This window comes from Pseudomonas sp. MF08831 (assembly GCF_059862645.1).
In genome coordinates this window covers 57,672-168,505 of record NZ_JCBCUX010000004.1, presented here as the reverse complement: position 1 = coordinate 168,505, position 110,834 = coordinate 57,672, and the positions used below count along the sequence as shown (strand labels likewise).

The 110,834-nt window shown below is 61.1% G+C and carries 117 protein-coding genes and 2 pseudogenes (2 of these 119 cut by a window edge); 68 read left to right on the top strand and 51 right to left on the bottom strand.

The annotated features are described in order from the left end of the window. The 4 genes from kdpB to AC19YS_RS09810 all read left to right on the top strand — a co-directional run. On the top strand, positions 1-173 hold the 3' portion of the coding sequence (kdpB, locus tag AC19YS_RS09825; protein WP_372239291.1) for a potassium-transporting ATPase subunit KdpB. It extends 1,885 nt beyond the left edge of the window; the window shows 173 of its 2,058 coding nt (coding positions 1,886-2,058); its start codon lies off the left edge, out of view; the stop codon is at positions 171-173. A gap of 64 nt (positions 174-237) precedes the next feature. Beyond that, entirely contained in the window at positions 238-783 is a 546-nt protein-coding gene (kdpC, locus tag AC19YS_RS09820) for a potassium-transporting ATPase subunit KdpC (RefSeq protein ID WP_106576850.1), read from the top strand. Positions 784-909: 126 nt separating this feature from the next. Beyond that, positions 910-3,561, top strand: coding sequence for a DUF4118 domain-containing protein (locus AC19YS_RS09815; protein ID WP_500601575.1), 2,652 nt, complete (start codon positions 910-912; stop codon positions 3,559-3,561). 37 nt (positions 3,562-3,598) lie between these two features. Beyond that, a complete protein-coding gene (locus AC19YS_RS09810; RefSeq protein ID WP_106576848.1) occupies positions 3,599-4,288 on the top strand; it encodes a response regulator in 690 nt (229 codons plus the stop codon). 122 nt (positions 4,289-4,410) lie between these two features. Here the strand turns inward: AC19YS_RS09810 and AC19YS_RS09805 are convergent, their stop codons facing one another. Continuing rightward, on the bottom strand, positions 4,411-5,448 hold the full coding sequence (locus tag AC19YS_RS09805) for a patatin-like phospholipase family protein (protein WP_106576847.1): 1,038 nt from the start codon (positions 5,446-5,448) through the stop codon (positions 4,411-4,413). 216 nt (positions 5,449-5,664) lie between these two features. Between AC19YS_RS09805 and AC19YS_RS09800 the strand changes: the two genes are divergently transcribed. From AC19YS_RS09800 to AC19YS_RS09790, 3 genes are all read left to right on the top strand, one after another. Then, entirely contained in the window at positions 5,665-5,943 is a 279-nt protein-coding gene (locus tag AC19YS_RS09800; RefSeq protein ID WP_010176194.1) for a hypothetical protein, read from the top strand. 43 nt (positions 5,944-5,986) lie between these two features. After that, on the top strand, positions 5,987-6,748 hold the full coding sequence (locus tag AC19YS_RS09795; protein ID WP_500601573.1) for a CHAD domain-containing protein: 762 nt from the start codon (positions 5,987-5,989) through the stop codon (positions 6,746-6,748). A 90-nt stretch (positions 6,749-6,838) separates the two neighbouring features. Then, positions 6,839-7,636, top strand: coding sequence for an acyl-CoA thioesterase (locus AC19YS_RS09790; RefSeq protein ID WP_500601572.1), 798 nt, complete (start codon positions 6,839-6,841; stop codon positions 7,634-7,636). A 6-nt stretch (positions 7,637-7,642) separates the two neighbouring features. Here the strand turns inward: AC19YS_RS09790 and AC19YS_RS09785 are convergent. The 4 genes and pseudogenes from AC19YS_RS09785 to AC19YS_RS09770 form a co-directional block, all read right to left on the bottom strand. Beyond that, positions 7,643-7,891: pseudogene (locus AC19YS_RS09785) on the bottom strand (terminase); the annotation flags it as partial. Positions 7,892-8,526: 635 nt separating this feature from the next. Further along, positions 8,527-8,934: an Imm50 family immunity protein gene (locus AC19YS_RS09780; protein ID WP_200623116.1), complete on the bottom strand. Its 408-nt coding sequence runs from the start codon at positions 8,932-8,934 to the stop codon at positions 8,527-8,529. 310 nt (positions 8,935-9,244) lie between these two features. Further along, positions 9,245-10,726: a methyl-accepting chemotaxis protein gene (locus AC19YS_RS09775; RefSeq protein ID WP_200623114.1), complete on the bottom strand. Its 1,482-nt coding sequence runs from the start codon at positions 10,724-10,726 to the stop codon at positions 9,245-9,247. A 96-nt stretch (positions 10,727-10,822) separates the two neighbouring features. Then, complete coding sequence (locus tag AC19YS_RS09770; RefSeq protein WP_169368542.1) at positions 10,823-11,629, bottom strand: TatD family hydrolase; 807 nt, start codon at positions 11,627-11,629, stop codon at positions 10,823-10,825. Between the two features lie 236 nt (positions 11,630-11,865). Here AC19YS_RS09770 and AC19YS_RS09765 point away from each other — a divergent pair, with 236 nt between their 5' ends. From AC19YS_RS09765 to AC19YS_RS09755, 3 genes are all read left to right on the top strand, one after another. Further along, positions 11,866-13,287 carry an MltF family protein gene (locus tag AC19YS_RS09765; RefSeq protein ID WP_200623112.1) on the top strand — a complete coding sequence of 474 codons (1,422 nt, stop codon included), beginning with the start codon at positions 11,866-11,868 and terminating at the stop codon, positions 13,285-13,287. A 103-nt stretch (positions 13,288-13,390) separates the two neighbouring features. After that, complete coding sequence (locus AC19YS_RS09760) at positions 13,391-13,825, top strand: DoxX family protein (protein ID WP_106576839.1); 435 nt, start codon at positions 13,391-13,393, stop codon at positions 13,823-13,825. Between the two features lie 258 nt (positions 13,826-14,083). Further along, positions 14,084-14,392 (top strand): class I SAM-dependent methyltransferase, encoded by a 309-nt coding sequence (locus AC19YS_RS09755; RefSeq protein ID WP_200623109.1) that lies wholly within the window; start codon positions 14,084-14,086, stop codon positions 14,390-14,392. Positions 14,393-14,396: 4 nt separating this feature from the next. On the opposite strand, the gene AC19YS_RS09750 is transcribed toward AC19YS_RS09755, so the two are convergent. From AC19YS_RS09750 to AC19YS_RS09740, 3 genes are read right to left on the bottom strand one after another with little or no spacing between them, the layout of a single operon-like run. After that, on the bottom strand, positions 14,397-16,142 hold the full coding sequence (locus AC19YS_RS09750; RefSeq protein ID WP_200623104.1) for a Gldg family protein: 1,746 nt from the start codon (positions 16,140-16,142) through the stop codon (positions 14,397-14,399). Between the two features lie 15 nt (positions 16,143-16,157). Next, complete coding sequence (locus tag AC19YS_RS09745; protein ID WP_106576836.1) at positions 16,158-16,883, bottom strand: ABC-2 transporter permease; 726 nt, start codon at positions 16,881-16,883, stop codon at positions 16,158-16,160. Further along, positions 16,880-17,806, bottom strand: coding sequence for an ABC transporter ATP-binding protein (locus AC19YS_RS09740; RefSeq protein WP_124416807.1), 927 nt, complete (start codon positions 17,804-17,806; stop codon positions 16,880-16,882). The genes AC19YS_RS09745 and AC19YS_RS09740 overlap by 4 nt, the downstream gene beginning before the upstream one ends. 240 nt (positions 17,807-18,046) lie before the next feature. On the opposite strand from AC19YS_RS09740, the gene AC19YS_RS09735 reads away from it, so the two are divergent. Next, on the top strand, positions 18,047-19,045 hold the full coding sequence (locus AC19YS_RS09735; protein ID WP_200623102.1) for a hypothetical protein: 999 nt from the start codon (positions 18,047-18,049) through the stop codon (positions 19,043-19,045). 130 nt (positions 19,046-19,175) lie between these two features. After that, positions 19,176-19,649, top strand: a complete 474-nt coding sequence (gene greB, locus AC19YS_RS09730; protein WP_083360479.1) for a transcription elongation factor GreB — start codon at positions 19,176-19,178, stop codon at positions 19,647-19,649. Positions 19,650-19,694: 45 nt separating this feature from the next. Here greB and AC19YS_RS09725 read toward each other — a convergent pair whose 3' ends face one another. Both AC19YS_RS09725 and AC19YS_RS09720 read right to left on the bottom strand, forming a co-directional pair. Then, on the bottom strand, positions 19,695-22,205 hold the full coding sequence (locus AC19YS_RS09725) for an ABC transporter permease (RefSeq protein ID WP_124416809.1): 2,511 nt from the start codon (positions 22,203-22,205) through the stop codon (positions 19,695-19,697). Then, a complete protein-coding gene (locus tag AC19YS_RS09720) occupies positions 22,205-22,888 on the bottom strand; it encodes an ABC transporter ATP-binding protein (RefSeq protein ID WP_005786391.1) in 684 nt (227 codons plus the stop codon). The genes AC19YS_RS09725 and AC19YS_RS09720 overlap by 1 nt, the downstream gene beginning before the upstream one ends. 10 nt (positions 22,889-22,898) lie before the next feature. Here AC19YS_RS09720 and AC19YS_RS09715 point away from each other — a divergent pair, with 10 nt between their 5' ends. The 3 genes from AC19YS_RS09715 to AC19YS_RS09705 all read left to right on the top strand — a co-directional run bounded on the left by AC19YS_RS09715 (position 22,899) and on the right by AC19YS_RS09705 (position 24,923). Continuing rightward, positions 22,899-23,504 carry an arylesterase gene (locus tag AC19YS_RS09715; protein WP_164487917.1) on the top strand — a complete coding sequence of 202 codons (606 nt, stop codon included), beginning with the start codon at positions 22,899-22,901 and terminating at the stop codon, positions 23,502-23,504. Between the two features lie 58 nt (positions 23,505-23,562). After that, entirely contained in the window at positions 23,563-23,856 is a 294-nt protein-coding gene (locus AC19YS_RS09710; protein ID WP_016972348.1) for a hypothetical protein, read from the top strand. 95 nt (positions 23,857-23,951) lie between these two features. Beyond that, a complete protein-coding gene (locus AC19YS_RS09705) occupies positions 23,952-24,923 on the top strand; it encodes a L,D-transpeptidase family protein (RefSeq protein ID WP_106576831.1) in 972 nt (323 codons plus the stop codon). Between the two features lie 134 nt (positions 24,924-25,057). Here the strand turns inward: AC19YS_RS09705 and oprI are convergent, their stop codons facing one another. Further along, a complete protein-coding gene (gene oprI, locus AC19YS_RS09700; protein ID WP_003172710.1) occupies positions 25,058-25,309 on the bottom strand; it encodes an outer membrane lipoprotei OprI in 252 nt (83 codons plus the stop codon). A gap of 613 nt (positions 25,310-25,922) precedes the next feature. Between oprI and AC19YS_RS09695 the strand changes: the two genes are divergently transcribed. After that, positions 25,923-26,204, top strand: coding sequence for a GNAT family N-acetyltransferase (locus AC19YS_RS09695; RefSeq protein ID WP_003189869.1), 282 nt, complete (start codon positions 25,923-25,925; stop codon positions 26,202-26,204). Between the two features lie 66 nt (positions 26,205-26,270). Here AC19YS_RS09695 and AC19YS_RS09690 read toward each other — a convergent pair whose 3' ends face one another. Then, positions 26,271-27,347 carry a 3-deoxy-7-phosphoheptulonate synthase gene (locus AC19YS_RS09690; protein WP_060753323.1) on the bottom strand — a complete coding sequence of 359 codons (1,077 nt, stop codon included), beginning with the start codon at positions 27,345-27,347 and terminating at the stop codon, positions 26,271-26,273. A gap of 131 nt (positions 27,348-27,478) precedes the next feature. Beyond that, positions 27,479-27,913, bottom strand: coding sequence for a PilZ domain-containing protein (locus AC19YS_RS09685; RefSeq protein WP_106576830.1), 435 nt, complete (start codon positions 27,911-27,913; stop codon positions 27,479-27,481). Here AC19YS_RS09685 and AC19YS_RS09680 point away from each other — a divergent pair. The 5 genes from AC19YS_RS09680 (at position 27,912) to cysB (ending at position 31,835) form a co-directional block, all read left to right on the top strand. Then, positions 27,912-28,298 (top strand): YbbN family protein, encoded by a 387-nt coding sequence (locus AC19YS_RS09680; protein WP_119739477.1) that lies wholly within the window; start codon positions 27,912-27,914, stop codon positions 28,296-28,298. The genes AC19YS_RS09685 and AC19YS_RS09680 overlap by 2 nt on opposite strands. Further along, entirely contained in the window at positions 28,295-29,257 is a 963-nt protein-coding gene (locus AC19YS_RS09675) for a putative 2-dehydropantoate 2-reductase (protein WP_106576828.1), read from the top strand. The genes AC19YS_RS09680 and AC19YS_RS09675 overlap by 4 nt, the downstream gene beginning before the upstream one ends. Positions 29,258-29,272: 15 nt before the next feature. Beyond that, a complete protein-coding gene (locus tag AC19YS_RS09670; protein ID WP_106576827.1) occupies positions 29,273-30,190 on the top strand; it encodes a 5'-nucleotidase in 918 nt (305 codons plus the stop codon). Positions 30,191-30,256: 66 nt separating this feature from the next. Then, positions 30,257-30,757, top strand: coding sequence for a universal stress protein (locus AC19YS_RS09665; RefSeq protein WP_106576826.1), 501 nt, complete (start codon positions 30,257-30,259; stop codon positions 30,755-30,757). Positions 30,758-30,860: 103 nt separating this feature from the next. Next, complete coding sequence (cysB, locus tag AC19YS_RS09660; RefSeq protein ID WP_003189876.1) at positions 30,861-31,835, top strand: HTH-type transcriptional regulator CysB; 975 nt, start codon at positions 30,861-30,863, stop codon at positions 31,833-31,835. Positions 31,836-31,840: 5 nt separating this feature from the next. On the opposite strand, the gene AC19YS_RS09655 is transcribed toward cysB, so the two are convergent. Next, on the bottom strand, positions 31,841-32,323 hold the full coding sequence (locus AC19YS_RS09655; protein ID WP_500601565.1) for a GreA/GreB family elongation factor: 483 nt from the start codon (positions 32,321-32,323) through the stop codon (positions 31,841-31,843). 5 nt (positions 32,324-32,328) lie between these two features. Beyond that, positions 32,329-32,700, bottom strand: coding sequence for a hypothetical protein (locus tag AC19YS_RS09650; protein ID WP_119739479.1), 372 nt, complete (start codon positions 32,698-32,700; stop codon positions 32,329-32,331). A 132-nt stretch (positions 32,701-32,832) separates the two neighbouring features. On the opposite strand from AC19YS_RS09650, the gene earP reads away from it, so the two are divergent. Together earP and AC19YS_RS09640 are read left to right on the top strand one after the other, a co-directional pair. Next, positions 32,833-33,966, top strand: coding sequence for an elongation factor P maturation arginine rhamnosyltransferase EarP (earP, locus tag AC19YS_RS09645; protein WP_119739481.1), 1,134 nt, complete (start codon positions 32,833-32,835; stop codon positions 33,964-33,966). A gap of 49 nt (positions 33,967-34,015) precedes the next feature. Beyond that, positions 34,016-34,588, top strand: a complete 573-nt coding sequence (locus tag AC19YS_RS09640; RefSeq protein WP_003218698.1) for an elongation factor P — start codon at positions 34,016-34,018, stop codon at positions 34,586-34,588. A 62-nt stretch (positions 34,589-34,650) separates the two neighbouring features. On the opposite strand, the gene AC19YS_RS09635 is transcribed toward AC19YS_RS09640, so the two are convergent. The 4 genes from AC19YS_RS09635 to AC19YS_RS09620 form a co-directional block, all read right to left on the bottom strand. Continuing rightward, positions 34,651-35,667 carry an alpha/beta hydrolase gene (locus AC19YS_RS09635; RefSeq protein WP_500601563.1) on the bottom strand — a complete coding sequence of 339 codons (1,017 nt, stop codon included), beginning with the start codon at positions 35,665-35,667 and terminating at the stop codon, positions 34,651-34,653. A 27-nt stretch (positions 35,668-35,694) separates the two neighbouring features. Next, a complete protein-coding gene (locus AC19YS_RS09630; protein WP_034126737.1) occupies positions 35,695-36,114 on the bottom strand; it encodes an organic hydroperoxide resistance protein in 420 nt (139 codons plus the stop codon). Positions 36,115-36,368: 254 nt separating this feature from the next. Beyond that, a complete protein-coding gene (locus AC19YS_RS09625) occupies positions 36,369-36,821 on the bottom strand; it encodes a MarR family winged helix-turn-helix transcriptional regulator (protein WP_119739485.1) in 453 nt (150 codons plus the stop codon). A gap of 80 nt (positions 36,822-36,901) precedes the next feature. After that, the gene (locus tag AC19YS_RS09620) at positions 36,902-37,852 is read right to left on the bottom strand and encodes a LysR family transcriptional regulator (RefSeq protein ID WP_200623092.1); all 951 of its coding nucleotides are present in this window, start codon (positions 37,850-37,852) and stop codon (positions 36,902-36,904) included. Positions 37,853-37,961: 109 nt separating this feature from the next. On the opposite strand from AC19YS_RS09620, the gene AC19YS_RS09615 reads away from it, so the two are divergent. Next, the gene (locus AC19YS_RS09615) at positions 37,962-38,711 is read left to right on the top strand and encodes a sulfite exporter TauE/SafE family protein (RefSeq protein WP_106576820.1); all 750 of its coding nucleotides are present in this window, start codon (positions 37,962-37,964) and stop codon (positions 38,709-38,711) included. Here AC19YS_RS09615 and AC19YS_RS09610 read toward each other — a convergent pair. Continuing rightward, complete coding sequence (locus tag AC19YS_RS09610) at positions 38,701-39,555, bottom strand: LysR family transcriptional regulator (RefSeq protein ID WP_200623088.1); 855 nt, start codon at positions 39,553-39,555, stop codon at positions 38,701-38,703. The two genes, AC19YS_RS09615 and AC19YS_RS09610, sit on opposite strands and share 11 nt — an antisense overlap. A 97-nt stretch (positions 39,556-39,652) precedes the next feature. On the opposite strand from AC19YS_RS09610, the gene AC19YS_RS09605 reads away from it, so the two are divergent. Then, positions 39,653-39,859, top strand: coding sequence for a DUF1127 domain-containing protein (locus AC19YS_RS09605; protein ID WP_500601559.1), 207 nt, complete (start codon positions 39,653-39,655; stop codon positions 39,857-39,859). 45 nt (positions 39,860-39,904) lie between these two features. Next, positions 39,905-41,122, top strand: coding sequence for a winged helix-turn-helix domain-containing protein (locus AC19YS_RS09600; protein WP_472526589.1), 1,218 nt, complete (start codon positions 39,905-39,907; stop codon positions 41,120-41,122). Between the two features lie 189 nt (positions 41,123-41,311). Here the strand turns inward: AC19YS_RS09600 and AC19YS_RS09595 are convergent, their stop codons facing one another. Continuing rightward, entirely contained in the window at positions 41,312-42,658 is a 1,347-nt protein-coding gene (locus tag AC19YS_RS09595; protein ID WP_500601557.1) for a class II 3-deoxy-7-phosphoheptulonate synthase, read from the bottom strand. Between the two features lie 124 nt (positions 42,659-42,782). On the opposite strand from AC19YS_RS09595, the gene AC19YS_RS09590 reads away from it, so the two are divergent. After that, positions 42,783-43,538 carry a spermidine synthase gene (locus AC19YS_RS09590; protein ID WP_106576816.1) on the top strand — a complete coding sequence of 252 codons (756 nt, stop codon included), beginning with the start codon at positions 42,783-42,785 and terminating at the stop codon, positions 43,536-43,538. A gap of 117 nt (positions 43,539-43,655) precedes the next feature. On the opposite strand, the gene AC19YS_RS09585 is transcribed toward AC19YS_RS09590, so the two are convergent. Next, positions 43,656-44,447, bottom strand: a complete 792-nt coding sequence (locus tag AC19YS_RS09585) for a crotonase/enoyl-CoA hydratase family protein (RefSeq protein WP_106576814.1) — start codon at positions 44,445-44,447, stop codon at positions 43,656-43,658. A gap of 421 nt (positions 44,448-44,868) precedes the next feature. On the opposite strand from AC19YS_RS09585, the gene AC19YS_RS09580 reads away from it, so the two are divergent. Further along, positions 44,869-46,542, top strand: coding sequence for a DEAD/DEAH box helicase (locus tag AC19YS_RS09580; protein WP_017136163.1), 1,674 nt, complete (start codon positions 44,869-44,871; stop codon positions 46,540-46,542). Between the two features lie 197 nt (positions 46,543-46,739). On the opposite strand, the gene AC19YS_RS09575 is transcribed toward AC19YS_RS09580, so the two are convergent. After that, positions 46,740-47,507: a DODA-type extradiol aromatic ring-opening family dioxygenase gene (locus tag AC19YS_RS09575; protein ID WP_500601554.1), complete on the bottom strand. Its 768-nt coding sequence runs from the start codon at positions 47,505-47,507 to the stop codon at positions 46,740-46,742. Positions 47,508-47,611: 104 nt separating this feature from the next. Here AC19YS_RS09575 and AC19YS_RS09570 point away from each other — a divergent pair, with 104 nt between their 5' ends. Further along, positions 47,612-48,268 (top strand): thiopurine S-methyltransferase, encoded by a 657-nt coding sequence (locus AC19YS_RS09570; RefSeq protein WP_106576812.1) that lies wholly within the window; start codon positions 47,612-47,614, stop codon positions 48,266-48,268. 628 nt (positions 48,269-48,896) lie between these two features. Here the strand turns inward: AC19YS_RS09570 and htpX are convergent. Together htpX and AC19YS_RS09560 are read right to left on the bottom strand one after the other, a co-directional pair. Further along, complete coding sequence (gene htpX / locus AC19YS_RS09565) at positions 48,897-49,784, bottom strand: protease HtpX (protein ID WP_106576811.1); 888 nt, start codon at positions 49,782-49,784, stop codon at positions 48,897-48,899. A gap of 304 nt (positions 49,785-50,088) precedes the next feature. Continuing rightward, the gene (locus AC19YS_RS09560; RefSeq protein ID WP_017136168.1) at positions 50,089-51,300 is read right to left on the bottom strand and encodes a pyridoxal phosphate-dependent aminotransferase; all 1,212 of its coding nucleotides are present in this window, start codon (positions 51,298-51,300) and stop codon (positions 50,089-50,091) included. A gap of 202 nt (positions 51,301-51,502) precedes the next feature. Between AC19YS_RS09560 and msrB the strand changes: the two genes are divergently transcribed. The 3 genes from msrB (at position 51,503) to AC19YS_RS09545 (ending at position 53,105) form a co-directional block, all read left to right on the top strand. After that, positions 51,503-51,895: a peptide-methionine (R)-S-oxide reductase MsrB gene (msrB, locus tag AC19YS_RS09555; protein WP_106576810.1), complete on the top strand. Its 393-nt coding sequence runs from the start codon at positions 51,503-51,505 to the stop codon at positions 51,893-51,895. A 236-nt stretch (positions 51,896-52,131) separates the two neighbouring features. Continuing rightward, entirely contained in the window at positions 52,132-52,617 is a 486-nt protein-coding gene (locus AC19YS_RS09550; RefSeq protein ID WP_106576809.1) for a glutathione peroxidase, read from the top strand. Continuing rightward, positions 52,614-53,105 (top strand): MarR family winged helix-turn-helix transcriptional regulator, encoded by a 492-nt coding sequence (locus AC19YS_RS09545; protein WP_119739491.1) that lies wholly within the window; start codon positions 52,614-52,616, stop codon positions 53,103-53,105. Before AC19YS_RS09550 ends, AC19YS_RS09545 begins: the two co-directional genes overlap by 4 nt. Here AC19YS_RS09545 and AC19YS_RS09540 read toward each other — a convergent pair. After that, a complete protein-coding gene (locus tag AC19YS_RS09540) occupies positions 53,059-55,368 on the bottom strand; it encodes a hybrid sensor histidine kinase/response regulator (protein WP_106577286.1) in 2,310 nt (769 codons plus the stop codon). The two genes, AC19YS_RS09545 and AC19YS_RS09540, sit on opposite strands and share 47 nt — an antisense overlap. Positions 55,369-55,540: 172 nt before the next feature. Between AC19YS_RS09540 and AC19YS_RS09535 the strand changes: the two genes are divergently transcribed. Further along, on the top strand, positions 55,541-56,431 hold the full coding sequence (locus AC19YS_RS09535; protein ID WP_106576807.1) for an ATP-binding protein: 891 nt from the start codon (positions 55,541-55,543) through the stop codon (positions 56,429-56,431). Next, positions 56,428-56,910 (top strand): free L-methionine (R)-S-oxide reductase MsrC, encoded by a 483-nt coding sequence (locus tag AC19YS_RS09530; RefSeq protein ID WP_169368557.1) that lies wholly within the window; start codon positions 56,428-56,430, stop codon positions 56,908-56,910. The genes AC19YS_RS09535 and AC19YS_RS09530 overlap by 4 nt, the downstream gene beginning before the upstream one ends. A 37-nt stretch (positions 56,911-56,947) precedes the next feature. On the opposite strand, the gene AC19YS_RS09525 is transcribed toward AC19YS_RS09530, so the two are convergent. From AC19YS_RS09525 to AC19YS_RS09490, 8 genes are all read right to left on the bottom strand, one after another. After that, positions 56,948-60,586 (bottom strand): transporter substrate-binding domain-containing protein, encoded by a 3,639-nt coding sequence (locus AC19YS_RS09525; protein ID WP_500601551.1) that lies wholly within the window; start codon positions 60,584-60,586, stop codon positions 56,948-56,950. An 8-nt stretch (positions 60,587-60,594) separates the two neighbouring features. Then, on the bottom strand, positions 60,595-61,218 hold the full coding sequence (locus tag AC19YS_RS09520; RefSeq protein WP_200623070.1) for a response regulator transcription factor: 624 nt from the start codon (positions 61,216-61,218) through the stop codon (positions 60,595-60,597). Positions 61,219-61,473: 255 nt separating this feature from the next. Further along, the gene (locus AC19YS_RS09515) at positions 61,474-61,869 is read right to left on the bottom strand and encodes a response regulator (RefSeq protein WP_500601756.1); all 396 of its coding nucleotides are present in this window, start codon (positions 61,867-61,869) and stop codon (positions 61,474-61,476) included. Between the two features lie 171 nt (positions 61,870-62,040). Further along, on the bottom strand, positions 62,041-63,372 hold the full coding sequence (locus tag AC19YS_RS09510) for a deoxyguanosinetriphosphate triphosphohydrolase (RefSeq protein WP_106576802.1): 1,332 nt from the start codon (positions 63,370-63,372) through the stop codon (positions 62,041-62,043). A gap of 71 nt (positions 63,373-63,443) precedes the next feature. After that, complete coding sequence (locus AC19YS_RS09505) at positions 63,444-64,607, bottom strand: EAL domain-containing protein (protein ID WP_200623066.1); 1,164 nt, start codon at positions 64,605-64,607, stop codon at positions 63,444-63,446. 93 nt (positions 64,608-64,700) lie between these two features. Then, positions 64,701-65,036 carry a hypothetical protein gene (locus AC19YS_RS09500; protein WP_106576800.1) on the bottom strand — a complete coding sequence of 112 codons (336 nt, stop codon included), beginning with the start codon at positions 65,034-65,036 and terminating at the stop codon, positions 64,701-64,703. Further along, complete coding sequence (locus tag AC19YS_RS09495) at positions 65,033-65,419, bottom strand: phage holin family protein (RefSeq protein WP_064451560.1); 387 nt, start codon at positions 65,417-65,419, stop codon at positions 65,033-65,035. The genes AC19YS_RS09500 and AC19YS_RS09495 overlap by 4 nt, the downstream gene beginning before the upstream one ends. A gap of 4 nt (positions 65,420-65,423) precedes the next feature. After that, positions 65,424-65,738 (bottom strand): ElaB/YgaM/YqjD family protein, encoded by a 315-nt coding sequence (locus tag AC19YS_RS09490; protein ID WP_106576799.1) that lies wholly within the window; start codon positions 65,736-65,738, stop codon positions 65,424-65,426. A 361-nt stretch (positions 65,739-66,099) separates the two neighbouring features. Here AC19YS_RS09490 and AC19YS_RS09485 point away from each other — a divergent pair, with 361 nt between their 5' ends. Beyond that, positions 66,100-67,308 carry an ammonium transporter gene (locus tag AC19YS_RS09485; RefSeq protein ID WP_124416826.1) on the top strand — a complete coding sequence of 403 codons (1,209 nt, stop codon included), beginning with the start codon at positions 66,100-66,102 and terminating at the stop codon, positions 67,306-67,308. On the opposite strand, the gene AC19YS_RS09480 is transcribed toward AC19YS_RS09485, so the two are convergent. Next, positions 67,295-69,013 carry a cation:proton antiporter gene (locus AC19YS_RS09480; protein WP_500601548.1) on the bottom strand — a complete coding sequence of 573 codons (1,719 nt, stop codon included), beginning with the start codon at positions 69,011-69,013 and terminating at the stop codon, positions 67,295-67,297. The genes AC19YS_RS09485 and AC19YS_RS09480 overlap by 14 nt on opposite strands. A gap of 326 nt (positions 69,014-69,339) precedes the next feature. Between AC19YS_RS09480 and AC19YS_RS09475 the strand changes: the two genes are divergently transcribed. The 3 genes from AC19YS_RS09475 to AC19YS_RS09465 all read left to right on the top strand — a co-directional run bounded on the left by AC19YS_RS09475 (position 69,340) and on the right by AC19YS_RS09465 (position 70,949). Next, on the top strand, positions 69,340-69,576 hold the full coding sequence (locus tag AC19YS_RS09475; protein WP_106576797.1) for a glutaredoxin family protein: 237 nt from the start codon (positions 69,340-69,342) through the stop codon (positions 69,574-69,576). A gap of 74 nt (positions 69,577-69,650) precedes the next feature. Then, a complete protein-coding gene (locus tag AC19YS_RS09470) occupies positions 69,651-69,986 on the top strand; it encodes a hypothetical protein (protein ID WP_017529348.1) in 336 nt (111 codons plus the stop codon). Positions 69,987-70,058: 72 nt separating this feature from the next. After that, the gene (locus AC19YS_RS09465) at positions 70,059-70,949 is read left to right on the top strand and encodes a pseudouridine synthase (RefSeq protein WP_124416828.1); all 891 of its coding nucleotides are present in this window, start codon (positions 70,059-70,061) and stop codon (positions 70,947-70,949) included. Positions 70,950-71,004: 55 nt separating this feature from the next. On the opposite strand, the gene AC19YS_RS09460 is transcribed toward AC19YS_RS09465, so the two are convergent. Further along, a complete protein-coding gene (locus AC19YS_RS09460; protein WP_065901933.1) occupies positions 71,005-71,226 on the bottom strand; it encodes a YgdI/YgdR family lipoprotein in 222 nt (73 codons plus the stop codon). Positions 71,227-71,305: 79 nt separating this feature from the next. Then, positions 71,306-71,908 (bottom strand): molybdenum cofactor guanylyltransferase MobA, encoded by a 603-nt coding sequence (mobA, locus tag AC19YS_RS09455; protein ID WP_124416829.1) that lies wholly within the window; start codon positions 71,906-71,908, stop codon positions 71,306-71,308. Between the two features lie 75 nt (positions 71,909-71,983). Here mobA and moaB point away from each other — a divergent pair, with 75 nt between their 5' ends. Beyond that, positions 71,984-72,523, top strand: a complete 540-nt coding sequence (gene moaB, locus AC19YS_RS09450; RefSeq protein ID WP_169368563.1) for a molybdenum cofactor biosynthesis protein B — start codon at positions 71,984-71,986, stop codon at positions 72,521-72,523. Between the two features lie 22 nt (positions 72,524-72,545). Continuing rightward, complete coding sequence (locus AC19YS_RS09445; protein WP_500601755.1) at positions 72,546-73,733, top strand: molybdopterin molybdotransferase MoeA; 1,188 nt, start codon at positions 72,546-72,548, stop codon at positions 73,731-73,733. 127 nt (positions 73,734-73,860) lie between these two features. On the opposite strand, the gene AC19YS_RS09440 is transcribed toward AC19YS_RS09445, so the two are convergent. Together AC19YS_RS09440 and fliK are read right to left on the bottom strand one after the other, a co-directional pair. After that, positions 73,861-74,190 carry an EscU/YscU/HrcU family type III secretion system export apparatus switch protein gene (locus AC19YS_RS09440; RefSeq protein ID WP_214246437.1) on the bottom strand — a complete coding sequence of 110 codons (330 nt, stop codon included), beginning with the start codon at positions 74,188-74,190 and terminating at the stop codon, positions 73,861-73,863. Further along, positions 74,187-75,764 (bottom strand): flagellar hook-length control protein FliK, encoded by a 1,578-nt coding sequence (gene fliK / locus AC19YS_RS09435; RefSeq protein ID WP_106577282.1) that lies wholly within the window; start codon positions 75,762-75,764, stop codon positions 74,187-74,189. The genes AC19YS_RS09440 and fliK overlap by 4 nt, the downstream gene beginning before the upstream one ends. Before the next feature lie 200 nt (positions 75,765-75,964). Here fliK and ccmA point away from each other — a divergent pair, with 200 nt between their 5' ends. The 10 genes from ccmA (at position 75,965) to AC19YS_RS09385 (ending at position 83,318) form a co-directional block, all read left to right on the top strand. After that, positions 75,965-76,600, top strand: a complete 636-nt coding sequence (ccmA, locus tag AC19YS_RS09430) for a cytochrome c biogenesis heme-transporting ATPase CcmA (RefSeq protein ID WP_500601546.1) — start codon at positions 75,965-75,967, stop codon at positions 76,598-76,600. Continuing rightward, the gene (ccmB, locus tag AC19YS_RS09425; protein WP_003189951.1) at positions 76,597-77,265 is read left to right on the top strand and encodes a heme exporter protein CcmB; all 669 of its coding nucleotides are present in this window, start codon (positions 76,597-76,599) and stop codon (positions 77,263-77,265) included. Before ccmA ends, ccmB begins: the two co-directional genes overlap by 4 nt. Positions 77,266-77,346: 81 nt before the next feature. Further along, entirely contained in the window at positions 77,347-78,102 is a 756-nt protein-coding gene (locus tag AC19YS_RS09420) for a heme ABC transporter permease (RefSeq protein ID WP_106576793.1), read from the top strand. After that, positions 78,099-78,275 carry a heme exporter protein CcmD gene (gene ccmD, locus AC19YS_RS09415; protein WP_106576792.1) on the top strand — a complete coding sequence of 59 codons (177 nt, stop codon included), beginning with the start codon at positions 78,099-78,101 and terminating at the stop codon, positions 78,273-78,275. Before AC19YS_RS09420 ends, ccmD begins: the two co-directional genes overlap by 4 nt. Then, entirely contained in the window at positions 78,272-78,727 is a 456-nt protein-coding gene (gene ccmE / locus AC19YS_RS09410) for a cytochrome c maturation protein CcmE (RefSeq protein WP_106576791.1), read from the top strand. Before ccmD ends, ccmE begins: the two co-directional genes overlap by 4 nt. A 4-nt stretch (positions 78,728-78,731) precedes the next feature. After that, positions 78,732-80,720, top strand: coding sequence for a heme lyase CcmF/NrfE family subunit (locus AC19YS_RS09405; protein WP_500601543.1), 1,989 nt, complete (start codon positions 78,732-78,734; stop codon positions 80,718-80,720). Then, the gene (locus AC19YS_RS09400) at positions 80,717-81,253 is read left to right on the top strand and encodes a DsbE family thiol:disulfide interchange protein (RefSeq protein WP_119739509.1); all 537 of its coding nucleotides are present in this window, start codon (positions 80,717-80,719) and stop codon (positions 81,251-81,253) included. Before AC19YS_RS09405 ends, AC19YS_RS09400 begins: the two co-directional genes overlap by 4 nt. After that, complete coding sequence (locus AC19YS_RS09395; RefSeq protein WP_124416835.1) at positions 81,250-81,723, top strand: cytochrome c-type biogenesis protein; 474 nt, start codon at positions 81,250-81,252, stop codon at positions 81,721-81,723. Before AC19YS_RS09400 ends, AC19YS_RS09395 begins: the two co-directional genes overlap by 4 nt. Next, positions 81,716-82,906 (top strand): c-type cytochrome biogenesis protein CcmI, encoded by a 1,191-nt coding sequence (gene ccmI, locus AC19YS_RS09390; RefSeq protein ID WP_500601540.1) that lies wholly within the window; start codon positions 81,716-81,718, stop codon positions 82,904-82,906. The genes AC19YS_RS09395 and ccmI overlap by 8 nt, the downstream gene beginning before the upstream one ends. A gap of 16 nt (positions 82,907-82,922) precedes the next feature. Then, positions 82,923-83,318 carry a hypothetical protein gene (locus tag AC19YS_RS09385; RefSeq protein WP_179606983.1) on the top strand — a complete coding sequence of 132 codons (396 nt, stop codon included), beginning with the start codon at positions 82,923-82,925 and terminating at the stop codon, positions 83,316-83,318. A 341-nt stretch (positions 83,319-83,659) separates the two neighbouring features. On the opposite strand, the gene AC19YS_RS09380 is transcribed toward AC19YS_RS09385, so the two are convergent. Together AC19YS_RS09380 and AC19YS_RS09375 are read right to left on the bottom strand one after the other, a co-directional pair. Further along, a complete protein-coding gene (locus tag AC19YS_RS09380; protein WP_500601753.1) occupies positions 83,660-83,917 on the bottom strand; it encodes a DUF6124 family protein in 258 nt (85 codons plus the stop codon). A 258-nt stretch (positions 83,918-84,175) separates the two neighbouring features. Next, positions 84,176-84,874: a DUF695 domain-containing protein gene (locus AC19YS_RS09375; RefSeq protein ID WP_500601539.1), complete on the bottom strand. Its 699-nt coding sequence runs from the start codon at positions 84,872-84,874 to the stop codon at positions 84,176-84,178. Positions 84,875-85,115: 241 nt separating this feature from the next. Here AC19YS_RS09375 and phnC point away from each other — a divergent pair, with 241 nt between their 5' ends. From phnC to phnP, 13 genes are all read left to right on the top strand, one after another. Next, positions 85,116-85,949: a phosphonate ABC transporter ATP-binding protein gene (gene phnC / locus AC19YS_RS09370; protein ID WP_500601537.1), complete on the top strand. Its 834-nt coding sequence runs from the start codon at positions 85,116-85,118 to the stop codon at positions 85,947-85,949. 32 nt (positions 85,950-85,981) lie between these two features. Beyond that, entirely contained in the window at positions 85,982-86,983 is a 1,002-nt protein-coding gene (gene phnD / locus AC19YS_RS09365) for a phosphonate ABC transporter substrate-binding protein (protein ID WP_106576784.1), read from the top strand. A gap of 147 nt (positions 86,984-87,130) precedes the next feature. Then, the gene (gene phnE / locus AC19YS_RS09360) at positions 87,131-87,913 is read left to right on the top strand and encodes a phosphonate ABC transporter, permease protein PhnE (protein WP_017136208.1); all 783 of its coding nucleotides are present in this window, start codon (positions 87,131-87,133) and stop codon (positions 87,911-87,913) included. A 36-nt stretch (positions 87,914-87,949) separates the two neighbouring features. Further along, entirely contained in the window at positions 87,950-88,654 is a 705-nt protein-coding gene (gene phnF, locus AC19YS_RS09355) for a phosphonate metabolism transcriptional regulator PhnF (protein WP_164487918.1), read from the top strand. A gap of 11 nt (positions 88,655-88,665) precedes the next feature. Then, on the top strand, positions 88,666-89,103 hold the full coding sequence (phnG, locus tag AC19YS_RS09350; protein ID WP_106576782.1) for a phosphonate C-P lyase system protein PhnG: 438 nt from the start codon (positions 88,666-88,668) through the stop codon (positions 89,101-89,103). Beyond that, on the top strand, positions 89,103-89,693 hold the full coding sequence (gene phnH, locus AC19YS_RS09345) for a phosphonate C-P lyase system protein PhnH (RefSeq protein ID WP_106576781.1): 591 nt from the start codon (positions 89,103-89,105) through the stop codon (positions 89,691-89,693). The genes phnG and phnH overlap by 1 nt, the downstream gene beginning before the upstream one ends. Further along, the gene (locus AC19YS_RS09340; protein WP_106576780.1) at positions 89,693-90,769 is read left to right on the top strand and encodes a carbon-phosphorus lyase complex subunit; all 1,077 of its coding nucleotides are present in this window, start codon (positions 89,693-89,695) and stop codon (positions 90,767-90,769) included. The genes phnH and AC19YS_RS09340 overlap by 1 nt, the downstream gene beginning before the upstream one ends. Next, positions 90,762-91,628 carry an alpha-D-ribose 1-methylphosphonate 5-phosphate C-P-lyase PhnJ gene (locus tag AC19YS_RS09335; protein ID WP_500601534.1) on the top strand — a complete coding sequence of 289 codons (867 nt, stop codon included), beginning with the start codon at positions 90,762-90,764 and terminating at the stop codon, positions 91,626-91,628. The genes AC19YS_RS09340 and AC19YS_RS09335 overlap by 8 nt, the downstream gene beginning before the upstream one ends. Beyond that, positions 91,589-92,398, top strand: a complete 810-nt coding sequence (gene phnK, locus AC19YS_RS09330; protein WP_164487974.1) for a phosphonate C-P lyase system protein PhnK — start codon at positions 91,589-91,591, stop codon at positions 92,396-92,398. Before AC19YS_RS09335 ends, phnK begins: the two co-directional genes overlap by 40 nt. Further along, a complete protein-coding gene (gene phnL, locus AC19YS_RS09325) occupies positions 92,398-93,117 on the top strand; it encodes a phosphonate C-P lyase system protein PhnL (RefSeq protein WP_169368731.1) in 720 nt (239 codons plus the stop codon). Before phnK ends, phnL begins: the two co-directional genes overlap by 1 nt. Next, positions 93,107-94,252: an alpha-D-ribose 1-methylphosphonate 5-triphosphate diphosphatase gene (locus AC19YS_RS09320; RefSeq protein ID WP_200623047.1), complete on the top strand. Its 1,146-nt coding sequence runs from the start codon at positions 93,107-93,109 to the stop codon at positions 94,250-94,252. The genes phnL and AC19YS_RS09320 overlap by 11 nt, the downstream gene beginning before the upstream one ends. Next, entirely contained in the window at positions 94,252-94,824 is a 573-nt protein-coding gene (gene phnN / locus AC19YS_RS09315; RefSeq protein ID WP_200623045.1) for a phosphonate metabolism protein/1,5-bisphosphokinase (PRPP-forming) PhnN, read from the top strand. The genes AC19YS_RS09320 and phnN overlap by 1 nt, the downstream gene beginning before the upstream one ends. Then, positions 94,815-95,564 carry a phosphonate metabolism protein PhnP gene (phnP, locus tag AC19YS_RS09310; protein ID WP_124416842.1) on the top strand — a complete coding sequence of 250 codons (750 nt, stop codon included), beginning with the start codon at positions 94,815-94,817 and terminating at the stop codon, positions 95,562-95,564. The genes phnN and phnP overlap by 10 nt, the downstream gene beginning before the upstream one ends. 113 nt (positions 95,565-95,677) lie before the next feature. Here phnP and AC19YS_RS09305 read toward each other — a convergent pair whose 3' ends face one another. Beyond that, on the bottom strand, positions 95,678-96,373 hold the full coding sequence (locus AC19YS_RS09305; RefSeq protein WP_500601531.1) for an ArsR/SmtB family transcription factor: 696 nt from the start codon (positions 96,371-96,373) through the stop codon (positions 95,678-95,680). A 75-nt stretch (positions 96,374-96,448) separates the two neighbouring features. Here AC19YS_RS09305 and AC19YS_RS09300 point away from each other — a divergent pair, with 75 nt between their 5' ends. After that, complete coding sequence (locus tag AC19YS_RS09300) at positions 96,449-97,567, top strand: cytochrome P450 (protein WP_500601529.1); 1,119 nt, start codon at positions 96,449-96,451, stop codon at positions 97,565-97,567. Between the two features lie 324 nt (positions 97,568-97,891). Continuing rightward, entirely contained in the window at positions 97,892-99,931 is a 2,040-nt protein-coding gene (locus AC19YS_RS09295) for a M10 family metallopeptidase C-terminal domain-containing protein (protein WP_500601528.1), read from the top strand. Here AC19YS_RS09295 and AC19YS_RS09290 read toward each other — a convergent pair. Both AC19YS_RS09290 and AC19YS_RS09285 read right to left on the bottom strand, forming a co-directional pair. Next, a complete protein-coding gene (locus AC19YS_RS09290) occupies positions 99,888-100,802 on the bottom strand; it encodes a LysR family transcriptional regulator (RefSeq protein ID WP_179677969.1) in 915 nt (304 codons plus the stop codon). The genes AC19YS_RS09295 and AC19YS_RS09290 overlap by 44 nt on opposite strands. A 14-nt stretch (positions 100,803-100,816) precedes the next feature. Further along, positions 100,817-101,473: a peroxiredoxin-like family protein gene (locus AC19YS_RS09285; protein WP_106576769.1), complete on the bottom strand. Its 657-nt coding sequence runs from the start codon at positions 101,471-101,473 to the stop codon at positions 100,817-100,819. Between the two features lie 238 nt (positions 101,474-101,711). Here AC19YS_RS09285 and AC19YS_RS09280 point away from each other — a divergent pair, with 238 nt between their 5' ends. Both AC19YS_RS09280 and AC19YS_RS09275 read left to right on the top strand, forming a co-directional pair. Further along, positions 101,712-101,885, top strand: coding sequence for a type II toxin-antitoxin system HicA family toxin (locus AC19YS_RS09280; protein WP_124416848.1), 174 nt, complete (start codon positions 101,712-101,714; stop codon positions 101,883-101,885). Between the two features lie 18 nt (positions 101,886-101,903). Then, positions 101,904-101,990, top strand: a pseudogene (locus tag AC19YS_RS09275) (type II toxin-antitoxin system HicB family antitoxin); the annotation flags it as partial. Between the two features lie 12 nt (positions 101,991-102,002). Here the strand turns inward: AC19YS_RS09275 and AC19YS_RS09270 are convergent. Beyond that, positions 102,003-103,199, bottom strand: a complete 1,197-nt coding sequence (locus AC19YS_RS09270; RefSeq protein ID WP_500601525.1) for an MFS transporter — start codon at positions 103,197-103,199, stop codon at positions 102,003-102,005. A 178-nt stretch (positions 103,200-103,377) separates the two neighbouring features. On the opposite strand from AC19YS_RS09270, the gene AC19YS_RS09265 reads away from it, so the two are divergent. After that, positions 103,378-103,992: a DUF5666 domain-containing protein gene (locus tag AC19YS_RS09265; protein ID WP_106576767.1), complete on the top strand. Its 615-nt coding sequence runs from the start codon at positions 103,378-103,380 to the stop codon at positions 103,990-103,992. A 132-nt stretch (positions 103,993-104,124) separates the two neighbouring features. Here AC19YS_RS09265 and AC19YS_RS09260 read toward each other — a convergent pair whose 3' ends face one another. The 6 genes from AC19YS_RS09260 to AC19YS_RS09235 form a co-directional block, all read right to left on the bottom strand. Continuing rightward, positions 104,125-105,129, bottom strand: a complete 1,005-nt coding sequence (locus AC19YS_RS09260; RefSeq protein ID WP_106576766.1) for a sulfate ABC transporter substrate-binding protein — start codon at positions 105,127-105,129, stop codon at positions 104,125-104,127. Between the two features lie 105 nt (positions 105,130-105,234). Continuing rightward, positions 105,235-106,059 (bottom strand): ion transporter, encoded by an 825-nt coding sequence (locus AC19YS_RS09255; protein ID WP_124416849.1) that lies wholly within the window; start codon positions 106,057-106,059, stop codon positions 105,235-105,237. Between the two features lie 31 nt (positions 106,060-106,090). Continuing rightward, the gene (locus tag AC19YS_RS09250) at positions 106,091-106,963 is read right to left on the bottom strand and encodes an urea transporter (RefSeq protein WP_200623035.1); all 873 of its coding nucleotides are present in this window, start codon (positions 106,961-106,963) and stop codon (positions 106,091-106,093) included. Between the two features lie 119 nt (positions 106,964-107,082). After that, positions 107,083-108,498, bottom strand: a complete 1,416-nt coding sequence (pyk, locus tag AC19YS_RS09245; protein WP_106576763.1) for a pyruvate kinase — start codon at positions 108,496-108,498, stop codon at positions 107,083-107,085. Further along, complete coding sequence (locus tag AC19YS_RS09240) at positions 108,488-109,768, bottom strand: glycerate kinase type-2 family protein (protein ID WP_200623033.1); 1,281 nt, start codon at positions 109,766-109,768, stop codon at positions 108,488-108,490. The genes pyk and AC19YS_RS09240 overlap by 11 nt, the downstream gene beginning before the upstream one ends. Before the next feature lie 189 nt (positions 109,769-109,957). After that, on the bottom strand, positions 109,958-110,834 hold the 3' portion of the coding sequence (locus tag AC19YS_RS09235; protein ID WP_145165023.1) for a 2-hydroxy-3-oxopropionate reductase. 14 nt of this gene lie beyond the right edge of the window; the window shows 877 of its 891 coding nt (coding positions 15-891); its start codon lies beyond the right edge, outside the window; it ends in the stop codon at positions 109,958-109,960.

Here is a 110,834-nt window from a genome sequence, read left to right as displayed (position 1 = left end):
TGATCATTGTGGTGCTGATCCCGCTGGCGCTGCGCGGTGTGCGCGTGCAGGCGGCGAGTGCGGCGGCGTTGCTGCGTCGCAACCTGCTGATCTATGGGCTGGGCGGGATTGTGGTGCCGTTCGTGGGCATCAAGGCGATCGACATGCTGCTGACCGCGCTGCACCTGGTTTGACCCGATTCCTGGGGGCGCCACGTCGGCGCCCACAGGCTGCAATGACTCACGTGAGGAATCTGAAATGTCCACCATGATCCGCCCGGCCTTGAGCCTGCTGGTACTCATGACCCTGATCACCGGCGTCGCCTACCCATTGGTGGTGACCGGTGTCGCGCAAGTTGCTTTTCCTGACCAGGCCAACGGCAGCCTGGTGCGCGATGCCGACGGCAAAGTGCGCGGTTCCAGCCTGATCGCCCAGGATTTTACCGGTGATCAGTGGTTCCATCCGCGCCCGTCGGCCGGCGCATTTGCGACGGTTTCCAGCAGCGCGAGTAACCTGGGCCCAAGCAACCCGGCGTTGGCAACGCGGGTTTTCGATGATGCCAATAAACAACTAGTGCCAGGCCAGGGGCCGGTGCCGTTGGCATCGCTGACTACCTCTGGCAGCGGTCTTGATCCACACTTGCCTCCACCGGCGATTGCCTATCAACTGGCGCGGGTGGCAGCCGCACGAAATGTGCCGGTGGCAACCCTGCAGCGCTTGCTGGATGAGCACATCGAAAGCCCGTTGGTGGGGCCGCCGGTGGTGAATGTGTTGGCGCTGAACATGGCGCTGGAAAAGTTGTAAGTAGTGGTGCCGTCATCGCGGGCAAGCCCGGCTCCCACAGGGGAATACATTCCTACTGTGGCAGCGGGCTTGCCCGCGATGGCGGCCTGAAGGACTCCAGATAAACACCTGAAGGAACCGCAAAGCATGAGCGACTCCGGCCGCGCCGACGCCCTCTTAGCCGATCTGCCCCGGGACGGCCGTGGCCGGCTCAAAGTCTTTCTCGGCGCTGCGCCGGGCGTGGGCAAGACCTACGCCATGCTCCAGGCCGCCCATACCCAGCTGCGCCAGGGCGTGCGGCTGATCGCCGGGGTGGTCGAAACCCACGGCCGCGCCGAGACCGAGGCCTTGCTCAGCGGCTTGCCGCAGCAACCGTTGGTGCGTACCGAATACCGCGGCGTGATGCTCGAAGAAATGGACCTGGATGGCCTGCTCGCCGCCAAGCCCAAGCTGGTGCTGGTCGACGAACTGGCCCACAGCAACGCCCCCGGCAGCCGGCATGAAAAACGCTGGCAGGACATTCAGGAACTGCTCGCCGCCGGCATCAACGTGTTCACCACGGTCAACGTCCAGCACCTGGAAAGCCTCAACGACCAAGTGCGCGGGATCACCGGCGTGCAAGTGCGCGAAACCCTGCCGGACTGGGTGCTGCAAGAGGCAGACGAGTTGCTGCTGATCGACCTGCCATCGCGCGAGCTGTTGGAGCGTCTGCGCGACGGCAAGGTGTACGTGCCGGAGCAGGCCCGTGCGGCCATCGACGCGTTTTTTACCCAGACCAACCTGATGGCCCTGCGCGAGCTGGCGATGCAGACCGCCGCCGCCCACGTCGATGACGACTTGGCCCAAGGCTATCGGCAACTGGGCCAGGCTGCGCCGGCGGTGCGCGGCCGCTTGCTGGTGGGCGTGGATGGCGATGCGCAGGCCGAACGCCTGGTGCGTCACGCCAGCCGCGTCGCTCAACGCCGACATTTGCCCTGGAGCCTGGTGCATATCGACAACGGCCGCGCGCGCGATGAGCAAGCGCGCCTGCGCCTGCAAAACGCCCAGCAACTGGCCGAGCGCCTCGGCGGCGAAGTGGTGTTGTTGCGCGCGGGCGAGGTGGCGAAGACGCTGATCCAGCATGCCGCCGAACGCCGCGCGAGCCTGCTGCTGGTCGGGCAGTCGCGCATGCGTTGGCGGCGTCGGTTGTTCGGCGGTGGGTTGGCGGCGCGCTTGCTGCGCAACGCGCGCGGTCTGGAAATCAACGTGCTCGACAGCGACGACATGCCCGCACCGCCGCGACTGCCGGATGTGCGCGGGTTGGTGTGGTTCGATTATGGCCTGGCAGTCGTTGCGACGATCGTGGCGGCGGCGTTGGCCTGGGCGGTGGCCAGCGTGTTGCCGCTGCCGAACATCTCGCTGGTGTTTCTCGCGGCGGTATTGCTGGTGGGCGTGCGCAGCAGCCTGGGGCCGTCGCTGGTGTGTGCGGCGCTGTCGTTTCTGACCTACGATTTTCTGTTTATCCCGCCGAACTTCTCCTTCGCCATCCAGCGCGAGGAGGACGTGTTGACCCTGCTGTTCTTTCTGCTGATGGCGGCGTTGACCGGCAACCTGGCCGCACGTCAGCGTCGGCAGCTGCAGGCCTTGCGCGATACTCAGGAAGAGACCAGCGAACTGCTCGACCTGTCGCGCAAACTCACCGCCGCCACCGATCGCCAGGCGGTGATCAGTGCGGCGGCCCATCATCTGGAAGGCTGGAGCGATATGGAGCTTTGCCTGGTCAACCGGGACGCGCATGGCGACTGGCAGGTCGAGACCGGTTCCGCGCTGAACCTCACCGAATCCGAACGCGCCGCCGCCGATTGGGCCTGGCAGCACGATCAACCGGCCGGCATGGGCACCGGCACGTTGCCGTTCGGGCGCTGGTGGTGGTGGCCGCTGTCGGGCGAGGAGGGGCCGCTGGGCTTGCTTGGCGTGAGCCCCAAACCGGGCCTGGAGCTGAGCGGGCAGCGTCGTCGCCTGCTCACCGCATTGAGCCAGCCGCTGGCCCAGGCGTTGGCGCGGGCGCAACTGGCGCAGGAGCTGGAATCGGCACGTCTGCACGGCGAAACCGAGCAACTGCGCAGCGCCTTGCTGGCCTCTGTATCCCACGACCTGCGTACGCCGTTGACGTCGATGCGCGGCAGCATCGACAGCCTGTTGGCGCTCGGCGAGGCGATTCCTTTGGAGGATCGCCGTGAATTGCTTGAGGGCACCCGCGATGAAGCCGAGCGCCTGGACCGCTATATCCAGAATTTGCTGGACATGACACGCCTGGGCCACGGTGCGCTGAAACTGGCGCGTGATTGGGTTTCGCCCGGCGATATCGTCGGCAGCGCCCTTGGCCGTTTGCGCGCGGTGCTGGCGCCGCTGCAGGTCAAGACTGACGTGCCGGCCGAGCTGCCGTTGCTGTATGTGCACGCCGCCTTGATCGAACAAGCGCTGGTCAACGTGCTGGAAAACGCCGCGCGTTTCTCACCCGCCCAAGGCCGTTTGGAGGTGAGCGCGGGCGTGGCGGATGACCAATTGTTTTTTGCGGTAGCCGATGAAGGGCCGGGGATTCCCGAAGACGAGCGCGCGAAGATTTTCGATATGTTCTACACCGCCGCCCGCGGTGATCGCGGCGGGCAGGGCACGGGCCTGGGCCTGGCGATTTGCCAGGGCATGGTCGGCGCACACGGTGGGCGTATCAGCGTCGCCGAGGGCATTGAAGGGCGGGGCACGTGCATCACCTTGTTCCTGCCGTTGCCGACTCAGCCTGGCCTGGAACGCGAGGCTTGAGCTACCCTCTTTTTTTCACGGATTTTGATTGGACACCATGAGCCAGACCGCGACGATTTTAGTCATTGATGACGAACCGCAGATTCGCAAATTCCTGCGCATCAGCCTGGCCTCCCAGGGCTACAAGGTGATCGAGGCCGGCACCGGCAACGAGGGCCTGGCCCAAGCGGCGTTGAGCAAACCGGATTTGCTGGTGCTCGACCTCGGCCTGCCTGACATGGACGGCCAACAAGTGCTGCGCGAGTTTCGCGAGTGGTCGACGGTGCCGGTGCTGGTGCTGTCGGTGCGCGCCAGTGAAGTGCAGAAGGTTGAAGCGCTGGATGGCGGCGCGAATGATTACGTGACCAAGCCTTTTGGTATCCAGGAGTTTCTCGCCCGCGTTCGCGCGCTGCTGCGCCAGGCACCGGCGGGGGAGGCTCAGGAAGCGGCCTTGAGTTTTGGCCCGCTGACGGTGGACCTGGCCTATCGCCGCGTGCTACTGGACGGTGCCGAAGTGGCGCTGACCCGCAAGGAGTACGCGGTGCTGGCGCAACTGGCGCGGCATCCGGGGCGGGTAATCACCCAGCAACAATTGCTCAAGGATATCTGGGGGCCGACCCACACTGAAGACAGTCACTACCTGCGCATTGTGGTAGGGCATTTGCGCCAGAAGTTGGCGGATGACCCGACTCAGCCACGGTTTATCGTGACTGAGGCGGGGGTGGGGTATCGGTTGTTGAATGCCTGAGTTTCGCGGCGTCCGCGCAGGCCTTATCGCAGGCAAGCCAGCTCCCACCATTGAATGTGTTCACAGATCACAATGTGGGAGCGGGCTTGCCCGCGATAGGGCCATCAGCCACAGCACACATTTCAACTCTGCTCACTCTCATATTTGTCCAGCGTATCCCTGGCAATCTCCCGCCCCAAAGCGATCAACTCCGGCGCCTTGTAGAACTCGAAAAACCGACACACACGCTTCGGCACGTTGATCAGCACGTCCGGCGGGTAACCGGCGATCTTGTACTGCGCCAGCGATGTCTGCATCACCTCGAAACTCTGGTTGATCAGGTCCAGCAGCGACGCCGGCCCGACGTTGTCGATGATGAACGAACCGGTTGCTGACTTTGGCGCCCCGGCCTTCTCCGGTGCAGCCGCAGGTTGCTGGGATTCGGGTTCGGCCGATTCCAGCCATGGGTTGATCTCCGCTGTCTGGGCGTGCAAAGCCTCCTGCTCAAGCTTCATCAACTGTTCGGCTTGTTTGCGGCGAAACGGCAGGTGTGAACCCAATGACTTGGCCAAGCTGTTGAAACGACTTTTGAACGCCGGTGGACGCTGGATCACGGGCAGTTGGTAATGTTTTTGGTTGGTGGCGTTGAGGTTGACCGCGATGATCAAGTCGCAGTGGCTCGACACCACCGGCACGATCGGCAGCGGGTTGAGCAGACCGCCGTCCACCAGCATTCGGTTGCCCTGCATCACGGGCGTGAACAGGCTTGGAATCGCCGCGGAGGCGCGCATGGCCTGGTGCAGGCAACCTTCCTGAAACCAGATTTCCTGTTGGTTGGTCAGGTCTGTCGCTACGGCGGTGTAGGGAATGCGCAGTTCTTCGATATTGATCTCGCCGACAATCTTGCGGATCTGGCCGAAGACTTTTTCGCCACGAATCGCACCCAGGCGAAAGCTTACGTCGACCAGGCGCAGTACATCGAGGTAGTCGAGGCTTTCGATCCAGTTGCGGTACTCGTCAAGCTTGCCGGCCGCATAGATTCCACCCACCACGGCGCCCATGGAGCAGCCGGCGATACAGGCAATGTCGTAGCCGCGCCGTTCGATCTCCTCGATCACGCCGATATGGGCATAACCGCGGGCTCCACCGGAGCCCAGCACCAAGGCAACACGCTTCTTCATGGTCCATGTCCTTCCCAAGGCAGGTGCCCACAATGCACCCATTGAGGGGCAAGCTTCAATCTTCGCCGGGGGGCTGTAATATTTTTCCAGGATAAGCGCAGTGCTCGGGTATGCTCTGACGATAGGCGCTCTGATTTCAGGCTGCGGACAAGGCACTTTTCCTTGTAGGCAACGTCTACACCCTACGACTGTTTTTCTTTATTTGAGGTGTCATCGATGAAAGCCTGGATGTGTGTGCCTGTGATTGTGTTGGCCCTGGCCGGCTGTGCCGGGAAAACCGCATACCGCGACAGCTGTGGCACGCAACTGGATGCCGCGTGGCATGAACTGGACCTGGCCAAGGCTGAAGGTTTTGCCGGCACCGTGAGCTACTCCAAGGCATTGTCCTTGTTGACTGGCGCCAAGACCCAGCAGCAATTCGAAGCGTTTGAAGGCTGCTCCAACAAGGCCGAAAAGGCGCGGTTCTATATTCGTGAGTCGCGCGCCGGACGTTAAGTCCTAGCGGCAACCAGGATGTTCATCGTCAAGGGAGGAAGGCATGTCAGCTTTGGTCGATCAGTTAGTCGCTCAGGTCATTGGCCTGGAAGTAGGGTTACTGAGCTGCCAGGCTCGCCTCGCCGCCGTCACCGACGATGAAGCCCTGCATGACCTGCGCACCACCGTGCGGCGCCTGCGCAGTTTGTTGCGCCCGCTGCGCGGGTTGCCGGGAGTCGAACAACTCGAATTGGCCGCCAGCACAGTCGGCCAGATGACTACGCCGCTACGCGACCGCGAGGTCCTGGCGGCGTACCTGCATCAGCACGGCTATCACCAGGCCGCTGAACGGCGCCTGCGCCTGCAACCCGACGCCTATCGCCATGTGGCGCAGAGCCCGGAAGTGGCGCACTTGCTGCAGATTCTCGATGCGTTCCCACGCTTTATCCGGGCTTCGCAGCACCAGAAACTGCTCAAGGGCCTGCGCCCGCGCATCGAGAAGCGCTTGGGCAAGCAATGGCACAAACTCGGTGATGCCCTCAAAGACCCGACCCATGATCGCCACCGCCTGCGGTTGCTGATCAAGCGGGTGCGTTACGCCGCCGAGACCTACCCCGAACTGGACAAACTGCCTGCCAAAGCCATGTCGCGCCTCAAGCTAGCCCAAGGCGCTCTGGGCGATTGGCACGACTGCTGGCAGTGGCTGGCGCAGGCCGGGCACCAAGCGGATTTGCAACCCTGCGTGCCAATGTGGCATCGCACCATGAGCAAGGCAGAAGGCGAGGCGGATCGGGTGCTGGACAAACTCAGTGCGGATTGTTTCTAGGTCGGTCCGGTTTTTGGCCGGAATGAGCGCTGTACCTTGTCAGCCCGATGGCTAACATCGCCCCATCGGTTTTCTTGATGTGAGGTCGCCATGCGCTTTAGTGATTTGCTCGACGCAGCCCGTAACAACCCGTTGGACGTGACCATCCCCGCCGAATGGGCTCAGGGCCGCGCGACCTTTGGTGGCCTGGTGGCTGCGTTGCAATATGAAGCCTTGCGCGCCCAAGTCCCGGCAGACCGGCCCCTGCGCTCTTTGGCCATCACCTTTGTCGGCCCCGTTGCGCCGGATGTGCCGGCCAGTTATCAAGTCGAAGTGTTGCGCGAAGGCAAGGCGGTCAGCCAGTTGCTTGGCCGCGTGGTGCAGAACGGTGAAGTGGCGACGCTGGTGCAGGCCAGCTTTGGTGCGCCGCGTGAGTCAGTGATAGATGTCGCGAGCGAGGCGCCGCCTAGTTTCAAACACTGGGATGAATGCCAGGAGCTGCCCTATATCAAGGGCGTGACCCCTGAGTTCATGCGCCACTTGGCCATGCGCTGGAGCGTCGGTGGGTTGCCGTTCACCGGTAACAAATCGCGCGACATGGGCGGTTGGGTGCGCCTGCGCGGTGATGTAAAGGAAGAGCCGCTGACCGAGTCGCACATCCTCGCCCTGGTCGACGCATGGCCCCCGGCCTTGCTTCCGCACCTGACCCAGCCGGCGCCGGGCAGCACGCTGACCTGGACCATTGAATTTATCCAGCCGCTGCAAGACCTGAGCACCCTCGACTGGTGCCAGTACCACGTCAACATCGAATATGCCCGCGACGGCTACGGGCATGCCGCGGCCGCACTCTGGAGCCCGACAGGCGAGTTGATCGCCATCAGCCGCCAGACCGTGGTGGTCTTCGCCTGAACCTCAGAATCGCTGGCTGCCTTGCGCTTCCAGTCTGCGACCGTGGCGCTGAAGCGCCACGCCTGCCAACACGCCGATCACGCCGACGGCAAAACTGGCCAGGCTCAGGCTGAACACGCCGGATGCCATCAACAGAAAACCGATGATCAGCAGGGGTACGGCAATTAATTGCAGCCCCAGGTTGGTCGGGTGCTGATGGGTTTCTGGGTGAATGCGCCATTGCCAGGCGGGGAAGTTAGGATGACGTTTGCCCATGATGGTGAATCCTCTGTCCGTTGAAGTAGCTTGGACAGAGTTTATGTAGGGGAGGGCGGGGTGGCGAATTGGGGCTGGCTATCGGCCTCATAGCTTTGATGTTGGTGTCACCCTTTAATAACAGGCGGAATCAGGGGCATTTATGTAGACGGAGGCCCCGCAGAGAGACGGATATCACGTTTTGAATTCAATCAACGACTCCTCATACTTTCACATTGTTATTTTCAACGTGTCGAATGTGGGGGGTATTCTTTATGGTGATGTCACCAAGTCCCCCATAGCTAAGATCAATGCGACACGTGTTGAAACCTTCGAGGTTCCATTGTCGGTTGGTCTGTCTGGATTTCAGCTATATCAATGCTAGAGTTATATGAGGTCTATCGTTATCTCTATCTATAGAGAATAAGACTATCTCTCCTGTTGCAATCGGTATGGAGAATACCTTGTTAAAAATACTTCTATCGAAATGATTCCAAACTTTATTTTTCAATCTCAGAATTATGGTGGTCATTCGCACCCGGTAGTTTTCCTGTGCGCGTCTTTCCAATGGTACTTAAATGGAGATGAGTACCCTGGTTTCCCAGCCTTAAATGGGTAAATATATAAGTTTTAGTTTTGGTTCCATGGTTTTTTAGTTATTTAAAATAGTAGTCATCTGGGCCGTTTATGTATACATTAGGGTCGCTAAGTGAAATGAATCTGGCTTTGAATTCTATTGAGGCATTTTCGCTGGTTGCGCGAAACTCGAAATGGTCATTGTGTTTTTTTATTTCCACCTTGAATACCTCGTGGGCGGGTATGTTTTGTACTTTTAATTCTTTAATGTTATGACAAGTTAATCCTGTCCTGCAGGTGTTATATCCTTTGTTCTTCCACTTTTCCGGCAACTGGTCCGGAAATTCTGGTATGTCAAACCCTAGGCCGACACAGGGTTGGTCGTTATCAATCCTCATGGAGAAAAGAGCAACCCTGTCAATTGCTATCGGTTGGCTAAAAATCTTTCCGAAAAATATACTTCCGTCTAATTCATTCCAATACTTCATTTTTGCTTCCTAAATGGATAGTGTTCCTTCGCCCCGGGTATGCTGCCTTTTCGGGGTTTATCAATTTAACGTCCATGGGCCTCAAGGCCAGCCGGCCAATAGCCGGGTTCAAAAGGCAGCCCTTTCAGCCCAGGTAGTCATTGAGAAATACATCGGCGGTCCCTCGCACTGAATAGTCAGGCGAGAGACTTTGAAGAGGTTCGTCAGGTAAATATGTCGGCGCTATTCGCCGGGGAGGCTAGGAGGTTTCGGCAAAATTTCGGGTAAACGCAAGGGCGATCGTAGGAGTCGGATTACAGGTTAAAAAGTCCTATAGCTTCAACTGCCCAATCGCTTTGCTCAACTCCCCGGCCAGCGTCGCCAGCTCATTGCTGGTGGTCGCTGAATCCACGGTCTGCTGCACCGTGTTTTCGGTCACATCGCGAATGCTCACCACGGCGCGGTTCATCTCTTCGGCGACATGGCTTTGCTGTTCGGCCGCCACGGCGATCTGGGTGTTGCTTTCGCGCATCTGCGCCACGGCGCCGGTGATGTCGGCGAGGGCCGCGCCGGCTTCCTGGGCTTGCTGTACGCAGTCGTCGGCCTTGAACGAGCTTTCCTGCATGAAGTCCACCGCATCGCGGGTGCCGGCCTGCAGCGCCGAGACCATGCGAGTGATTTCGTCGGTGGAGCTTTGCACGCGTTTGGCCAGGTTGCGCACTTCGTCGGCGACCACGGCGAAACCACGGCCCATTTCGCCGGCGCGGGCGGCTTCGATGGCGGCGTTGAGGGCGAGCAGGTTGGTCTGTTCGGCGATGCTGTGGATTACGCCGACCACGCCGTTGATTTTCTGGCTGTCCTCGGCAAGCTTCTGAATCATCTCGGCAGTCTGTTGCACGCCGGTGGAAAGCCCGGCAATCGAACGCTGTACCCGGCTGACCACTTCCTGGCCGCTGCCGGCGAGGGTGTCGGCGGTTTGGGACAGGTCGCGAGTGGCGCCGGCGTGCTGGGCGATGTGGTAGACGGTGGCGGTCATCTCATTGATCGCGGTGGCGGCCTGATCGGTTTCGCTTTGCTGGCCGAGCATGCCGTGCTGCACCTCGTTCATACTGCTGGCCAGGCGCGCGGCGCCATCATCCAATTGCTGCGCGGTGCGTGCCACGGTGCTGACCACCCGCTGGTAGCCGGCTTGCATGGCGTTGAAGGCGCTGGCCATCTGGCCGACTTCGTCCTTGCAGGCCAGGGGTACGCGGGCCGACAGGTCGCCGGTTTTCTCGACGTGCAGCATCACGTCCTTGAGGGTGTTGAGTTGGCTGAGCAGAAAGCGGATCAGCAGTTGCGAGGCGCCGAGCATCGCCAGCATCAGAATCAACACCGCCACCGCGTAGTTGGCGAAGCGTTCGCCGAACACTTGGCTCAGGCTGCGTCCGTAGGCCAGCACGGCGACCTGCTGGCCGTCGGCACGCGCGATCACCTCGGCGCCGATCAGCGGTTTTTCACCGAACAACGGCATGTGATTAAGCTCGACCCAACCGCTGGCATTGCCCAGGGCTGACAGAGCCTGATTGGCCAGCTGTGGGACTTGTCCACGGGTAAACGTCAGCCAATGCTCGCCCTTGGGCAATGGCTTGTCGGCGGGCCAGGCACTCAACAACCGCGCCTGCGCCTGTGCCGTAGCCTGGGAGGCATCGTTGCGCGCCTGTTGCTCGAGTTGCACGGCGTAGAGCACGAGCAACAAGGTGGTGATGAAGGCGACCGCGTTGACGGCCCAGAACTTGTATTTCAGCGAGATATTGCTAAGCCAGGCACCCATGGAAGGTTTTCTCTGATAGCGGAAACAGCATTGGCAAGGTGCCATTATTGTGCCGCTACTCAGGAAGCCGGTTTTGACATGGGTCAATGCGCCGCATTAATCCACTTCAGGCAAACCAAAAAATGCGCGCGAACAGGCGGTGCTGTGTGCAGCCAAGTCTTCCAGGGTTTCGTTGCGGTGCAGGGCGACTTCGCGCAGCACTTCTGGCAGGTAGGCCGGTTCATTGCGGCCGTTTTTCGGCTTGGGTCGCAACGTGCGCGGCAGCAGGTAGGGCGCGTCGCTTTCCAGCATCAGACGGCCACGTGGGATTTCCCTGACCAGCGGGTGCAGATGCGTCCCACGGCGCTCGTCGCAGATCCAGCCGGTGATGCCGATATGCAAGTCGAGGTCGAGGTAGCTGAACAGCGCCGATTGTTCGCCGGTGAAGCAATGCACCACCGCAGCGCTCAGGTGGTCGCGGTAATCCTTGAGGATCTCCAGCAAGCGCTGGTTGGCGTCGCGCTCGTGAAGAAACACTGGCAGTTTCAACTCGACGGCGAGTGCCAGGTGTTCTTCGAGGACTTTTTCCTGTTGTGGGCGCGGGGAAAAATCGCGGTTGAAATCCAACCCACATTCGCCCACTGCACGCACGCGGCTTTCGCTGAGCACACCCCGCAATTGCCGCGCGCTGTCGCCGTTCCAATCGCTGGCGCAGTGGGGATGAATGCCGGCGGTGCTGAACAGGCGCTGGCCGCTTTCATCGAGTTTTATGCAGAGTTCCAACGCCTGCTCGCTGCCCTCGATACTGGTGCCGGTGAGCACCAATTGCTGCACGCCGGCGGCATAGGCACGGTCGAGAACGGCCTGGTGCCTCTCGTCGAAACTGGGGTTGGTCAGGTTGACGCCGATATCAATGAGTTGCATGGTGCTATCTCCGCCTGCGGCCGGAAAGCATATCAGAGCTGTAGATTTATAAGAAAAACGAAGAACTACAACGAGTTATAGCTGTCTTTGAACGTCGCAAGTGACATTGTGGTCGGTCGTACGCCGTCCTCCATGCCACCGTTGCGCGCCTTGCCAGCGCATAAAGCGCTCTGTTTCTGACCTCCAGCCCTTCGCCTTTCGCGAGGGTGCTGGCCAGTATTCTTTCCGGAGAGCGGATGATCCGACCCTCGGCGTTGCTTATGTTGTGCCTGACGTTACTGCTGCCCATGGCGGCGGTCGCACGTCTGGATGGGCCGCTGGAAGTGACCAAGCCCGGCAAGGTACGCGACCTGGCGCAGATTCGCTCCAGTCGCACGCTGCGTGTGCTGGTCAATCAGAGCCGTAACAGTTCCGGTGAGGTCCAGGGCCAGGCCATCGGTGTTGAATACCATCGCCTGCGCGCCTTCGAGCAATACCTGAACGGCCACGCCCGTGACGGGGAAGAAATCACTCTCAAAATTATTCCAAAAGCCAAGGACCAACTGCTTGGCGCGTTGGCCCGGGGTGAAGGCGACCTGGTGGCTCCCGGTGAATTGCTTGATGTGAAGGCTGCGCACAAGATCAGCACCAGCGACCCCATTGCCAGTGATGTACCGTTGTGGCTGGTTGGCGTGAAGGGCGAGCGACGCTTTACCAAGCTGGAGCAGTTGTCCGGGCGCACGCTGGCCCTGACGACCGGCAGTGCAGCGGCGGATGCGATCAATCAGGTCAACCAGCAACTGGCCCTGCACAAGCGACCGCCGGTGAAGGTGGAATGGGTCGATCCGACCTTGGCGGTGGAAGATGTATTGGAGATGGTCCAGGCCGGGATTTTCCATCTCACCATCGTCGAGAAACCCATTGCCGAACGTTGGTCGAAAATCCTGCCCAAGTTGCGCTTTGATCGGCAAGTGGCTATCAGCGAGCCGGGCGATGAGTACTGGTTTGTTCGCCAGGATGCCTCAATGCTGCGGGCCAGTATTGACCGTTTCCTCAAGACCTACCGAACCCCTTCCGATCAGGACGTGGCGTTCCAGCGTATCTACCGACGCCTGTATCAGGTGCGCAATCCATTGGCTCGGGCTGACCGCCAGCGCTTGGAAAAACTGCGCCCGGTCCTGCAAAAGCATGCCCGCGAGCAGGGCATGGACTGGTTGAACCTGGCGGCGCTGGCGTTCAAGGAGTCGGCCCTGGACCCCGGCGCGCGCAACAGTGGCGGCCCGACCGGGCTGATGCAGATCACACCTTCGGCGGCGCAGCGGGTGGGCGTTAACAATATCGAGAGTCTGGACAGTAATGTGCAAGCAGGCGCCCGGTATCTGGCGATGATCCGTCGCAAGTTCTTCGCCAGCCCCAAGCTTAACGAGCGCGAGCGTATGGCCTTCGTGCTGGCGGCTTACAACATGGGGCCGGAGCGGGTGCAGGGCATGCGGGCCGAGGCTCGGCGCCGCGGTCTGAACCCCAATCAATGGTTTTTCCAGGTCGAGCGTATTGCCATGGAGCAAGTGGGCATGGCTGGCGTCAGCTATGTTAATAGCGTGAACAAGTACTACCTGGCGTTTGATCGAGAGCGAGAGTCTCTGGAGCCGACAGTGCCAAAACTTGCTTCACGCAAATGATCGGATTTATAGATGATTATTAGGCGATTTTTGCGCTTTTATGATTGCCTTATCCGATTAATATAGCGGCCAACCACCCCCTACCTGGAAAAGGATTAGCACCATGAGCCCATTGATCAACCGTATCCTGTCTACTCGCGCTGGTTATGGCCTGACCATCCTGCGAATTTTTGTTGGCATCATCTTCGCTGCCCATGGTTCGCAAAAACTCTTTGGCTGGTTTGGTGGCTACGGCCTGGCGGGCACTGCGCAGTATATGGAAAGCCTTGGGCTGACTCCCGGCACCTTGATGGCGGTGCTGTCGGGCGGCACGGAATTCTTCGCCGGCCTGGCATTGATCATCGGTTTGCTGGCGCGCCCGGCGGCCTTGGGCCTGACCTTCCTGTCGCTGGTGGCAATCTTCTCGGTGCATATTCATAACGGTCTGTTCATGGCCAACAACGGTTATGAGTTTGCCCTTGCCTTGCTCGGCGGCGCTTTGGCGGTGCTGCTGGAAGGGGCGGGCAAACTGTCTGCCGACCGCGCCATAGCCCGCTGATACCCAGATAAAACCCGGAAAAAGCCCGCCCTGTGCGGGCTTTTTCGTTGCTCGGGATTCTTGACACTGCCCCACCGGCTTCTCTAGGATGCTGCTCATGCGCCGATTTAAACAGCTAATTGCGGGGCGCCACTGGGCTCGATACAGCCCGACAGAAGCATGCACTCATCGAGAGTCAGGCTTCGAAATACCGCTAAAGCGCTGGTTCGGTGTTGCCTCTCACCTGCCCGCAGACTTTTGAGGCAGAGACACGACACGATGAATGCACTTCGCCCCCTCATACGCCTGGCCCCGATCACCGCGGACCTGACTCAGCGCAATCCGAAAATCCTCCTGGGTGGCAAGCACCAGCCTACGCTGCTGCGTTACCTCGATGGCTGGCCGCGTCGCACCGGGCGGCCTACGGCGTTCCTGATCCAGTTTGTGGAAGATGGCGACTCCCTGGCCCGCTTTGCCACCAACAGTTTCGACCTTGCGGTAATTCAGGCGCCTAGCGCCGCTGATGCCGATGAAGTCATCCGTCAGCTGACGCGCATTGCCCGCCAGGGACTGATCGCTCGTCGTTGAAGGCTTAGAGCTGGATGGCGGTCACGGCCGATCGACGTCGCCGGTTGTAAAGCGACACCATCCACGCGATAAGGCACAACAGCAGCGGTACGGCGCTGATCAGCAGCAGTTTCAGAGTTAGCTCCACTTGCTGCACCGATGCGTACGCCTCGACCTTGAGCGCCTGTAACTCCATGGGCAGTCGCAGGCGTTCCTTGTTCAGTGCCTGCAGCTGGGCATTGGTATTCACCGCTTGGGTGCCGAAGCCGGTGTCTGGCGGTTTCAGGCGTTGCCATTCGTGCTCGGTTCGCTCAAGCCGTCGTTCAAGTTCCCCCGCCTTTTGGGCGTAGGCCTGTGCAGCGACTTCGCGCATGTCTGAAAGCGGGTTGGGCGATTGGCTGGCCGTTGCACGGGGTCGAATGCTCGCGAGAACGTCAGGAGCCGCCAGGTTATCCAAGGTATTCAAGATAAACGTAACGTTGCTGTTGGCGGCAGAGCTGATGACAGAGTCCATGAGTAAATCAGTGTCGGCGACCACCACCACCTGAATGTCTGCGGCCTTTTGCAAACCAGCAGACTGCCCGTCGACACCGTCTGGAAATGCGGAATAGGCGGGGCCGCCGAGGCGAGCCGCTATCACCTGGCGTTGGCCGACAGCAGACGGTTGTTCGATCAGTGAGTCGAGTGCGGTGGTTGATGCAAAGCGCGCAGCGTCCAATAGCGCAGACTGCGTGGAGCTTTGCAGCAGCGGGGTGAGCAGCGTGCGGCTTTTCCTGATGCGAGAAAGTGCGCCACTGCTCGAGACAATCACCGTATCCAGTTTCCACGCGCTGACGTCGTCCGCCGTCATCGCCTGGCGCGGCAGGCTCAACCTGGCCGGATGGAAGACGGTCGGCTTGCCAGCGCCGGGGGACGCCGACGAGGCATAGAGATTATCCACCAGCAGCTTGCCCGCCGGCATCTGTACGCCCCATGCGGCAAGCAGGCCGTCCAGCATGGGATTTGCCGGCGCGGCGTCTGACATGCTCTCGCTCAGTGGGTCGAGAAAGATCAGCAGTTTTCCGCCCCTGAGGACAAACTGTTCGATCGCGTACAGGGTTCGCTCTGGCAGTGCGCGCGGGTGGACGACCATCAGCGTCCCGATCGATTCAGGCACTTGGGGAATGTTCGCTTCCAGGCTTTCGAGGGTGAAGTGCTGATGCATTTTCGCCAGTAACAGCCCGCCGGACTCGTTCAACGCCAACCCTGTCAGCACGCCAATAACGGGTGGCGCTGGGTGCCCCAGTGTGTAGATCAAGTGGCTTATTTCATATTCGAGCATCGGTTCGTCATCCAGGCTGAATGCGTCGATACGTTGTGCAGCCTGGCCTGCACGCACACCTATCAGACCGAGAAACCCGTGTGTGTCGTCCAGCCCGAACAGGCCCGCTTTATAGGCCTCTTCTGAATAAGGCCCCGGATCAATAACGTGCAAGCTAATCCTGCCCCTGGCGGCTTTTTCGAACTCCTCAAGCAGGTCTCCCACCCGTTCGCCATAGCGTTTCAACGCTTGGCTTTTTCGCGGGTCATGGCGTGAGTTGAAGTAATACAAATCCAGTGGTTCCTCAAGTGAGGCGAGCAGTTGCCGGGCCTGCGGCGACAACGTATGGATTTTGTGTTGTGAAAAGTCCCAACGGATATCGGGAAGGTTGTTTACCCAGACCAGATTAAAGGCCAGAAAGAGTAATGATATGACCGTAAGTGTCATACCCGTGCGAATAGCGGATCGCATGCGGTGCTTTCCTTCTCAACGGGTTTTGTAATTGAGTGTGACTGCTGTTGCCGCAAGAAAGGCAAGGATCATGCTGACGAAGTACAGGCTGTCATGGAGTGTCAGTTTGCCGTTGTCGAGAGTGCCGAAGCGTAAGATCGGGTCAAGCGCGATCAGACTGTCTACCACCCAAATAGGCGCCTGGTGCTCAAGGGCATCCAGTGCCGAAGAAAGCATGCTGACTGTAAGCAGCAAACCGAGCGAAAGTAGGAAAATAACGATGCGCCGATGAGTCAGTGCGCAGATAAAGCATCCCACCGATAGATAACTTCCCGCGAGCAACCCGCTCGCCAGAAATTGCGAGGTGATAACGGCGTTGTCCGCAGCGCCCAGGTAGTTGGCGACAACCACCAAAGGGAAGGTCAGGGCCAAGGCAATGCCACACACGACCCATGCGGCCAGAAATTTTCCCAACACCCGTTCGACGGTCGTGATGGGCAGCGTTTTCATCATGTTGCGCATGCCAGGGTTATGTTCGTCCGACCACAGCTGCGTTGACAAGCTTGGAATCAGCAGCAGGTAGAGCCAAGGGTGTAACTGGAAAAACACCTGTAAATCAGCACCGCCTTCTTCGAGCCATGGGCTCGTATTCAGCCCCAGTGCCGCGCACAGCAGTACAAACGCAGCAACACTCAGGTACGTGCCTGGCGTACGGGCATAGCTGACGAGTTGACGCTTGAAAATCACCGGCAGCAGTTTCAAAGAGATACCTCATGACTCAAATGGCGAACGACTTCGTTCAGGCGCCCTGTTTCCAGTTTCAATGACGTGATGTTCCAGCCGCGATGGGCGATAAGTGCGTTGATATGGGGATAGATGCTGTGACCGGGCAGGGCCAGAACGGTCACGGTGCCGGGTGTATGCCGGTCTTCTTCTATGCCGGCGACGCCGGGTAAGACGGCCAGTGCGAGTAAATCCAGCGGGGTTTCTGCGGCCAGGGTGACGGCCCGGTAGTGTCGGGATTTGCGCTGAAACTCGGGCAGCGGCGTGTCAGCCACCAACTGGCCGCGCGCGATAACCAGTGCTCGCGTGCACAGGCTGGCCAGCTCGTCGCAATGCCGGGAGGCGATAATCACCGCCATTTCTTCGGTCAGGGACTGGACCAGTGTTCTGAATTTGATCCGTTGATTCGGCGCCAGACCCTCGGTCGGTTCATCCAGCAGAAGCAGGCTGGGTGTATGCAGGATGGCTTGCGCGATGGCTACCTTGCGCTTCAAACCTACGCAAAGCGCACCGACAGGAACGTTGAGCACACGCGACAATTCCAGGCGCATGGCTGCTCGATCCACTCGGCTGCGTTTTTCAGCGCCGGTGAACCCTCGAACGTCGGCAATGAAGTTGAGAAAGCCTTTAACGGACATCGTCTGATGGCTGAGCCCGGCCTGGAGCTGATAGCCGAGGACTTTGCGTGCTTGAAGTGGATGGGTCTGGGTGTTGAACCCATGGACGGTGATGGACCCGGAGGAGGGATTGGCGATGCCGGCGATCAAGTTCAGCAAGGTTGTTTTGCCGGCGCCGTCTTCCCCAAACAGACCAATACATTCCTGGCGCTGAGCAAACAATGAGAAGTTGTTGATGACTTTACTTTTGCCCAAGTACTTAGTCAGGCTGCTTATCTCGAGCATTTTTTTACCGATTAAGTTTGGCTGAGCGTATGGGACGTGCGTGTCGTGGATAGTTGAGCGTTAAAAAGGTTACGTTTAATCAATACGCTTGGGAACGCGCGGGCGAGGTTATAAGAAAAGTCCTACGTCAAGCCGGATAACTTACTGAAACAATTGCGCTGTTTCGAGAATGGTTAACGGTCGGATTCTTTATCTGGCGTTTATGTAAGGTTTGCTCTTTTGTAACGAGACCTGATTATCATGATGCTTCTACGTACTCTTGTTCTAGAACGCAGTGGCCAGGACGCGCCGGTTAACGGTGCGCTGCTCTGCGGGTTTGCTGTTGCCCAGATCGACTGCAACTTTCTCGTCTATAGCCTTGATGAAGAGACTGAGCCGGGCAACTCCAGGGTTTACATCGCCGCGTTACGGAAAAAACTCGACCGGCATTTTCTGGGCAGTGTCGAGTCCAAGGAAGACCTGCAAGTGGCTATGCAAGTCTTCAAGCAGATCCTGATGGCCGCGGCAGCCTCCGGCACTAAAGCCAGCGCAGTGAACGACAGTTCGATCGCTTTCCATTTCATTGATTTGAAAGGCTGCAAATTACCGCCGGCCAGACCGGAGGATCATCATTCGATGATCATCAAGAAGGCATTGGTAATGAAGGTGATTACCTTGGGCATGTCTGCGCCTGTCTTGCCTGCGATCGAAAGTGCTTCCTTGATCGTGCCGTCCATTCGCTTCTCATCACAAATGATCCCGCCCGCCAGAACTTCAAGCCCACCCACGCCCGTCGAGCCGCCGGTGCTTGAGCCTGTGGTTGCTGAGGCGTTGGATATCCCCGTCGCAACTGCGCAGAAGGTAGCGCTGGCAGAGCCCGTTGCGCAGCCGGCTCAACTGGCACCGAGTGAACCCGCGCCAGTGCAGCGCCCCGTTGAAATGGAACATGCATTGATGCCTGAGCTGGACAGCACGCTGACCAATCTTGCCAAGGTCGCCCAGGACCTGACGCAACAAAAAAACGCGGTCATTGAGCGAGAAAAAGTGCTTGAGCAGTGGCAGGCCCGGCTGCAACAAAAGCAGGGCGAACTGGATGAAAAGGATCGTGAGCTGGAGCAGCACGCGACGCAATTGCAGGAGCAGCAAGCATACGTCAGCCAGAAAGCCCAGAAGCTGGCGCTGGCGATGTCGCAGGTGTCAGGTATGCGACAGCGGTTGCAGGGTGTGCTGCTTGAACTGGATCAAACCCTGGAAGGCTAGAGTTGAAGCAATGTGCTTGCTGATCTGGCTACTTTTCATAGTTCATTTATCATCCCCCCTGCCAGTCGACGCCAAGGCATGATGCTGTGGCGTTTCGGCACCATTGGACATTGTCTGGGGATGCAAGCGTTTGAGTACCAAGCTGATTACCAAAGAAGGTCATGAGGCGCTAAAAAAAGAGCTGGATTATCTGTGGCGTGAAAAACGTCCGGACACCACGCGTAAAGTGACCTGGGCGGCGTCTCTGGGGGATCGCAGCGAAAACGCGGACTACCAGTACAACAAGAAGCTGCTGCGCGAAATTGACCGGCGGGTGCGCTACTTGCGCAAGCGGCTGGAAGATATGCGCGTGGTGGAATACATGCCTGAGCAGGAAGGCAAGGTATTCTTCGGCGCCTGGGTTGATATCGAAAACGAGCAGGGCGAGACCAAGCGTTTTCGTATTGTTGGCTATGACGAGATTTATGAGCGCATGGACTACATCTCCATCGACTCACCGATGGCCCGGGCGTTGCTCCGTAAGGAAGTCGACGATGAGGCCATCGTGCAAACCCCGACCGGCGAGGTGTGCTGGTGGATTACCGGTATCGAGTATGTGAAATAAACGCTGCTGGCCCGTATTCCGAATAGCGTACGGGCCATCAATGTATCAACCTTCGCGCAATACCGTCAGTGGGCTGGCATTCAACGCACGACGCGTGCCGAAGACGCCGGCACCGCCGATCAGTACGGCACCGATCACCGGCAGCAGTAACAGCCACGGGTGAGGGTGCCAGGCCAGGTCGAACGCGTAGCGGTACAACACCCCTGTCACCAACTCCGTACCCAGCGCTGCCAGCAGGCCGCTGACTGCGCCGAGCAAGCCGAACTCGATGCGGCGTGCCTTGACCAGCAACTTGCGCTCTGCGCCCAGTGCGCGCAGCAATGCCCCCTGGCGAATGCGCTCATCCAGGGTGGCCTGCAAACCGGAAAACAGCACCGCCATGCCGGCCGCCAGTACAAACAACAATACGTATTCCACCGCCAGGGTCACTTGGGCGAGGATGCTGCGTAACTGCTCCAGCAAAGCCTCGACCTGCAGAATGGTGACGGCCGGGAACGCCCGTGACAGGTCAACGATCTGCTGATCATGGCCTGGCGCCAGGTAGAAGCTGGTCAAGTAAGTTGCGGGCAGGTCCTTCAAGGTGCCCGGTTGGAAGATCATGAAAAAATTGGGCTGGAAGTTATCCCAGTTGATGGTCCGCAGGCTGGTGACCCGCGCTTCACGATTTTCTCCGCCGACGGTAAAGATCAGATGATCGTTGAGTTTGAGCTTCAGGCTTTCAGCCACCTTGGCTTCCACCGAAACCCCGGGAACCTCATCGCCCGGTTGCTGTGACCACCAGGAGCCGGCTGTCAGCACATTGCCCGGTGGCAAGTCGGCCGCCCATGTCAGGCTCAAGTCACGCTGCACCGCTCGGTCGCCGCTCGAGTCTTTGCTGACAATTTCCTGTACCGGTTCGCCATTGATGCTGATCAGCCGGCCCGGCACCACGGGGTACAACGGCGCCGATTGCGCTTGCACATCCAGGAGTCGGGCGCTGAAGGCGTCCTTGTCGGCCGGCAGGATGTTCAGGGCGAAATAGTTGGGCGCATCCTTGGGCAACTGGTTTTGCCAGGTGTCCAGCAACTCGCCACGCAGCAGGGCGATCAAGCCCATGGACAGCAGGATCAGACCAAACGCCAGCGACTGCCCGGCCGCCGCCAACGGATGACGCAGCAACTGCCCCAGGCCCAGACGCCAGGGCAGCGTGGCGCGGGCCAACAAGCGCCGCAGGCTTTGCAGCAATAACAGCAGCAAGCCCCCGAGGATCAGCGCAGCCACCACGCCGCCGCCCAGCAAGGCGAAGGTCAGCACCAGGTCGAGGCTGAGGCGCCACATAATCAGGCCGAGCGCGAACAGCGCCGCGCCATACACCATCCAGGTACTGGATGGGATCGGCAGCAGGTCACGGCGCAAAACCCGCAGCGGTGGCACACGCCCGAGCGCCGCCAGGGGCGGCAAGGCGAAGCCGGCGAGGGCGACCAGCCCGGTGCCGATGCCCGCGACCGCCGGTAGCAGCCCGCCGGGCGGCACGTCCGCCGGCAGCAAGTCGTGCAGGAAATAGAACAGACCAAACTGCGCCAGCCAGCCCAGCAGGGCGCCGGCCAGGCTTGCCGCCACGCCCAGCACGCTCAGTTGCAGGGTGAACAGCAACATCGCCTCGCGGCGCGACAGCCCAAGGCAGCGCAACAGTGCACTGGCATCGAAGCGTCGGCTGGCGAAGCGATTGGCCGACAACGCCACCGCCACGCCAGCCAGCAAGACCGCGACCAGGCTGGCCATGTTCAGGTAGCGCTCGGCCTTGCCCAGCGCGCCGCCGATTTGCTGGTTGCCGTCTCGCGAATCCTGCAGGCGCTGGTTGGCGGCGAGGCCTGGCTTGACCAGGTCGCGATAGGTTTGCAGCGCCGTGCTGCCTTGAGGCGCGCGCCACAGTTCACGGTAACTCACGCGGCTGCCGGGCTGCACCACGCCGGTGGCATCGAGGTCGGCAAGGTTGATCATGACGCGGGGTGTAAGGCTGTAGAAGTTACCAGCGCGGTCTGGCTCGTAAGTCAGTATGCGCGTCAGCCGCAGGGTCTTCATGCCGACATCGATGCTGTCGCCGACTTTCAGGTCCAGCGCCGTCAGCAGCCTTGCTTCCACCCAGGCTTCACCGGGCTTGGGCCCGCCGCCTGGGGTTTCAGTGCCGAACGGTTCTGCCGCACTTTTGAGCTCGCCACGCAGCGGGTACTGCTCGTTGACCGCCTTGATGCTGGAAAGCTGAATGCCATTATCCGTGGCGATGACGCTGGAGAACTCAACGATGCGAGCATGATCCAGGCCCAGTTCGGTCCCGGATTTGATTTGCTCGGGACGGGCTGGCGAGCTGCCTTCGAGCACCAGATCGGCGCCGAGGAACTCGGTGGCACGCAACAGCATGGCGCCATTGAGGCGTGCACCGAAGTAGCCGATGGCGGTGCTGGCCGCCACGGCCACCACCAGCGCAAAGAACAATACGCGCAACTCGCCGGCGCGGGCATCGCGCAGCAATTGACGCATGGCAAGGCTGAACAGGCGCAACAGCGGCAAACGTGCCATCAAGGCTCCAGGGGCGCGACCATCAGGCCGGCTTCAAGGCGGATCAGGCGTCGGCAACGGTGGGCCAGGCGCTCGTCATGGGTGACGAGTACCAGGGTCGTGCCGCTTTCTTTATTAAGCTCGAACAGCAGGTCGCTGATACGTTCGCCGGTGTGGCTGTCGAGGTTGCCGGTAGGTTCGTCGGCAAACAGCACATCCGGTTCGGCGGCGAAGGCTCGGGCGATGGCAACCCGTTGTTGCTCGCCACCGGAAAGCTGGCGCGGCGAGTGGGTCAGCCGCTGGCCCAATCCGACGCGCTCGAGCAGGTGTCTGGCGCGCTCGCGGGCGTCCTTGCGGCCGTCGAGTTCCAGCGGCAGCATGACGTTTTCCAGCGCGTTGAGGCTGTCGAGCAGCTGGAATGACTGGAACACGAATCCGACGTGCTCGGCGCGGATGCGCGCGCGCTGGTCTTCATCCAGGGTGCTCAAGGCTTGGCCTGCCAGTGTGACTTCGCCACTGCTGGGCAGGTCGAGGCCGGCCAACAGGCCCAGGAGGGTGGATTTGCCGGAGCCGGAGCTGCCGACGATAGCCAGGCTATCGCCCTTGTTCAGTTCCAGGCTAAGTTCGTGCAGGATAGTCAGTTCACCTTCCGCGCTGGGAACCACTTTGCTAAGGTTCCGCGCGGTGAGAATGCTTGCGCCCATGGAGAATCCGATGCGAATGTGGTTTTTAAGTGCTGGCCTGGCCTTGATGTGCATGGCCCAGAACGCAGCGGCGGGTACAGTCCTGATCGTTGGCGATAGTATCAGTGCCGGTTTCGGCCTGGATACCAGCAAAGGGTGGGTGGCCTTGCTGGAGCAGCGGCTCAAGCAGGAAGGTTTTGACGACAAGGTGGTCAATGCGTCCATCAGCGGCGACACCAGCGCAGGTGGTCTCGCGCGGCTGCCGGCGGCGCTTGCAGAGCATAAGCCGGACCTGGTGATCCTCGAGCTGGGCGGTAACGATGGCCTGCGCGGCCAGCCGCCAGCGCAATTGAAACAAAATCTTGCGTCGATGATTGACCAGTCCAAGGCTGGCGGCGCCAAGGTGCTGCTGCTGGGCATGCAGCTGCCGCCCAACTACGGTCCCAAATACACCACGGCGTTTGCCGAAGTGTATGGCGCCTTGGCCAAGGAAAAAAGTATCCCGCTGGTGCCGTTTTTCCTTGAAGGTGTGGGTGGTCATCCAGAGTTGATGCAGGCCGATCAGCTGCACCCGGCGGTCGGTGCCCAGGGCAAGTTGCTGGAAAATGTCTGGCCAACGCTAAAACCGCTGCTATGACGCTTTTATACCGGCAGGCTTTCGGCTAAGGTGGCGCCCCCCCGATCTGGAGCCCCCGATGTCGCGCCCTGCCTGGTCCCTGTTCAATTACCAACTGATCGAGCCTGACGAGCAGCTGGACCTGTTCGCCTGCCAGGAAGTTCGGGTGCATCTGGTCGCGCGTCAATTGGAGTTGGGCGGCTCGATCGATCGCACGCTTTGCGGGACTTTATTGCCCGCACAACCGCGTTGGTCCTCGGTCGACCGCTCGATCTTTCAAGACCAGCGACTGTGCCCCCTGTGCCGAGCCATCCTTGAATCGCAGAAGCGTGGCACACCGCCGATCTGGCCGGAGCTGCGTTTCGAGCTGTAAAGGCTTGCGCACGGTCGCAGGCCCTCTGCCTTACCCTCTGACACCCGTGTACAATCAGTTTTTTCCTACCCGTCGTTCTGCGAAGGATTTTCCGGATGTTGTCGCGCCTTTCCGTCGTTTCCTGCTGCCTGTCCCTCGCTGCGCTCTGTGCAGTCGGCTCGGCATCAGCGCTGCAGTTGCCCTTGCCGCCGCCAGGTGAAGACATTGTCGGTCAGGTTCAGGTGATCAAGGCCAAGTACGAAGACACCTTTGCCGACCTGGGCACCACCTACGACCTGGGTTATTCGGAAATGGTCGCGGCCAACCCTGGCGTCGACGCCTGGTTGCCGGGGGCGGGCACCGAGATCGTGCTGCCGACGCGTTTCATCCTGCCGCCGGGTCCTCGTGAAGGCATTGTGATCAACCTGGCGGAATACCGGCTTTACTATTACCCCAAGGGCCAGAATGTGGTTTACACGTTCCCCTTGGGCATCGGCCGTGAAGGCTGGGGTTCGCCGGTCGCGCACACCACCATCACCGGCAAGATCCCCAACCCGACCTGGACGCCGCCCGCGTCGATCAAGGCCGAGCACGCTGCCAATGGTGACCCGCTGCCTAACGTGGTGCCTGCCGGTCCGGACAACCCACTGGGCCCGTTCAAGTTCACCTTGGGCACGCCGGGTTACTTGATTCACGGTTCCAACATGAAATTTGGTATCGGCACGCGTACAAGCCACGGCTGCTTCCGCATGTTCAACAACAATGTGCTGGAAATGGCCGACATGGTGCCGGTCGGCACATCGGTGCGCATCATCAATGATGCCTACAAGTTCGGCAGCAGCGGCGGCAAGGTCTACCTTGAGGCGCATACACCGCTGAACGATGACGGCACGCCGTCCGTGGTCGACAAGCACACGGCGGTCATCAATGCCCTGCTCAAGCGCGAAGACCTGGCCAATAACCTGCGGGTGAACTGGGATCAGGTGCGCGATGTGGTGGCGGCCGAAGACGGTCTGCCAACGGAGATTGGTGTACCGGGCGCCAATGCGCCAGTGGCGTCCAGTACGCCGGTCGATCTGCAGCAGTAAGCCTGCTCGATCCCAGGCCCGCCTCAGCCTTGCGCTGCGGCGGGCTTTTTATTGCGCGGGCTTCAGGGCCGAATCCCAGGCAATAAAAAGCCGACCCAAGAATGGATCGGCTTGATAACAACCCCGAAGGATTATTACTTGCGGCTTGCTTTTTCAAGCATGCGCAGAGCGCGCTCGTTAGCTTCGTCAGCAGTCTGTTGTGCTTTTTGAGCAGCAGCCAGAGCTTCATCAGCTTTACGGTAGGCTTCGTCTGCACGAGCCTGGGAGCGAGCTGCTGCGTCTTCAGTTGCAGTCAGACGAGCTTCGGTTTCTTTGGAGACGCTGCTGCAACCGGTAGCCAGAACTGCGGCCAGAGCCAGAGCAGAGAATTTCAGAACGTTGTTCATCGTGTTCCCCTTCAAGGACTTTCTATTAAATGGCTACTTTCTCAGAGTGAGCGGATAGCCGGCGTACATACTACTCATTACTTGTAGTAAGTAAACTGACGTAGCGCAAGAAGCAAAAAAAATTCTTGCGCCGAATCTGTTTTGGCTAATCTTTGGGAGGATTGTATAAAAACCCTCCAGATTTTTTCGTTTCCCTGGGAACTCGATCCAGGCTGAGAGGTCCGGCCCGCATGTGCCGGGTCCGGTAAACAGGCAAAGATTTATATATCGACGTTGACACTTTTTTTCAGTTGGCCGTTACCGCCTCGTGCATCTTTTTGCGTATGTAGAGGTGACTTTAAGAGCGGCAGTTCGTCTCAAGATTCAACTGCCGGCAATGTTCAGGCTATCGATCACTCATTGATCGAGGCCCTTTCTGTAACCGCCAACGGCAAGGGATGACGAGTGCGCCTTGAGCTATTGCAGCATTGGTGACTACTATTCCCTACGTGCTGGTTGTGAGCGCTATAGGTTTTCTCGTTGTCGAAACCGGCACGGGGTGGCGTAGATGTTCCTTCGCCGGAAAAACATCGGTAAGGTAGGGGTCAAAATCCAAGACCCGCGAGGAGTAGTGATGAGCGAGGCGTTGTCCATCCACCATGACCAGGCAGGTCATCAGTTCGAGACCAATGTGGACGGTCATCGTGCCTATCTGACCTATATGGACCTCGGTAAACAGACCCTGGATATCTATCGCACCTTCGTGCCCAACGCGTTGCGGGGCCGTGGCATTGCTGCGGCGTTGACCGAAGAAGCGTTGAAGTTCGCCGAAGAAGCCGGCTACACGGTGATCCCCTCGTGCTCTTATGTAGAGCGCTACATGGAGCGCCACCAGCGCCATGCCGCGAAGCTGTAACTGAGCGATCGCACCACGAAAAACGCCGGGCTAAGCCCGGCGTTTTTGTGTGCGCAATTCAGCGTTTCAAGTGCGTTTGCGTTTTGGCAATACGTCCTTGAGCTTGGCGTGCATGCTGCGCAGGGTGGTCTCGGTGGCGGACCAGTCGATGCAGGCATCGGTGATCGACACGCCGTATTGCAAGTCGGCCAGGTCTTTTGGAATGGCCTGGCAACCCCAGTTCAGATGGCTCTCGACCATCAGGCCGATAATCGACTGGTTGCCTTCGAGGATCTGGTTGGCGACGTTTTCCATTACCAGCGGCTGCAGGGCCGGGTCCTTGTTGGAGTTGGCGTGGCTGCAGTCGACCATGATGTTCGGCTTGATCTTGGCCTTGTTCAGCGCCTGCTCGCACAGCGCAACGCTGACCGAATCATAGTTGGGCTTGCCGTTGCCGCCGCGCAGGACCACGTGCCCGTAGGCATTGCCCTTGGTGGTGACGATGGACACGCCACCTTCCTGGTTGATCCCCAGGAAGCGGTGCGGGCTGGACACCGATTGCAGCGCATTGATCGCGACGGTCAGGCCGCCATCGGTGCCGTTTTTGAAACCGACGGCCGAAGACAGCCCGGACGCCATTTCGCGGTGAGTCTGGGATTCGGTGGTGCGCGCGCCGATGGCCGACCAGCTGATCAGGTCCTGCAGGTACTGCGGGGAGATCGGGTCGAGGGCTTCGGTGGCAGTGGGCAGGCCCATTTCAGCCAGGTCCAGCAGCAATTGACGACCAATGTGCAAGCCGTCCTGAATCTTGAACGAGTCATCCAGGTACGGGTCGTTGATCAAACCTTTCCAGCCGACGGTAGTGCGCGGTTTTTCGAAATAGACACGCATCACCAGGTACAAGGTGTCGGACACTTCAGCCGCCAGCACTTTGAGGCGCTCGGCGTATTCGTGGGCAGCCTTGAGGTCGTGGATCGAGCAAGGGCCGATCACCACGAAGAGGCGGTGGTCGGTGCCGTCGAGAATGTCACGGATGACTTCGCGGCCCTTGGTGACGGTCTGCAGGGCAGCGTCGCTCAGAGGGATTTCGCGCTTGAGCTGATCGGGCGTGATCAGGGTCTCGTTGGATTCGACGTTAAGGTCGTTGATCGGTAAATCAGCCATCGTGTTACTCGTCAGGGTCACGGGTGCCGGCCGCCAGCCATCCCCGTGCGGCGGAGCACAGCATGATTTGAATGCAGGGGGGAGGAACCTTAGCGCGTAACACGGGCCCGCGACAATGGGCAAAACCGGCTTTAATCCAGCGCCGGCGCCACAAAAGTCTCGCGGGAGAACTCACCGGCATGACGCGAGACCCACTCCCGAGCCATGGCTTCGAGTTGCGCAGGCGTCGGCTCGGCGTCTTCATGCAAGCGGCAGTAGCGTTCGATCTGGCACACTTGCTCGCCCATTCGCGCACCGAACAATGCGTGCTCATCGGTAAAAGAGATGCCGATGCGATAGCCTTTTTCGAGCTTGCGACACCAGGCTACATAGCCCGGATAACGGGCGCTGGCGCCCAGGGAAGGGATGCGCAGATCAACCGCCGTGCCCTGGCGCCAGGCACGCGGGCAATTGCAGGCGACGCCGCCCAGGCCGATAGTGTGCAGGCGTTGGCGGGGAATGGCGGGAGCGGGGCGTTGGATTAACTCGACAGCGACATCATCAGGGTGAGGTAAAAAACGACCCATGTACACGGACTCCGAGCACCGTCCAGTTGACGGCGGTGGCAGCAGTATAGTGAAGGAACTGGAATTGACCGACCTGGATATTGACCAGCAACTGCTGGGATTGCCAGGTATTTCGCTGGTGGTATTTACCAGTGTCGGTTGTTCCAGTTGCCGCTGGGCACGTCAGCAGCTGCCGGGCTGGCGTTTGCCGGTCGACCGCGTGTGCTGGGTGGATGCCGGGCACAACGGCGGTGCGGTCGAGCGCTATCAGATCTTTCATTTGCCCGCCTTGTTCCTCGTGTGCGAGGGTCAATTCCTTGGGCAGTTACACACCCGTCTTGCACTTGCCGACCTTACCGAGGCAGTGAATCAAGCACTCACCCGCACACCAGAGGATTTGCCATGACCGCAGTTGCATCCCCGTCACCACGCATTGGCATCATCGGCACCGGTGCTATCGGTGGGTTCTACGGCGTGATGCTGGCGCGTGCCGGGTTCGACGTGCACTTCCTGTTGCGCAGCGAATACGCGGCGGTCAGCGAGCACGGCCTGCACCTCAACAGTACGCTGCATGGCAAGTTGCACCTGCACCCGGTGCAGGCCTACGCCCGCGCTGCGGATATGCCGGCGTGCGACTGGCTGCTGGTGGGCACCAAATCCACCGGCAATGTGGACCTCGCGCCGACCATCGCCCAGGTCGCTGCCCCGGACGCCAGGGTGGTGCTGTTGCAAAATGGCCTCGACGTCGAGGACAGCCTGCGCGAACACCTGCCGCCGTCGCTGCACTTGCTGGGTGGCCTGTGCTACATCGGCGTGCACCGCTCTGCGCCGGGCGTCGTCGAGCATCAGGCCTTGGGCCGGGTCAATCTTGGTTACCACAGCGGCACCGCGGCCAACGATGAATCGCGTCAGCGGGCGATTGTCGAAGAGGGCGCCGCGCTGTTTCACCAGGCCGGTATCGAGTCCCAGGCCATGGCCAATGTGCACCAGGCCCGCTGGCACAAGCTGGTGTGGAATGTGCCGTATAACGGCCTCTCCGTGTTGCTGGGCACTGGCACCACCGCGCTGATGGCCGATGAATCGAGCCGCGAGTTGATCCAGGCATTGATGGCTGAAGTGGTCAAAGGCGCGCACGCCTGCGGCCATGAAATCCCTGCCAGTTACGCCGAGCAGATGTTCGCCATGACCGAAACCATGGACGACTACCTGCCCAGCATGTATCACGACCATGTGCACAAACGTCCGCTGGAATTGGCGGCGATCTACGCCCGGCCATTGGCCGCGGCAAAAGCGGCGGGCTGCGAATTGCCACGCATGCAGGCGCTATACCAGGCCTTGAGTTTTATTGATCGGCACAACCGCTGATTCGGGGGAAACACCATGGCGAAGGGATTGGGCGACAAACTGGTGCTGGCGATTTCGTCGCGCGCACTGTTCGACCTGAGTGACAGTCACAAGGTCTACCTGGCCGAAGGGGTAGAGGCTTATCGCAAGTACCAGATCGAGCACGAGGAAGAAACCCTCGAGCCCGGCGACGCCTTCCCTTTGGTCAAGAAGCTCTTGAGCCTCAACGCCAGCCTGGGCCGTGCCCGCGTCGAAGTGGTGCTGGTGTCGCGCAACAGTGCCGACACCGGCTTGCGCGTGTTCAATTCGATCCAGCATTACGGCCTGGATATTTCCCGCGCCGCGTTCGTCGGCGGGCGCAGTCCCTATCCTTACCTGGCCGCATTTGGTTGCCACCTGTTTCTGTCGACCCATCCCGACGATGTGCGCAGTGCACTGGATGCCGGCTTTGCCGCGGCGACAATTCTGTCGGGCGGCCCGCATCGGGCCTCAAGTGAAGAATTGCGGATTGCGTTCGACGGTGATGCGGTGCTGTTTTCCGATGAGTCCGAGCGTGTCTATCAGTCAGGCGGGCTGGAGGCATTTCTGGCCAGCGAGCGCGAGTCGGCGCGCCAGCCGTTGCACGGTGGTCCGTTCAAGGGGTTCCTGGCGGCGCTTAACGTGTTGCAGAGCGAGTTCGCAGATGAGGCGTGCCCGATTCGCACAGCGTTGGTCACCGCGCGTTCGGCGCCGTCCCACGAGCGGGTGATTCGCACCCTGCGCGAATGGGATATCCGCTTGGACGAGTCGTTGTTCCTCGGTGGCCTGGAGAAGTCCGCGTTTCTGGAGGCGTTCGCCGCCGATGTGTTTTTCGATGACCAGGCCGGTCATTGCGAGAAGGCCAGGGAAGTAGTGGCCACCGGGCATGTGCCCCATGGCATCAGCAATGAGTTGAAAATCCACACCGAGAGCTGAGCCCCAGTCCCGCAGGCGCTGCTAAGCTCATTCAATCCCCGCCATCCTGGCCGTCCAGGAGGTTCTATGATTCGTTCGATGCTGTACGCCACGGACCTCGGTCTGTATGCGCCCTATGTCATGCAGCATGCGCTGGCACTGGCCCGAACGTTCAAGGCGGATTTGTATGTGATTCATGTGGTCGAGCCGATCGGGCTGTTCGCCGAATCGGTGCTGCAAAGCTACCTGGATGAGAAAGCCCTGAGCGAATGGCAGAGCCAGGGGCTGACCACGGTGATGGCAACCATCGAGCAGCGGGTGCTGGACAGTTTTCGCGAGGAGCTCGGGGAAGGGGAGCAGGACCTGAAATTGATTCGCTCGGTGCGCGTGATCCAGGGGGACCCGTGCGAGGTCATTCTCGACCAGCTGCAAAAACTTTCCGTCGACTTGTTGATCGTAGGAAGTCACAGCCACGCAACGGCCGCTGCCACGCCGCTTGGGCGCACGGCCGCCAGGGTGCTGCAGTTGGCGACAGTGCCGGTTTATATGGTGCCGTCGCTGCAGCGCCGACGCAGTGACGATGCCTGATCGGTAAAAACGATAAAAAGTTCTAGATTTATGCATCTTACCTTTAATATAGTTATATACCGTCGCTGATACCCGTGGCGTCTATCTGCTTTGAGGGACACATATGAAGCTTCAACAACTGCGCTACATCTGGGAAGTGGCGCACCACGACCTCAACGTTTCCGCTACCGCTCAAAGCCTTTACACCTCGCAACCCGGTATCAGCAAGCAGATCCGCCTGCTCGAAGACGAGCTGGGCGTCGAAGTGTTCGCGCGCAGCGGCAAGCACTTGACCCGCGTCACCCCGGCCGGCGAGCGCATCATCACCACCGCCGGCGAGATCCTGCGTAAAGTCGAAAGCATCAAGCAGATCGCCCAGGAATTCTCCAACGAGAAAAAAGGCACCCTGTCGATCGCCACCACGCACACCCAGGCGCGTTATGCCTTGCCGCCGGTGATCCGCGATTTCATCAAGCAATACCCGGACGTCGCCCTGCACATGCACCAGGGTTCGCCGATGCAGATCGCCGAGATGGCCGCTGACGGCACCGTCGATTTCGCCATCGCCACCGAAGCCCTCGAGCTGTTCGGCGACCTGGTGATGATGCCGTGCTACCGCTGGAACCGTTGCGTGGTCGTGCCCCAGGGTCACCCATTGGCCAAGCTGCCAAAGTTGACCCTCGAAGCCCTGGCCGAATACCCGATCGTGACGTACGTGTTCGGTTTCACCGGCCGCTCCAAGCTCGACGAAGCCTTCAGCCATCGCGGCCTTACGCCGAAAGTAGTGTTTACCGCAGCCGACGCCGACGTGATCAAGACTTACGTCCGACTAGGCCTGGGCGTGGGTATCGTGGCCAAGATGGCGGTCGATACCAACCTCGACAAAGACCTGGTGGTGCTCGACGCCAGCGAGCTGTTCGAGTCCAGCGTGACCAAGATCGGTTTCCGTCGTGGCACGTTCCTGCGTGGCTTCATGTGCGATTTCATCGAGAAATTCGCGCCGCACCTGACCCGCGAAGTCATGGCCAAGGCGATCCAGTGCCACAACAAGCAAGAACTGGAAGAGCTGTTTGACGGCGTAGAACTGCCCGTCCACTGAGTGGCTTATCGGGCCTCGGTAACCGTGAAGTGTTGCCGGGCGCCCGCCACCAGAATCTCCACCTCATCCCCTTCGAACTTGCCCAGCAGGCTTTTGCCCAGCGGCGAGCGTAGGGTGATGACGGTCACCGGTTGCCCCACCACGTCGACCTTCAAGCCCGCCGCATCCGGCGCCAGAAACAGCCACTGCTGGCGACCGTTCTCGTCTTCCAAACCCAGCAGCGCACCGACTTCTATGCCGCGTTGATCATCGTAAGCACGCAACTGCAGGTTCTGGCACAGCGCGAGCGATTGCTTGATTTCTTCGACGCGCTTGGCTTGCCCGGCCGCGAGGTAAGACGCTTCCAGCCCCAGCGTGTCGTACTTGTTCTCGGCGATGTTCTCTTCGTGGGTCGCGGTCTCGTAGGCGGTCTGCGCGGCGCGCTGGGCAATGTCGAGGTCGACGGTGAGTTTTTCCAGGATCAACTGGAGGACGGCGTGCTTATTCATGGGCATCAATCGCAGAATTGCAGGACATTCGCCTTGCTCTTTTCATTGGGCGCGTTCTGGTCCTGTTGCAGCCAGAACTGGCATTTGGGGTTGGACAGGTTGCGCGCGTTGTTGCGCGCCTGGTCCAGGGTTTGCTGTTGTTCCTGCTTGCGAAGGTTTTCCTGATACTGCTCGAACATACGGTTCGGCGGTTCTGGCGCAACAACGGTGGCGGGCTTGCCCAGTTGCTGAACGGCCTGAGCCACCGGCGCCAGGCTTTGCGGGAACACGTAGCGCGACGCCAGCCAGGTGGTCAGCACAATGGCAATAAAGCCCAGCCACAGGCCGAACGCCACGGCGATACTGAGCTTGAACAGCGACAACGAACGATCAGACATAGTGGCCTCCTGGCGGGCATTTGCGGCGTGGCGGCGATTGTCGCACAGCCACTGTGCAGAATAATCGCGATCAAGCCTTCTGCATCGACGCATTTATGCGGACAATCGAGCCTTTGAGTGTTGGAGCCCGGAATGAAAGCCCGCTGGGATATTTTTTGCAGCGTCGTCGACAACTACGGCGACATTGGCGTGACCTGGCGCCTGGCCCGGCAACTGGTGGTGGAGCACGCCTGCGACGTGCGCTTGTGGGTCGATGACTTGCGTGCTTTTGAACGCATGTGCCCAGAGATTGATGTGCAACTGAACCCGCAATGGCAGGAAGGCGTAGAGGTGTGCCATTGGCCGGCACAATGGCGCGACACGCCTTGCGCCGATGTAGTGATCGCAGCCTTTGCCTGCCAGCTGCCCCCTGAGTACATGGAAGCCATGGCCGCGCGCGACCGCACGCCGTTGTGGATGAACCTGGACTACCTCAGCGCTGAAGACTGGGTGGTGGGTTGCCATCGCCTGCCGTCGGTGAAGTTCAAGGGCGTGCAGAAGTATTTCTTCTTTCCTGGCTTTCGGCCGGGCACTGGCGGGCTTTTACGCGAAGGCGGCTTGCTGGAGCAGCGTCAGGCTTTTCAAGAGGATCGCGCCGCGCAGCGGCAATTCCTGCAAGCGCTGGGCGTATTTCCGGCAGATGGCGCGCGTTTGATGTCGCTGTTCGCCTACGAAAACGCCGGGCTCGCCCGTTGGCTGGACGTGCTGGCGACGGACGGGCGTGCCACTCATCTGTTGGTGCCCGAAGGGCGCATCCTTGGCGATGTGCAGCGCTGGCTCGGCGTGGAAGGCCTTGCGGTGGGGGCGGTGCATCAGCGCGATGCCCTGACGGTGCAAGTGTTGCCGTTCGTACGCCAGGAGCAATATGACCGCCTGCTGTGGTGCTGCGACTTCAACGCCGTGCGCGGCGAAGACTCGTTCGTACGCGCCCAATGGGCCGGGCGGCCGATGCTGTGGCACATCTATCGCCAGGACGAAGACATCCATCTGGACAAGCTTGATGCCTTCCTGCAGCTGTACACCGGGGCCTTGTCGCCCGCCGCCAAGGCAGCGGTGGTCGCCCTTTGGCAAGCCTGGAACGCTGATGGCGATATGGCACAACCGTGGAAAATGCTGCTGGAGCACTGGCCAGAGGTGAGTCAGAACGCCCAGGCGTGGTGTCTGGAACAAGGCTTGCAGGCTGATCTTGCGACGGCGCTGGTACAGTTTTATGAAAGTTGGATATGATACGCGACCTTGATTTTTGTAAATCCCATCCAAATTTCGGATATACGCAATGAAAACTGGTAAAGAACTGAAACCCGGTACAGTGATCCGTCTCGAAAACGACCCTTGGCTGGTTCAGAAAGCTGAGTTCACCAAGTCTGGTCGTAACAGCGCAATCATGAAGACCAAGCTGAAGAACCTGCTGACCGGTTACAAGACCGAGATCGTTTACAGCGCCGACGACAAACTGGACGACGTGATCCTCGACCGCAAAGAAGCGACCCTGTCCTTCATCAGCGGCGACACCTACACGTTCATGGACACCACCGACTACACCATGTACGAGCTGAACGCTGAAGATATCGAAGCTGTTCTGCCGTTCGTGGAAGAAGGCATGGAAGACGTCTGCGAAGCGATCTTCTTCGAAGACCGCCTTGTTTCCGTAGAGCTGCCGACCACTATCGTGCGTAAAGTTGCCTACACCGAAGGTTCCGCTCGCGGCGACACGTCGGGCAAGGTCATGAAGCCTGCCAAACTGGCTAACGGTACCGAGCTGCAAGTGGCTGATTTCATCGAAATCGACGACCTGATCGAGATCGACACCCGTGAAGGTGGTTCGTACAAAGGTCGCGCCAAGAAGTAATTCTGGCCCCGCCGATACGAAAAAAGCCCGACCTTGAGTCGGGCTTTTTCATGGGCGCCTGTTTACTTCAGGTGTTGCTTGAGCTCTTGCGAGGCCTGCAGCAAGGCTGAACGGACTCCCGGCACCTGGCTGACCACGTTGAGTAAACCGTAGTCGTGGATCATGCCGTTGTAGCGCACGGCGGTCACCGGTACACCGGCCTGGTCCAGCTTGCGTGCGTAGGCTTCACCTTCGTCACGCAGCACATCGGCGCCAGCGGTCTGGATCAGCGCAGGCGGCAAGCCCTTGAGTTGATCCGTGGTGGCCCGCAGCGGCGACGCGTAGATCTGCGCGCGCTGATTGGCGTCGGTGGTGTAGTTGTCCCAGAACCACTTCATCATGTTTCGGGTGAGGAAGTGCCCCTCGGCAAATTGGTTGTAGGAACCGGTGTCGAAGTTGGCGTCGGTCACCGGCCACAGCAACAGTTGGAACTTGATTGCCGGTGTGCCTTTGTCCTTGGCCATCAGGCTGACGACTGCCGCCATATTGCCGCCGACGCTGTTGCCTGCGACCGCCAGGCGCTTGCCGTCGACATTGATCTCCTTGCCGTGCTCGGCCACCCATTGGGTCGCGCCGTAGGCCTGGTTGATCGCCACCGGGTAATGCGCTTCCGGCGAAGGCGTGTAGTTGACGAACACCGCCACTGCGCCGGAACCCACCACCAGATCGCGCACCAGTCGCTCGTGGGTTGGGTAATCGCCCAGCACCCAGCCGCCACCGTGGAAGAACATAAACACTGGCAATGCGCCTTTGACCCCGGCTGGCCGCACGATGGTCAGGTCCAGCGGCTTGCCATCAACCTGAATGGTTTTCTGACTCACATCGGCGCTGGGCAGCGTCAACTTCACACCCGCCTGGGCGCCGGTCAGCACGGCCCGCGCGTCTTTGGGCGTCAACTGTTCCATTGGCTGACCGGTGCCTGCGTTGAGCACATCCAGGAAGGCCTGGGTGGTGTGCTCAACGTCGCCGGGGGCGGCGAACGCGGTGTTGATCGACAGCGCGAGCAGGGTACCGGTGAGGGCTTTACCCATTGTGTTCATGTGCTTCTCCAGTGGCGGCAAAGGGCGTCAGACAGTCACGTGCAGGCGTACATCGACATTGCCGCGGGTGGCGTTGGAGTACGGGCAGACTTGGTGAGCCGCGTCGACCAGGCTTTGCGCGTCATCCTGCGCCAGGCCCGGCAGGCTCACGTGCAGGTCGATGTCCAGGCCGAAACCGCCGGGGATTTGACCGATGCCGACGTGGGCCGTAATCGAAGCGTCATCCGGGATTTTGCGTTTGGTCTGACTGGCGACGAACTTCAGTGCGCCGATGAAGCAGGCCGAGTAGCCGGCCGCGAACAGCTGTTCAGGGTTGGTGGCTTGGCCGCCAGCGCCGCCCAGCTCTTTGGGCGTGGAGAGTTTGACGTCGAGGATGTTGTCGCTGGAAACAGCACGACCATCACGGCCGCCGGTGGCGGTGGCTACTGCGGTATAGAGAGTTTGCATGGTGTCGTCCTCTTGGGTTTTTAGCGCTAAATGTTTGTGCGCTAAGTAGTTGGTGGGGCGAATGTATAGCGCTAATGTTTAGCGCGCAAGATAAATTTACAAAAATATTTCCCGGACATTATTTTCTGGGGCAACCCCAAACAAATGTGGGAGCTGGCTTGCCTGCGATTGCGCAGTGTCAGCCACTGTATTCATGACTGATGTACCGCGATCGCAGGCAAGCCAGCTCCCACCTTTTTACTGCGTGAATGCCTTTAAATTGCGTCTTGCAGATTGCCCCGCAAGGCAATCAAGTCACTTTGCAACTTGCGCAACTGCTCCAGCTGTAACCCGCTGGCGCCGAGGATGCACTGCGGGATGCCCATGGCTTTTTCCTGCAACGCGCGGCCTGCCGGGGTCAATTCCACCACCACCACACGTTCATCTTCGCGGCTGCGGGTCCGGCTGAGCAGGCCTTCGGCTTCCAGCCGCTTGAGCAGCGGCGTCAGCGAACCCGGATCGGTCAGCAGGCGAGTGCTGATTTCGCCGACGGTCAAGCCATCTTCTTCCCACAGCACCATCATCGCCAGGTACTGCGGATAGGTCAGGCCGAGGGCTTGCAGCAGCGGCTTGTAGACCTTGGTCATCAGCAATGAAGTGGAGTGCAGGGCGAAACACAGCTGGTTATCCAGCATGAGGGATTCGCAGGGGGCGGGATTTTTGCGCATGACAGTGCCTCGAAAAAGCGTATATGGGCTGGAATCTAGCGATCAAACCTTTAATGCGCCAGATAATTCTGCCTGTGGGGTCAGACCAGGCCGCTTTGTAATGCCAGATCCCAGGGCGGTACTGGGCTGAAGCGGGACTTGAGGTATTCCAGCAGCAGGCGGCTGCGTGCATTGGCCTGCTGTTCCAGACGCAGCGCGTAAATGCCGGTGGTTTCCGGGCTGGGCAGGCCGTTTTCGCAAAACAGCGGTAATAACTCACCGCGCACCAGGTATTCACTGGCCAGCCACGTCGGCAAGTGCGCGATGCCCAGCCCGGCGAGCGCGCCGCACAGCAGTGCTTCGGCATTATTGGCACTCAGGCGGATGCGTTGCGGGCGATAGGTGGCGCGGCGCCCGTCCAGCTCGAAGCGCCAGGCGAACATCGGCGCCAGGCCGTCCCAGTCGAGGCCATCGTGCTCGCTCAGCTCCCGAGGATGAGTCGGCGTGCCACGTCTTTTGAGGTAAGCCGGGCTGGCGCAGGCGATGCGCACGATGCTGGCCAATGGCGTGGCGATCAAGCGGGTGTCGACGATGTGCCCGGCGCGCAGCACCAGGTCGACCTTGCCCAAGTGCGCGCCCTGCATGTCGACAAAGCTGTCGATCAAATGCAGGTGCACATCCAGCCCCGGATACACGTTCAGAAAGTCGGCAATCACCGGCGCCAAGTGCCGTCTGCCGAAGGCTGCCGGCGCGTCCACGCGGATCAGGCCCTCCGGCGCGTGGCTCAACGACACCGCCTCGGCCCGGGCCAGCTGCAACTCGCTGACAATCCGTCGCGCCCGTTCGGCAAACGCCAGGCCTGCCGGGGTTGGCACCACGGCATGGGTGCTGCGCTGAAACAAGCGGCTGCCGACCGAGCTTTCCAGGCTGTCAATGCGCCGAGCCACTGCTGAAGGGGTCAGCGGATGGCGGCGAGCGGCGGCGGAAAAACTGCCGGTTTCCAGTACATCAAGAAACAGGCTCAGTTGATCGGTCAAGGTATTGGGGTTCATGAATAGGCGCTTATGCGAGTTCGGCACAGCCATTGTGCGTTGCTGTGCGTTTCCACGCCACAGGCGACTGCGTAGCATGCGTCGCCTGGGGCTTTTGGAGTGATGCGCGGTGTTGGATTTAGCGATGTACCTGGTATTGGGCGCAGCCCTGGGCACGGTCGGCGGGCTGTTCGGCATCGGCGGCGGGCTGATTGCCATCCCGGTGTTGGGCGTGTTGTTTGGGCTGGATCAACAGCTCGCCCAAGGCACTGCGCTGGTGATGGTGGTGCCCAATGTGATGCTGGCGCTTTGGCGTTATCACCAGCGTAACCGTATCGAATTGCGCCACGCGTTGCCGTTGGGCGTCATGGGTTTCTGCTTTGCCTGGCTGGGTTCGATCTGGGCGGTGGGTTTGGACGCCGGCGCGATGCGCATCGGTTTTATTGCATTCCTGCTGACGCTCTCCGCTTACAACCTGCTGCGCATGTTCACTCGCAATGCGCCGCCGACTGCGCAGATGCGTTATTCCTGGCCTTGGCTCGGCGTGCTCGGCGCCGCCTCGGGTTCCATGGGCGGCTTGTTTGGCGTGGGTGGCGCAGTGGTGGCGACGCCGGTGCTGACCAGCCTTTTTGGCACCACCCAAGTGGTCGCTCAAGGCCTGTCGCTGGCGTTGGCGCTGCCCAGCACCAGCGTGACCCTGGTCACCTACGCCTGGCATCAGGAGGTGGATTGGATGATCGGCGTGCCGTTGGCGGTCGGTGGCCTGCTCAGTATCAGTTGGGGGGTAAAAGTCGCCCACGCGCTGCCCGAACGGGTATTGCGCGGCCTGTTCTGCGGCTTTCTGGCGGTGTGCGCGGTGATGCTGACGTTTAAAGTCTGAAGCCTTCGAGGATGTACTCGGCCAGGCATTCGGTGATGGGCGAGGCCATCGCCGGGTTGCGCAGCAGGCGCAGGCTCATCGACGGCAGAGGCGGAAAGCCTTCATCGCTGCCCAGGATCCGTAAGTCGTCGGTCACCAGGCCTTCCATGCTGACCATCACCGCCAGCCCCGAGCCGACCACGGCTTGAATCGCCGCGACGTTGGAGCTGTGGTACGCCAAGCGATAGTCGATGCCGGCAGCATCCAGCGCGGCGCGGGTCCATTGGGTGCAAAAGCTGTCGACGCCGGAAATCGCCAGGGGCAGGGTCTCGTGCTCATCCACGCAGAAGCATGGCGCCGCCACCCAGACCATGCGCTCACTGCGCAGCAATTCGCCGATTTCATTGCCGGGCTCGCGGCTGATCACGGTCAGCGCCAGGTCGCGCCGCTGCATCAACACCGCTGACGACTCGCAGTGCATTTCGATCTGGATCAGCGGGTAGGCCTTGGAAAACCGTTTGAGAATCCCCGGCAGGAAACGCATCACGTAATCGTCCGGTGTGCCGATGCGCACCAGCCCGACCATGTGAGGTTCGCGCAGGGTGTTGAACACCTCACTGTGCAGCTTCAGGATGCGCCGTGCATAACCCAGCAACACCTGGCCTTCCGCCGTCAGCCGTACCTGACGACCGTCACGCTCGAACAGCTTGCGCTGCAGCACGTCTTCTTCGAGGCGCTTCATCTGCATGCTCACCGCCGACTGTGTGCGATTGACCAGTTCACCGGCGCGGGTAAAGCCGCCCTGATCGGCGATGGCGACGAAGGTGCGCAGCACTTCGGTATCGATGCTTGGGTAGCCGGGCAATTGATCAATCTCCGAGATGTATTACATAAGAAACATTCGTTGGATTGATCATAGTGCCAGGCACACACTCTCGTCATCCCCATTGGAGGGCGAGAAGATGAAAGGTCAGAAAGGTTTTGTGTTGATGACGAAACGTCCGTTTTCCGGATTTTTTCAGCGGGTTGCCCGTTGGCAGGCACTGCACCATGAGCGTCAGGCGCTGGCGAGGTTGAGCGACGATGCGCTCAAGGACATCGGGCTTAATCGGGGCGATGTGGAGCAGGACAGTCACCTGCATTTCTGGCAAGACCCGCTGCGAAAGTAATCTGCAATGCAGTAGGGTAGTCGGCGAGCCCACACGGAGAGACTCATGCCCGCCGACCTGTCTTTTTCACTCAAGCACGCTCGACGCATGGCGCTGGCGGCCCAGGGTTTTTCCGGGCGCCAGGCGCCGGCACTGATCAAGGCCTCGCACCTCAATCGTTTGATCGAGCGCTTGGGTGTGCTGCAGATCGATTCGGTCAATGCCGTGGTGCGCTCGCATTACCTGCCGCTGTTTTCCCGCCTTGGCCAGTACTCCCCGCTGATCCTCGAACAAGCTGCCTGGAGCCAGGGGCGGCGGCGCTCGCTCTTCGAGTATTGGGGCCATGAGGCCTCGTTGCTGCCCATGGCGCTGTACCCGTTGATGCGCTGGCGCATGGAGCGGGCCAGGCAGGGCCAGGGGATTTATGCGCAAATGGCGCGGTTCGGGCGCGAGCAGCAAGCCACTGTTCAGCGCGTGCTGCAGACCGTCGAGCAACAGGGCGCGGTGGGTGCTGGCAGCTTGTCCACCCGTGAGGAGCGCGCCGGCCCGTGGTGGGATTGGAGTGATGAAAAGCACGCACTGGAATGGTTGTTTGCCGCGGGGTTGGTCACGGTGGCGGGGCGGCGTGGGTTTGAGCGGCTCTATGACTTGCCCGAGCGCGTCATCCCTGCCGACATCCTTCTGGCCACGGTGAGCGAGGCCGAGGCCCAGCGCGGTTTGCTGTTGCACAGCGCGACTGCCTTGGGCGTCGGTACCGAAAAAGATCTGCGCGATTATTTCCGCCTGGACCCTGCCGACAGCCGTGGCCGCTTGGCCGAGCTGGTCGAGGATGGGCTATTGCGGATGTGTGAGGTGCAGGGCTGGAAGCAACCGGCGTACTGCCTGCCGGAACCGAAGGTGCCGCGCAAGGTACCGGCCAGCGCCTTGTTGTCGCCGTTCGACTCGCTGATCTGGGAACGCAGCCGCACCGAGCGATTGTTTGATTTTCGCTACCGTCTGGAGATCTACACCCCGCAAGACAAGCGGGTGTACGGCTATTACGTGCTGCCGTTTTTGCACAATGAGCGGATCGCCGCGCGTGTCGACCTGCGCGCCGAACGCGCCCATGGGCGGCTCGCCGTGCATGCAGTGCACGAAGAAGAGCCGGGGCTGGACGAGGAGGGGATGCAGGCGTTGGCCTTGAACCTGCGGCAGATGGCTGATTGGCTGGGGCTGGAACAGGTCCAGCTCAACTGCCAGCGGCCAAGTGCCGCCCGCTTAAGAGTGGCAATGCTGCAAACCTGAGGGGTGGAAAGCTTTTCAGCTGAATCGGGCCTGTTGTGGCGAGCGGGCTTGCCCCGCGTTGGGTGGCGAAGCCGCCCCAGTACGGCCGCTGCGGTATGCCTGGGCGGGTGGGGTGGGTGGTTTTGGGGCTGCTTCGCAGCCCAACGCGGGGCAAGCCCGCTCGCCACAACAGGCCCACTCACCCAAGTCTCAGCGTTTGACCTGTTTCAAAGTCTCGGCAATCAAAAACGCCAATTCCAGCGACTGATCGGCATTCATCCGCGGGTCGCAGTGGGTGTGATAGCGGTCCGACAAGCCATCTTCGGTGATCGGCCGCGCGCCGCCGATGCATTCGGTGACGTTCTGCCCGGTCATTTCGATGTGAATCCCGCCGGCATACGAGCCTTCGGCTTGATGCACCTGGAAGAACTCTTTCACCTCGCCCAGAATCTGCGCAAAGTCGCGGGTCTTGTAGCCGCTGCTGGCCTTGATGGTGTTGCCATGCATCGGGTCCGAGCTCCACAGCACCTGCTTGCCCTCGCGCTGCACGGCGCGGATCAGGTTGGGCAGGTGGTCGCCCACCTTGCCGGCACCCATGCGCGCGATCAGGTTGAGGCGGCCGGGGTCGTTGTCCGGGTTAAGAATGTCGATCAGGCGGATCAAGTCGTCGGGGTTCATGCTCGGGCCGACCTTCACGCCAATCGGGTTGTTCACCCCGCGCAGGAATTCGACGTGGGCGCCGTCCAGCTGACGGGTGCGGTCGCCGATCCAGAGCATGTGCGCCGAGCAGTCGTAGTAGTCGTTGGTCAGGCTGTCGCGGCGCACGAAGGCTTGCTCGTAGTTGAGCAGCAGCGCTTCGTGGGCGGTGAAGAAGCTGGTTTCGCGCAGTTGCGGCGAGCTGTCCATGCCGCAGGCGCGCATGAAGGCCAGGGTTTCGTCGATACGGTCGGCCAGTTGGCTGTATTTTTCGGCCAGTGCGGAGTTGGCAATGAAGTCCAGGTTCCACTTGTGCACTTGATGCAGGTCGGCAAATCCGCCCTGGGCAAACGCGCGCAGCAAATTCAGCGTGGCGGTGGACTGGTGGTAAGACTGCAGCAGACGGTCCGGGTCCGGCACGCGGCTTTTTTCGTCAAAGCCGATGCCATTGACGATGTCGCCACGGTAGGCGGGCAGGGTGACGCCGTCGATGGTTTCATCGTTGGCCGAGCGCGGCTTGGCGAACTGGCCGGCCATGCGCCCGACTTTCACCACCGGGCAGCCGGCGGCGAAGGTCATCACGATTGCCATCTGCAGCAGCACCTTGAAGGTGTCGCGGATCTTTGCCGCAGAGAACTCGGCAAAGCTTTCGGCGCAGTCACCGCCCTGCAGCAGGAACGCGCGGCCCTGGGTCACTTCGGCAAACAGACGGCGCAACTCGCGGGCTTCCCCGGCAAACACCAGCGGCGGGTAGCTGGCCAGGTTCTGCTCCACTTGCAGCAAGTGCGCAGCGTCCGGGTACTGGGGTTGTTGCTGGATCGGCAGGGCGCGCCAGCTGTCGGGGCTCCAGGGTTGGCTCATCGTGAACTCGATTGGTTGATTGACGGTGGGGCGCCAATGTTATCAGCAATTAGTGCGTGACCTGTTGCCGCCGGTTGGCCGACAATCGCGCCTTTGCCGTGCGGTAAACCCTTTAGGAGTAGTGATGACCGAGGAGCGTGTCGAGCGCCTGCTGGCCGAAGTCCATGATGACTTCGGCATGATCCGCGTGCTTGAAGTGGCCGATTACCGCTTTCTCGAGTTTGGCGACGCCATCGAGCAAAGCTGCGTATTCACCGCCGACCCGAGTTGGCTGGAGTACGACTACACCCGCGCGATGCTGATTGGCGCGTTGTGCCACGAGCAACCGGAGAGTGCGCTGTTCCTCGGGCTGGGCGCCGGCACGCTGACCCAGGCGTGCCTCAAGTTCCTGCCGCTGGAAGACGTCGAGGCCATTGAGCTGCGCCCGGATGTGCCGCGCCTGGCCATTGAGTACCTGGGGCTGGATGACGATCCGCGCCTGTACATCCGCATTGGCGACGCGTTGCAGTTGCTCGATAGCGCCGAATCGGCCGACCTGATTTTCGTCGACCTCTACACCGATGTCGGCCCGGGCGTGGGGCACCTGGCCTGGACCTTCCTGGAAAACTGCCAGAAGAAACTCAACCCCGGCGGCTGGCTGGTCATCAACCAGTGGGCAACCGATGATGGCAAGCCACTGGGTGCGGCGTTGTTGCGCGGGTTGTATCACCGGCATTACTGGGAGCTGCCGGTGAAGGAGGGCAATGTGATTCTGCTGGTGCCTTCGGAGCTGGATCAGGCACTGGACCTGGGTGCGCTGACGGCGCGTGCCGACGCTTTGGCGCCGCGGTTGGGGTACTCGTTGCAGGCGTTGATCAAGGCTATTCGGCCGGCAACGTAGTTGCCTGTTCTGGCCTCTTCGCGAGCAAGCCCGCTCCCACATTCGACCGCATTCCATAAGATGTCCGCGTACAAATGTGGGAGCGGGCTTGCCCGCGATGAGGCCGACACTGTCCACTCAAATCCCCTTGAACACCCCCGGGCGCTTCTCAACCATCGCCCGCACGCCCTCTTTGGCATCTTCACTGTTGAGCAGCTTTTCCACCAACGGCTGCAACCCTGCCGCCGCGACCGCTTCACCTTGCATGCGCGCCTGGCGGGCCGACGTCAGCGTCGCCTGCACGCCCAGTGGCGCCTGGCGCGCGATGCGGTTGGCAAGTTCGATGGCGCGGGGCAGCAAGTCTTCGCTGGCCATCACTTCCTGCACCAAGCCCAGCCTGAGCGCCTCGTGTGCATCAAATTCATCGCCGGTGAGCAACCAGCGCATGGCGTTGCCCCAGCCGGCCACCTGATGAAAACGTAAGGTCGCGCCGCCAAACGGAAAGATTCCACGCTGGACTTCCATTTGCGCAAAGCGCGTGTTGCTCGCGCAAATATTGATATCGGCTGCCAGCATCAACTCGATGCCGATGGTCAGGCAATAGCCCTGGGCCGCGACGATCACCGGTTTGCTGACCCGCGGCCCGGCGAACACACCCCATGGATCGCAGCCACCCAGTGGCGGTTGCCAGCCTCCGGACATCACGCCGCTGACATTGGCCAGGTCCAGCCCGGCGGTGAAGTGGTCGCCGTGGGCAAACACCACGGCCACTCGCGCCTCGTCGTTTCGATCAAATTCACCATAGGCCAGGCTCAGCTCATTGAGCAGATCCAGATCAAAGGCATTGCGCTTGGCCACTCGGTCCAGACCCAACAGCAGGACATGGCCCTGTAACTCACGGCTGACGCGACTGCTGCTGGCTTGATTCATCGGGTGTGCCCTCAGGGCTTGGGTGGGTTTCAGACCAAAGGTCTTGATGGGCAGGTGAACCGTTTAAGCGTTATGACCAACAGGGCCGGGCCTTTGAAAAATAGACCCTGGCGCGGCGATCCGCAAAGCCTTTGATGCAGCGCGGTTTATCGGCGCTTTGCGATAAAAAAAGCTCCCTTTTTCAGCTATTTCCGGTATAGTGCGCGCCGGCCTTTAACCGGGCCGCGTTTAGGTAGCGCAATTCCCCGAAGTCAGCTTCGGCTGCACGTCCGCACAGCGGACTCTTCCTTGACGAATCTTTTTCATTCATTCGTTTTCGCAAATCCCCGCCGACAAAGCAGCCAGGGCGACTCTTGAGTCTCAACACGGCATGCGCAGCTTTGGAGCATGGGTCTTTGCGGATGCACTTAGAGGCAGACCCATGACCCAGGAAACCGGCGGCTTCGCCGCTTTTAATCTTAACCCGAACATTCTTGCTGCCGTCATCGCGACTGGCTACGAAGAACCTTCGGCTATTCAGCAGCAATCGATCCCGATCATCATGGCCGGCCAAGACATGATTGGCCAAGCGCAAACCGGTACCGGTAAAACCGCCGCGTTCGCCCTGCCAATTCTGCACTGCATCGATCCTGCCAAGCGCGAGCCGCAAGCCCTGATCCTGGCGCCAACCCGTGAGTTGGCGCTGCAAGTAGCAACCGCTTTTGAAACCTACGCCAAGCAAATGCCAGGCGTAACCGTTGTGGCCGTTTACGGCGGCGCGCCTATGGGCCCACAACTTAAAGCAATCCGTAACGGCGCACAGATCGTTGTCGCCACTCCGGGCCGTCTGTGCGACCACCTGCGTCGTGACGAGAAAGTGCTGTCGACCGTGAACCACCTGGTTCTGGACGAAGCTGACGAAATGTTGAAGCTGGGCTTCATGGATGACCTGGAAGTCATCTTCAAGGCGCTGCCACCCACCCGTCAGACCGTATTGTTCTCGGCTACCCTGCCACAGTCGATCCGTGCCATTGCCGAACGCCACTTGCGCGATCCGCAACACGTGAAGATCCAGACCAAGACTCAGACCGTTACCGCGATCGAACAGGCTCACCTGTTGGTTCACGCTGACCAGAAGACCTCGGCTGTATTGAGCCTGCTGGAAGTCGAAGACTTCGACGCCCTGATCATGTTCGTGCGCACCAAGCAAGCGACCCTGGACCTGGCCAGTGCCCTGGAAGCCAAAGGCTACAAAGCCGCTGCGCTGAACGGTGACATCGCCCAGAACCAACGTGAGCGCGTGATCGACTCCCTCAAGGATGGCCGTCTGGACATCGTTGTGGCGACCGACGTTGCTGCCCGTGGCCTCGACGTTCCACGTATCACCCACGTGTTCAACGTTGACATGCCGTACGACCCAGAGTCCTACGTCCACCGTATCGGCCGTACCGGCCGTGCCGGTCGCGAAGGTCGTGCACTGCTGCTGGTGACTCCGCGTGAGCGCCGCATGCTGCAAGTGATCGAGCGTGTAACCGGTCAGAAAGTTGCCGAAGTCCGCCTGCCGGATGCCCAGGCCGTTCTAGATGCTCGCATCAAGAAACTGACCAACAGCCTGTCGCCGCTGGTGGCTGACGCTGAATCGACCCACGGCGATCTGCTGGACCGCCTGACTGCCGATATCGGTTGCACCCCGCGTGCCCTGGCTGCAGCCCTGCTGCGCAAGGCTACCAACGGTCAGGCCCTGACCCTGGCTGCGATCGAAAAAGAACGTCCACTGGTGCCGAACAACGCTCCGCGCGGTGATCGTCCAGAGCGTACTGGCGACCGTCCAGACCGTGGTGATCGTGAGCGTCGTGCTCCGGTTCCATTGGCTGAAGGCCGTGCTCGCTGCCGTACCGCGCTGGGCGCGCGTGATGGCATCGCGGCCAAGAACCTGCTGGGCGCTATCCTCAACGAGGGTGGCCTGGCACGTGAAGCGATCGGTCGTATCCAGGTGCGTGACAGCTTCTCCCTCGTGGAGCTGCCGGAAGACGGTCTGGAAAAACTGCTGGCCAAGCTCAAAGACACACGCGTTGCCGGTAAGCAGCTGAAGCTGCGTCGCTACCGCGAAGATTGATCCGCCTTTGGGCTGATTGATCGCACAAAAAAATCCCCGACTGGTTCGGGGATTTTTTTTGCCTGGATTTGAGGTTTGGACCAGTACTCGATCAAGTCACAAGCGGGCTTGCTCGCGAATGCGGTGGATCAGTCAATATTCCCGGTGACTGACACCCTGCATTCGCGAGCAAGCCCGCTCCCACCTTTAGATCTGTGTTAGCCGAAGCGGTAGATGTCCATCCCGAGCGCACCCATGGTGAACCCCTGGTGCGCCACGCTGAATGCGCCACCCGCGCCCCGCGCAAAATACAGCGGCAACAGGTGCTCTTCACTCGGATGGCTGCGCACGGCATGCGGCGCCTGGCGGCGATAGTCGTGCAAGGCCGCCTCGTCGTTGGCGGCGAGTTTGTCCACTACCCAGTCGCGGAAATCGCGCGCCCAAGGCTCAATGCTCTCAGGTCCGGCCTGCCAGTTCAGCTCGCCCAGGTTATGGGTGATGCTGCCAGAGCCGATCAATAGCACACCTTGTTCGCGCAGGCTGGCCAGCGCATGCCCGACTCGGGTCTGCAGGGCAGGGCCCATGCGGCTGGGCAGCGATACCTGCACCACCGGGATATCGGCTGCCGGATACATCAGTGACAGGGGCACCCAGGTGCCATGGTCGAACGGGCGCTGATCATCGATGCGCGCCTCCAGGCTATCAGCCTTGAGCAGTTCGATTATCTGGGCTGCCAATTGCGGGTCACCGGGTGCGGGGTACTGCACGGCGAACAATTCCCGTGGGAAGCCGCCGAAATCGTGCCAAGTCTCGGGCGCGGCGCTGCCAGTAACGAGCAGGCCCTGGCTTTCCCAGTGCGCCGAGACCACCACAATGGCTGTTGGCCGTGGCAGTTCGGCCGCCAGGCGCTTGAGTGCCGGGCCGCTGGCACCGGGTTGCAGGGCGAGCATGGGCGAACCGTGGGAGATAAACAGGCTGGGGAACATAAAAGGGGTCCTGAGCGTTAATATGGGACCATCTTCAATCAGATCATTGATCTAAATCTAATATAAGTTTTAGCGCTTTTTGATCGAATTTTCAGGGTGATTCCATGGAGCCTAAGTTTTGGCAAGAGCGTTGGGCACGCAACCAGATTGGTTTTCATCTGCCCGAGGTCAACCCCTACCTGCAACGCCACTGGCCAAAACTGGCCTTGGCTGAAGGGGCAAAGGTGTTGGTGCCGCTGTGCGGCAAAAGCCTGGATCTGATGTGGCTGGCAAGCTTGGGGTATCGCGTGTTGGGTGTGGAGCTGTCCGAGCAGGCGGTGGAGGCGTTTTTCAGTGAGCAAGGGCTGATGCCCAGGATCAGCCAGCGTGGCGTGTTCAAGGTGTACCGGGCAGACTTGATCGAGGTGTGGTGCGGCGATTTCTTTGCCTTGGACGCCGAAGCGCTGGCCGATTGCTCCGCGCTTTACGATCGCGCAGCACTGATCGCGTTGCCGCCGTTGATGCGGGCGCAGTACGCCGAGCATCTGAACGCCTTGTTGCGTCCGGGCTGTCAGGGTTTGCTGATCACCCTCGACTACGATCAGACACAAAAGGCCGGGCCGCCGTTTGCCGTCGCTGATGAAGAGGTGAAGCTGTTGCTGGGGGGGCATTGGTCTGTGCAGGTGCTGGAAGAGCAGGACATCCTGGGCGAGAGTTGGAAGTTTGTGCAGGACGGGGTCACGCGGCTGGAAGAGCGGGTTTATCGGGTTACAAAGGGTTGATTGTTGCGCTGGCTGGTTTCTTTCGGGTGATTGAGTGCATATCCGTTGGTGCGGTCACGGCCGCTGGCGGTTGCGCTCTTACGGCGGGTCACTTTTGGCAAACGCCCGGAATGCCGGCCCAGCCAAAAGTAACCAAAAGGTCTTCGCCCCACCACTTGGTGCCTCGCTCCGTTTGAACCCGTGGGCCGCCGGGATGGGCCATCCCTGGCCCAACACGGCTAACCCGGCGTCCTGGCGGGTTAGCCGCGGTTTCAAGCCTGCGTTCGGCCAGCGTGGTTGACGGGGCCTGTCAGCTCAAAGTCAAAAGCAGAGCACGGCGACGTGGTAGCCGACCTGAGTGGTGGAAGCAAAAGCAGATCAACAGCACAGCAACGCACTTCTACCTGATGCACTGAGAACCCAATGTGGGAGCGGGCTTGCTCGCGAAGGCGGTGGGTCAGCTACACATGAGTTGACTGACCCACCGCCTTCGCGAGCAAGCCCGCTCCCACAGTGGGTAAGTTCAGCTTCTTTGGTGCTTTTGCGAAGTGACCCGCTGTAAGAGCGGCGCCCATCTTCTCTGTACCCAGCACGCACCCACAAAAAAAGGGGCGATCAGATCGCCCCTTTATGTATTACCGCGCAGCTATCAGCCCCGGCGACGCAGTGCGTCGATCCGCTCTTCCAGCGGCGGGTGGCTCATGAACATGCGTGCAAAACCTTGCTTGATGCCACCGTTGATACCAAACGCCGTCAGGCTGTCCGGCATGTGCACTGGCAGGCCTTGTTCGGAGCGCAAGTGTTGCAGTGCTGCAATCATCGCCCCGGTACCGGCCAGGCGGGCACCGGCTTCGTCCGCGCGGAACTCGCGTTTGCGCGAGAACCACATGGTGATCGCGCTGGCCAGGAAGCCCAGCACCACCTCGGCAAAGATGGTCGCCACGAAGTAGGCAATGCCGCGGCCTTCTTCGTTCTTGAAGATCACCTTGTCGACGAAGTTGCCGATGATTCGCGCGAAGAACATCACGAAGGTGTTCACCACGCCTTGTACCAGCGCCAGGGTGACCATGTCGCCGTTGGCCACGTGGCCGATCTCGTGAGCCAGTACCGCCTTCACTTCGTCGTAGGAGAAGCGTTCGAGCATGCCCTGGCTCACCGCAACAAGGGCGTCGTTCTTGTTCCAGCCGGTGGCAAAGGCGTTGGCCTCATACGCCGGGAAGATCCCGACTTCAGGCATCTTGATGCCAGCCTCGCGGGACAACTGCTCAACGGTCTGCAGCAACCATTGCTCATGGCGGGTGCGTGGCTGGGTGATGACCTGGGTGCTGGTGCTCATCTTCGCCATCCATTTGGAGATGAACAGCGAGAAGATCGAGCCGGCAAAACCAAAGACTGCACAGAAGACCAGCAGCTGATTGAGGTTCAGATCAACCCCGTTGGCCGCCATGAACCCGTTGAAGCCGAATAGGCTCAGGGTGATGCTGGCAATCAGCACGACCGCCAGGTTAGTGGCCAAGAACAGCAGGATGCGCATCATGGTTGTAGAATTCTCCTCATGCTTAATATGTCGCGTACTGCGGGGTATATAAGGTGCGGCCTGGGGCGATTCAACCGAGCGACTATTTCAAACTGTGTCCTACAGCCTGAATGTAGAGCCTTGAAAGGATTTTCCGAGCCGAAAAGCCCACCGCGATCACCCCATTCAAGCCTTCGCACCCCGTAATTATAGGAGGCTGACCGGTCCGTGGCGTGCAGCGGCTGGGAGGAGGGCGCGCAGCGTAGAGAAGTGTTGCCAGATACTCGCCGTACGACCGAATGTCGGTCGTACGGCGGCATGTGCGTTATTGGCGATAAGACTTGAGGAAGTTGCCGATGCGACCAATGGCCATGTCCAGGTCATCCACTCGCGGCAATGTCACCACGCGGAAGTGATCCGGCCACGGCCAGTTGAACGCCGTTCCCTGGACCACCAGCAGCTTTTCCGACAGCAGCAGGTCGAGCACGAATTTCTCGTCATTGAGGATCGGGCAGACTTTCGGGTCGATCCGCGGGAACGCATACAGCGCGCCCATGGGTTTCACGCAGCTGACGCCGGGGATCGCGTTGAGCAGCTCCCAGGTGCGGTTGCGCTGCTCCAGCAGGCGGCCCTGGGGCAGCACCAGGTCGTTGATGCTCTGGTAGCCGCCGAGGGCGGTCTGGATTGCATGCTGGCTCGGCACGTTGGCACACAGGCGCATATTGGCCAGCATGTCGATGCCTTCGATGTAGCTCTGGGCGTTGTGCTTGGGCCCGGAGATGGCGATCCAGCCGGAGCGGAAACCCGCCACGCGGTAGGATTTGGACAGGCCATTGAAGGTCAGGCACAGCAGGTCCGGCGCCAGGGAGCCGGTGCAGATGTGCACGGCGTCATCGTAGAGGATCTTGTCGTAGATCTCGTCGGAGAACACCACCAGGTTGTGCTGGCGTGCCAGCTCGAGCATGCCCAGCAACACTTCCTTGGAGTACACGGCGCCGGTCGGGTTGTTCGGGTTGATGATCACCAGGGCCTTGGTGTTCGGCGTGATCTTGGCCTTGATGTCGGCCAGGTCCGGGAACCAGTCGGCGCCTTCATCGCACAGGTAGTGCACCGGGTGGCCGCCAGCCAGGGTCACGGCAGCGGTCCACAGCGGGTAGTCGGGCGCCGGCACCAGCACTTCGTCGCCGTTGTTGAGCAAGGCCTGCATGGACATCACGATCAGCTCGGACACGCCGTTGCCCAGGTAGATGTCTTCGATGCCGACACCTTCCACCTGTTTCTGCTGGTAGTACTGCATCACGGCTTTACGCGCGCTGAACAAGCCTTTCGAATCGCTGTAGCCCTGGGCGGTCGGCAGGTTGCGGATCACGTCCTGAAGGATTTCGTCCGGCGCTTCGAAACCAAACGGCGCCGGGTTGCCAATGTTCAGCTTGAGGATGCGATGGCCTTCCTCTTCCAGGCGTTTGGCGTGCTTGAGCACTGGGCCGCGAATGTCGTAGCAGACGTTGGCGAGCTTGTTCGATTTGCTGACCTGCATGGCGATGTGATCCTGAAAATGAACGATCCAGACGGCGTGGACACTACCGTACTGCGAATCCTGCGAGGCCTGCACCCATAAATACGTTTGAATGCCGGTAGCGCGGGTGCCAGACTGGCGTTTTGAAGAGGCGCAATCATACGTGCCGCCTGTTCCGTGGAAAAGATACAGATCAGGCTTTTTCAGTTGCCGAGGTGGATTGATGGATAAGTTGCAGAAAACCCTGGATGAGTGGCGGGACATGCTCGACCCCGCGCAGTATCAGGTGTGTCGTCTCAAGGGCACCGAGCGCCCTTTCAGCGGCAAATACAACGAAACCAAGACCGACGGTGTGTATCACTGCATCTGTTGCAATGAGCCGCTGTTCGATTCCAGCACCAAGTTTGATTCCGGTTGCGGCTGGCCGAGCTTCTATGCGCCGATTGCCGACAGCGCGATGATCGAGATCCGCGACGTCAGCCACGGCATGGTCCGCACCGAAGTCACCTGCGCCAAGTGCGATGCGCACCTGGGGCATGTGTTCCCGGATGGTCCGCCGCCGACGGGTTTGCGGTACTGCATCAACTCGGTGTGCCTGGACCTCGTCCCGCGCTAGGGCAGGCAGCACCCTCCACATGTGGGAGCGGGCTTGCTCGCGAATTCAGTGTGTCAGTGACCAATGAGCTGGCTGACACACCGCATTCGCGAGCAAGCCCGCTCCCACTTTTGTATCGAGCGTGGATGAAGGGATTGATGTGAGCAAATAGGGCCTCATCAATGCGGTCAATTAAATTGCACACAATTAAATTGCCTGCTATCTTTCCAGGTCTTCCCCCTGTTTGAGGCACTGCCATGAGCACCAACCTGCTGAGCATCCCGTGCACCACCATCAAAGGTGAGCAAAAGACCTTGGCCGACTTCGCCGGCAAGGCCATTTTGGTGGTCAACACCGCCAGCAAATGTGGTTTCACCCCGCAGTACAAAGGCCTCGAGCAACTCTGGCAGCAGTACAAGGACCAGGGCCTGGTGGTGCTGGGGTTCCCCTGCAACCAATTCGGCAAGCAGGAGCCCGGCAACGAAGGCGCGATTTCCGAGTTCTGCGAATTGAATTTCGGTGTCAGTTTCCCGCTGTTCAAGAAGATCGACGTCAACGGCAGCGAGGCCCACCCACTGTTCGTGCAGCTTAAAAAACAAGCGCCGGGCTTGCTGGGGTCCAAGGGCATCAAGTGGAATTTCACCAAGTTCCTGATCGGTCGTGACGGTCAGGTGGTCAAGCGTTTTGCCCCGACCACCAAGCCCCAGGACTTGACCCAAGAGATTGAAGCCCTGCTCAAATGATCGATGTATCCGCCGTGTCCCTGGCACTGGACGACCAACTGTGTTTCAAGCTCTACGCTGCCTCACGGGCGGTGACGCGTGCCTATAAGCCGATGCTTGACCAGTTGGGCCTGACCTATCCGCAGTACGTGGTCATGCTGGTGCTGTGGGAATGGCACGAGGCAACTGCGCCGCAGCCGACCGTCAAGGCGTTGGGCGAGCGGCTGATGCTCGATTCGGGCACATTGACGCCGCTGCTCAAGCGTCTTGAGCAGCTCGACCTGGTGAGCCGCCAACGCAGCGCACGGGATGAGCGGGAAGTGCACCTGGGTCTGACTCATACCGGTGTGCAGTTACGCGACCAGACTCACCGCCTGAAAACCCGCTTACTGTGTGACAGCGGCATTGACTTGAACCAGGCCGACGCTTTGCGCGAAGGCCTGGACCAGTTGCTGGCGCAGATCAAAGGCTTGTCGTCTGCGGCACCCACAGGTCCAACAGAGCCTTGAGTTCTTCGCGGCGGAACGGTTTGGCCAGGTAGTCATCCATGCCCGCGGCCCGGCAACGCTCGCGCTCTTCCGAGAGGGCGTTGGCCGTCAAGGCGACAATGGGCAAATCGGGCCAGCGCCCGCTGCGGCGAATCTGCCGGCTGGCCTCGTAGCCATTCATTACCGGCATGTTGCAGTCCATCAGCACCATGTCAAAGCGCTGTTCTTCAAGGAACTTGAGCGCTTCGCCACCGTGCGCGGCCACCACCACTTCGCAGCCGAGCTTGCTGAGCATGCCTTTGGCCACCAGTTGATTGACCGGGTTGTCCTCCACCAGCAGGATGCGCGCCCGGTGCGTAAACGGCGCGGCTTCCATCTGGATCGGGTCGAGGATCAGTGGCGCGTCGCTGCGCAAATTGCGTTGCAGGATCTGATACAGCGCGTTGCGGCTCAAAGGGCGCGCCTGTTGCTGCAGCGGCGCCAGGGCTGCCACTTCCTCACTGGGCATAAAGTTGCCGTAGGCGGTGACCAGCAGAATGGGCGCCTTGATGGCTGGGCGCAGGCGGAACAGGCACTCCGGGCAATCGGTGATCAACAGGTCAGGGTGTTGCCCGCTCAGGTCGTCGTCTTGAGAATAAACGCGCGGTGCCAGCCCCCAGTGAGGCAACAGGGTGCTGAGCAATTCTGTCAGGCCGCTACCCGCGCTGGTGATGGCGATGACTTCGCCTGCCAGCGGCGCGTAGCGAGTGGCGGGCAAATGCGTGGGCAGTGGCAGGTCGGCGCAGAACTGGCTGCCAAACCCGACTTCCGAGCTGATGCTCAGCCGGCCCTTCATCGCTTCACACAGATTGTGCGTCAACGCCAGCCCCAGCCCCGTGCCACCAAACTGGCGGGTGATGCCTGCGCCGGCCTGGGTAAACGGCTGGAATATCTTCACCTGCGCATCCTGAGCGATGCCGATACCGGTATCGCACACTTCAATCTTCACTCGGCCCTCACTGGCGCTCAGGCGCACGTCGACGCGGCCAAAGCGCGTGAACTTCAAGGCGTTGGAGAGCAAGTTGCTGACGATTTGCCGCACGCGTGTCGGGTCGCCAATCACTTGGGCGGGAAACAGCGGGTCGATCAAGCACGTCAGTTCAACGCTCGGTGCTGCGTTTTGCGACAGCAGGTTGGCGGTGTCTTCCACCAGCGAGCTGAGATCGAACGGGATACGCTCCAGCTCCAGTTGGCCGGCATCAAACTTGGACAGGTCGAGGATATCGTTGAGCAACTCCACCAGAACTTTGCCGGAGTCATGGGCAATCGACAGTTGCTGACGCTGCTCGGCATTCAACGGGCTGTCCAGCGAGAGGGCGATCATGCCCAGCAGGCCGTTGAGCGGCGTGCGAATCTCGTGGCTCATGTTGGCCAGGAACGCCGCCCGTGCCTGGGCCATGCCCAGCGCCGTCATCTTCGCAGCCTCCAACTCATCATTGGACTGGCTCAGGCGTTGGTTGCTGGCCTTGAGCTCCAGTGTGCGTGCGGAGACGATATCTTCCAGCTGGCCCAGGTACTCGGTGAGTCGGTCCTCGGCGTGGCGGCGCTGCTGGATTTCGGTCTCCATGTTTTCGAATTGCTGGTTGGCGACACTGACCAGCACGCCGATTTCGTCGTTTTCGTGCCCTGGCGGGCAATCCAGATGTGCCTGCTTGCTGGTGCTCAGCGCGCGAATAATGCGCACCAGCGGTTGGGTCAGCATCACGTAAAACAGGCCCAACAGGATGCCGGTCAGCAGCAGGCTGCGGGCAAAACCGTTAAGCAGTGTGATCTCGGCGCGGTGCAGGAAGCGGCTGCCGAAGGCGTAAGTGTCGACGTCCAGGCGCAACACGCCCAAGGAATCATTAGGCATGTGGCTCAGGAATAACCGGTCCTCAAACTGGCGGTTGGCGCCAAACAGAAAATCGCTGATGGGCCGGTAGGTGCTTTCCTTACGCGGGCGATCGACGTCGGCCAGCACCACGCCATTGTTGTCGACCAATTGCGCACGGGTGATCGCCGGTGAGTGCAGCAGGCCCAGCGTCAGTTCCTGGGCGAGTTCGGCGTCGATGTTGTAGGCGATACGGGAGGCGGGGTTATGGCTGATTTCGATCAGCGAGCGTATTTCACGGTTGATGGATGCGTCTTCGCTGGCATAATCAATGCCGATTTGGATCAGACTGAGCAAGGTTCCCAAGACGAAACCGACCAGCACAGTCAATCGAGCTTGTTTATAAGACAAGCGGTGGGCGAACTTGATATCCATCGGGTGTTGAACCACTTCACGTTTCCCTTCGCCCGGCAAGCATAGCTGAACATCCACCGGCTTTGGCTTGCTCGGCATAATCGTTGATTTTTTTACAGGTGCAGCCCTGTCGCGGTGTGCCGCAGGGTTGCCAATACGCCATCTTTTGCAAGAACTTGCCAGAGGAATAGTCGTGGATAATCGATTGAATGCCTTTCTTGAGCGTGCCGATGCGGTACTTGCACGCCTGGAACCGTTGTTGCCGGCGCCCCGCCAAGCCATCGACTGGGACCAGTGCCTCGCCGCCCGTTGGCAGCGCGAAGGCCGCAGCGGCTTTTTGCTGCCCCTGGAAGTCAGCCTGGACATGCGCCTTAGCGACCTGATCGGTGTGGACAAGCAACGCGAACAACTGGCTCGCAACACCCAGCAGTTTCTCGAAGGCCTGCCCGCCAACCACGCGCTGCTGTGGGGTTCGCGCGGCACGGGTAAATCGTCAATGGTGCGCGCCTTGCTCGCCCAGCACGCCAAGGCCGGCTTGCGCCTGATTGAAATCGAGCGCGATCACCTGGCCGACTTGCCGCGCGTGGTCGAGCAACTGCTCAAGCTGCCGCAGCGGTTCATCCTGTTCTGCGACGACTTGTCGTTCGAGGCCGGCGAGGGCGACTACCGCGTGCTCAAGAGTGTGCTGGACGGCTCGCTGGAGCAGGCGCCGGAAAACGTGCTGTTGTATGCCACGTCCAACCGTCGTCACCTGGTGCCGGAAAACCAGAGCGACAATGACAACTGGAAACGCGTGGACGGCGAGCTGCACCCCAGCGAGGCCGTTGAAGATAAAATCGCCTTGTCCGACCGGTTCGGCCTGTGGTTGTCGTTCTACCCGTTCTCTCAGGAACATTTCCTGAACGTGGTCGAGCACTGGATTGGCGAACTGGCCAGCAAGGCCGGTTTGCAATGGCAGCGCGATGAAGCGCTGGATATTTTGGCCGTACGTTGGGCCACCGGGCGCGGCAACCGCAATGGCCGGTGCGCGTATCAATTCGCCCGTTACTGGGTGGGTCTCAAGTTGTTGGAGCGTCAACCATGATCGATTTGCAACAGGCCGGCACGGGCCTGGATGGCTATGCAATGCTGTGTGCGCAACTGGAGTCGCTGTTGGCCGATGAACGCGACTTCATCGCCAACAGCGCGCAGTTCTCTGCGTTTCTGTTCAACCAGCTGGATGACCTGAACTGGGCCGGCTTCTACCTCAACCGCAACGAAGAGCTGGTGCTTGGCCCGTTCCAGGGCCAGATTGCCTGCGTGCGCATTCCGTTCGGTCGTGGGGTGTGCGGCGCGGCGGCGGCATCGCGGCAAACCCAGCGGGTGGAGGACGTTCACGCGTTCCCTGGGCATATCGCCTGTGACAGCGCTTCCAACAGCGAACTGGTGGTGCCCCTGATCAAGGACGGCCAACTGATTGGCGTCCTTGATCTGGACAGCCCGTCGCTCTCGCGTTTTACCGCGCAGGACCAGGCGGGCATCGAACAGCTGGCAGCGATTTTCCTGCGTCTGACCGACTGCTGACCGGTGGCGGCAGGGAGAGTGCAAGCACTCGCCCTGCCTATTGCAAGGCGTCCAGTTCATTAAGGCGCATCTGCAGCATCCTCTCCAATTCAAGCATGCATTTTTCCAGGGTCTTGATGCCGGTTTCGATCCTCGGCCGATCTTCACCTTGCGCGCAGGCGTGCTCCAGCGCTTCACATTCGCCGGCCAGCGCAGCGGCCTGCACGATGCGCGCAGCTCCCTTGATCTTGTGGGCCTGGTCAATGATGGCCTGGGGCGATGCCTGTTGCGCCAACATGGCGGTCAGTTCCTGACGGTCATGACGGCTGCTGTTAAGCAATTCCTCGAGCAGGCGGCGACTCAGCTGTGGGTCGCCGCCCGTCAGCGCTTCCAGGCTGCTGAGGTCGAGCCTCACACCGCCGGGTTGCTGGCCGATCTGCGCCAGTTGCCGCTCCAGCACCGTCAGGCTGATTGGTTTGAACAGGCAGTCGTTCATGCCCGCTTGCGCGCAGCGCAGTTTCTCTTCCGGCTGAGCATTGGCGGTGAAGCCCAGCACGACGCAGGCCGGCAGCTGTTCGCGCTGTTCATACTCACGGATCGAGCGGGTCAATTCGTAGCCGTTCATGATCGGCATGTTGCAGTCGGCGATGACCAGGTCGAAGCGTTCCTGACGCCATGCCTTGAAGCCGGCGGCACCGTGCTGGGCTGCGGTGAACTGATGCCCCAGGTAACCCAGTTGCTGGCACATCAGCAGGCGGTTCGCGGGATGGTCATCCACCACCAATACGTTGAGCACCGGCGCAAGCGCCGGGGGCGCGGGTTTGAGTTCTCCCACGGGCTGGACCGGCTGCAGGCGCGGCATTGTCAAGTTGACATGCACTTGGGTGCCCACCATCGGCACACTGCTCAGGCTCAGTTGCCCGCCCATCATCGCGCACAGGCTTCGGCAGATCACCAGCCCCAGGCCTGCGCCGCTTCTGGCCAGGTGCCCGGAGTTGTCGGCCTGGGCAAACGGCTCGAACAGGCGCAGTTGGTCGTCGCGACTGATACCAATGCCGGTGTCCTCGACCACCAGTTTCATCTCGACCTGCTGCGGTTGATCGGTGGGTTGCACGTCCACCTTGATGTGCACCCGCCCGCGCTCGGTGAACTTGATCGCATTGCTCACCAGGTTGGACAGCACCTGTTTGAAGCGTAACGGGTCGATCAGCACCTCGGTGTCATCCTGCTCGGGCTTGAACTCCAGCAGCAGGCTGAGGGTTTTCTGCCGTGCCAGGCCGTCGAACACGCGCACTACCGATTCGATGACTTCCCGCAGGTTCACGCGTTCCGGCGCCAGGCTCAAACGGCCGGACTCGATGCGCGCGATGTCCAGAATATCGCCGATCAATTCCAGCAGGTCTTTGGCCGAGTTGTAGGCCACTTCGATCGCCGGGCGGTCGAGATGGCCCTGGTCAGCCCGCTTGAGGGTCAACTCCAGCATGCCGATCACGGCATTCATCGGCGTGCGGATTTCATGGCTCATGGTGGCAAGGAAGGTGCTTTTGGCCCGGTTCGCTTCATCGGCGCGTTCCTTGGCGGCGCGCAACTCGTCGAACAGCTGGCGCCGCTCACTGATGTCGATCCAGCCCCCGATGATGCCCTGGACTTCACCGACGGAGTCACGGTAAGGAAGAATCCAGTGATAGATCGTCAGTTTTTTTCCGTGCAGGTGCAGGGTGCGGTCGAGAATCAGTGGGTTGCCTTGCGCCACGACTTGCTGGTAGTCCGCGTGGTATTGCGCGGCTTCCGATTCCCGGGCCATGTCCATCTGGATCACGCTCTTGCCGATCACGTCTTCACGCTTGACGTCGAAGACCTGCAAGTAACTGTCATTACAGGTTTGCAACAGGCCGTTTCGATCACGCACATAGATCGGGTGCGGGGTTTCGTTGACCAATGCGCGCATGAACTCAAACTGATCGTTAAGGGCGCGCTCGGCCATTTTTCGATGTTTGATCTGGCGGCGCATGTGGGCGTTCCAGGTCAGTGAAATCAGCAGCAACAGCCCGGTGCCGACGATGATTTGCGCGATCAACTGGTGGTAATTGCGCCAGTAACTGTCGGGGGCGGCGGTGTAGCCTCGCCAGCGACTGTTGATCACGCCCATTTCGTCTGGAGCAATGCTCAGCAGGGCCTTGTCCAGGATTGAACTCAGTTCGACGGCGCGGCGAGGTGTTGCCAGGGCGAACGTGGCGGGGAGGGTGCCGATACTGGTGCTGATCTGCAGTTTGTCCTGGAAAACCTGGGAGGATAGGAAGTAATTGGCGATCACCAGCGAGTTGACGGCACCTTCCACATTGCCTTGGGCCAGCATTTCGGATGCCTTGAAGGTGTCGCTGACCTCCACCAGGCGAATCTGCGGGAAGTCCTGCGTGAGGATTTTTTCCAAGGGGTTGCCCACGGTGATAGCCAGGCGCTTGCCTGCCATCTGCTCCAGGTTCGAGGGTGCGCCAGGCTCTTTGCGGGTCAGCAGGATGTAGGAGTTTTCCAGGTAAGGGCGACTGAAGCTCAGCGAAGCCTCCCTTTCAACGCTGGGGACAATGGCCCCGATGATATCGGCTTTGCCGGTGGTGACCTGCTCGATCATCGCGTTGACTTCGCGACTGCGCAGGATCTTGAAACGTAACCCGGTGCGCAGGCGTATCAGTTCCAGCAAGTCTGCGGTGATGCCGCGAAAATTGCCTTCGGCGTCGAAAAACGTCAGCGGTGCGAAGGTCTCATTGACGACGACTGTCACCACCGGATGGTCTTTGAGCCAACGCTCTTCGCGCTGGGTCAGCTGCAGTTTCTTGTCGGTCAGCAAGATATCGCTGCCGGCGCTCCAGCGCTTGGCGATACTGTCGCGTTCATTGATGGGGATGGCGGCCAGCACCGAATCGACGATGCTCAGCAAAGTGCGCTGATCCTGGCGCAGCGCAAAGCTGAAGCCGTAGGCTTCATGCTTGCCGAAGTTGGCCATGCGGATGTTTTTCAGGTAGCCCTTGTTGATCATGTAATGGGTGGAAATGGTGTCGCCCAAAAACACGTCGGCCTGATCGAACGCCACCGCATTCAACGCGTTTTGGTACGAGGGGTAGGCGCGGATGTTGGCCTTTGGATACAGCTTCTGTACTTCGCTCAACGGCAGGTAGTGGTAGACCAGGCTCAAGCGCAGTCCGGCCAGCCCATTGCCCAGGTTGTAGGTTTCACCCTCACGGGTCACCAGCACGGGTTGGTCCACCGCGTATGGCTGCGACAGGATGAGATTCGGGTTGGCGGCTTCAAAGCCGTTGGAGGAGCCCAACAAGTCAATTTCGCCCGTTTCAAGCGCGTGGATCGATGCTTCTCGGGTGGGGTAGCGCACCACCTTCACGGGCAATGCCAGGGCTTGGGCCAACAGCCCTGCGTAATCGGCGGTCAGGCCCTCATAGTCGCGGCCGCTGGAGGTCAGGTCGAAGGGCGGGTAGTCCGGAGCCGAAGTGCCGAGCACCAACTCGCGTTTGTTCTGTAACCACTGGCGCTGGGCCTTGTCCAGTTGAACATCCAGTTGTACCGCACTTGCACGGCTCAACAGCGTGAAGTGTTCCGGGCCGGGAGCGGGGTCCGCAGGCACCGTCGTGCTGAAACACACACCGGCGATTAATATAATCAAATAGTCCTTTATACGGCTGGGCATCCGCTTTCTCACACTAGCGCGTTTCGTTTTGCCATCTCGATAAGTTCTACCAAGGACTTGGCTTTAAGTTTTTGCATCAGCCTTTTTTTGTAAGTGCTTACTGTTTTGTTACTTAAAAACATACCTTTGGCGATTTCCTTATTGGTACGGCCTTGTGCGAAAAGTTGTAAGACCATCAGTTCCCGATCGTTCACTGTTTTAAACAGTTCAAGTTCCAGCGTGTCTGTGCCGTCTGCAGTTCCATTGAGCGCCTGGCTGGGAAAATAGTTGTAGCCCGACAATACGGCGCGGATGGCACTCAGCAGTTCGCTCAGGTCGCCTTCCTTGCACACATAGCCATCCGCGCCCGAGCGCATGCAGCGCGTGGCAAACAGCGTCGGGCTCTGGGCGGTCAGAATCAGGGTTTTCATCGATGTGTTCATGGCGTTGAATCGGCACAGCACTTCGAGGCCGTCAAGTTTGGGAATGCTGATATCCAGAATGATCAAGTCCGGCAGGCATTCGCGAACCATTTGTATCGCATCACAACCGTTGTCCGTTTCACCGACGACTTTATAACCCTCATGTTCCAGCAACATGCGGATCGCCAGCCTGATAACGGGGTGGTCATCAATGATAAAAACCGTGTTCATAATCACATTCCATGCAAGTGCAAATAAAGCGGGCACATTAGCTCAGAAGAGGAGGGAGGAGCATGAACCATGGTGGGAACAGGTATAAAACAGGAGAATTCCTACATGAAAAAAGGTAGTTGCCTACCAGTTGTTAAGGCTTTGTGACGCTGGATGTAAGCAAGTTTTAAATCAGTGCGGTCATTGGCAGTGCCGGCGATACAGCGATTGGTTCAGGTATGTTTTCGTAGGTGGGCAGAGTTTAAAGTCCTACATTTATAATCGGACCTGGGGGGCAATCAACTTTTCGAGTTCGTCTTTATTCAGCGGTTTGGATAAATAACCAAGCAGCGGCAAACCACGCTGCAGGGCTTGGGTGGTCAGGTTGAACAGTTCCGAGGAAGGCAGCCCGCTCAGCAGAATGGCGCCGGTTATAAAGTGTTGGCGACTGGCGATTTCCACCAGCTCCAGGCCGAGTAAATCAGGCAGGCATTGGTCGCACAGCATCAGGTCAAACGGCCTTTTGGACTCAGACATCGCGCGGATCGCCTGTTCGGCATTTTCTGCCAGAGTCAGGTGGTCGAAGCCGAAGGTGTTAAGCAGGCACTGGGTGGCCAGAAGCTGAAAGGGGTGATCCTCCACCAATAGGATTCGAAGAGGGTGTCTGGGCATAGGGCACACGGGTCAGTCAAGCGTCGATGGGGTGGCGCGTAGGAATTGCTCGCCAGGTCCGCCAGAAGCGGGCGTGATTATTCCTTGAATCAGTGTACGAATTCGATCAGGCAGCTCTGTTCCCTTCGTAGGCAGATTCTGTTCGGGGAACAGGCGGCGTGATCGAAAGCGTCATTGTGGGCTCGAACGCCCGGTCATCTCCCGTGCCATCTCGGTGGCGTAGCTGTCGGTCATGCCGGCAATAAAGTCGATCATGCGCATGAACGAGGCGTGCAACGGCCACGCCGGGTCCGGTGCGCTGTTGCCGAGCAGGTCGAGGATGCGCCGGTTCTTGAACGACGGCGTGCGCCCGCCATGTTGCTCCAGCGCGGCACCGCAAAACGCATTCAAGAGGATTTCGAGGGTGGTGTAGGCACCGATTTCATGCAGGGTCTTGCGCTTGTCCTGGAAGATTTTCTTGCGGGCCATGTCCTTGGCATCCAGCACGCAACGCTTGGCAGGGCCATGCATGTGCTCCACCAGATCGCCCGGCAGTGTGCCGGCCAGCAACGCATCCTGCTGTTCCACGAAAGCCCGGGCAGCGGCATTGGTCAGGTGCTCGATGGCCTTGCCGCGCAAAATCGCCAGCTTGCGCCGGCGCGAGTCTTGCGCGCCCAGTTGTCGATAAGTCTGGGGCAGGTCGTCACCGACCAGGTCGAGCAACAACGACTCGACCTCGGCGTATTCGAGCAACTCCATTTCCAGGCCGTCTTCGAGATCGATCAAGGCGTAGCAGATATCGTCTGCCGCCTCCATCAGGTACACCAGTGGATGACGGGCCCAGCGTTGTTCTTCCAGTTGCGGCAGGCCGAGCCTGTGAGCGATCTGCTCAAGAATCGGCAGCTCGCTCTGGTAACAGCCAAACTTATGCTTCTTGTAGCCCAGCGAGTCGGCGTGGCGGGCGGTCCACGGGTATTTCAGGTAGGTGCCCAGGGTGGCATAGGTCAGGCGAGTGCCGCCGTCGAACTGGTGGTACTCAAGCTGGGTCAGCACCCGAAAACCCTGGGCGTTGCCTTCGAAATTGAGAAAGTCATTGCGCTCGGCGCTGCTCATGTCGTCCAGCCAGCCGCGTCCGGCCGCCTGTTGGAACCAGTGGCGGATGGCATCTTCGCCGGAATGCCCGAATGGCGGGTTGCCGATGTCATGGGCCAGGCAAGCCGATTGCACGACCATGCCCAGATCGCTGGGGTCGCACCAGTCGGGCAGGGCGCTGCGCAGGGTTTCGCCCACGCGCATGCCGAGGGAACGGCCGACGCAACTGACTTCCAGGGAGTGGGTCAGGCGCGTATGAATATGATCGTTGCTGGACACCGGGTGCACTTGGGTCTTGCGGCCCAGGCGGCGGAAGGCGCCGGAGAAAATAATACGGTCATGGTCTTTGTGAAACGGGCTGCGGCCGAGTTCTTCCGGGCTGTGCAGAGGCTTTCCAAGACGTTCGCGGGTAAGCAGGGTGGGCCAATCCAAGGCGGGTACTCTCCGTGCGGTGAATGACCCTCCCAGCTTCCCGGTTCAGCTGCACCGGGGCAAGCGAAAATCTACAAGCCGGCCGCGTCTATATCGATTAACAGCAAACGCTGACCGTTATCGAAGAATTGTCCGGCGGTCAGGCAATACTGATTGGTGGTGGCGTCGCGGTAAGTCTGGGAGAGGGTCAGGCGTCGCTCCTCCCAGCCTTCGGCCAGCAGGTGATAGAAGTAGGGGCGCCACGACCAGTTATGCCCAAGGTAGCGGCTGTCGGCCTGCCAGGCGTCCTGGCGCCATTCGAAGTTGGGCGTCAGCTGGGTACCATGCCGGTCGCACTGATAAAAGCGCAGCAGCCAGGGGAAATCCGGCAATTGAGGTAACTGTTCCAGTGGCGCCTGGCCCTGTGCCCAGTTCTGCAGGATCAGCGTCAGCTGGGCCAGTTGCAGGCGCAACTGCATGATGCGGCCGCGTTCAGCCAGTTTTTGCTGCACGTATACCGTGCGCAGCCGGGCAAACTGCGGCACGAAGGCATCGGTGGCAAACCAGTCGAGTTGCGCTTGGGCAAACAGGTAACCCTGTACGTACCGCGCGCCGCATTCCAGGGCGAAGCTCAGCTGCGCCTCGGTTTCCACGCCCTCGGCGATGATCCAGCAGCCCGTCTTTTCGGCCATTTGCGCCAGCGCACGCACGACCTCACTGCTTGGTCCGCCCTTGGCGGCTTCCTGGAACAGGCGCATGTCCAGCTTGAGGATATCCGGCTGCAGCGCGAGCACCCGGTCAAGCTGGGAGTAGCCGGCACCGAAGTCATCGATGGCAATGCGTGCACCGGCCTCACGATAGCGCGCCACCACCTCGGCCAGACGCTGGATGTCACCGCCCAGTTCGGTGATCTCGAACACAATGCGCTGCGGATCGACGCCATGCGCATGCACCTGCTTCAGGCTGGGCAAGGCTTGGCCGGGGCGCAGACGGTTGATCCAGCGGGGCGAGATGTTCAGGCTCAGAAACCAGTCTGCAGGCGCTTCATGCAGGCGGCTCAAGGCATTGTCGCGGATCTGCCGGTCGAGGCGGCGCAAGGCCACGCCTGGCGTGCGCGGGTCGGCAAACAGCGGGCCGACTGACAGCAAGCGGCCATCAGCCTGGCGCAGACGGCCGAGTGCCTCGACGCCGGCGATGCGCCCGGTGGCAGTGTCGATGAATGGCTGGAAACAGGCGAGCGGTTGCCCGTCGATCACGGGGCCTCCTTAAGAGAGCTGACGAAAAAAAGGCCCGGCCCTCAGTTACGAGGGCCGGGCCGATTCTGTTTGCAAGAATGCAGCCAGTCGCGATTAACCCTTGCGCCCTGCCATGGCCAATTTGATCAACGGGATCAAACCGGCGCCCAGCCGCACCAAGCGCGTCACGCTGCTGATACTGCCGGCCTTGGCGCCCTTGCCGGTAAAAAAGCCCATCAGCGTCACTGCAGCCACGCCCCACAGCGGCGCATGCTTGATGCCCAGGCTGTCCTGCCAGTTATGGCGCAGGTCACGCACTTTGTTCAGCGGGACCATCAGTTGCTGAGACTCATGGCGGATTTCCTGACGGTGCATTTCCATGCGCAGGCGGATCAACGCCTTGCGCATTTCCCGGCGGGAGGTGTTTTGCGGGATTTCAGTCATGCTCATGGCAGCAGGCGCTCCCGATCATTGGCCAGCTCTTCGAGGGTGGCGTGGAAGGGCGTGGATTCATCGAATATCGCCGCTTTCAAGCGCACTCCGCAAAATGCTGCGGCCAGGCTGTAGAACACGCAGAGGCTGATAATCCCGGTGAGACGGTAAGTGTCCCAGACCAGAATCATCACCAGCGCCGATAACCCCACCAGCAACAATAGGGCAAACACCAGCGCCAGGCCTGCAAACAGCAGCAAGCTGACCGTGCGGGATTTCTGCTCCTGCAACTCGATGCCAAACAATTCGACGTGGCTGTGCAGCAAGCCCAGAACGGCCGCGCCCAGGCGTCGGGAAGTGGAGCTTGAGCTCGTGGACGAGCCGGATTCGCCGATAGACATGGTATTAGCGCCTTGTAGCCAGCAGACCGATCAGAAAGCCAACGCCGGCGGCAATGCCGACTGACTGCCAAGGGTTGGCTTGCACGTAATCTTCGGTGGCGGTGACAGCCGCCTGGCCGCGTTCACGCAGGGAATCTTCGGTCAGTTGCAGGGTTTCGCGGGCCTTGAGCAGGCTGTCGTGGATCTTTGTGCGCAGCTCGTCGGCCTGGTCGCCGGCCAATACCGCGGTGTCGTCCAGCAACCTTTCAGTGTCACTGACCAAGGTTTGAAAATCCGCCATCAGTATTTCTTGAGCAGTCTTTGCAGTTCTTCGGGCCATGGTTATCTCCGTGATTGGCTGATCTGTGCGTCTGGTGCGTTACGTTTGTTTTCGAGTCACCGGTAACGGTGAAGGTTCACTGCAATTGTCTGGTACAGCTTTTGCTTTGCCTTGGTGCGCCTGCCCCAGGGTATGCGCTGAATCCGGGCGACCCGAGGCTGATGCCTTGAAAAACCTTACCCTAAATCAACAAAACCCGCGGAAAAACCCTGTCGGCAACGGCCTGTTGTGTTGATCGCTGCGCTAAAGCGGTTCACACCTTCTGCACAGAGGTGGGACCGGTGGTGCCAATTTAGTGCGCGACACCCTGGCTTGAACCGCTTTGGTGCTTTTTGCCTTTAATGCAGGCCTGCCAACCTCCATGGAAAATATGCAAAGTGCTGTGGACACGCTTGTTCACAGCTCCAACACCCTGTTCATCCTGATCGGTGCGGTCATGGTTTTGGCCATGCACGCCGGCTTCGCGTTCCTGGAAGTCGGTACCGTACGCCAGAAAAACCAGGTGAATGCCCTGTCGAAGATCCTCAGCGACTTCGCTATCTCTACCCTGGCCTATTTCTTTATAGGCTATTGGATCTCCTACGGCGTGACCTTCATGCAACCGGCGGCGGTGATCAGCGCCGATCATGGCTACGGCCTGGTGAAGTTTTTCTTCCTGCTGACGTTTGCAGCGGCGATTCCGGCGATTATTTCCGGGGGTATTGCCGAGCGCGCCAGGTTCGCTCCGCAGCTGTGTGCAACCGCGCTGATCGTGGCGTTTATCTACCCGTTTTTCGAAGGCATGGTGTGGAACGGCAACTTCGGCCTGCAAGCCTGGCTGCTGGCAACCTTTGGTGCCAGCTTTCACGATTTTGCCGGTTCCGTGGTGGTGCATGCCATGGGCGGCTGGCTGGCGCTGGCGGCGGTGCTGCTGCTGGGACCGCGCAATGGTCGATACCGGGAAGGGCGCTTGGTGGCCTTTGCGCCGTCGAGCATTCCGTTCCTGGCGCTGGGCTCGTGGATCCTGATTGTCGGCTGGTTCGGCTTTAACGTGATGAGCGCGCAGACTCTCAATGGCGTCAGCGGTTTGGTCGCCGTGAACTCGTTGATGGCCATGGTCGGCGGCACCGTTGCCGCGTTGGTGATTGGCCGCAATGACCCAGGCTTCCTGCATAACGGCCCGTTGGCCGGGCTGGTGGCGATCTGCGCCGGTTCCGACCTGATGCACCCGGTGGGCGCGCTGGTCACCGGTGCGGTGGCCGGTGGATTGTTTGTGTGGTTCTTTATCGCGGCCCAGGATCGCTGGAAGATCGACGATGTGCTGGGTGTATGGCCGCTGCATGGCTTGTGCGGCGTGTGGGGCGGCATTGCGTGCGGCATCTTTGGCCAGACGGCCCTTGGCGGCCTGGGCGGTGTGAGCCTGATCAGCCAGTTGATCGGCACGGCACTGGGCGTGGCGGTGGCGCTGATCGGCGGGCTGTTGGTGTACGGCGTGATCAAGCGCGTGCACGGGCTGCGCCTGAGCCAGGAGCAGGAGTACTACGGCGCGGACCTGTCGATCCACAAGATTGGGGCGGTCAGTCAGGATTGAGCGGTTTTTCGGTCTGCGCATCAAAGCCGTGCAATAGGCGATAACGGTCATGGCGCACCTCATCCACCCGCGCCTGCACCTGGTGGTCCGGCAGGCCCAGCAGGATCAAGGCGTGGGAGGCGAGCATCAGGCTCGATTCCAGTAGCTCGGGCACCACTTCGCTGGCGCCCGCAGCTTTCAACTCGGCCAGCTGGCTGTCATCGCGCGTGCGCACCAGCACGGGGACGTGCGGGTTGATCCTCCTGGTTTCTTTCAGGACGGTCAGGGCCACATCGCTGTTATCCACGGCAATCACCACCAGCCGCGCGCGCTCCAGGCCGACCGCACTGAGCAAGGCCCCACGGCGGCAGTCGCCGTAATGCACGCTGCTGTCTTCGGTGGCGGCCTCTTTCACGCGCTCGGGGTCGTCATCCAGGGCGATGAACGCCTGATGTTCCCGGCGCAAAAAGCGCCCGATGGATTGCCCGACGCGGCCATACCCGCAAATCACCGCGTGGCCACGTAAGTCGGCATTGAGCGCGGTGATTTCCTCCAGTTGCACCTGCTGATTGGGCTTGCGGTGCAGGCGCAGGGCGACGCCCGGTGCGGCGCGCAGCAACAGCGGGGTCAGCAGCATCGAGCAGAAGGTGGCGGCCAGCAGCAAACCGTTGAATTCGTCCGGAATCAGCCGACTCTGCTGCATCTGCGCCATCAACGCGAAGCAGAATTCGCCGCCTTGCGCCAGGGCAAGGCCGCTGCGCCATGCGGTTTCACCGTCGCTGCCGCGCAACTTGACCAGGGCTGCCACCACACAGCCCTTGATCAGCATCAGCGCGAGGGTCAGGCCGAGGATCAGCAGGCTCTGGCTGACGAACAGCTGCAGGTCGATAAGCATGCCGATGCTGACGAAAAACAGCCCAAGCAGAATGTCGCGAAATGGCCGTATGTCCGCTTCAATCTGATGCCGGTAATGGCTTTCCCCCAACAGCATGCCCGCCAGAAAAGCCCCGAGGGCAGGGGAGAGGCCGAGCAAATGCGTAAGCCAGGCGGTGAGCAAGACGATCACCAGCGCCAACAGCACAAACAGTTCAGCCGAATGGGACGCGGCAACTTCGTGGAACAGGCGGGGCAGCAACCAACGACTGGCGAACAGCAATCCGACGAACAACAGCACGGTTTTGCCCAGCGTCAGCGGCAGCGCCCAATACCAGGCGTGTTCGCTGCTGCCGGCAAACACCGGCACCAACGTGAGCAGCAACACCGCCACCACATCCTGGAACAGCAATACGCCAATCGCGTTCTGGCCGTGGCTGCTGAAGATTTCCCCCAGGCTGCTCAGCTCCTTGCTGACAATCGCGGTGGAGGACAATGCCAGCCCCGCGCCGAGCATCAGCGCGACGCTTGGCGACAGACCGAAGCCCATCAACAGCCCTCCCAGCAAGGCTGCACACCCCAGCACCTGCAAACTGCCCAAGCCAAACACCACGCTGCGCAGGGCAAGCATCTTGGTCAGGGAAAACTCCAACCCCAAAGAAAACAGCAGGAACACCACCCCCAATTCGGCAAGGTCAGGCAGCTCTTCGCTGTCATTCACCCAATCCAGAGCGGTGGGCCCCAACGCCAGGCCCACGCACAGGTAACCCAGCACGGGCGGCAATTGCAGGCGGCGAAACAGCGCTATCACCACCAGGGATGAGGCCAGAATGATCAGCAGATTGGCAAACACAGGCGGCTTCCTTGCAGGTTGAGCGGACAAAAAGGCGCGAGAATCGCTGAATCAGTTATAGGCCATGGTGATCTGGGTCAGGCTTTTCTATGCCAAGCCGGCGATTTGTGGCCAGCGGGCCTGTCGTGGCGAGCGGGCTTGCTGTGGCGAGCGGGCTTGCCCCGCGTTGGGGCGCGAAGCGCCCCTGAAGCCTGCCTGCGAGTCCATCCTGAACAAACACACCAGCCGCCTGAGCCGTTTCGCCAACCAACGCAGATCAGCCCGCTCGCCACCGGTATTTGGCAGGCTTAGAATGGTTGCCTGTTTCCTGATCAGGCCAATTCGCCATGCTTCCTGAATGCCAGTTGTTCGGCACCCTGGGTTGCCATCTTTGTGAGATTGCCGAAGTCGAAATCATGCCGCTCGTCGAACACGGGTTGCTGGTGGAACTGGTGGATATCACCGATCCCGATGACCTTACAGACGCCTACAGCCTGCGGATTCCGGTGCTTCGCCGGGTGGATACCGGGGCCGAGCTGGACTGGCCATTCGACACAGCACAGGTGGTTGCCTTCCTGTCCTAGGCGTTCTCCGATGGCGAGTTTCCAAATATTACGTTACTGTATGTTTGTACAGCGATTGAATAGAGGGAACGCCCGTGGTGAATGTTGAACAATTGAAAAGCAGCGTCAATCGCATGTCCGCCGACGTCGTGCGCGACGCGGTGAACGAGCTGCGCCTCGACGGCCTGGTCACGGAAGGCAAGACGCCGTTTAACAAAGTGCATTTCAATACCTGCTTTGCCGAGATCGAAGCGTTGTTCCAGCGCGCCGGCTATCACAAACAGTTGGATGTAGTGGGTTACCAAGGGTTGTTGTACGCGCTTTACGATCCCGGTCGCTGGGAAGCGGTGGACGTGCTGCGTTGGCTCAAGGAGTTCACCGAAGCGGCCAGCGCTTCGCCGATCCTGCGCGCGCAATTGGCCAAAGCCTGAGATCCACCCTAGGCTCCATCGCGCTCCATGCGGGATAATGCCCGCCTGATTTTCCAGGCTTCGAGCATTGTCATGTCATCTTCCGGTTTTTCCGCGTCGCAACATCAAGCCAGCACGTTGTATTTGCCACCTGGCCCGTGGGCGACGGTGCTGGAGTGTCTGTGTGAGCATTTCCCTGCGATTGGCCGTGAACGCTGGCTGGACCGCATCGCCCGTGGCCGTGTACTCGACATCAACGGCACGCCGATCCAAATGGATTTGGCCTACAAGGAAGGCCTGTGCATTTACTACTTCCGTGAAGTGCCGAATGAGAAAGTCATTCCGGTTGAGGAAACCATCCTGTATGCCGACGAGCACCTGGTGGTCGCCGACAAACCGCATTTTCTCCCGGTGACCCCGGCGGGCGAGTACGTTGAACAGACCCTGTTGCGCCGCTTGATCCGGCGCCTGGATAACCCTGCTCTGGTGCCCTTGCACCGCATCGACCGGCACACCGCAGGGCTGGTGCTGTTTTCGGCCAACCCGCACAGCCGTTCAGCCTACCAACAGCTGTTTCCAACACGGCGCATCGACAAATTCTACGAAGCCATCGCTCCCGCGTTGCCTGATTTGACCTTTCCCATGGTTCACAAAAGCCGTCTGGTGGAGGGCGAACCGTTCTTTCGCATGCAGGAAGGCCCCGGCGTCAGCAACACCGAGACGGCGGTAGAAGTCCGTGAGAAAAACGCCGACCTGTGGCGTTACGGCCTGTTCCCCGTGACCGGCAAGAAACACCAGTTGCGCGTACACATGACCGCGCTGGGGGCGAGTATCTGCAATGACCCGTTCTACCCCGACGTCATCAAGGACGCCGAGGACGACTATGCCAACCCGCTCAAACTGCTGGCCCAGGGCGTGCGGTTTATCGACCCGGTCACCGGTGAGCAACGCGATTTCCGCAGCCTGATCACCCTCGACTGGTAACTGCGGAAACGACAAGGCCCGCGCGAGGCGGGCCTTGTGGGTCCAGCGTTAAGACTTACAGGTCTTTAACGGTGCGAACCTGATCCTTGTTGATGCGGGTCTGCTTGCCGTCAAGTTGTTCGAACTCGTAGAAGCCCGAAGCCTTATCGAATTTAGGGGTGTCGACGGCCTGGATTTCGCGACCGTCATTCAGGGTGATCACTGTAGGCGAGGCGCAACCGGCGAGAGTAGCGAGGCCCAGTGCAAGCATGAGAGCGGCGATGGTCCGTTGAGTCATGAGTGTGTCTCCGAGAGAATGCTTTTAAATTGCTGACCTTGTGACGCGCGGCGCGTCGACAAAGTTCCTTGTGCGAGGTTCATTCTGACACGCCGCAGGCTGCGTGCAACAGTTCAGGTGTATTCAGGTTGGCCAGGCGCGGGTCATTGGCCGGGCACTCCAGGCCCACGCCGCCCAGTTGCAGCAGAATCTTGCGCGGGCTGCGTTCACCGGCGTCCCAGGCCCGTTCGACCTCAGTTTTAAGGTGGGTTGGGATGATGCAAATCAAGGGTTCCCAGAATTCGCCCTGGCGCACCATCACCGGCACCTGCGGCGTGCGGCGTGCAGTTTCACGCAGATCGGCAAGCAGCGCCGCGTCGATGTTTGGCACGTCGCAGGGCAGTATCAGCAGCTGCGCATGGCGCGCGGCGGCGAGCCCGGCGCGGATGCCTGCCAGCGGGCCGGGAAAGTCCGGGCTGTCGTCGCTCACCAACTGGTCGGCGTAGGGCGCATACAGGTCATGGTTGCGATTGCACGAGATGATCAGGTCATCCGTCAGCGCCCGGGTCAGGCGTTGCAGGTGGGCAATCAACGGCTGGCCGTGCCACGCCAGCAGGCCCTTGTCCTGACCACCCATGCGTTGGCCACGGCCACCGGCCAATAGCAGAATCGAACAGGGCAGGGGCGAAGAATCGAGAGACATGGCGGTTCCGCTGCGGCAGGTAATAGGGCCCTGTGATATAACATCGGGCTGTTCCTTCGACAACCGGACCGAGCCATGAATGCCAAGGCTGATGCGCCCTTCGTACCCCTGAATATTGCTGTACTGACTGTCAGCGACACCCGCACCCTGGACACCGACACCTCGGGCCAGGTCTTCGTCGACCGGCTGACCGCCGCCGGCCACACCCTGGCCGAGCGCGTGCTGCTCAAGGACGACCTCTACAAAATCCGCGCGAAAGTCGCCCACTGGATCGCCGAAGATGTGGTGCAAGTGGTGCTGATCACCGGCGGCACCGGCTTCACCGGGCGCGACAGCACGCCCGAAGCGGTGAGCTGCCTGCTCGACAAACACGTCGACGGCTTTGGCGAACTGTTCCGCCAGATCTCCGTGGCCGATATCGGCACCTCCACCGTGCAATCGCGCGCCCTGGCCGGCCTGGCCAATGGCACGCTGGTGTGCTGCCTGCCGGGTTCGACCAACGCGGTGCGTACCGGCTGGGACGGCATCCTCGCCGAGCAACTGGACAACCGTCATCGCCCCTGCAACTTCGTTCCTCACTTGAAGCAGGCCGAACCCTGCGAATCCCGTGGATAAGCCCGGCAAAACCGGCGCCCTGATGCCAGTGGAAGACGCGCTGCGCCAACTGCTGGACATGGCCGAAGCCGCGCCGATCCGTGATCCGCACGTGGTGCCGCTGGCCGACTGCGACGGCCGCGTGCTCGCGCAAGACCTGATCTCTACGCTCGACTTGCCGCCCTGGCCGAACAGCGCCATGGACGGCTACGCCCTGCGCCTGGCGGACTGGACAGGCGAGCCCTTGCCTGTCAGCCAACGGATCTTCGCCGGTCAGGCGCCGCAGCCGTTGGCGGCTGGCACCTGTGCGCGCATCTTTACCGGTGCGCCGGTGCCCGAAGGCGCCGATTGCGTAGAGATGCAGGAAAATGCCGTGGTCCACGCCGATGAGCGTGTGAGTTTCACCGAACCTTTGCAGGTGGGTCAGAACATCCGTCCGCAAGGCCAGGAAACCACCGTCGGCGAGTTGGTGTTGAGCGCCGGCACTCGCCTGGGCCCGATCGAGCTGGGCCTGGCCGCCTCACTGGGGCACGACCGCTTGAACGTGGTGCGCCGCGTGCGCGTGGCCGTGTTGTCCACCGGCGACGAGTTGATCGAGCCCGGTTTGCCGCTCGGCCCGGGGCAGATCTACAACAGCAACCGACGCGTGCTGTGCAGCTGGCTGGCGCGCATGGGCTGCGAGGTGATCGACGCCGGGATTCTGCCGGATGACCTGGAGAAAACCCGCAAACGCCTGTCGGACCTGGGCACTGTCGACCTGATTCTGTCGACCGGTGGTGTGTCGGTGGGCGAGGCTGACTTTCTCGGTATCGCCCTGCGTGAAGAGGGCGAGTTGGCCCTGTGGAAGCTGGCGATCAAACCAGGCAAACCGCTGACCTTCGGGCATTTTCGCGGTGTGCCGGTGATCGGCCTGCCCGGCAACCCGGCCTCGACCCTGGTGACCTTTGCGCTGCTGGCGCGGCCTTATCTGCTGCGCCGCCAAGGCGTGCAAGATGTCGAGCCGTTGCGTTTCGAAGTGCCGGTGAGTTTCACCTGGCCCAAGCCGGGCAACCGCCGCGAGTACCTGCGCGGGCGTATCGAGCAAGGCAAGGCGATCATCTACCGCAACCAGAGCTCCGGCGTGCTGCGCAGCGCGGCGTGGGCAGAAGGGTTTGTGGAGGTGTTGGAGGGGACGACGCTGGCTATTGGGGATCGGGTCAATTTCATTCCCCTGAGTGAAGTCCTGAACTGACAATAGAGAATTACTGTGGGAGCTGGCTTGCCTGCGATAGCGGTCTACCTGTTCCAGATAAGCAAGCTGACACCGCTATCGCAGGCAAGCCAGCTCCCACATGTGTATGCGTGAATGTCTGAGATGCTCAGTAATCATCCCCACGCTCAGTCACATCCCGCTCCACCGGCTCGGCGTTCGGGTCGTACCCGGCCGGGAACTTGCCCTTCAGCGTCCACGCAAACGCAATGATCTCCGCCACCGTGCGGTACAACTCTTCGGGGATGCTGTCGCCCAGCTCCATGCGCGCCAGCAGCTTGACCAGCTCGGCGTTCTCATAGATCGGCACTTCATTTTCCCGCGCCAGCTTCAAAATGGCTTCGGCCAATGCATCGTCGCCCTTCGCCGTCAGGGTCGGCGCTTGCTGGCCGTCGTACTTGAGGGCAATCGCCTGGCGTGGTGGGGTTGGATTTTTCATGCGGTTTCATCCACCCAGCGTTGTTCCAGGCCGGTTCTTGGTCCGCGCGGTGGGGTGCCGAGGTGGCAATCCAGGTCGCCGACGTTGAGGCCCGAGGTCACCAGGCGCTCGCGCAAATGGCCCAAATGGCTTTCGATCAAACTGGCGGTAAAGGGCCGGGTTGCCCACAGCTGGCTGGACAGTTTGCCCTGGGTCAGTTGCGCCTGAACCTGCAATGGCCCCAGCGGCTCCATGTCGAACGCCAACTCGACGCGCCAGAGCATCTGCTTGGGGTCTTTCTTGTCTTTGCGTTCGGGCTGGTCCTTGTCCGGCGTCGGTTCCTCGCGCTGGAACTTGACCTGCAACGGCACGATGTCCTGCAAGGTGCGCATGGGGATTTCCAGTTGCCAGGTGGTTTGCAAGCGGCCATCGGCGGTGGTGCCGGTTTGTTCAAGACTCGACAGCTGATGGCTCTGCAGGCGCGAAATCGCACCGGCGGCCAGGCGCAGCAGGTTTTCCAGGTCGCTTTCGCCTTCCAGGCGCTGCATCAACCGATCCGGCAGCGGAAAGCCGGCGGGTGCCTGGCGCGCGCCGATCTGGCCGAGCGTATTCAGCGGGTTACGCACAAAATTGGGCAGTACCTGAGCCAGGGTATTGGCGGCGAGGATGGCATTGAGGTTGGTGGCACTGGGCAGGGCCGGCAGCAAGTCGGCGACCAGGCGCAGCAATGCGCCTTTCATGTCCAGCGGCGGGATTTGCGGGTTTTGCCCGGCGAGTAACTTGGCCTCCAGAAACGCGCCGCTGTTCTGTACCAGCTGCGCCAACACCTTGGGGTTGCTCACTTGTGCCAGGTCGGGCAACGCCGCCAGCAACCGCGCCGCCGCGGCGCGCAGGTCGGTGGACGTGCTGTCGTCGGTGGGCAGGTTTTGCAGGGCGGTGAAGACCACGTCCAGCGAGCCTTGACGACTTTGCTGGGTGGAAAGCTGTTGGGCCACCGCCAATTGATCCTTGAGCCCGCTCAACGGCACGAAATTCAAGGTCTGCGCATTTTGCACCACGGCGCTGAGCAAGCTGCCCACCCGCAGTGGCTGCGGGCTTTCCAACGTCAGCGTGGTGCCGGCGAGGGCGTTGTTGAGCACCGTCACCAGCGAGCGGTAGATCGCCGGTTGCGTGGTGCCTTGCGGCAACATCTGGGTGGTCAGCACCTTGGCTTGCAACAGCGTGCCCACCGGCATTTGCGTGGTGTCGATACGGGTGAGGGCGGCCACGTTGGCGCTCAAGGCCTGCTGCAGCGAGAGCGTCAGGTTGCCGGCTGGCGTCTGGCTCACCGCTACATTGCTGCCCAACGGCAGAGGCTGGGCGCTGCTGGCTTGCACCAGGGTCTGGCGGCCGCCTTCAAGGGTCAATTTGAGCAACAGCTGAAACGCATCGCCGCCTTGTTTAAGCGCGATCACCTCGGCGTTGGCGGTTTTCCCAGGGTCGATCAGTCCGGCCTGCGGCTCCAGCAGTTTGAGCAACTCGCCGGTCGGCGGCAGCGGGGCAGGTCCGGGCGCCGGGGCAGGAGGCAGCGTAGGAAGGTTGATCTCACCGGTCATCGTGCGCATCGTCTCTGGGGAAATTGCCCTCTTTAGAGTAGGGCATCACATGTATAATGCCGCCCGTCTGCAAAGAGAGCGGTAAAAACCTCACAACTATTTGATCCAGCTCTCTAAAATCGGTCGCCAAAGCCGTTATTGTGCATCTCTCTATAACGGCCGCTGCACCGCCGACTTGAACCGTAAAGGCCCGCGATCTCTTGACCAGCCCTCTTCTTGAAGCCGTAGCGCTCGCCTGTGAACGCGACCTGCGGACGCTGTTCGAACACCTCGAACTGCGTCTGACGGGCGGCGACATGGTGCAAATCAGCGGCCCCAACGGCAGCGGCAAGACCAGTTTGCTGCGCCTGCTGGCCGGTTTGATGCAGCCGACGGCAGGGGGCGTGCGTCTCAACGGCAAGCCGCTCAACGAACAACGCACTGAGTTGGCCCGCAACCTTGTCTGGATCGGCCACGCCGCCGGCATCAAGGACGTGCTCACGCCGGAAGAGAACCTCAGTTGGCTCAGCGCCCTGCATCACCCGGCCTCCCGTGATGCCATTTGGCAAGCCCTGGCGGCCGTCGGCCTCAAAGGCTTTGAAGATGTTCCCTGCCATACCCTGTCCGCCGGCCAGCAGCGCCGCGTAGCGCTGGCGCGCTTGTACCTGCCGGGCCCGCCGCTGTGGATTCTCGACGAACCGTTCACCGCCCTCGACAAACAAGGCGTCGCCCAGCTCGAAGAACACCTGGCCCGGCACTGCGAGCAGGGCGGTTCAGTGGTGCTCACCACTCACCACACGCTGACGCGCATGCCCGCCGGTTACCGTGATCTGGATTTGGGCCGGTGGTCGGTATGAGTGTGTTCGCGCTGCTGGTCGCCCGTGAAGCACGGCTGTTGTGCCGTCGCCCGGCTGAATTGGCCAATCCGCTGGTGTTCTTTGCCATCGTCATCGCCTTGTTCCCGTTGGCGGTCGGTCCCGAGACTAAACTGTTGCAAACCTTGTCCCCAGGATTGGTGTGGGTCGCTGCGCTTTTATCGGTGCTGCTCTCGCTGGACGGGCTGTTTCGCAGCGATTTCGAAGACGGTTCCCTCGAACAGTGGGTCCTTTCGTCGCACCCGCTGCCACTTCTGGTTCTGGCCAAGGTACTGGCACACTGGGCTTTTTCCGGCCTGGCGCTAGTCTTGCTCTCACCGTTGCTGGCGATGATGCTGGGCTTGCCCGTCGAATGCCTGCCGGTATTGTTGCTGTCCTTGTTGCTCGGTACGCCGGTGCTCAGCCTGTTGGGGGCGGTGGGCGCAGCGTTGACCGTCGGTTTGAAGCGGGGTGGCCTGTTGCTGGCCCTGCTGATTCTGCCTTTGTATATCCCGGTGTTGATCCTGGGCAGCGGCGCCTTGCAGGCCGCGCTCATGGGCATGCCGGCGACCGGTTACCTCCTGTGGCTTGGCAGCCTGACCGCCCTGGCGGTAACCCTGACACCCTTTGCTATAGCGGCTGGCCTGAAGATCAGCGTCGGCGAATAATGAGGTCTGGTTAAGCGTTATTAACCAGTAAAGACCCTGAGTTTCTCGCCAAGACGAGAAACCACCGTGATGGAAACAGCAATGAACTGGACCTGGTTTCACAAGCTCGGCTCGCCCAAATGGTTTTACGGCATCAGCGCCAAGCTGCTGCCGTGGTTGAGCGTCGCCGCCGTGTTGCTGATCGGCATCGGCCTGGTCTGGGGCCTGGCCTTCGCACCGCCGGACTACCAGCAAGGCAACAGCTTTCGCATCATCTATATCCACGTGCCTGCCGCGATGCTGGCGCAGTCCTGCTACGTGATGCTGGCCGTGTGCGGCGTCGTCGGGCTGGTGTGGAAGATGAAGCTGGCCGACGTCGCCCTGCAATGCGCGGCGCCCATCGGCGCGTGGATGACCGCCGTGGCGCTGGTCACTGGCGCCATCTGGGGCAAGCCGACCTGGGGTTCATGGTGGGTGTGGGACGCGCGCCTGACCTCGATGCTGATCCTGCTGTTTCTGTACTTTGGCCTTATCGCCCTGGGCAATGCTATCAGCAACCGCGACAGCGCCGCGAAGGCCTGCGCGGTGCTGGCGATTGTCGGCGTGATCAACATCCCGATCATCAAATACTCGGTGGAGTGGTGGAACACCCTGCACCAGGGCGCCACGTTCACCCTGACCGAAAAACCGGCGATGCCCGTGGAAATGTGGGCGCCGCTGCTGCTGATGGTGCTGGGGTTCTACTGCTTCTTCGGCGCCGTGCTGCTGATGCGCATGCGTCTGGAAGTGCTCAAGCGTGAGGCCCGCACCAGCTGGGTCAAGGCTGAAGTGCAAAACAGCCTGGGAGCGCGGGGATGAGTTTCAACTCTTTCAGTGATTTTCTCGCCATGGGCCACCACGGCCTGTATGTCTGGACGGCCTATGGCATCTGCCTGGCAGTGCTGGCCCTCAACGTCGCCGCGCCGATCCTGGCCCGCAAGCGTTACCTGCAACAAGAGGCGCGCCGTTTGCGCCGGGAGACCGATAAGTGAATCCGCTGCGTAGAAAGCGTCTGTTGATCATCCTGGCCATCCTGGTCGGTGTGAGTGTTGCCGTGGGCCTGGCGATGAGCGCCCTGAGGGAGAACATCAACCTGTTCTACACCCCGACCCAGATCGCCAACGGCGAAGCGCCGGTAGACACGCGCATTCGCGCGGGCGGCATGGTGGAGAAGGGCTCGCTGAAACGTTCCGGTGATTCCCTCGACGTCACCTTCGTGGTCACCGACTTCAACAAGGCCGTGACCATCACCTATCGCGGCATCCTCCCGGACCTGTTCCGCGAAGGCCAGGGCATCGTCGCCCTCGGCAAGCTCAATGCCGACGGCGTGGTGGTCGCCGATGAAGTGCTGGCCAAGCACGATGAGAAATACATGCCGCCGGAAGTCACCAAGGCCCTGAAAGACAGCGGCCAACCCGCTCCAACCCCAGCAAAGGAGGGCTAAGTTGATGACGTCCGCACTGTTTATTCCCGAGCTGGGCCAGTTGGCGATGATCCTCGCCCTGTGCTTTGCCGTCGTGCAGGCCGTGGTGCCGTTGCTTGGCGCCTGGCGCGGCGACCGCCTGTGGATGAGCCTGGCCCAGCCGGCCGCCTGGGGCCAGTTTGCCTTTCTGTTGTTCGCGTTTGGTTGCCTGACCTATGCCTTCATGACTGACGACTTTTCTGTCGCCTATGTCGCCAACAACTCCAACAGCGCGCTGCCCTGGTACTACAAATTCAGCGCCGTGTGGGGCGCCCACGAAGGCTCGTTGCTGTTGTGGGCCTTGATTCTCGGCGGCTGGACCTTCGCCGTGTCGGTGTTCTCGCGCCAACTGCCGCAAGTCATGCTGGCGCGGGTGCTGGCGGTGATGGGCATGATCAGCATTGGTTTTCTGCTGTTCCTGATCATGACCTCCAACCCATTCAGCCGCATCCTGCCGCAGATCCCGGTGGACGGGCATGACCTCAACCCATTGCTGCAAGATATCGGCCTGATCGTGCACCCGCCGATGCTCTACATGGGTTATGTGGGTTTCTCGGTGGCCTTTGCCTTCGCCATCGCCGCCTTGCTCGGCGGGCGTCTGGATGCCGCCTGGGCGCGCTGGTCGCGGCCGTGGACCATCGTCGCCTGGGCCTTTCTCGGTATCGGCATCACTTTGGGCTCGTGGTGGGCCTATTACGAACTCGGCTGGGGCGGCTGGTGGTTCTGGGACCCGGTCGAAAACGCCTCGTTCATGCCGTGGCTGGTGGGCACCGCGCTGATTCACTCGTTGGCGGTCACCGAAAAACGCGGCGTGTTCAAAAGCTGGACCGTGTTGCTGGCCATCGCCGCGTTTTCCCTCAGTTTGCTTGGCACGTTCCTTGTGCGTTCGGGCGTGCTGACGTCGGTGCATGCGTTTGCGTCCGACCCGGCGCGCGGCGTGTTCATCCTGATCTTCCTGCTGTTTGTGGTGGGCGGCTCGCTCACCCTGTTTGCGTTGCGCGCGCCGGTGGTCAAGAGCCAGGTCGGCTTCAACCTGTGGTCGCGTGAAACGCTGTTGCTGGGCAATAACCTGGTGCTGGTGGTGGCCGCGTCGATGATCCTGCTCGGTACCTTGTACCCGCTGGTGCTGGACGCGCTGAGCGGTGCCAAGCTGTCGGTTGGCCCGCCGTACTTCAACGCGTTGTTTATCCCGCTGATGGGCCTGCTGATGGTGGTGATGGCAATCGGCGTATTAGTGCGCTGGAAAGACACCCCGGTGAAATGGCTGGCTGGCATGCTGATGCCGGTGCTGCTGGGCAGTGTGGCCTTGGCGGTGATCGCAGGCTTTGCCTATGGCGACTTCAACTGGGCGGTGCTCGCGACTTTCCTGCTCGCCGCCTGGGTATTGCTGGCCGGCGTGCGCGACATTGTCGACAAAACCCGCCATAAAGGCCTGATCAAAGGCTTGCCGACATTGACCCGCAGCTATTGGGGCATGCAGGTCGCGCACCTCGGCATCGCCGTGTGCGCCCTCGGCGTGGTGCTCTCCAGCCAGAACAGCGCCGAGCGCGACCTGCGCCTGGCACCCGGCGAGTCCATGGACCTGGCCGGTTACCACTTCATCTTCGAAGGCGCCAAGCACTTTGAAGGCCCGAACTTCACGTCGGACAAAGGCACTATTCGTGTGGTGCGCAACGGCAAGGAAGTGGCCGTGCTGCACCCGGAAAAGCGCCTGTACACCGTGCAAAGCTCGATGATGACCGAAGCCGGCATCGACGCCGGTTTCACCCGCGACCTTTATGTGGCGCTGGGCGAGCCGCTGGGCGACGGCGCCTGGGCGGTGCGCGTGCACGTCAAACCGTTTGTGCGCTGGATCTGGTTCGGTGGGTTGCTCACCGGCGTGGGTGGCTTGCTGGCCGCGTTGGACCGGCGTTATCGCGTCAAAGTAAAAAGCCGGGTGCGTGAAGCCCTCGGCCTGCAAGGAGCGCCGGCATGAAGCGTTGGTTGATGGTGTTACCGCTGGCGGCTTTTCTGGTGGTGGCGGTGTTTCTTTATCGCGGCTTGTACCTGGACCCGGCCGAGCTGCCTTCGGCGATGATCGGCAAGCCATTCCCGGCGTTCAGCCTGAAGACCGTGCAGGGCGACAAGACCCTGACCCAGGCCGACCTGCTGGGCAAGCCGGCGCTGGTCAACGTGTGGGCGACCTGGTGCATCTCGTGCCGCGTCGAGCACCCGGTGCTGAACAAACTCGCCGAGAAGGGCGTGGTGATCTACGGCATCAACTACAAGGACGACAATGCGGCGGCCCTGAAGTGGCTGGCGGAGTTCCACAACCCGTACCTGATGGATATCCGCGATGAAGACGGCAACCTCGGTTTGAACCTCGGCGTGTACGGCGCTCCGGAAACCTTCTTTATCGACGCCAAAGGCGTGATTCGTGACAAGTACGTCGGCGTGATCGATGAAGTGGTCTGGCGCGAGCAACTGGCCGCCAAGTACCAGGCGCTGGTCGATGAGGCCAAGCCATGAAGCGTCTGTTAGCCGCTGCTGTTCTTGCGCTTGGATTGGTCGGCGTCGCGCATGCGGCCATCGACACCTACGAATTCGCCAAGGACGGTGACCGTGAGCGTTTTCGCGAACTGACCAAGGAACTGCGCTGCCCCAAGTGCCAGAACCAGGATATCGCCGACTCCAACGCGCCCATCGCCGCCGACCTGCGCAAAGAGATCTTCCGCATGCTGGGGGAGGGCAAGGACAACCAGCAGATCATCGACTTCATGGTCGAGCGTTACGGTGATTTCGTGCGTTACAAACCGGCCCTTACCGGCAAGACCGCGCTGCTCTGGTTCGGCCCCGCCGGGCTGCTGCTGGCCGGTGTGGTGGTCATGGCCGTGATTGTCCGCCGCCGCCGCGCCGCGCCTACCGATGGCTCCGACGCGTTATCCCCCGAAGAGCGCAAACGCCTCGACCAATTGCTGGACACCAAGACTGATGATTGATTTTTGGCTCGCAGCAGGGTTGCTGCTCCTGATTGCCCTGAGTTTCCTGTTGATCCCTGTATTGCGCGGCCGTCGCGCCCAGCGTGAAGAGGACCGCACCGCGCTGAACGTAGCGCTTTACCAGGAACGCGTCGCCGAGTTGCAAGTGCAGCAGGACGAAGGCGTGCTGAATGCCGCGCAACTCGACACCGGCCGCGCCGAAGCGGCCCGTGAGCTGCTGGCCGACACCGAAGGCGCGGGAACGCCTCGCGAATCGCGCCTGGGCAAACCGTTGCCGTTTTTGGCGGCGTTTCTGGTGCCGGTCCTGGGCGTTGCGCTGTACCTGCATTACGGGGCGAGTGACAAGGTTGAACTCACCCGCGAATTTTCCCAGCCACCGGTGTCGATGCAAGACATGACCCAGCGCCTGGAACGCGCCGCCGCTGCCCAGCCGGATTCGCCGGAAGGGTTGTACTTCCTCGGTCGCGCCTACATGGCCCAGGACCGTTCCGCCGATGCGGCCAAAGTCTTCGAGCGCACCGTGGCTTTGGCCGGTCGCCAGCCGGAACTGCTCGGCCAGTGGGCGCAGGCGCAGTATTTTGCCGACAACAAACAGTGGTCGCCCAAGGTGCAGGCGCTGACCGATGAAGCCTTGAAGCTGGACCCCAAGGAAGTCACCAGCCTTGGCCTGTTGGGTATTGCCGCCTTTGAAGGCCAGCGTTATCAGGACGCCATCGACTATTGGAACCGCCTGTTGGCGCAGCTGCCACCGGAAGACAATTCCAGGGTCGCGCTGCAAGGTGGTATCGACCGAGCGGCGGAAAAGCTCAGGGAGAGCGGCGGTACTGTCGCTCAAGCGTCCAAGGCTGTTCTTAAAGTGCGCGTGGATTTGTCCGCCGAGGTGAAGGCCAAAGCCCTGCCCACCGACAGCGTGTTCATCTTCGCCCGTGCCGTCTCCGGCCCGCCTGCACCGCTGGCGGCCAAGCGCGTGACCGTCGCCGAACTGCCTGTCACCGTCGAACTGGGCGATGCGGACGCGATGATGCCGCAGTTGAAACTGTCGAACTTCCCCGAAGTCCAACTGGTTGCGCGCATATCCAGGGCCGGTCAACCGACCGCTGGCGAGTGGATCGGCCGCAGCCAACCCTTGGCCAGCACTGCCACTGCGCTGCAGCAGCTGACCATCGACAGTCCGGACAAGTAAATCGAGGAAAACGCCTATGACCGCCTTTGCACGCATCACCCTGCTCAGCCTGGTACTCGGCCTGAGCGCTTGTGCGGTCCACCGGCCACCTCCGGCACCCACCGGCCCGACCATCCCGCCGTCGGGCCCTTCGACCCAGCCAAGCACCCAACCGTCCGGCCCGGTGACCCCGCCGCCGAAACCGCTGCCAAGCAAATCGCCGACCTTCGCCCCACCACCGGGCGCCGCCAGCCACTGGGACGGCAAGATGCAGGTGTATGTGCTGGAAGAACAGCCCGACACCTTCTACCGCCAGCGCACCTACTACCGCTGGAGCAACGGCTGGAGCCGCTCCATCAGCCCGAACGGGCCGTGGGAAGAGACCGATGTGCACGGCGTACCGCCGGGGCTGAGCAAGCAATACGCGCAATGACAAAAGGCGACCTTCGGGTCGCCTTTTTCATACCCGTGGAATGCATTCTTGCATCCACTGGAGGCCAAATGTGGGAGCGGGCTTGCTCGCGAAGGCGCAGTGTCAGCCAGCCTATCAATCACTGCCCCACCGCCTTCGCGAGCAAGCCCGCTCCCACGGTTTTGAGCTCTATCTGATCTGAATGTTAGGCCTGTTTCGCCATCGTGCGAGAAATCCCCTGATGTACACCACACCCAGTGTGGGAGCGGGCTTGCCTGCGATAGCCGTGTGTCAGCCATAAATTCGCCAGCGGACCCACCGCCATCGCAGGCAAGCCAGCTCCCACAGGAATCACCGCGCTATCAAGCTACGGGACACTCCCGATTCAGTGCCTGATCTACTGACAGCTGAGCAATCTCAATCATCTGCACCACCGCCAGCACCTGCTTGCGGCCTGTGCCCTCCAAATGCTCGGCACAGTCGTACGCACACACCGTCGCCGATTCCAGCATCTCGCTGGCAGTGGTCAGGGCAACTTCGGTGCTGAGGCCGGGGCGGAGGGTGAAGATGAGGTCGGGTGGTGTATGTGGGGTGGTAGACCGGTCATAGAAACCCGGCAGGCCGAAGCCTCCCGTGCACAGCCGCCACAAAGCAGGTTGCAAAGGGTGAGCCATACGCAGGTTGGTCGACCGGGGAATGGGAGACCCGGCAGGGCTTGGCCCTCCTGCGTACGGCTCGGTCCACATAATGCAGAGCGGTTAAATGACTGAGCGTAGGGAAAGTCTTGTTCAGCTGTCGTTATATCGATCGTTCCCACGCAGAGTGTGGGAACGATCGGTCAACACTGAATACCTTAAGGCAAGCTGTGTCCGCGATCATCATTCCATGCAGGTTTTGGGCGTAATGCGCAGTGTCCCCGTCTTGACCATGTCGCTGTTCGGCGCGGGCTCTTCAGTCGCCGTGAATATCAAAGGGTAAGGCTCGCTCTTGGCCAGCGCGGCATTCACCCGTGCCATGAACGTCTCTTCACTTTTGGCGTAGAAAATCCACTGCACCTGCTGGTCAGCCGTCACTGTGCACACAAACTTCGCAAGCCCTTGCACCTCCACGGCCGGCACGACCTGCTGGCGCATTTGGCCCATCCTGTAGACGTCGCCCGGTAAGGGCACGGGGAAAGGTGAGACGTATTTCCAGGTGATCCTGACCTTGTAAGGCAGCGCCTGTTTTTCAGCGACCGAGATCGAGCGTTCGCCCTGGTAGCTCAGGACCTTGGGCGTTTCCGGGAAGTCGGCTTGCTGATAACCGTCCGGGCCCGCATCAGCCAAAGGTTGGCGACCGGGCGTCGTGTCGAGCACGGCGAGGACGTCCTTGAGCATTTTCGCTTTTTGCGCTTGCCGGTCGGCCACGCAACGCTCGACTGCCGCACTTGCTGCAGACCCTTTATCCAAGCACTGATCGCGTACAGCCACCGGCGGTGGTTGAGGGGCAGGGGTGGCGCAACCCGCGAGGAGCAGGCTGGCGAGCGTCAGCCCGCACAGTCGGTGATAGGCCAGAGGACGTGTTTGGTCAGTGAACATCCGTGTTTTTCCTTTAACGCTGCGGGAGTGCCATCAAGTAGTGGCTAGTTGATGGCGCGAAGTGTGCCAGACGTCTTCGCCGCAGACCACTGGATACCCACCTCCAACCTTTCACAAAACCTTCATCAAACCGCCGCCCTCCAGTCATGTTCAAGTAATAGCACTGACACCTGGCGCGCCTACTGTCGTTTGAACTCAACCGCAGCCATCCCCTGGCTGTTCAAACCAGACAGAGATGCCCATGACTCACGCTATCCATGTCGATCACTTGAACAAGACCTTTGCGAAGAAATCCGCACTGGTCGACCTCGAACTCACCATTGCTGCCGGTGAGATGGTCGCGCTGATTGGCGCTTCCGGGTCCGGCAAGTCCACGTTGCTGCGCCACTTGGCAGGCCTGGCCTGTTGCGACAAAAGCAACGGCGGCAGCGTCAAGGTGCTGGGCCGGGAGGTGCAGGCCAGTGGACGGTTGAATGGCAAGGTGCGGCGGCTGCGTGCAGACATCGGCTACATCTTCCAGCAGTTCAACCTGGTCAATCGCCTGAGCGTGCTCGACAACGTGCTGCTCGGTTGCCTGGGCCGCATGCCGCGCTGGCGCGGCAACCTGGGTTTGTTCAATACCGAGGAAAAGGCCTTTGCCCTCGAATCCCTCGCCCGTGTTGGCCTGGCCGATCTGGCCGCGCAACGTGCGTCGACCTTGTCCGGCGGTCAGCAGCAGCGCGTGGCGATTGCCCGTGCCTTGACCCAGCGCGCCGAAGTGATTCTGGCCGATGAGCCTATCGCGTCGCTGGACCCTGAGTCGGCGCGCAAGGTCATGGAGATCCTCGCCGACATCAACCGCCGCGACGGCAAGACCGTGGTGGTGACCCTGCATCAAGTCGATTACGCCATGCGTTATTGCCCGCGGGCTGTGGCCCTCAAAGGCGGACGGATTCATTTCGACGGGCAGGGCAGCGCCATGAGCAGCCAGTTCCTCAACGATTTGTACGGTGCCGACGTCGACACCAGCCTGATGTTTTCCGACCAGACCCGCCACACCGACGTTACCCCTCGGCTGGCCCTGGCGCGCGCTTGAAACCCTACTCACGACCCACAGGAATTCCTTCCATGTTGAACCGTATCGGCCACGTGTTTCTGTCTGCGGTGTTGCTGGCCGGCGTCGCACTGGGCAACGCCCAGGCCGCCGACAAAACCATCAACTTCGGCATCATGTCCACCGAGTCCTCGCAGAACCTCAAGAGCATCTGGCAGCCGTTTCTGGATGACATGCACAAGAAGACCGGCCTGACCATCAACGCCACGTTCGCCTCCGACTATGCCGGCCTGATCCAGGGCATGCGCTTCAACAAAGTCGACGTGGCGTGGCTCGGCAACAAGGCGGCGATGGAAGCGGTGGACCGCTCCAACGGCGAGATCTTCGCCCAGACCGCCGCCGCCAACGGCGCCGCCGGTTACTGGAGCGTGCTGATCGTGCGCAAGGACAGCCCGATCAACAATGTTGACGACATGCTCAAGAACGCCAAGAACCTGACCTTCGGCAACGGCGACCCGAACTCCACCTCGGGCTACCTGGTGCCGGGCTACTACGTGTTTGCCAAGAACAATGTGGATGCCGCCACCGCATTCAAACGCACGCTGAACTCCAGTCATGAAGTCAACGCACTCAGCGTGGCCAAAGGGCAGTTGGACGTTGCCACCTTCAACACCGAAAGCTGGGACCGCCTTGAAGTCACCCAGCCGGACAAGGCCGCCATGCTCAAGGTGATCTGGAAATCGCCACTGATCCCGGCTGACCCGATGGTGTGGAGCAAGGCGCTGAGCGACAGCGAGAAGACCAAGATCCGCGATTTCTTCGCCCACTACGGCGACACCGATGAAGAGAAGGCCGTGCTGAAGAACATGCAGCTGGGCAAGTTCCTGCCGTCGAGCGATGACCAGCTGTTGCCGATCCGCCAGCTTGAGCTGTTCAAGCAGCGCACCACCATCAGCGCTGACGACCACCTTGAAGCCGCTGACAAGGCCAAGAAGCTGGCGGACATCGACGCCGACCTGGCCAAGCTGCAGCAGCGCATCACCGAGCTGGACAAGAAGACTGCAGCCAACGGCTAACCCCTGTAGGAACCGGATTCATGTGGGAGCGGGCTTGCTCGCGAAGACGGTGTGTCATTCAACGCATCCGGCGACTGATTCACCGCCTTCGCGAGCAAGCCCGCTCCCACTTCAAGCCCGGTTCCAACCCTACACCGAGAGTGACCCATGACAACTCTGCACGCTGAAGCTGTAGGCAAACGCACTTGGCCGCAATACCTCGGCTGGGGCCTGTTCCTGGTCCTGCTGGCCTGGGCCTGGCACGGCGCGGAGATGAACCCGCTGGCGCTGTACCGCGACTCTGGAAACATGGCGACCTTCGCCGCCGACTTCTTTCCGCCCGACTTCCACGAATGGCGCTCCTACCTCAAAGAGATGATCGTCACCGTGCAAATCGCCCTCTGGGGCACGGTGCTGGCGATTGTGTGCTCGGTGCCGCTGGGCATCCTGTGCGCTGACAACATCACCCCCTGGTGGGTGCACCAACCGCTGCGCCGGGTGATGGATGCGTTCCGCTCCATCAATGAAATGGTGTTCGCCATGTTGTTCGTGGTCGCCGTCGGCCTCGGTCCTTTCGCGGGCGTTCTGGCCCTGTGGATCAGCACCACCGGCGTGCTCGCCAAGCTGTTTGCCGAAGCCGTCGAAGCCATCGACCCAGGCCCGGTCGAAGGCGTGCGCGCCACCGGCGCGAGCGCCTTGCAGGAAGTGATCTACGGCGTCATCCCGCAAGTGATGCCGCTGTGGGTGAGCTACGCGCTGTATCGCTTCGAAGCCAATGTGCGTTCGGCCACGGTGGTTGGCATGGTCGGCGCCGGCGGCATCGGCGTGATCCTCTGGGAAAACATCCGCGCCTTCCAGTTCGTCCAGACCTGCGCGGTGCTGCTGGTGATCATCGTTGTCGTGAGCTGTATCGACGTGCTGTCCCAACGCCTGCGCAAGCAGTTCATCTGACGCCAGAGGGGTGCCCGCGCGGCGCTTTTTTTAAGCATGCAGTTGTCTAGACAAGATGAGCCGGTGTACCGCGAACTCGCGGACATCCTGCGCCGTGAACTGAGCAGCTACCAGGCCGGCGACTTCCTGCCCGGCGAGGTGCACATGGCCGAGCGTTTTGGCGTCAACCGCCATACCTTGCGCCGTGCCATCGACGAACTGGTGTTCGAAGGCAGCCTGTTGCGCCGCCAGGGCAAGGGCACTCAGGTGCTGGACCGCCCGCTGATTTACCCGATGGGCGCCGAGACGTCCTACAGCCAATCGCTGTCGGCTCAGGGCATGGGCGTGCAGGCGGTGCTGCTCAAGCGCCGCTACTGCTACGCCAGCCGAGACGAAGCGCTGCAGTTGGGCATCGCCGAAATGGCGCCGATGATCGAACTGCAAACCCTACGCAAGCTCGACCACCAGCCCGTCAGCCTGATCCGCCATCGCTACTGCGCCAGCCGCGCGCCGCTGCTGGCCGATTACACCGGCGGCTCGTTGCGCCAGTACTTGCGCGAGCGGGACTTGCCACTGACCCGCACCCAAAGCCTGATCGGCGCGCGTTTGCCCAACCGTGACGAAGCCGCGCTGCTGATGATGCCCCGGCACTTGCCGGCCCTCACCGTATTCACCCTTTCCCGCGATCGCGACGGCCGCCCGGTGGAGCTGGCGCAGTCCACCAGCCGTTCGGATCGCTTCCAGTACCAAGTGGTGACCTGATGGAGACCCCGATGAACCTGTCCCCGCGTCAGCATTGGATGGGTGTGCTTGCCCGCGCCCAGCTCAATGAATTGCAACCTCACGAAGCGGCTTTGAAGGACGCCGAGTACCAGCTGATTCGCGCCCCTGAAATCGGCATGACGTTAGTGCGTGGCCGCATGGGCGGGGATGGCGCCGCCTTCAACGTCGGTGAAATGAGCGTGACCCGTTGCGTGGTGCGCCTGGCTGACGGCCGCACCGGCTACAGCTATTTGGCCGGGCGCGACAAAGCCCACGCCGAGTTGGCCGCCCTGGCCGACGCGCACCTGCAAGGCACGCAACCGAGCCTGTGGCTCAGCGATTTGATCACCGCGCTGGCCGCTGCCCAAGCCAAACGCCGCGCGCAAAAAGAAGCCGACACTGCCGCCACCAAGGTTGAGTTCTTCACCTTGGTGCGAGGAGAAAACTGATGAATGCGCACCTGTTGCAACCGGCGTTTGTCGACCCGGTACTCGATGCCCAGCGCGGTTTTCGCGCGGCGCTCAAAGCCCTGGCCGAACCGGGCCTGATCCAGCACTTGCCTTCAGCGCCGCGCCTGGATGGCCTGGCACCCGCCACCTACGCACTGTGCCTGGCGCTGCTGGATGGGGACACGCCAGTGTGGCTGGCGCCGACCTTCGACACGCCGCTGATCCGCGCCAACCTGGCCTTTCACTGCGGCTGCCCACTGACGGATAAGCGCGAAGAAGCGGCCTTTGCGTTGCTCGGTGAACAAGACCTGCTCGACCTCAGCGGCTTCGACCACGGTAACGACCGTTACCCCGACCAGTCCTGCACCTTGCTGGTTCAGCTTACCGATCTGGAGTCCGGTCGCGGCCTGCACTGGCATGGCCCCGGCATCAAGACGCAACGCCGGGTGAACCTGCCGGTGCCGCAGGATTTCTGGCTGGAACGCCAACGCCGCGAAGCCTTCCCGCGTGGCCTGGACGTGGTGTTCAGCGCAGGTCATCACCTGATTGGCCTGCCACGCAGCAGCCGCATTGCACAGGAGCACGCCTGATGTACGTAGCCGTCAAAGGTGGCGAGCAAGCCATCGACAATGCCCACCGCCTGCTGGCGAAAAAACGCCGGGGCGATACCGCCATTCCCGAACTCAGCGTTGCACAGATCCGCGAACAACTGCCGTTGGCCGTGGCGCGGGTGATGACCGAAGGCTCGCTGTTCGACGAAGAACTCGCCGCGCTGGCGATCAAGCAAGCGGCGGGCGACCTGGTGGAAGCAATCTTCTTGCTGCGCGCCTACCGCACCACGCTGCCGCGCTTCAGCCCGAGCCTGCCGATTGATACGGCGCACATGGTATTGAGTCGACGCCTGTCGGCCACCTTCAAAGACGTGCCCGGCGGCCAGCTGCTCGGCCCGACCTTCGATTACACCCACCGGCTGCTGGATTTTTCGCTGCTGGCCGAAGGTGCATACCCAGGCCCGCAAACCACGGCGGATGCGCGCATCGAAGCCTGCCCGCGGGTGCTCGGTTTGCTCGCCAAAGAAGGCCTGATCCAAAACGAAGCTGACGACAACGCCAGCGTCGCCGACATCACCCGCGACCCGCTGGAATACCCGGCCAGCCGCGCCGAGCGCCTGCAAGCCCTGGCCCGTGGCGACGAGGGGTTTCTGTTGGCGCTGGGTTACTCGACCCAACGCGGCTATGGCCGCAATCACCCGTTTGCCGGCGAGATTCGCATTGGCGACGTAGAGGTGTGGATCGACCCCGAAGAACTGGGCTTCCCGGTGTGCCTGGGCAGCATCGAAGTGACCGAGTGCGAGATGGTCAACCAGTTCGTTGGTTCGGCCACGCAGCTGGCGCAGTTCACGCGTGGCTATGGCCTGGCGTTCGGGCATGCCGAGCGCAAGGCCATGGGCATGGCGCTGGTGGACCGCTCGCTGCGCGCCGAGGAATACAACGAAGAGGTGGTGTCGCCGGCTCAGCGCGAAGAGTTCGTGCTGGCTCATTGCGACAATGTCGAGGCCGCGGGCTTTGTTTCGCACCTCAAATTGCCTCACTACGTGGACTTCCAGTCCGAGCTGGAACTGATCCGCAAACTGCGCCAACCGGCCGAGGGCACGCGCCATGAATGACCTGACTCAATCACCTGCGCGTGACCCGGCGTACAACTTTGCCTACCTCGACGAGCAGACCAAACGCATGATCCGCCGCGCCTTGCTCAAGGCCGTGGCCATCCCCGGTTACCAAGTGCCGTTCGGGGGCCGCGAGATGCCGTTGCCGTACGGCTGGGGCACCGGCGGCATGCAATTGACCGCCGCGATCCTCGGCGCCGATGACGTGCTCAAGGTCATCGACCAGGGCGCCGACGACACCACCAACGCCGTGTCGATCCGACGCTTCTTTGCGCGCACGGCCGGTGTCGCCACCACCGAAGCCACGCCGGAGGCGAGCGTGATCCAGACCCGCCACCGCATCCCGGAAACGCCGCTGCAGGCCGACCAGATCATGGTCTACCAAGTGCCCATCCCGGAGCCGCTGCGCTTTATCGAACCGTCGGAAACCGAGACGCGCACCATGCACGCGCTCAACGATTACGGGGTGATGCACGTAAAACTCTACGAAGACATCGCCACTTTCGGCCACATCGCCACCAGCTACGCCTACCCGGTAATGGTCGATGAGCGCTACGTGATGGACCCGTCACCGATCCCCAAATTCGACAACCCCAAGCTCGACATGAGCCCGGCGCTGATGCTGTTTGGCGCCGGGCGTGAAAAGCGCCTCTACGCAGTGCCGCCGTACACCCAAGTCAACAGCCTCGACTTTGAAGACCACCCGTTCGAGGTGCAGAAGTGGGCACACAACTGCGCGATCTGCGGCAGCCATGAGTCGTTTCTCGATGAACTGATTCTCGACGACGCGGGTACCCAGAGTTTTGTGTGTTCCGACACCTGGTATTGCGCCCAGCGCGTGAAGGAGAACAACCAGTGAGCCAGCCGTTATTGCACGTGCGCGACCTGTCTTTGCTTTACGGCCCGGAGAAGGGCTGCCAGGGCGTGAGTTTTGATCTGTACCCCGGCGAAGTACTGGGAATTGTCGGCGAGTCCGGCTCAGGCAAATCCACCTTGCTCTCGTTGCTGAGCGGGCGTTTGCCACCGCAAGCCGGGAGCATTGGCTACCGCAGCAAGGACGGTGAATGGCTCGACCTCTACAGCGCCAGCGAAGCCGAGCGCCGCACCTTGCTGCGCACCGAGTGGGGCTTTGTCGAGCAGAACCCCCGTGACGGCCTGCGCATGGGTGTGTCGGCCGGCGCCAATATTGGCGAGCGTCTGATGGCCCAGGGCGTGCGCAACTATGCGCAACTGCGCGGCGCCGGTCTGGATTGGCTGGGCCAGGTGGAAATCGACCCGCAGCGCATCGATGACCTGCCGCGCACCTTCTCGGGCGGCATGCAGCAGCGCCTGCAAATCGCCCGCAACCTCGTCTCCAGCCCACGCCTCGTGTTCATGGACGAACCCACCGGCGGTCTGGACGTGTCGGTGCAAGCGCGTTTGCTCGACCTGCTGCGCGGCCTGGTGCGTGAGCTGGATTTGGCGGTGGTGATTGTCACTCATGACCTGGCCGTGGCCCGTCTGTTGGCCGACCGCCTGATGGTGATGCGCCGTTCGCGCGTGGTGGAAACGGGGCTCACCGACCAGATCCTCGACGATCCACAGCACCCTTACTCTCAACTGCTGGTGTCTTCGGTATTGCAGCCATGATGAATGCCTTGATCGAGGTTCGCGACCTCTCGAAAACCTTCACCTTGCACCAGCAGAACGGCGTGGTGCTCAACGTGCTGCGCGGCGTGGATTTTAGCGTGCAGGGCGGCGAATGCCTGGTGCTGCACGGCCAGTCCGGCGCGGGTAAAAGCACCTTGCTGCGCACGCTGTACGGCAACTATCTACCGGCAGGTGGCAGCATTCGCGTAAGGCATGCCGGTGAATGGCTGGAGCTGGTGGGCGCCGAGCCGCGCGACATTTTGCAGGTGCGCCAGCAGACCCTGGGTTACGTCAGCCAATTCCTGCGCGTCATTCCGCGCGTGGCCTGCCTGGACGTGGTGATGGAGCCCGCGCTCGCCCGTGGTTGGTCGAAGGCCAATGCGCAGTCACGCGCCGAGCACTTGCTGACACGCCTGAATATTCCCCAACGCCTGTGGCAACTGGCGCCCGGCACCTTCTCCGGTGGCGAGCAACAGCGCGTGAATATCGCCCGTGGCTTCATGGTCGAGTGGCCAGTGATGCTGCTGGACGAGCCCACCGCGTCCCTGGACGACAACAATCGCCAGGTGGTGCTGGAACTGATGAACGAAGCCAAGGCTGGCGGCGCCGCACTGATCGGCATCTTCCACGACCGCGCCGCCCGTGAAGCGGTTGCCGACCGCCATTTCGACATGACCCCCACGCCCGTTGCCGCAGAGGAATACGCCCATGCCCGCTGAACAGATCCTCAGTAATGCCCAGGTCGTTACGGCTGAGCGTGTGTTCCTCGGTTCGGTGGTGCTGCGCGACGGCCAGATCGTCGACATTGCCGAAGGCCGCAGCCAGTTGCCCCAGGCCCAGGACCTGGGCGGTGATTGCCTGCTGCCGGGGCTGGTGGAGTTGCACACCGACAACCTGGAAAAACACATGACCCCGCGCCCCGGCGTGGACTGGCCGTCGACCTCGGCGGTGCTCAGCCATGACGCGCAGATCATCGCGGCGGGCATCACCACGGTGTTCGACGCGGTGTCCATCGGCGATGTGAACCCCAAGGGCAACCGCATGAAGAAACTGCCGGCGATGCTCGACGCCATCGCCTCGGCCGAGGGCGCCGGGCTGACCCGCGCCGAGCACCACTTGCACCTGCGCTGCGAGCTGTGCCACCCGGACACCCTGAGCGTGTTCCGCGACCTGGTGGAAAACCCGCTGGTGCGTCTGGTGTCGGTGATGGACCATTCGCCGGGTCAGCGCCAGTTCGTTCTCGAAGCCAAGTACCGTGAGTACTACATGGGCAAGTACCACCTCAACGACGAAACCATGGACGCGTTTATCGTGTTGCAAATGGCCAACTCCCGCGAGTACAGCGACCGCTATCGCGCGGCCATCGTCGAACATTGCCTGGGGCGTGGGTTGTCGGTAGCCAGCCACGATGACGCCACGTTGGCGCATGTTGAAGAGTCGGCGCGCTACGGCATGACCATTGCCGAATTCCCCACTACGCTTGAAGCAGCCCAGGGCTGCCAGGCGCTGAACATGAAAGTGTTGATGGGTGCGCCGAACGTGGTGCGCGGCGGGTCACACTCGGGTAATGTGGCCGCCGCCGGCCTGGCTGCGCAGGGATTGCTGGATATACTTTCCAGCGACTACTACCCGGCCAGCCTGTTGCAGGCCGCGTTCGTGCTGGCCGATGAGCAGGACGGCGGCGACCTGGCGCGCGCGGTCAAGATGATCAGCCTGGCACCGGCGCACGCGGCGGGCCTGACCGATCGCGGTGAAATTGCGGTGGGCCTGCGTGCTGATCTGGTCCAGGCCAAGCGCCGCGAAGGGCTGCCCGTGGTGCAACAAGTGTGGCGACAAGCGAAGAGGGTGTTTTGATGGCAGGCAGGTTGATCTATCTCATCGGGCCATCGGGTTCGGGCAAGGACAGCCTGCTGGATGCCGCCCGCCCGCGCTTGACCGAGCGCGGCTGCCGCATTGTGCGGCGGGTGATCACCCGTTCGGCCGAAGCGGTGGGCGAGGCGGCCCAGGGTGTGAGCCCGGAGCAGTTCGCCGCGATGCAGGCCGAGGACGCGTTTGCCCTCAGCTGGCACGCCAATGGGTTGTCGTACGGCATCCCGCGTGTGATCGACGACTGGCTGGCGGCGGGGGAAGACGTGCTGGTCAATGGGTCCCGCGCGCACCTGGCACAAACCCGCGAACGCTATCCCTCGGTGCTGGTGCTGTTGCTGACGGTCGATCAAACCGTGTTGCGCCAGCGCTTGATCGCGCGGGGGCGTGAGTCGTTGGCCGATATCGAGGAGCGCCTGGCACGCAATGCACGGTTCACCGCAGACCTGATCGCCGGCAATGGTGCGGGGCTGCTGGTGCTGGATAACTCCGGCCCGCTGGTGCATACCGTCGAGCGCTTGCTGTGCTGCCTGGATCACGGGCACTCGGCATGCGCCTGACCTTGCTTGGCACCGGTGACGCGCGGCAAGTTCCGGTGTACGGCTGCGAATGCGCTGCCTGCGCCCTGGCGCGCAGTGATGAAGGGTTACGCCGCCGACCGTGCAGCGCGTTGATCGAATGTGGCGACCAGCGCTGGTTGATCGACAGCGGTTTGCCGGACCTGACCGAACGCTTCCCGCCGCGCAGTTTCAACGGGATTTTCCAGACCCACTACCACGCTGACCATGCGCAAGGTTTGCTGCATTTGCGCTGGGGCCAGGGGCTGGTGATTCCGGTGCACGGGCCGGCGGACCCGCAAGGGTTGTCCGACCTTTACAAGCACCCGGGGATTCTGGATTTCAGCCAGCCGTTTGGCGCATTCGAAACCCGCGAATTTGGCGAGTTGCGCGTGACGGCGCTGCCATTGCAGCACTCCAAACCCACCTTTGGTTATCTGCTGGAAGGCGAAGGTCGGCGCATCGCCTACCTCACCGACACGGTCGGCCTGCCGCCTGCCACCCTGGCCTGGCTGCAACGCGCGCCACTGGAGGTGTTGGTGCTCGATTGCTCCATGCCGCCGCAGCCCCAGGCACCGCGCAATCACAATGACGTGACGCTGGCATTGCGCAGCATTGAGCAAACAGGTGCGCAATTGGGCGTACTGACGCACGTGGGGCATACGCTGGACGCGTGGTTGCTGGAACATCGGCGCGAGTTGCCCAGGCATGTGACAGTGGCGTGGGATGGCCGGGTGCTTTGAACACGGCATGACGTCTGTGGGAGCGGGCTTGCTCGCGAATGCGGTGTGTCAGTTGAGGGATTCTTCACTGACCCAGCGCTTTCGCGAGCAAGCCCGCTCCCACATTGTGATTTTTATTGTCTGCAGATATCCATTCCAAATCGGCTTGCCAGCGCCTTGGGTCCCTTGGCCGTCAACCCCAACGCGCGACTGTCCAGGTCTTGGGTCACCCATCCACGGCGGATAACACTTTGCAGCAATGCCGCGCCCAAAGCACCGGCCAGGTGCGGGCGGCGCATGCTCCAGTCCAGGCACGAACAGGCGAAACGTCGGCGCTGCGTGCGCAGTGCGGGCACATCGATGCCCAGCTCGGTCATGGCTTGTTCACCCGCCGCGCTCAGCTGGTAAGTGCCGTCGCCCATCAACCAGCCGCTGGCGATGAAATGGTCGTGCAGGTGCACGGCCAGGGTACCGGCCATGTGGTCGTAGCAGGTGCGCGCAAACTGCAAACGCGTGGGCGTGGTCGAGACGAAACCCCTGCTGGTGTGGCGGCTGATCACCATCAGGCCCTCGATGGCCTGCGCCACGTGCGGCCCAGCCAGGCTGTAATAGCGATGACGTCCCTGGGTGTGCAGCGTAAGCAGGCCATCGTTCTTGAGCCTGGCCAAATGGGCACTGGCGGTCGAGGCGCTGACCTGGGCAATTGCCGCCATCTCGGTGCTGGTTCGTGCGTGGCCATCCATCAGCGAACAGAGCATTTTCGTTCGCGCGGGCTCCGCAATCGCACCCGCCACGTGTGAAAGCGCCGTGTCCTCGTCCTGAGCGTGCATATTTCGTTCCTGAGCGAATCGTTGCCGTGTGAGAGGGCAGATAGTAACGCTTCTTTTGCAAACAGGACGTGCCCGATGACACCGCTGCAAGCCGCGACCCATGCCGACCCTTACGCCTATTACGCGGCCCTCAGGCGCAACGATGAGCTGTCGTTCGATGCTGAACTGGGACTGTGGATCGCCAGTAGCGCCAGGACTGTCGAGGCCGTGCTGACGCACCCTGACTGCCTGGTACGCCCGTCACACGAGCCGGTGCCTGCGGCGATCGCGAACGGTGCGGCGGGTCAGGTGTTCGCCAAGTTGATGCGCATGAACGAGGGCGCGGCCCACCAGTGCCCCAGGGCGGTGGTCGAACCTGCACTGGCCAGGTTGGACGCGGTGCATATCGCCAGGGTGGTGAGGCAAGTCAGCAGGCGCCTGCACAGCCTCGATGAGTGGATGTTTACGTTGCCGGTCGCTGTGGTGGGTTCGTTGCTGGGTGTGCCTGGCGAGCGGTTGCACAGAGTCGCCGCGTTGACCCGGGATTTTGTCGCGTGTCTTTCGCCGCTGAGCAGCCAGGCTCATTTGCGCGCCGCCGATGCTGGTGCTGTACACCTGGGGCAGCTGTTCGGCGCGGTGCTCGAGCAGACCGGGTTGCTCGAGCAGCTTCTCCACGGCGAGTGGGGTGACCCGAATGCACTGACGCCTAACCTGATCGGCTTGCTCTCCCAGACGTGTGAAGCGAGTGCCGGCCTGATTGGCAATACGCTGGTCACACTCACCCGGCGGCCTGACCTGCTGGCGCACATCCAGCGCATGCCGGCTTTGGTGCCAGCGCTGGTGGAGGAGGTGGCCCGCTATGACTCGCCGGTGCAGAACACGCGGCGATTTGCGGCCGGGCCCTGCTCGATTGGCAATCGCTTTCTAGAGAAGGGCGATACCGTTCTCGTGTTGCTGGCCGCTGCGAACCGGGACCCCGATGCAAACCCTGACCCGGACAGCATTCTGCTTGAGCGACCCGGCCGGCGCTTGTTCAGCTTTGGCGTTGGCAAACACCACTGCCCTGGCCAAGCGCTCGCGTTGAACATCGCATCGCAAGCGCTGCGCGAATTATTGCGCCAGCCGAGCGTCTGGGCCGATGCTCGCCAATGCGGTTACTGGCCGTCGCTGAATGGGCGCATCCCGCGGTTTGAATGTGCAGGCCTATATCCGTAACGCGAGCCGCTTCCAGGCGATCAAGTGTGTAGGGCTTTGTTTCCATGCCGAGTTTGACGCGTGAGGGTTTTCTAAACTTTATATGTTTTACAGTGTTTTAAAGTCCCTGTTTTCGGGCGAGGGTTTGAGTGTGTAGTGCGCGTATATGATTATTCTTGTGTGTGGATGTGAGGTGTATGTATCCAGTTGTTATATGTTTGGGCGTGAAACATAGTCAGGGCTGGTGCGCGGTTTTTTGTTGTGTGAGGTTAGTTTGGCGGTTAAGTAGATTGCCGCGTCCTGGGCCCTGTTTCGGGTCGGCTTAATTTTTTCAAAGGATGTTATATGCGCGTTGCCACTTCATTTGTTGACCATCCTCTACATCAGCCTGAATTGCCTGAATCCAGTGCACCGGCTTTTACATACCCTGCCCACGTCTCCATGGCGCCAGCCCAGAAGCCCGCTTTTGGCACGCAGGAGGCCGCTAACCAGATCCTGCGGGGAGGCTATCGCCATTACGATCGCGATGGCGACGGTAAAATCGAGTTGTCTTTTACCCTTGACGAAAAGTTCTCTGCCCAACAAAAAGTGTCCATTCGCCAGGCACTTCAAATGTGGCAAGACGTGACCACGATTATATTCAAAGAAAATTCAACCTGCGCCGACGGCTCAATAACCATTGCAGCCGATCCTCGTACCAGTGGTGGTGTGTCACAGTTACCCAATCAGTATTACGGTGACATGAAAACCACCATTGGAACGCAGGGCGCTCGCGAAATCCCCGCTCACGGCGATTACTTTTTATTTACCGCAGTTCATGAGTTGGGGCACGCCCTGGGCCTTGGTCACCCTGGCGAATATGGCAAGCGAGTGCACACCTATGCACAGACCGCATACGAGCAAGACACCAAGGCCTGCAGCGTAATGAGTTATTGGGATGAAACCAATCAACCGGGCCATGACTTCCAACGGCGCCATCCGTGCGTGCCGATGAAAGATGACATTGGCGCGATACAAAAACTCTACGGTGCCAATTTCAATACGCGACCTACCGACACGACCTACGGGTTCAACTCCAACACGGGCCGTGATCACTTGAGCCTTGAGTCCGCGAACGATGCGCCGATCTTTTGCATTTGGGATGGGGGCGGCAATGACACGCTGGACGTTTCCGGGTTTTCCCAGGATCAGGTCATCAACCTGCACGCTGAGTCGTTTTCCAGTGTGGGCGGCTTGAGGGGCAATGTATCCATCGCCAAGGGCGTTACGCTGGAAAACGCTGTCGGCGGTTCGGGCGACGACCAAATCAACGGCAACGAGGTGGGCAACAGGCTCCGCGGTGGCGCGGGCGCGGACAGGTTGCGCGGCGGTGGCGGCGCGGATGTTTTTGTGTACGACAGGGCAAGCGATTCTACGCTTGGCCAGCCAGACGAGATTCTTGATTTCAGCAGTGGCACCGACAGGATCGATCTTTCCGGCCTGTTGAAAAATACCTCCATCAGGCATTTTTACGTGGTTGAGCAGTTCACGGGACGAGCCGGCGAGATCGTCCTCAGCCATGACCAGAGCAGTGGCGCTGGTAGCTTGAGCCTTGACCTTACCGGCCAGGGCAAAGCCGATTTGTTTCTCAAAAGTGTGGGGAGGATTCGCGCCCGTGACATTGTCACGGGCACCGGGTCCGGGCTTGGGCTGACGGGCCTCAAACGCCAACGCAGCTCCCCGCCGGGGCTTCTATCGGGCCTCAAGGCGCACGATACCGTCTATGGCTTCAACGCCAACAGCGGTGAGCGCTCAAGCAGCCTGCATGCCGGCAGCGCCGCGCCGCGTTTCCTGGTACAGGACGCGGGTGGCAACGATACCCTGGATTTTTCCGGTTTCGAGCATCACCAAACCATCGACTTGCGCCATAACTCTGCCTCCAGCGTGGGCGGTCTGCGCAACAACGTCGCCATCGCCAAAGGCGTTGTTGTGGAGAATGCGATTGGCGGCTCCGGCCAGGACACGCTCATTGGCAACGCGGTGGATAACGTCCTCACTGGCGGTGCTGGCGGCGATGTGCTCTGGGGTGTGGGCGGTAGAAACACGTTCAAATATGACCAGGCCAGTGACTCGACCGGTCACGATGCCGATGTGCTCATGGATTTCGCCAGTGGCGAGGACACTGTCGATCTGAGGGCACTGGCCAAACAGTACGCAACCCCCTTGCGCCTGGTGCAAGACTATACGGGGCGCGTTGGCGACACCGTGATCAACTACCACCCACAGAGCGGCCGCTACGTTGTGGGCATCGACCTGCTGGGCCACCGCCAGTCTGACTTCCTGATCAAGAGCGCGCGTTTGATCAAGCCCCAGGATGTGCTTGGCCTGACTGCGCATCGGCGCTGATCAGGGTTTGCACGTACTCCACAAACGCGCGTGCCTTGGCACTCGCCATCCTGCCAGTGGGGAACACTGCCCATAAATCAATCGGCGGCAGTTGCCAGTCAGTCAGCACGGGCTTGACCTCACCACTGGCCAGTTCCGGGGCAAACATCCAGGTCGATGCCATGGTCAGGCCCAAATGGTTCAGCACCGCGGCGCGCACGCCCTCTGCGGCGGTGACGCGGATGCGGCCGCGGGCGACGACCGGGTAGTGACTGTCGCCCTGGCTGAACGTCCAGTTTGAGCCGCCGCCCAGGCTGTAGATGATTGCCTGGTGTTGCAGCAAATCCGCCGGGGTGGCCGGCTCGCCACAGCGTTCGAAGTAGGCCGGGGTGGCGAGGATTTGCCGCGGGGATTGGCCGATCTTGCGGGCGGTAAGGCCCGAGTCGCTCAAGTTGCCCATGCGCAGGGCAACGTCGATGCCTTCTTCCACCAGGTTGAGGCTGTGGTCGTTGAGCACCACTTCGACGTTCACGGCGGGGTATTGCGCCAAGAAGGGGCCCAGGTGAGGAATGATGTGCAACCGGGCGAAGGTGGTTGCGGCGCTGATGCGCAAGTTGCCCGACAGCCCGGCGCCTGCACCGCGTGCGGCGTCGTCGGCCTCATTGGCTTCGTCGATGGCGCGCCTGGCTTTTTCGAAAAACGCCAGGCCTGCCTCGGTCGGTGTCAGGCCGCGCGTGGAGCGCAACACCAACCGCACCGCCAGGCGCGCTTCCAATTGCGCGATGCTTTTGGAGACAGCAGGCTGGCCTATCCCCAAGCGTTTGGCGGCAGCTGAGAACGAGCCGGTTTCGACCACGTTCACGAAGGTTTCCATGGCGGTGAGGCGGTCCATCGGGTGTCCTTGGGTTATTGGGTGAGGGCGTCGAGCATCGCCGACGGTTCTGGGCGTTGAGTGTAATCCGGGTTGACCTCGGCGTAACGAATCACGCTGTCCTGGCCGATCACGTAGCGCGCTGGCATCGGCAGGGTCCAGGCCGGGTCGTCATTGATCAGCGGCAAGTTGTTGCCCAGGGCCTTGTAGAGTTCGATCAGGTAGTCCGGCAGTTGAAAGCGCAGGCCGAATGCATCGGCAACGTCGTTGTGGGTATCGCTGAGGATCGGGAAACCCAGCTCGGTGATGCGTTCGGATTTACGGCTGTTGGCGGCAGTCTGCGGCGACAGGGCCAGCAGGCTCGCGCCGTGGTCTTTCAACGTCGGCAAAAAGGTTTGCAGCGCTTGCAGCTCCATATTGCAATACGGGCACCACACGCCGCGGTAGAACGTCAGCACCAGGGGGCCGTTGGCCAACAGATCGGCTGAGGACACCCACGTACCGTTGGCATCCTTGAGGCTGAACAGCGGCGCCTTGTCACCCACCTTCAACGCACGCTGTGCGGCGCCGGACGCAATCAGCTCGGCTGTGGCGCGTTCCATGATCGGATGAATATGCGCCGGCGCGTTGTAGGGAGGCTTGCCGGCTTTGAAGTCAGCACGGAAGGCATCAAGTGTGGCTTGAAGTGTCATTGCGATATTCCCTCAGGAGATGAGCCGAGTTGGCGGGAGGGATAATGGGCGCGGCGGGGCGGGCGAAGAAGCAGGGTGAGGCGCATAGCAATTATGCCCTGCGGGAATAAACACCGCTTATTTCCACTCTTTAGGCATACAGCCGCCACTCCCGTTAAAGCAATCTGCGCTTGAGCAAATAACTATAGGGTTACGTTTATCAAGCCGGGCCAAGGAGGCTGAGGCGCAAAGCGGGTTATTGATCAAGGAGCTGCAAGACGCGGGTGGGGTGCTGGATCGGGTCACCGGCAGCCATCCTATTTTTACTCACCGCTCTAACCCGTACACGATCCTGGTGCCGCATCCCAAGAAGGACGTGCCCCTGGGCACCGTCAAAAGCATCAGGAAACGCGCCGGGCTGTTTCAGTGTTGAGCAGAGCATTCATGCAACCAACGAATCGACCGCTATGTGCGCGAGCACAAGGTTAAAAGCCGCTCGTCATTTCTGGCGGATGCGGCCCTGGAGAAGTTGGTGCGCGCCTGGTTGCGGTCAGGCTGGGGCAACGGCCACCGTGCGCGAAGCACTCAGGAACCGCAACAACGCCACCAGTGGGAACGCACTGCCCACCAGCATCACGCCCAGCCAGCCGCCGTGTTCATACACACTGCTGGCAATCGCCGAGCCGAAGGCGCCGCCGATGAAGATGCTGGTCATGTACAGCGCGTTCAAGCGGCTGCGGCTGTTGGCGTCGAGGGCGTAGATGGCGCGTTGGCCGAGGACCATGTTCATCTGCACGCAGAAGTCCAGCACCACACCGGTGACGGCCAGGCCGATCACGCTGTACAGCGGATGCACGAAGGCGGGCAAAAAGCTCAAGGCGGCAAACAGCATCGCCAGCAGCGAAGCGCGGTGCGTGTGGCCGGCGTCGGCCAGGCGGCCAGCGATAGGCGCGGCGATGGCGCCCAAGGCACCGACCAGGGCGAACAGCGCGATCTCGCTTTGGCTCAAGCCGTGGTTGCGCGACAGTTCCAGCGGGGCGGCAGTCCAGAACAGGCTGAACGTGGCGAACATGCAACCCTGGTAGAACGCGCGCTGGCGCAGGACCGGTTGCTGGCGCAGCAGCGTGCCAAGGGAGCGCAGCAGCTGGCCGTAGCTGGCGCTGTGGTCGGGCTGGCGCTTGGGGATGGTCATCAGCAGGACCACGCTGATGAAGGCCATCAATGCCGCGGCGGCCATGAACATCGCGCGCCAGCCGAAGTGGTCGGCCACCACGCTGGACACCGGCCGTGCCAGCAAAATGCCGAGCAACAGGCCGCCCATGATGCTGCCAACCACGCGGCCCCGGGATTCGGCGGGCGCCAGGTGCGCCGCCAGCGGGATCAGGATTTGCACCGAGACAGAACTGAAGCCGATCAGCAACGACACAAGCAGGAACAAATTCGGCTGCTCGGTAAAGGCAGCACCCAGTAGGCTGGCGATGGCCAACACGGTGGTGGCGATCATCAGCTTGCGGTTTTCCAGCAAGTCACCCAGCGGCACCAGGAAAAACAGGCCCAAGGCGTAGCCGATTTGTGTCAGGGACACGATCAGGCTGGCCATCGCCGGCGTCAGGCCAATGTCGGGTGCAATCAGTTCGATGATCGGTTGGGCGTAGTAGATGTTGGCAACAATGGCGCCGCAACAGAACGCAAACAGCATCACCATGCCTCGGGTCATGGTGCTTGAAGCGTGTGGGGTAGCGTTCATGGTGTTCTCGTTAAAGCGAAGGAAGAGGGCGTGCGAGAGTAAAGACAATCGCACGGCCGGAGTAGGGCGCTGTGGGTGATAACACTCATGCCGCAAATTAATGACTGAATCGTTAACTTTTGAGTCGAACGGCAATGATACATTCAGTCACAACTGCCGAAACAGGAAATCCACTTTCATGAAAATTTCGCTGAACAAGATGATCCTGGCTTCAACCCTGGCCGCCGCCATGGCCATTGGCTTGGCCAATGCCGCCGAGGCTCCGCGGGTCGGTGTGCGCGGCGCCATTACGGCGATCGATGGCGACGCAATGCACGTCAAGGTCAACAGCGGTGCAGACGTCACCGTGCACCTGACCAAAGACACCCAGGTCCGCGCCGTCACCCTGGCCAAGATTGATGAAATCAAGCCCGGCAGCTACATCGGGTCGGCCGCCATGCCGAATGCCGATGGCACCCTGACTGCCCTGGAAGTTCACGTGTTTCCACCGGCCATGGCCGGCACGGGCGATGGGCACCGTGCGTTTGACTTGAAAGAAGGCAGCAGCATGACCAACGGCACCGTCGGCGATCTGGTGGTCAGCAACGGGCGCACCTTGACCGTGAAGTACAAAGGCGGTGAGCAGAAGATCGTAGTGCCGGATGATGTGCCGATCGTCAACCTGGAGCCAGGGGATCGCAGTTTGTTAAAGCCCGGTGTGAAGGTGGTGATGTTTGCATCGCAGGCGGCGGATGGGACGGTTACCGCTCAGGCGATTTCGGCTGGTAAGGACGGCGTGACACCGCCGATGTAACGGCCAAAACACAGAGCCAAATGTGGGAGCGGGCTTGCTCGCGAAAGCGCAGTGTCAGTCATCGAATCAATCGACTGAACCACCGCCTTCGCGAGCAAGCCCGCTCCCACATTGTTTACCGCGTTTATTCAGTTACTGACCGCTGTAGATCTGATCAAAAATCCCACCATCATTGAAGTGGGTTTTCTGCACGGTGCGCCAGTCACCAAAGGTCTTCTCCACCGACAGGAAGTCGACTTTCGGGAAGCGGTCGGTGTACTTGGCCAACACCTTCGGGTCGCGGGGACGCAGGTAGTTGTTGGCTGCGATTTCCTGACCTTCAGGCGACCACAGGTACTTCAAGTAATCTTCGGCCGCCACGCGGGTGCCTTTTTTCTCAACCACTTTGTCGACCACCGACACCGGTGGCTCCGCTTCGGCGGAAACGCTTGGGTAGATCACTTCGAACTGATCACGGCCGAACTCACGCGCGATCATTTCTGCCTCGTTTTCAAAGGTCACCAGCACGTCGCCGATCTGGTTGGTCATGAACGTGGTGGTGGCTGCGCGGCCGCCGGTGTCCAGCACTGGCGCGTGTTTGAACAGTTCGCCAACGAACTTCTTCGCCTTGTCTTCATCGCCGCCGTTCTTGAGCACATAACCCCAGGCCGACAGGTAGGTGTAGCGGCCATTACCCGAGGTTTTCGGGTTGGGCACGATCACTTGCACGCCATCCTTGAGCAGGTCCGGCCAGTCTTTGAGGGCCTTGGGGTTGCCCTTGCGCACGATAAACACCGTGGCGGAGGTGAACGGCGCGCTGTTGTTCGGCAGGCGGGTGACCCAGTTGTCCGGCACCAGCTTGCCGTTGTCCGCCAGGGCATTGATGTCGGTGGCCATGTTCATGGTGATCACGTCAGCCGGCAGGCCGTCGATCACCGAACGCGCCTGTTTGCTGGAGCCGCCGAAGGACATCTGCAAGGTCAGCTTGTCGTTTGGGTGCTCGGCTTCCCAGTGCTTCTGGAAGGCGGCGTTATAGTCTTTGTAGAAGTCGCGCATCACGTCATAGGAGACGTTGAGCAGTGTGACGGGGGCAGCCTGTACGGCGCCCGCCAGGGCTAGGCCGGCGGCCAGTAAAGAGGCGCTAACGAGTTTTTTCACTGCTCATTCCTTGTTGTTCGAGAAGGTTGTCGATTGAGTGGGGGCATTTTGCCACCGACTATAGCCGCGCCCGTATAGACGTTTAAAGATTAAAACGAACTTTGCTTATTCCACTTTGCGAAACAGATTGCTGCCACAGCGCGAGCAAAACGCTGCGTTGGGCTCGTGGTTGTCTTTCTTGCACACCGGGCAATCGTGCTGCAGCTGTTCACCGCGCATGGCACTGGCCAATTCAGCGGTAAAGATCCCCGTGGGCACGGCGATGATCGAATAACCCGTGATCATCACCAGCGACGAGATGACCTGGCCCAGCGGAGTCTTCGGCACGATGTCGCCAAAGCCCACGGTGGTCAGCGTCACGATCGCCCAGTAGATGCCTTTGGGAATACTGGTAAACCCGTGTTCCGGGCCTTCGATCACGTACATCAGCGTGCCGAATACGGTCACCAGGGTGCACACGCTCAGCAGAAACACCACGATCTTCTGCTTGCTGCCACGCAGCGCCGCCATCAGATAGTTGGCTTGCTTGAGGTAGGGGCTGAGCTTGAGCACGCGGAAAATCCGCAGCATCCGGATGATGCGGATGATCAGCAGGTACTGCGCGTCGCTGTAATACAGCGCGAGGATGCCGGGCACGATGGCGAGTAAATCCACCAGCCCATAAAAACTGAACGCATAGCGCAACGGCTTGGGCGAGCAATACAGCCGCAGGCCGTATTCGATGGCGAAGATGACGGTAAAGCCCCACTCGATATAGGCCAGCACGTCGGCGTAGTTATCGTGGACGGTCTGGATACTGTCGAGGATCACGATCACAAGGCTGGCGAGGATGATCAGCAACAGGGTGCTGTCGAAGCGCCGGCCGGCCACGGTGTCGCTTTGGAACACCATTACATAGAGGCGCTGACGCCAGTCGTTGTTGCTGTCCATAAAACCCGCCCAAATCGAATATCGGGCAAGCCTAGGGGGATTCGAACGGGCTGTCCACGCGGGCTTTGAACATCCGCTGGCTGGCGCGTACCAGCCAGCAGGCCAGGACAAACGGGGCCGTCAATGCGGGCAGGTGCAGGGCGGTGAAACCGGGCGTGAGGATGACCGCCAGAAGGATGCCGAGCAGCGGCTGCCAGGGTCGGCGGCATGACTGGCTTAACGCCAGCGCGGCCAGCGCCGGGTTATAGCTGTGTAGACCGAGGAGGGCGCTGGCCGGTTCGTCCAGCCACAGGGCGATCAACACGCCGGTAGCGGCGCCCGTGAGTGCCCATAGCGCGGCGCGGCGGTTGGCCAGCAACAGGCCAAGCGCAATCAGCGCGCCAGCCAACGGCCGGTCCAGCAGCATGATTTGCGCAAGCCCGGTGAAGGGTGCGGTGAGCACGTCCAGGGTGTCGGGTGCGGTGAGCGTGAATGTGCTGTCAGGCACTGTGCCCACCAGCAACCAGCCGAGGCCCACAAAGGGCGCGGTGTAGGCGGGCAAGTCATGCGGCGCAGTGGCGTGTTTCAACCATTGCCGCGTGAGCATCGCACTCAGGCCGCCGCACGCCAGGATCAGCGGCGGCAATAAGGCCGACCAGGCGAAGTGCTGGCTGATCAGCAAGCCCAGCAGCACGCCGTTGTAGCTGTAAAGGCCAGCTTGGCGTTCGGCCTTGGGATAACCCCGGCGCTGGGCCGTGAGCAAACCGGCGACGCCACCCAATAATGCGCCGCCGAATAAGGCCGGGGCGCCGATCAGGATGGCCAGCAGGCACAGCAAGCCACACAGTGGCTGGCGTTGCAGGAAGATCTGGCTGAAACCGTTGAGCAGGGCTTCGGCCCAGTCGGGGCAGGTTGGGTTGTGCATGGTGGTTAGTCAGTGAGACGGAGTCGTCCCCAATCGCAGGCAAGCCAGCTCCCACATTTGAATGCATTACAGATCAAAATGTGGGAGCGGGCTTGCTCGCGATGGGGCACTTACAGACGCTAAATCAACGTTTCGATGCGCAACGAGTTGGTCGACCCCGGCTGCCCGAACGGCACCCCCGCCGTAATCACCAACGTATCCCCGCGCTGCGCCATGCCTTGCGCCTGAGCAATCTCCAGCGCCGTGGAACACACCTCATCCACCTGGCGCAGTCGATCGTTGACCACCGAATGCACGCCCCACGCCACGCTCAAGCGCCGCGCTGTGGACAGGTTTGGCGTAAGGTTGAGGATCGGCGCCACCGGCCGCTCCCGCGCCGCGCGCAGGCTGGAGCTGCCGGACTCGCTGTAGTTGACCAGCACCGCCACCGGCAGAATGCTGCTGATACGCCGAATCGCGCAGCTGATCGCGTCTGACACCGTGGCGTCCGCCTTCGGCCGGCTGACGTCCAGCTGCGTCTGGTAGTCCGGGCCGTTTTCCACTTGGCGGATGATCTTGCTCATCATCTGCACGGCTTCCAGCGGGTATTCACCCGAAGCGGTTTCCGCCGACAGCATCACCGCGTCGGCGCCTTCGGCCACCGCGTTGGCCACATCCGTCACTTCGGCGCGGGTTGGCGCAGGCGAAAAGCGCATGGATTCGAGCATCTGCGTGGCCACCACCACCGGTTTGCCCAGCTGGCGGCAGGTGCTGATGATGTCTTTCTGGATCTGCGGCACGCTTTCGGCGGGCACTTCCACGCCCAGGTCGCCTCTGGCCACCATGATTGCGTCACTCAGCTCAGCGATTTCCTGCAAGCGTAGGACGGCAGACGGTTTTTCGATCTTGGCCATCAAAAACGCCTTGTCGCCGATCAACTCGCGGGCCTCGCGGATATCTTCCGGGCGCTGCACGAATGACAGCGCCACCCAGTCCACGCCCAGCTCCAGGCCGAAGCTCAGGTCGCGGCGGTCCTTGGCGGTCAGCGGGCTGAGTTCCAGCAAGGCTTGTGGCACGTTCACGCCTTTGCGGTCGGACAGTTCGCCGCCATTGAGCACGGTGGTGTCGATGGCCTCGGCATGTTTGGTGATCACCCGCAGGCGCAGCTTGCCGTCGTCGAGCAGCAGGTCCATGCCCGGCTCCAGCGCCGCGATGATTTCCGGGTGGGGCAGGTTGACCCGGCATTGATCGCCCGGCGTTGGGTCCAGGTCCAGGCGCAACGCCTGGCCACGCACCAGTTGCACCTTGCCCTCGGCAAACGTGCCGACGCGCAGCTTCGGCCCTTGCAGGTCCATCAGGATGCCCAGCGGGTAATTGAGCTGGCGCTCCACCTGGCGGATCCACTGGTAGCGTTGGGCATGATCGGCGTGGTCGCCATGGCTGAAGTTGAGGCGAAAGATATTCACCCCGGCCTCCACCAGCTCGCGGATGTCATCGATGCCGTCGGTGGCCGGGCCCAGGGTGGCGAGGATTTTGACCTTCTTGTCAGGCGTCATGTTTGGCAGTCTCAAGAATCAGGATGGCGCGGAAGTCATTGACGTTGGTGCGGGTCGGCTCGGTGATGATCAAGCCGTCGAGGGCGGCGAAATAGCCGTAGCCATTGTTGTTGTCCAGCTCGTCGCTGGCCGACAGGCCCAGGGCTTCGGCGCGGGCGTAGCTGGTGGGGGTCATGATCGCGCCGGCGTTGTCTTCCGAGCCGTCGATGCCGTCGGTGTCGCCGGCCAGGGCGTAGACGCCGGGCAGGCCCTTGAGGCTGTCGGTGAGGCTGAGCAGGAACTCGGCATTGCGCCCACCACGGCCATCGCCGCGCACGGTGACGGTGGTTTCACCGCCGGAGAGGATCACGCACGGTGCCGCCAGCGGCTGGCCATGCTGCACGATCTGCCGGGCAATGCCGGCGTGCACCTTGGCCACATCCCGCGCTTCGCCTTCGAGGTCGCCGAGGATCAGCGGGCTGAACCCGGCCTGGCGCACTTTCACCGCCACGGCTTCCAGCGACTGCTGTGGGCGGGCGATCAGTTGGAAGTGGCTGCGCGCGAGCACCGGGTCGCCGGGCTTGACGGTTTCCGACGCGGGGTCTTGCAACCAGCTGCGCACCGAAGCGGGCGCGTCGATGCTGTAACGCTTGAGGATTGCCAGGGCTTGCTGCGAGGTGCTGGGGTCGCCGACGGTGGGGCCGGAGGCGATGACGGTGGCCTGATCGCCCGGCACGTCGGAGATCGCGTAGGTGTAGACCGTTGCCGGCCAAGCCGCCTTGGCCAGGCGCCCGCCCTTGATCGCCGAGAGGTGCTTGCGCACGCAATTCATCTCGCCAATGGTCGCGCCGGATTTGAGCAGGGCTTTGTTGACGGTCTGCTTGTCGGCCAGGGTGATGCCTTCGGCGGGCAAGGCCAGCAAGGCCGAACCGCCACCGGAGAGCAGGAAGATCACGCGGTCGTCTTCGGTGAGGTTGCCGATCAGTGCCAGCACGCGTTTGGCCACCGCCAGGCCGGCGGCATCGGGCACCGGATGCGCGGCTTCGACCACTTCGATTTTTTTGCACGGTGCGCCGTGGCCGTAGCGGGTGACCACCAGGCCCGAGACGTCGCCTTGCCAGCACTCCTCGACCACGAGAGCCATGGCCGCCGCGGCTTTGCCGGCGCCGATCACGATCACACGGCCGCTGCGGTCGGCGGGCAGATAAGGTTCAAGCACTTGCCGGGGGTGGGCGGCGTCGATGGCTGTGGCAAACAGCTCGCGAAGCAGGTGTTGCGGATCGACCGACATAAGCGGGCTCCCGGAAATTTTTGTTATTAGAGGTGCATCAATGTCGAATGTGGAATGCGATCAAATGTGGGAGCGGGCTTGCCCGCGAATGCGGTCTTTCATTCAACATCCGTGCTGACTGACCTGGCGCATTCGCGAGCAAGCCCGCTCCCACATTCGACCGCATTTCAACGGGAGGAGCGGTGTGGGTTACTTATCGCGAATCGAAAAATTCGCCATGTGCTCCAGGCCCTTGATCAGCGCCGAATGGTCCCAATTGCCGCCGCCAATCGCCGTGCAGGTACTGAACACCTGCTGCGTACCGGCGGTGTTCGGCAGGTTGATGCCCAGCTCCTTGGCACCGGCCAGTGCCAGGTTCAAATCCTTCTGGTGCAGGTTGATGCGGAAGCCCGGATCGAAGGTGCCTTTGATCATGCGCTCGCCATGCACTTCCAGAATCTTCGAGGAAGCAAAGCCGCCCATCAGCGCTTCACGCACCTTGGCCGGGTCGGCGCCGTTTTTCGAGGCGAACAGCAGCGCTTCGGCCACCGCCTGAATATTCAGCGCGACGATGATCTGGTTGGCGACCTTGGCGGTCTGGCCATCGCCGTTGCCGCCGACCAGGGTGATGTTCTTGCCCATGCTCTGGAACAGGGGCAAAGCGCGTTCGAAGGTCTGCGGCTCGCCACCGACCATGATGCTCAAGGTGCCGGCCTTGGCGCCGACTTCACCGCCGGACACCGGGGCGTCAAGGTACTGCGCGCCGGTTTCGTTGATCTTCGCCGCGAACGCCTTGGTGGCGGTGGGCGAGATCGAACTCATGTCGATCACCACCTTGTTCGGCGACAGGCCGGCCGCGACGCCATCCTTGCGGAACAGCACGTCATCGACCTGCGGAGTGTCGGGCACCATGACGATGATGAACTCGGCTTCCTGCGCCACTTGCTGCGGGTTGGCCAGGGCCACTGCGCCCGCGTCGATCAGGGCCTGCGGGGCTTTGCCGTGGTGTTCGGAGAGGAACAGTTGGTGACCTGCTTTCTGCAGGTTCGCAGCCATGGGTTCGCCCATGATGCCGGTGCCGATAAAT

Coding starts and splice junctions, on each gene's coding strand:
- kdpC (WP_106576850.1), top strand. CDS start 238: ATGTCCACCATGATCCGCCCGGCCTTGAGCCTGCTGGTACTCATGACC.
- AC19YS_RS09815 (WP_500601575.1), top strand. CDS start 910: ATGAGCGACTCCGGCCGCGCCGACGCCCTCTTAGCCGATCTGCCCCGG.
- AC19YS_RS09810 (WP_106576848.1), top strand. CDS start 3,599: ATGAGCCAGACCGCGACGATTTTAGTCATTGATGACGAACCGCAGATT.
- AC19YS_RS09805 (WP_106576847.1), bottom strand. CDS start 5,448: ATGAAGAAGCGTGTTGCCTTGGTGCTGGGCTCCGGTGGAGCCCGCGGT.
- AC19YS_RS09800 (WP_010176194.1), top strand. CDS start 5,665: ATGAAAGCCTGGATGTGTGTGCCTGTGATTGTGTTGGCCCTGGCCGGC.
- AC19YS_RS09795 (WP_500601573.1), top strand. CDS start 5,987: ATGTCAGCTTTGGTCGATCAGTTAGTCGCTCAGGTCATTGGCCTGGAA.
- AC19YS_RS09790 (WP_500601572.1), top strand. CDS start 6,839: ATGCGCTTTAGTGATTTGCTCGACGCAGCCCGTAACAACCCGTTGGAC.
- AC19YS_RS09780 (WP_200623116.1), bottom strand. CDS start 8,934: ATGAAGTATTGGAATGAATTAGACGGAAGTATATTTTTCGGAAAGATT.
- AC19YS_RS09775 (WP_200623114.1), bottom strand. CDS start 10,726: ATGGGTGCCTGGCTTAGCAATATCTCGCTGAAATACAAGTTCTGGGCC.
- AC19YS_RS09770 (WP_169368542.1), bottom strand. CDS start 11,629: ATGCAACTCATTGATATCGGCGTCAACCTGACCAACCCCAGTTTCGAC.
- AC19YS_RS09765 (WP_200623112.1), top strand. CDS start 11,866: ATGATCCGACCCTCGGCGTTGCTTATGTTGTGCCTGACGTTACTGCTG.
- AC19YS_RS09760 (WP_106576839.1), top strand. CDS start 13,391: ATGAGCCCATTGATCAACCGTATCCTGTCTACTCGCGCTGGTTATGGC.
- AC19YS_RS09755 (WP_200623109.1), top strand. CDS start 14,084: ATGAATGCACTTCGCCCCCTCATACGCCTGGCCCCGATCACCGCGGAC.
- AC19YS_RS09750 (WP_200623104.1), bottom strand. CDS start 16,142: ATGCGATCCGCTATTCGCACGGGTATGACACTTACGGTCATATCATTA.
- AC19YS_RS09740 (WP_124416807.1), bottom strand. CDS start 17,806: ATGCTCGAGATAAGCAGCCTGACTAAGTACTTGGGCAAAAGTAAAGTC.
- AC19YS_RS09735 (WP_200623102.1), top strand. CDS start 18,047: ATGATGCTTCTACGTACTCTTGTTCTAGAACGCAGTGGCCAGGACGCG.
- AC19YS_RS09725 (WP_124416809.1), bottom strand. CDS start 22,205: ATGGCACGTTTGCCGCTGTTGCGCCTGTTCAGCCTTGCCATGCGTCAA.
- AC19YS_RS09720 (WP_005786391.1), bottom strand. CDS start 22,888: ATGGGCGCAAGCATTCTCACCGCGCGGAACCTTAGCAAAGTGGTTCCC.
- AC19YS_RS09715 (WP_164487917.1), top strand. CDS start 22,899: ATGCGAATGTGGTTTTTAAGTGCTGGCCTGGCCTTGATGTGCATGGCC.
- AC19YS_RS09710 (WP_016972348.1), top strand. CDS start 23,563: ATGTCGCGCCCTGCCTGGTCCCTGTTCAATTACCAACTGATCGAGCCT.
- AC19YS_RS09705 (WP_106576831.1), top strand. CDS start 23,952: ATGTTGTCGCGCCTTTCCGTCGTTTCCTGCTGCCTGTCCCTCGCTGCG.
- oprI (WP_003172710.1), bottom strand. CDS start 25,309: ATGAACAACGTTCTGAAATTCTCTGCTCTGGCTCTGGCCGCAGTTCTG.
- AC19YS_RS09695 (WP_003189869.1), top strand. CDS start 25,923: ATGAGCGAGGCGTTGTCCATCCACCATGACCAGGCAGGTCATCAGTTC.
- AC19YS_RS09690 (WP_060753323.1), bottom strand. CDS start 27,347: ATGGCTGATTTACCGATCAACGACCTTAACGTCGAATCCAACGAGACC.
- AC19YS_RS09680 (WP_119739477.1), top strand. CDS start 27,912: ATGTACACGGACTCCGAGCACCGTCCAGTTGACGGCGGTGGCAGCAGT.
- AC19YS_RS09685 (WP_106576830.1), bottom strand. CDS start 27,913: ATGGGTCGTTTTTTACCTCACCCTGATGATGTCGCTGTCGAGTTAATC.
- AC19YS_RS09675 (WP_106576828.1), top strand. CDS start 28,295: ATGACCGCAGTTGCATCCCCGTCACCACGCATTGGCATCATCGGCACC.
- AC19YS_RS09670 (WP_106576827.1), top strand. CDS start 29,273: ATGGCGAAGGGATTGGGCGACAAACTGGTGCTGGCGATTTCGTCGCGC.
- AC19YS_RS09665 (WP_106576826.1), top strand. CDS start 30,257: ATGATTCGTTCGATGCTGTACGCCACGGACCTCGGTCTGTATGCGCCC.
- cysB (WP_003189876.1), top strand. CDS start 30,861: ATGAAGCTTCAACAACTGCGCTACATCTGGGAAGTGGCGCACCACGAC.
- AC19YS_RS09655 (WP_500601565.1), bottom strand. CDS start 32,323: ATGAATAAGCACGCCGTCCTCCAGTTGATCCTGGAAAAACTCACCGTC.
- AC19YS_RS09650 (WP_119739479.1), bottom strand. CDS start 32,700: ATGTCTGATCGTTCGTTGTCGCTGTTCAAGCTCAGTATCGCCGTGGCG.
- earP (WP_119739481.1), top strand. CDS start 32,833: ATGAAAGCCCGCTGGGATATTTTTTGCAGCGTCGTCGACAACTACGGC.
- AC19YS_RS09640 (WP_003218698.1), top strand. CDS start 34,016: ATGAAAACTGGTAAAGAACTGAAACCCGGTACAGTGATCCGTCTCGAA.
- AC19YS_RS09635 (WP_500601563.1), bottom strand. CDS start 35,667: ATGAACACAATGGGTAAAGCCCTCACCGGTACCCTGCTCGCGCTGTCG.
- AC19YS_RS09630 (WP_034126737.1), bottom strand. CDS start 36,114: ATGCAAACTCTCTATACCGCAGTAGCCACCGCCACCGGCGGCCGTGAT.
- AC19YS_RS09625 (WP_119739485.1), bottom strand. CDS start 36,821: ATGCGCAAAAATCCCGCCCCCTGCGAATCCCTCATGCTGGATAACCAG.
- AC19YS_RS09620 (WP_200623092.1), bottom strand. CDS start 37,852: ATGAACCCCAATACCTTGACCGATCAACTGAGCCTGTTTCTTGATGTA.
- AC19YS_RS09605 (WP_500601559.1), top strand. CDS start 39,653: ATGAAAGGTCAGAAAGGTTTTGTGTTGATGACGAAACGTCCGTTTTCC.
- AC19YS_RS09600 (WP_472526589.1), top strand. CDS start 39,905: ATGCCCGCCGACCTGTCTTTTTCACTCAAGCACGCTCGACGCATGGCG.
- AC19YS_RS09595 (WP_500601557.1), bottom strand. CDS start 42,658: ATGAGCCAACCCTGGAGCCCCGACAGCTGGCGCGCCCTGCCGATCCAG.
- AC19YS_RS09590 (WP_106576816.1), top strand. CDS start 42,783: ATGACCGAGGAGCGTGTCGAGCGCCTGCTGGCCGAAGTCCATGATGAC.
- AC19YS_RS09585 (WP_106576814.1), bottom strand. CDS start 44,447: ATGAATCAAGCCAGCAGCAGTCGCGTCAGCCGTGAGTTACAGGGCCAT.
- AC19YS_RS09580 (WP_017136163.1), top strand. CDS start 44,869: ATGACCCAGGAAACCGGCGGCTTCGCCGCTTTTAATCTTAACCCGAAC.
- AC19YS_RS09575 (WP_500601554.1), bottom strand. CDS start 47,507: ATGTTCCCCAGCCTGTTTATCTCCCACGGTTCGCCCATGCTCGCCCTG.
- AC19YS_RS09570 (WP_106576812.1), top strand. CDS start 47,612: ATGGAGCCTAAGTTTTGGCAAGAGCGTTGGGCACGCAACCAGATTGGT.
- htpX (WP_106576811.1), bottom strand. CDS start 49,784: ATGATGCGCATCCTGCTGTTCTTGGCCACTAACCTGGCGGTCGTGCTG.
- AC19YS_RS09560 (WP_017136168.1), bottom strand. CDS start 51,300: ATGCAGGTCAGCAAATCGAACAAGCTCGCCAACGTCTGCTACGACATT.
- msrB (WP_106576810.1), top strand. CDS start 51,503: ATGGATAAGTTGCAGAAAACCCTGGATGAGTGGCGGGACATGCTCGAC.
- AC19YS_RS09550 (WP_106576809.1), top strand. CDS start 52,132: ATGAGCACCAACCTGCTGAGCATCCCGTGCACCACCATCAAAGGTGAG.
- AC19YS_RS09545 (WP_119739491.1), top strand. CDS start 52,614: ATGATCGATGTATCCGCCGTGTCCCTGGCACTGGACGACCAACTGTGT.
- AC19YS_RS09540 (WP_106577286.1), bottom strand. CDS start 55,368: ATGGATATCAAGTTCGCCCACCGCTTGTCTTATAAACAAGCTCGATTG.
- AC19YS_RS09530 (WP_169368557.1), top strand. CDS start 56,428: ATGATCGATTTGCAACAGGCCGGCACGGGCCTGGATGGCTATGCAATG.
- AC19YS_RS09525 (WP_500601551.1), bottom strand. CDS start 60,586: ATGCCCAGCCGTATAAAGGACTATTTGATTATATTAATCGCCGGTGTG.
- AC19YS_RS09520 (WP_200623070.1), bottom strand. CDS start 61,218: ATGAACACGGTTTTTATCATTGATGACCACCCCGTTATCAGGCTGGCG.
- AC19YS_RS09515 (WP_500601756.1), bottom strand. CDS start 61,869: ATGCCCAGACACCCTCTTCGAATCCTATTGGTGGAGGATCACCCCTTT.
- AC19YS_RS09500 (WP_106576800.1), bottom strand. CDS start 65,036: ATGAGCATGACTGAAATCCCGCAAAACACCTCCCGCCGGGAAATGCGC.
- AC19YS_RS09495 (WP_064451560.1), bottom strand. CDS start 65,419: ATGTCTATCGGCGAATCCGGCTCGTCCACGAGCTCAAGCTCCACTTCC.
- AC19YS_RS09490 (WP_106576799.1), bottom strand. CDS start 65,738: ATGGCCCGAAGAACTGCAAAGACTGCTCAAGAAATACTGATGGCGGAT.
- AC19YS_RS09485 (WP_124416826.1), top strand. CDS start 66,100: ATGGAAAATATGCAAAGTGCTGTGGACACGCTTGTTCACAGCTCCAAC.
- AC19YS_RS09475 (WP_106576797.1), top strand. CDS start 69,340: ATGCTTCCTGAATGCCAGTTGTTCGGCACCCTGGGTTGCCATCTTTGT.
- AC19YS_RS09465 (WP_124416828.1), top strand. CDS start 70,059: ATGTCATCTTCCGGTTTTTCCGCGTCGCAACATCAAGCCAGCACGTTG.
- AC19YS_RS09460 (WP_065901933.1), bottom strand. CDS start 71,226: ATGACTCAACGGACCATCGCCGCTCTCATGCTTGCACTGGGCCTCGCT.
- mobA (WP_124416829.1), bottom strand. CDS start 71,908: ATGTCTCTCGATTCTTCGCCCCTGCCCTGTTCGATTCTGCTATTGGCC.
- moaB (WP_169368563.1), top strand. CDS start 71,984: ATGAATGCCAAGGCTGATGCGCCCTTCGTACCCCTGAATATTGCTGTA.
- AC19YS_RS09445 (WP_500601755.1), top strand. CDS start 72,546: ATGCCAGTGGAAGACGCGCTGCGCCAACTGCTGGACATGGCCGAAGCC.
- AC19YS_RS09440 (WP_214246437.1), bottom strand. CDS start 74,190: ATGAAAAATCCAACCCCACCACGCCAGGCGATTGCCCTCAAGTACGAC.
- fliK (WP_106577282.1), bottom strand. CDS start 75,764: ATGACCGGTGAGATCAACCTTCCTACGCTGCCTCCTGCCCCGGCGCCC.
- ccmB (WP_003189951.1), top strand. CDS start 76,597: ATGAGTGTGTTCGCGCTGCTGGTCGCCCGTGAAGCACGGCTGTTGTGC.
- AC19YS_RS09420 (WP_106576793.1), top strand. CDS start 77,347: ATGAACTGGACCTGGTTTCACAAGCTCGGCTCGCCCAAATGGTTTTAC.
- ccmD (WP_106576792.1), top strand. CDS start 78,099: ATGAGTTTCAACTCTTTCAGTGATTTTCTCGCCATGGGCCACCACGGC.
- AC19YS_RS09405 (WP_500601543.1), top strand. CDS start 78,732: ATGACGTCCGCACTGTTTATTCCCGAGCTGGGCCAGTTGGCGATGATC.
- AC19YS_RS09400 (WP_119739509.1), top strand. CDS start 80,717: ATGAAGCGTTGGTTGATGGTGTTACCGCTGGCGGCTTTTCTGGTGGTG.
- AC19YS_RS09395 (WP_124416835.1), top strand. CDS start 81,250: ATGAAGCGTCTGTTAGCCGCTGCTGTTCTTGCGCTTGGATTGGTCGGC.
- ccmI (WP_500601540.1), top strand. CDS start 81,716: ATGATTGATTTTTGGCTCGCAGCAGGGTTGCTGCTCCTGATTGCCCTG.
- AC19YS_RS09385 (WP_179606983.1), top strand. CDS start 82,923: ATGACCGCCTTTGCACGCATCACCCTGCTCAGCCTGGTACTCGGCCTG.
- AC19YS_RS09375 (WP_500601539.1), bottom strand. CDS start 84,874: ATGTTCACTGACCAAACACGTCCTCTGGCCTATCACCGACTGTGCGGG.
- phnC (WP_500601537.1), top strand. CDS start 85,116: ATGACTCACGCTATCCATGTCGATCACTTGAACAAGACCTTTGCGAAG.
- phnD (WP_106576784.1), top strand. CDS start 85,982: ATGTTGAACCGTATCGGCCACGTGTTTCTGTCTGCGGTGTTGCTGGCC.
- phnE (WP_017136208.1), top strand. CDS start 87,131: ATGACAACTCTGCACGCTGAAGCTGTAGGCAAACGCACTTGGCCGCAA.
- phnF (WP_164487918.1), top strand. CDS start 87,950: ATGCAGTTGTCTAGACAAGATGAGCCGGTGTACCGCGAACTCGCGGAC.
- phnG (WP_106576782.1), top strand. CDS start 88,666: ATGAACCTGTCCCCGCGTCAGCATTGGATGGGTGTGCTTGCCCGCGCC.
- phnH (WP_106576781.1), top strand. CDS start 89,103: ATGAATGCGCACCTGTTGCAACCGGCGTTTGTCGACCCGGTACTCGAT.
- AC19YS_RS09340 (WP_106576780.1), top strand. CDS start 89,693: ATGTACGTAGCCGTCAAAGGTGGCGAGCAAGCCATCGACAATGCCCAC.
- AC19YS_RS09335 (WP_500601534.1), top strand. CDS start 90,762: ATGAATGACCTGACTCAATCACCTGCGCGTGACCCGGCGTACAACTTT.
- phnL (WP_169368731.1), top strand. CDS start 92,398: ATGAATGCCTTGATCGAGGTTCGCGACCTCTCGAAAACCTTCACCTTG.
- AC19YS_RS09320 (WP_200623047.1), top strand. CDS start 93,107: ATGCCCGCTGAACAGATCCTCAGTAATGCCCAGGTCGTTACGGCTGAG.
- phnN (WP_200623045.1), top strand. CDS start 94,252: ATGGCAGGCAGGTTGATCTATCTCATCGGGCCATCGGGTTCGGGCAAG.
- phnP (WP_124416842.1), top strand. CDS start 94,815: ATGCGCCTGACCTTGCTTGGCACCGGTGACGCGCGGCAAGTTCCGGTG.
- AC19YS_RS09305 (WP_500601531.1), bottom strand. CDS start 96,373: ATGCACGCTCAGGACGAGGACACGGCGCTTTCACACGTGGCGGGTGCG.
- AC19YS_RS09300 (WP_500601529.1), top strand. CDS start 96,449: ATGACACCGCTGCAAGCCGCGACCCATGCCGACCCTTACGCCTATTAC.
- AC19YS_RS09295 (WP_500601528.1), top strand. CDS start 97,892: ATGCGCGTTGCCACTTCATTTGTTGACCATCCTCTACATCAGCCTGAA.
- AC19YS_RS09290 (WP_179677969.1), bottom strand. CDS start 100,802: ATGGACCGCCTCACCGCCATGGAAACCTTCGTGAACGTGGTCGAAACC.
- AC19YS_RS09285 (WP_106576769.1), bottom strand. CDS start 101,473: ATGACACTTCAAGCCACACTTGATGCCTTCCGTGCTGACTTCAAAGCC.
- AC19YS_RS09270 (WP_500601525.1), bottom strand. CDS start 103,199: ATGAACGCTACCCCACACGCTTCAAGCACCATGACCCGAGGCATGGTG.
- AC19YS_RS09265 (WP_106576767.1), top strand. CDS start 103,378: ATGAAAATTTCGCTGAACAAGATGATCCTGGCTTCAACCCTGGCCGCC.
- AC19YS_RS09255 (WP_124416849.1), bottom strand. CDS start 106,059: ATGGACAGCAACAACGACTGGCGTCAGCGCCTCTATGTAATGGTGTTC.
- AC19YS_RS09250 (WP_200623035.1), bottom strand. CDS start 106,963: ATGCACAACCCAACCTGCCCCGACTGGGCCGAAGCCCTGCTCAACGGT.
- pyk (WP_106576763.1), bottom strand. CDS start 108,498: ATGACGCCTGACAAGAAGGTCAAAATCCTCGCCACCCTGGGCCCGGCC.
- AC19YS_RS09240 (WP_200623033.1), bottom strand. CDS start 109,768: ATGTCGGTCGATCCGCAACACCTGCTTCGCGAGCTGTTTGCCACAGCC.